Raw genomic sequence first — 112,577 nt, forward strand, 5'->3', positions numbered from 1 at the left:
GGCGGTTAATCTGGAAATACAGGCTTGGTAAGTGCCTTCATCTATCTCCGCACCTACGACAACTATTTGTTCCCCATGAAGCACAAAATTCCCCAAGATGTTTACACCTTCAGCTACCCACCACCCGTTTATTCCGAAGCTCGGATCGATTATTCCGGGCGAAGTAAAGCGACCCACTAATTGTTGCCGGGAATCGGAGGTCGCGCCTATGAGGATTTCATCGTTTTTCGTAACCCCGACACACTCGACCATCGTGCTTGAGCCATTGAACTGAACATCGATCCACCCCCTCTCTGCACCAAATTCAAGGTCGTTCGCGCCATTGGAATGCAGTCGATAAATCCGTCCAGATCTGACACTGTCCTTATCTGCATAGGAAACACCCAGGAGAATCTTCCCGTCTTTCTGCAGGCATCCATATGGCAAATTTGAAACACTGACAGCTTGTTCTGGTGGGAGAAAAATCTTATTACCGAAGATCAGATCAGGACTTCCATTTTGATTGAAACGAGTGACCGCGAGCTGCAATTTAAAAATGTCATCTAACGCTTGAGTGGCCCCAATCAGCACGATTTTTCCATCCTCCTGCAGCAGCAACTCAACCGGCATCGAACTCACTCCTAGCGCAAATGACCATCTTGTTCTGCCGCCTTCGCCGAACTCAAGATCTGGAGTGCCGTCAGCAAAGCTTCTATACAGCCAGATATCTTTATCAGCCCAGACACAATAAATCATCGCCCCATCAGCATCTTCAACGATGCCACTTATTCTCCCGGGCCCTGGAACATAGACAATTCCCTCCAACCCGAAAGTGGGATCGAGAAATCCCGGAGCATTGACGAGGATAGAATCGTTGTGATTAGTCATTTTTTAGTCCTTCAAAATTTTTCCCCGGATTACCAAAGCGCTAATTAACGACAGGAAATCCAGAGAAAAAAACCAAGCGCGAGCCACTGTCCCACAGCGAATATCCCCGTGGCACCTGTAAGAAATTACAGTTCGGATGGCTTTGAAAGCCAGATTGGTATCTTCAATGGACTGATTGCAGAGAAAAAACCATTCTCAGCCTTAGGTGGCCCCCCAGGTACCCGCACCTTCGTGTTTGAACTCGCCACGTCTTTGCACATCTTGATCACAGTCCCACTTCTATAGCGATATATGCCTATGCGGGCCTCGACTTATCTCTTCCAACGCGCGACTCGCACACGACGCCAGACGTTGCGACCGCCGGTCATGCAGATGTCGACTTTAATCCTACAGTTGATAACGGCTCGCACCGAGCCATCGCTTCTGAGAGCCCGCAAGCATTGCGGGTCATCCATCACTTTGATCTGGAGTAGCGAACATGGGATTTGTCACCACCCAAGACGGCGTCGAAATCTTCTATAAAGACTGGGGCCCGAAAGATGCGCCGGTGATCCACTTTCACCACGGCTGGCCGCTCAGCTCCGATGACTGGGATGCGCAGATGCTGTTTTTCCTCAGCGAAGGCTTTCGGGTGATTGCCCATGATCGGCGTGGGCACGGACGTTCGAGCCAGGTCTGGGATGGCCACGATATGGATCACTACGCCGACGATGTACTGGCGGTGGTCAAGCATCTGGGCGTGAAAAACGTTGTGCACGTCGGCCATTCGACCGGGGGTGGCGAAGTGATTCACTACATCGCGCGGCACGGCCAGGACAATGTCGCCAAGGGCGTGCTGATCAGCGCGGTTCCGCCACTGATGGTGCAGACCGAGAGTAATCCGGGTGGCTTGCCGAAATCGGTGTTCGACGACTTTCAGGCGCAGTTGGCGGCGAATCGCGCGCAATTTTATCGGGACATTCCCACCGGACCTTTTTACGGCTACAACCGCCCGGGCGCCTCGCCGTCGGAGGGGATTATTGCGAACTGGTGGCGTCAGGGGATGATGGGCGGGGCCAAGGCGCATTACGACGGGATAGTCGCGTTTTCGCAGACGGACTTTACTGAAGACCTGAAGAAAGTCACCGTGCCGGTGCTGGTGATGCACGGCGAAGATGACCAGATTGTGCCGTACGCGAACTCGGGACCGATGTCGGCGAAGTTGTTGCCCAATGGCACATTGAAGTCCTATCCCGGATTCCCCCATGGAATGCCAACGACCGAGGCCGCGACGATAAACGCGGATTTACTGGCGTTTATTCTGGGGTGATGTCATCCCTGACAAAGGGCTGAATGGACCGCCGCCATCGCCAGCAGGGCTGGCTCCCACAGGGTCTGAGCGCATCTGGATTTCTCCGGACACGCTCAATCCAATGTGGGAGCGAGCCTGCTCGCGAAAGCAATCTGTCATCCGATACCCGAGCTGACTGAGCCACCGCGATCGCCAGCAGGGCTGGCTCCCACAGGGTGTGTGGGGACTGTGGATCAATTGTGGGAGCCAGCCCTGCTGGCGATTGATCTTTACTCTTCACTGCGGCCGGTGTTTGTGCGGTCGTGTTCGTAGTGATGAGCCAGCGGTAGCGCGGGGAGCCATGATTCGCGGCGCACGGTCCAGAGTTCGTAGGTGGGTTTGAAGCGGTTCGGCTCATCCAGCGATCCGAGGTTGATTTCAACCTCGTCGCCCGAGCGAGTGAACACCGGTGAGCCACAGCGAGGGCAGAAAAACCGGCCCTGATAGTCGCGGATTTCGCCCGAAACAGTCAGCGCCTCCTCCGGAAAAATCGCCGAGGCGTGAAACAGCGCGCCATGGCGTTTGCGGCAATCAAGACAATGGCAGATTCCGACGCGATACGGGGCACCGGATACTTTGAAGCGAACATTGCCACACAGGCAGCCGCCGCTAACGGTACGCATCGCACTCCTCCTTCACGCTCGGGTTACAACGTACAGGCGCCGATTTCAGCCGAAGAAGAGGCAGTAGCCAACTCCACTTCCGCAGCAAGTCTGGCCAGGTACTCGCCAAACCCGCCGCGACACTTGTAATCCGCACGCGCGCTGGTGGTCACAGAATTGGTCGCAGTCCAGACAATCCGCGCGCCGATCTTTTTCAGATCAGCGACCAAGTGCACATCTTCATGCGCTGGAAGCGGCTGAAAACCGCCAGCACTTACATAAGCCTGGGCACTAAGGCCGAGATTCGCACCGTGGATATGCTGATGATCCTCAATGAATTGATAACGCTCCAGATACTTCGACCGAACCCGTTCGCCGTGCTCACTCCAACTGTCAACTTCGACCGTGCCGCAAACAGCGTCGGCGTCGAGTTCGATTTGTCGCGCCAGCCAATTATGCGGAACCACAGTGTCGGCATCCGTGAAGGCAAGCCATTGCGCGCCGGCGGCCAATAACTCATCCGCGCCCAGCGCGCGCGCTTTGCCCACGTTCTGAAACGACACGGCGAGCGTGCCCACGCCGTAATCCGCGGCCCTTTGCCCAGTGCGGTCGGCACAGTCGTCCAGAACGACGACAATTCGCACCGCCCGGCCTTGCAAGGCAGGATGCGCGGCAGCCAACAGCACCGAGGATAGACAGGCAGCGATATGTTTTTCTTCGTTATGCGCAGGTATTACCACACCGATCATAAACGTCCCCTTGAAGTCGCAGCGTGACAAGCTCCAGCAGTCGACTCTCAACGCAACCAGAAGGTTTAAAAAAACAAGCGAACCGCGATAATCCGGTCATTCCCAGGGGCATTACGTACGGCGTTTATTGCAGACCGCTAGTCACATGCCCCGCTATTTCTCTGAACTAACGCCAGTCACCCCGCCTCTCCCCTTTACCCCTTAACTGAAGTAAAGGCAGGACGTCATGAGAGCACTTACCTATCACGGCGCACACAATGTCAAAGTCGACACCGTCGCCGATCCGACTATCGAAGACAGCGAAGACATCATTCTTCGTGTCACCGCCACAGCAATCTGTGGCTCCGATCTGCACTTGTATCGAGGCAAGATTCCCACCGTCGAGCATGGCGATATTTTCGGTCATGAGTTTATGGGCATCGTCGAGGAAACCGGTTCGGCGGTGACCGCCGTGCAACCGGGTGACCGCGTGGTGATTCCTTTTGTCATCGCCTGTGGCAGCTGTTTTTTCTGCCAGATGGATTTGTTTGCAGCCTGCGAAACCACCAATACCGGGCGCGGCGCGATCATCAACAAAAAGGCGATCCCGCCCGGCGCTGCGCTGTTTGGCTACAGCCACATGTACGGCGGCGTGCCCGGCGGCCAGGCCGAATATGTGCGCGTACCGAAAGGCAACACCGGGCCGTTCAAGGTGCCGGGCACGTTGTCGGATGAGAAAGTTCTGTTCCTCTCGGACATCCTGCCGACTGCCTGGCAAGCAGTGCTCAACGCCGGCATCAGCAACGGCTCGAGCGTCGCGATTTATGGCGCAGGGCCCGTCGGTTTGTTGAGCGCAGCGTGCGCGCGGATGCTCGGCGCCGAACAGATTTTCATGGTCGATCATCATCCGTATCGACTGGCATACGCGCAGCAAACCTACGGCGTGATCCCGATCAATTTCGATGAAGACGATGATCCGGCAGACACGATCATTCGCCAGACCAAGGGCATGCGCGGTGTCGATGGCGTGATCGATGCGGTCGGATTTGAAGCGAAAGGCAGCACCACCGAAACGGTGCTCACCACGTTGAAGATCGAAGGCAGCAGCGGCAAAGCCTTGCGTCAGTGCATCGCGGCCGTGAGACGCGGCGGCGTGGTCAGTGTGCCGGGGGTCTACTCAGGCTTCATTCACGGCTTCCTGTTCGGCGATGCGTTCGACAAGGGTCTGACCTTCAAAATGGGTCAGACCCATGTGCATCGCTTCCTGCCGGAGCTGCTGGAGCACATCGAGACGGGGCGCTTGTCGCCGGAGGTCATCATCAGCCATCGCATGTCGCTGGAACAGGCCGCCGAGGGCTACAGGATCTTTGATAAACGCGAGGAAGATTGCCGCAAGGTCATTTTGACCCCTGGCAGCGGCCATATCGCCACGCCGGAACTCGATGACGGTACGCCTGTGTTGGCCACCTGAGCCTGGCACCGCACCAGTCACAGCCACAAACTCCCTGTAGGAGCTGCCGAAGGCTGCGATCTTTTGATCCTGATTATCTTCAAAGATCAAGATCAAAAGATCGCAGCCTTCGGCAGCTCCTACACAGGTTGCGGTGTCAGGGTCGAGGTCGCCAGAGGTTGCGGTGTCATGGTCGACGCCGTGCAGGCTTTCGATGTCTGCGCGGTTTCAAAGACGCTTTGAGGCACAAGATCTTCGATAAGCGCGAGGAAGATCGCACCTGTGGCAGCCACGAACTCCCTGTAGGAGCTGCCGAAGGCTGCGATCTTTTGATCTTCTTTATTTTCAAAGATCAAGATCAAAAGATCGCAGCCTTCGGCAGCTCCTACACAGGTTGCGGTGTCAGGGTCGCGGTCGCCAGAGGTTGCGGTGTCTGGGCAGACGCCGTGCAGGTTTTCGATGTCTGCGTGGTTTCGAAAATGCTTTGAGCTTGTTGCGCTGCTCCACCGCTGGGTGGGCTCGATAACAGGCTCAGCGCCCGTTCAATCTCATCAGCGGCGCCATCCTTATGCTGCGGATCTACCCACTTCCAATACCCTTCCGCCATCAAGCCGCCGACCGCTTCGGCGCACAACGCATCACAACTGACACCCATTCGGGTGGCTGATGCGATGACGGCTAACAGGGCTTGTTCCAGTTGCTGCGTTCTATCGGCAAACACATTACCGACTCCATGAAAGACCTGGGCGCATTATGCCTGATGTCAGTATGGCATCAATGAAAATAACCACCGCTCAAGTGCGCAAAATAGCCATCGGCGTGCGGTTTTGACCGCGAAGTAGAGGCTCGGCGGAAAGCTCGAAAAACGTTTGAATTTTTTGCTTCTCGCACCACTCATTTGGCTATGAGCGTAAGGAGGAACTCATGAGCCACCCAGATATTTTCGTCATCGAATACAAGCTGCACGGGCAGCCAAAGTCATTCGTCATCCGAACGAAGTCCATGCGCAATGCCGATGCCTGGCATTGGGCAAGCTGCGACGCCGGTCTGGCGCCAATCCCCAAACCGGGCAAGCCGCCGTTGAAGGTTGTGTCAAAACCTCAGGCCGAGCGGTACGGAGTGACGGATGTGAAATGGCGGGAAACGGCGACCATTACCTGGACGGAGGCTTAGCCGCAGCGGGCGCTGGAATGCGCCCGCAAAAAAAACGGTGACGATGTTTCCATCGTCACCGCCAAGAGGTTCACACCCCTGTCTCAGCTTTTCTTTTCCATGGTCGCGGCCTGATTGCCGCCCTGCTCGGCAATCTTGGTGAGCTTCTCGTCGGCGCCCTTCTCTTCGGCCAGCGTGGCGGCCAATAGCGCCGCGGCGTCATCCATATTCAGATGCTTGGCCATGGCGATCAGCGTTCCGTAGGCGGCGATCTCGTAGTGTTCGACCTTTTGCGCCGCGCCGATCAACGCGGCATCGAGTACCGCGCCTTTATCGATCTCCTCCAGCAGCTCTTTCGATTCCTCGACCAGCCCCTCCATGGCCACGCACTTCATGCGCTTGAGCTTCAGGCCGGTCAGCTCCACCAGTTGATCGATGCGCTCGATCTGACCATGGGTCTCTTCCAAGTGGGAGGTGAAGGCATCGGCCAGCAAAGGATTGGTCGCCGCTTTCGCCAGGCGCGGCAGAGCTTTGGTGATTTGTTTTTCCGCACTGTAGACATCGGAGAGTTCATGGATAAACAAGTCTTCGACAGTTTTTCTAGCCATTTGCAAACTTCCTTCCGGTCAGTAGGGCGTCGCGCGATGGGCGGACGCATGGGATCAACCTGCAAGCAAAACTTGCCGTGCATGAGCAATGACCCGACTCAGCCCAAAGGTGTTCCGAAAATAACCGAAGCGGCGGATGAAAGGTTGATGGCTTAGCCCAGCGCCGTGTCGAGAAACATCATGACGCCGAAGCCGAGCATCAATCCCAGGGTCGCCGGTGTTTCGTGGCCGTTGCGATGAGTCTCCGGAATGACTTCATGGGACACCACGAAAATCATCGCGCCAGCTGCCAGGCCGAGTGCGATCGGATAGCCCAGAGCAAAACTGCTGGAGACGCCGAGGCCAATGATCGCACCGATGGGTTCCATCAACCCCGATCCCACCGCAATCAGCACGGCTCGACGCGCCGAAATCCCGGTTACGCGTAACGCCAAGGCAACCGCCAGACCTTCCGGAATATCTTGAATAGCGATGGCGGTCGTCAGCGGAAGGCCGACGTTCAAATCACCGTTGGCGAAGCTCACGCCGATGGCCATGCCTTCCGGCAGGTTATGCAGGGTGATCGCCAGGACGAACAGCCAGACACGGTTGATGCGTTTGGCAGCCGGCCCCCTCCGCCCGCTCTTCTCGTGTTCGTGCGGGACGAATCGATCCAGGCCGACCATCAATGCCACGCCCAGCGCCAATCCTGAGACCACTACGCAGGCCGCCAGCAATTGATTGCCGCACAACGCCTGGGCCGCCTCGATGCCGGGCAGAATCAGCGAGAAGGAACTGGCGGCCAACATCATCCCGGCAGCGAAGCCAAGCATGATGTCCTGGGTGCGGGCGGCGATGTCGCGCAACGCGATGGCGGCAATTGCCCCCGTCGCGGTCGCGGCGAAGCCTGACATTCCTCCGAGGAAAGCAAAATACAGATTCTCTTTGCTGGCATCGACAAACGCGCCGTAGCCGCTGATCAGCAGCAGAACCGCGACGCACAGCAACAGCAGCCAAAAGAACACACCGCCCCATCCCGTTCGGGAGATCTGCATGAAGAAGGCGCGCACTGGCGCTGCAAAAGATGACGATGGCTCTGACATGTTTCCCCCCATGGGTTTGCCCGCAAGGCGCGTGAAACGCGCTGAAAAATTGAATCAGTTTTCCTTGGCAATCACCGAGATCTTGCCGTTGCGCTCAATGATCGCGAACTTGATCTCCTCGAGCCTTTCGATGCCCTGACTGGAGCGGGCCGCCTCCATGATGTCTGCTTCAATCAATCGAGCATGACGCAGACGCTCATGCAACAGTCTGCCGTTCTCGACGATGATTGTCGGCTCACCATCGATCAAGCGAGACACCCATTGCGAGCGTTGTTTTAGCAACGACAGGCCGACGTCGATGGCGATCAGCGTGACGATGACAATGATCGAATTGGTCACTGAAAAATCATCACCCAACAGCGCCTGCTGGGTCGCTTCGCCAATCATCATCAACAGCACGAAATCGAACGTGGTCAACTCCGCCAGCGAGCGGCGACCGGCGATCTTGAACAGCATCATCAGTGCCAGATACATCGCCGCGGCGCGCAGTACCGAATCCATAAGTCACCTAAGGAAAAATGAACTGTGTAAGTTCTACGCCGCGGGTGCCGGGCACCGCGATCCGACTGCGGTAAACGCCCAAGCCGTCGCCGCGCAACGTCAGGTACAGCGTCGCTCGCCCGTCCGCATCGGTGTGCAGCGAGAGCTTGATGCCATGGCCCGAACTGCTCGCTCGCAACGGTTCAGGCTGCAAGGTTTCGATGCTGAAGCCTTCGAGCAATTCGCCGGCCAGTTCCAGCTCCAGCGGCCCGTCCGCACCGCCGGTCACGTTGATCTTCATCGAATTGCTCGAGCCGTTGCGATGGAACATGTCGTACTCCACCCTGACCCGGCCGTCATCGCTGCGCACATCTCTGGAACTGACGATACCCCTCGAGAACACGCCGACCAGCCCCAGCAGCACGACCAGCACCAGCAGGTACCAGCCGACGCGCTCAAAGCGCCAGACTTTGAGCTGGAACGCCATGTCCTCGTGAACAGGATAGTCACGGGACTGCAAATCCGGACGGCGCTCGTTCTCGCTCATGGGGCTTGATCCGGTTCGCCGCGCTGCGCACGGCGATGATAATGCGGCAACCGCTGCAGGGCGTATTCGGTCGCCTGCTCCTGCACCTCGCAACGTCCACCGGAAAAACGGTGTTCGTGGCTGTAGACATAACAGGCGCCATCGAGCTGGAAGGCCCAGGCGAAACAAATCGTGCCGGCGGGAATTCCGTCGATATCGTCAGGGCCGAGAATGCCGGTCGTCGCCACTGCGACATTGGCCGTGCTGTCACGCAAGGCGCCACGAGCCATTTCCCGCGCGACTTCGACGCTGGTCAGATTGAACGTTTCGATGGTCTGCGGGCTGACATGCAGCAAGCGCTGCTTGGCCTGCGGCGAATAAACGACGTAGCCGCACTCGATGAATTGGCCGCTGCCTTCGACTTCCGACAGCAGCATGACGATCTTGCCCGCCGTGCACGACTCTGCCGTCGTCACCAGCAGGGCGTTATCGCGCAGGTATTGAACGGTTTCATTGGCGATGGACATGGATTCGGCTCACACAGTTATTGCATGGTTGAGCGATGAAAAACGCGATAGGTTCAAAAACTCTGGTCAACCAGGTAAACGCTCCCCTGTAGGAGCTGCCGCAGGCTGCGATCTTTTGATCTTTCAAAGCAAAAAATCAAAAGATCGCAGCCTGCCGCAGCTCCTACAGTGGCTATTTAGCTATTCGGTGCAGGTTCGGAGGCCCGTTGCGGGCCTCCTGTCGGGCTCCGCGTCAGGAGGTGCCGAGGCCCTTGGACAGATCGGCAGACCCAGCCGACCCAGCCGACGTCGATGGCGTCGATGGCGTCGATGGAGCAGACGTCGCGGATCCAGACGAAGTCGCCGCCGGCCCCGCTGATCCAGCTTGCTCAGTGGTTTTCGTCACGGTGTCGCGTACCGCTTCGTAGCCCTCCTGTGCCTGTTTTTTCACTTTGTCGACCAGACCGGCGCTGGAACGGCCCATGTAGCGTTGCTCTGTTCGCGTGCTCGGCAACGCCGCGCCGAGCAACGCGCCCAAGGCAATCCCGGCGGCCGCGACTACCAGCGGTTGTTCCTTGAGCATCTGATTGAACTGCTGCCCCAGCACTTGCGTGTTGCGAGACAACCGATCACCAGCGTCGTGCATCGCATGGCTGAGGTTCTCGCTGGCGGCGCTGACGTTATCGCCCAAGTGAGAAGCCTTGCCCTTGAGCGATTCATAGCCGCCCTTCAGCGATTCATAACCGCCCTTCACCGAATCCGCAGTGTGATGCAGATGGCCGCGCGCGCTATCGATGCCGTCCGTCAGCCCGTCGGCCCAAGCCCCCGCTGTGTCCTGATCGGGACCTGTGCGGTAGGTCGGCTGGGGCGGCCGATTCTGGCTCATCATCAGCCACAGCAAGCCCACAGACGTCAGCACCGCAGGCACAGGATTGTTGCGCACGCTGGTGCCCAGATTGGTGACGAACGTCGAACCGTTGTTCTGCATCAAGCTCCACGCCTGGTCAAACATCTGACCCGGGGTGAACTTGCTTTCCAGTTTGTCGACGATATTGCCGATGCTGGCGCGCTGAGCATCGATTTCCCGCTCGATCTGTTCCGGGCTTTTTTGCGATTCGATTTCCAGTTCAGTGGTCATGAGACTTTCCTCCGCAGCGCTTCCTGATCTTTGTTCAGAGCATCCAGCGTCCGGTCAGGTTTGAAGTGGGACGGCTCGAACTGTTTTTTCCCCGATTGCAACATGACGAAGCCGATGATCATCACCACCACGCCGACGATCAGCGCCGCCAGCCATGGCGCCATGAACATACTCAGTCCGTAAACCGCCGACATCAGCAAGATGATGAACCCGGCGAGGAACACAATCGCGCCGCCGGCAACTGCCCCGATGCCAGCCTTAAGTGTGTTGAGGCTGGACTGAAGTTCGGCCTTGGCCAGCGCCAGTTCCTTGGTGAACAACGCGGGCACTTCGCGGGACAATTGCCGCAACAGGCCAACCACCGAAGCGTCATCCGGCTGGCCGAGCGGTCGTGCTCCGGGCAAATCGTGATCGTCTCTGTTCATCACAGTTCTCCTTTGACGTTAGGCGAGGCCGGAATCGCTGAGCCGGCAAAATCCGAAGGGTGATCGTGCTCGTTGGGTGACGCCGGCGTGATACCGGTCGCCAGGCCGGAAGAGGCATCCCTCGGATAAGGGTCGGAAGACGATGCGGGAGAGGGTTCATGCGGTCGTTGCGCACCAAAACCGCCGGCCGGTGGCATCGAGCTTGCCGTTGCGGCGTCATGATTCGGGCTGACAGTCGCAGCCGCCTCAGTACCGGCCTTGAGGAACCGCGACAAACCGAAGCCAATGGCCACACTGCCGGCGATGAACAGCGCGGGATTGTTACGAGCCAGGTCGGCGGCGTCATGCAACAACTGCTCGGCACTTTTGCCGCGCAAGCTGCCAGCCAGCCCGGTCATCGACTCCGCCATGTCTGTCAGGTAATCGGACATGCCGAAGGCATCCTTGTCTTCGAGCTCATTGACAAAGCTCTTCGCCCCTTGCGCCAATGCCTCGATCTGTTCCGCCGCTGTGTCGCGATACTGGCCGAACTGCGCATCGGCTTGCTGCCGAGCGCCACCCAGCGCCTCGCTGACGTCGTCCTTCAAGTGCTCGAAATCCGGCCCCGGCTTGCCGCCTGCGGATTCGCCTGCCTGAGTTCCTGCTCTAGTGTCTGAAGTATTCATGTGGTCCCTCGCCTTCCGGTTGGAAACGTTTGGTGGGACTGCGCAGCACACATTGCCCTGAGCCCCCTCATATAAGAGGACGGAAGAGATGCGCGTAGAGTTCAAAGCGGTTGATGAGCGTGCACGCTTGCTCACTTTTGACGGGACACGTGGACAGCTTCGAGGTGATATTCAGGCGGTTGGCAGATTCACGTCGACTCAGGCCAGGATTCGTCCTTTTGACTCCGCAACAAGTCATTTTGACTCTTTCAGCGCAACGGTTTCGGTTGCTCAAGAAGAAGAAATACGACATCGCTGAACTTGAGCGGGCGTTTGCCGGCGGCAGCTAATACACTGGCGCACAGGTCTGCCGGGAATCAAAACAATGAAACATGCCGCCGCCAAGAACCCTGACAAAGCCCCGCGTTTCTGGCGCGATGACGCCCTGCCCTTCATCGAGGCGCGGGCCATCGCCGATGGCCGTGACGTCTGCTACGCAGCGCATTCCCATGCGCACTTTTCCATAGGCGCGATTACCGCCGGGCGCAGCACTTACGTGCATGAGCAGGCGCAGTTCGAAGTGTCGGCGGGCACCGTGGTGCTGATGAATCCGGGGGACGTCCACGCCTGCAATCCGATCGACGATCTGCCATGGTCGTATGTGATGCTCTACGTCGAAACGCCTTGGCTGACGGATCTGCAGCATCAATTGGGATTCGGAGCGGACTCGACGTTTCGCCGGTTTTCAACTTCTCACCTTGATGACGCAACGTTGTTTGCCGATCTGCAACGGCTCTACGCGACTTTGGTAGACGACGAGCAGGATATCCTGGGCAAAACCGGCGCCGCCGTGGAGTTTTTCAGCGACCTGCAAGTGCGGTTGAACCCCGCGCAGACTCCTCAGCGCGAGCCCAACTTCAAGCTGGAACGCGCCGCCGACTACATCCGTGAACATTGCACTCACGTGCTGCGCCTCGAGGACATCTGCGCAGAGGCGCAGTTGTCGCCGTCCTATCTTGTTCGCGCCTTCAAACAACGTTACGCAATGACGCCCCACGCTTTTCTCATCAACCAACGCATTCAATTTGCCCGCGGCCGTCTGCGCGACGGCCATCTGATCGCTGACGTTGCACTTGAGGCGGGATTCGCTGATCAGGCGCATTTTCAACGGGTATTCAAACAGCATCTGGCGGCGACGCCCGGGCAGTATCGCGCTACGACAATCTGATTGACGCCTTGCCGCTTGGCAGGAGATTTATCGCTGGAGTCGACCCATCCTTGAAAGCGTGACGGAATCGACCATTCAGGCCATGATCAGATATGCCGCGCTCACCACCAACAGTCCCGCCATCACGCGGTTGAACAGGCGCATGCCCTGCGCGTTGGTCAAATACCCCCGCAAGAATGTCCCGGCGTAAGCCCAACACCCCACCGACAAATAGCAGATCACCAGATACACCGCGGCGAACTGCCAGACCAACCGCGCCTCGCCGTCGGCAACGAACGCGCCCATGCCGGCAATGCACGCCAGCCAGGCTTTGGGGTTGAGCCATTGCATCAGCGCGCCGTGAAGCATTGACGGGGCTCGCGCTGAGTCGCTCGTATTCAACTGGCCGTTATCGATGGCCAATTTCCACGCCATGAACAGCAGGAACACCACCCCCGCCAGTTGCACGACCCGCGTCATGAACGGCCATAATTTCAGAACTTCGTGCAAGCCCAGGCCCATCAACACCAGCAACAACACAAAGCCCAGGGTTGCGCCGGCAACATGGCGCTGGCTGGCGCGAAAACCAAACTGCGCGCCAGCACTCAACGCCACGATATTCACTGGCCCGGGCGTAATCGACGCTGCCAAGGCAAACGCCGCCATCGAAACAATCAGACTCATCGCACACCTGCTTCAAATCAAGGAACAAGGCGCCCACGGTATCCGGCGCCTGCTCCATGGTATTGAAGAAAATGCCCCTGGCTCACACAGTGGGCTGCGGCAAGCCGCGATGTCGGGAACAGCGGAAAAACCTGTGGGAGCCAGCCCTGCTGGCGATGGCGGTGGACCAAGCGCTGGAGATGCCGCCTGAATGGCGCGCTCATCAGCAAGTCGGTTTCCACAGGTTGTACGGAATCAGTCCAGGCGCGGCACGGTGAAGCGGAATTCGCTGCCGCGTCCCGGTTCGCTCTCGGCGACGATGCGCCCGCCATGGGCTTCGACGATGCCCTGGGTGATGTATAAACCCAGTCCGGAACCGGTCGGATTGCCCTCCTTAACCGTCCAGTAACGGTCGAACACATGCGGCAGGTTTTCCTTCGGTATACCCTCGCCGCTATCGCGCACGGTGAAGACGATCTCGTCACCCACGGAGGTGGCGTGAACCCCCACCGAGCCCAGACGCGGGGTGAATTTGATCGCATTTCCGACCAGATTCGACAGCACTTGAAACAGCCGCTCGGGATCGGCGTCAATGCGCAGGTCCGGATCGGCCTCAAAGGAAATGCTGATGTCCTTGTCCTGCGCCAGCGGGGTCAGCAGCGATTGCGCCTCTTCGAATATCTGGCCGACATCGAGCTTCTGCCGGGTGATGACGTAGCGTCCGGCATCGATTTTCGAGGTATCGAGCAAATCATCCAGCAGCGTGCTCATCCGCCCGGCGGCCTGTTGCATGGTGTCGATCGCCGTGGAAATCCTCCGCGAGGTATGCGCACCGTCGGAGCTGAACGCCTTCTGCAGCATGCCGCAGAGCATCGAAATCACCGTCATCGGGTTGCGCAGGTCGTGTGAAACCACCGCCACCAGATCGTCACGCGCGCGCACCGCTTCCTGCTCGCGACGCACCTGACGCGCCAGATCATTTTCCAGCGCCGAACGCCGCAGATCGTTGGCTGCGAACAGATCGCCGTGGTTCCACTTGGTGGAAATTCCGGCCATCTCGACCTTCCAGATTTCAAACGACGTGCGCGGCCGCAGGCGCAGGCCGGCGTCGGAATTTTCCAGATCCAGCGGTTTGTGCGGGTCGCCGCTCCAGTTGATGCTCTCCCTCACCTCCGGGCGAAACCACAGCACACCGTTCTCGACCGGTTTGGGCAGGCTCATGGCGAGCACGCCACTGGCCACCGTCTGATAGGCGGCGGCCGGCGGATAAACGCTGGCCAGATGATGACTGGCAAACACCGGCTCGCCGCGCTCTTGCAGCCATTTGTGCAGGGCGCGAATCTGTTCCGGCTCCGGGCAGTTGCCGAAGCGGTGAAGTTGCTTGTCTTCGATGATCGCGATGCCACCCGCACGGGTCAGCGCCATCAGCACTTGCGGCTGGCCGGCGAGACCGTCGAAGACATTTTGTGGCGAATCGATCATCGCCTGATTGAGCAACGCCAGCGCGTCGACTTTTTCCTCGCGCTGACGGGTGAGTTCCAGCGCTTCCATCGCGCTGATCTGCAAGGACAGCACCTGACCGATGGTCTGGCACGCCGAGCGCAATTCATGCGGGACGTGCAGCGGCTGGCGGTTGCCACAACTGATCAAGCCCCACAGTTTGTCGCCCTTGAGCAACGAAATGCTCATCGACGAGAGCACGCCCATGTTTTTCATGTACTGACAGTGAATCGGCGACACGCTGCGCAGGGTCGCGAAACTCAGATCCAGCGGTGTCTGCGTGTCAGGGCGCAAGGTCGGCACCAGCGGCACTGGCTGGTAATCGGCGTTGGGGATGATCCGCAACCAGTTGGTGCGGTACAGCTCGCGCGCTTGCTCGGGAATGTCCGAAGCCGGGAAGAACAGCCCGTTGAACACTTCCATCGACGGGTCGGAGGCTTCGGCGATCACCTGACCGTGGCCCTCCTCTTCGAAGCGGTAGATCAGCACCCGGTCGTAACCGGTCATCGCCTGGATTTCCTGGACGCTGATGTCGTACAGCGCCTGCAGCGTGGTAGCCGCTTGCAGGCGTTGAAGCATGCGCCCCAGATGAGTGTTGATGCCGGCGACGTTGCGCGGCTGGAAATTGTCGACGTGGATTTCCAGCTCGAGAATCAACACGCCTTGATGACGGTGAAGCAAGCCTTCAAATGTCGTGCCGTTGAGCTTGAAACGCAGCGGTGGCGTATCGGACAGCGCCGGTTGCTGCAAGGCTTCGCGTAGGGCTTCGGTGTGGGCGTCGCCGATCAGGCTTTGCAGCGGCTGACCGATCAGAGCCTGCGGCGCGCGGTCGAGCAGGTTTTCGACGTTCGCGCTGACCTGAATGATTTCCAGCGCCGGCTCGCTCAGGGTCAACAGCAAGCCGTGAGGCTGGATCGCACCGGGGAATCGAATCGGCTCGTCAGCACAGTTGGCCAGCAATTCTTCAAAGGCTTGTTTGTCATGCGGTGTCATGCCAGTACCTCCTGGCTTTCGAGCCAGCGCTCGAAACAGCTGAATGTGGTGTGTGCGGCGCTGACTACGGCCGCGCGTTCAGCGGCGTCCAGGGAGCGGTTGCTCAAGTATTCGATGAAGTCGCGCCAGCGACGGCCGGTGGCGGCGCCGTAGACATCGAGAAACGCGGCGCCGTTGTCGACATCCAGCGCCAGCCGAGCGGCGATTTCCCGGCGCAGAATCTGTCCGCCCAGGGTCGCGCCCTCCAAAACGTACAACACACCGAGGCACGCAGCAGCGCTGTCTATCAGCGGCAACTGCGTGCAGATCGGCAGGCGTTGCAGGCTATCGGCCGGGATGCCCAGGGCTTGCAGGTCGCGTCGCAGCGTGGCTGTTTTCAGACGGGGCGCCAGATCGAAGTCGGCAGGAACGGCAGCGCTTTGCTGCAACGCTTGCTCCAGCGGCTGATAAAAGCCGTAATAGGCTTGCATCAGCTGTTTGAAAAAGGCGTTATCAAGGGTATCGGAAAAAAAAGGAAGGCGTTTTTCCAGTGCGATGTGCAGTTCGGCAGTGCCGGCTCGCAGATCTTGCAGCACCGGTGGCACATAAACCTCACGGGCCTTTGCTTGCATGTAGATCGCTCTTGGTGGGGCCGACTGGGGCCATTCGGGGTTGGAAACGCTGGAACGAATTTATCACGGCAACACACCGAAACTGACCCGACAGAAGCTTTTTCTGTCGATCACGAGACGCTCTGACGGGTTCAGAGTTTCAAAATATCCGAAAAGTTCGACCAGACGTTAGCTCGCCACGACGTCAGGTCTGGATTTCGCACGGACCTTTGAGCTCGACCTGATTGCCGTCCGGGTCCATGCAGTACAACGACAGGCCGTAACCCTCAGCGCCGAAACGCCTGGCGGCTTTATCGACGTGCAGGCCGAAGCGTTGCAGGTGCTCGACCAGCGCCGCTTCATCGAACGGTTCGATGCGCAGGCAGAAGTGATCGACATTCCGCCCTTCGGCGCCGGCGCCGCTTCCGCCCTGGCGCCCGAGTTGGCCTTGCAGGTCGACCAGATCGATCATCGAGGTCCCGGCGCGCAGGTGCACCAGGCCCAGCGGTTCGTTGCGCCTGACCACCTCGGCGCCGAACACCTGATTGTAGAATTCGATGCTGCGCTGCAGATCCTTGACCCGCAGGACGATGTGATCAATGTGTTGAACGGTGAACGGTTGCATGGCTTCGAGCCCTCTCGGTCAGCGACCCGCTCATTGTGGTGCAATACGAAAAAATTCACTGTCGATTTTTCGGTGGAGCTATCGAGGATCCGGTTTTAACCTCAGCCCATGAACATACGAACCGTTGCCCTGCCCCCACACGCCGAGATGGTTCGCGCCATGCTTGAGCGCGACACCGCCTACGAAGGCGTATTCTTCACGGCGGTGAAAACCACCGGGATCTTCTGCCGCCCCAGTTGCACGGCGCGCAAGCCTAAACCGGAGAACGTTGAGTTCTTCGCCCATGCCGACGATTGTCTGTCCGCCGGCTATCGCGCCTGTTTGCGTTGCAAGCCGCTGGACGCCGCTGCCATCGCCCCGGATTGGGTGCAACGCTTACTCGACGCGGTCGAGGCCGAGCCTGAGGTGCGCTGGAGCGATGCACAATTGCTCACCCAAGGCATTGAGCCGCTGAAACTGCGGCGCTGGTTCAAACAGCATTTCGGCATGACCTTCCACGCCTGGCTGCGCACGCGGCGTCTGGGCGTGGCGCTGGGCGGCATCAAACTGGGCACGTCGATCGATCACGCCGCATTCGATTCAGGTTATGAATCCCTGAGTGGTTTTCGAGATGCGTTTCAGAAGTCGTTCCATACCACGCCGGGCCGCGCTGCGCAGAGCGAGCCGCTGCTGTTCACCCGCCTGACCACGCCGCTGGGCCCGATGATCGCCATGGCCGAACGCCGAGGTCTGGTGTTGCTGGAGTTTCTCGACCGGCCGGCGTTGACGCGCGAGCTCGAAGAACTGCAAAAACGCTACGGCTACGTAGTGGCCCCGGGGCACAACAGCCATTTGCAGCAGATTGACCAGCAACTGGCGGCTTACTTCGCCGGCACGCTCAACGAGTTCAGCGTGCCGCTGCACCTGCCCGGCAGCGAATTCGCCCGCCAGGTCTGGTCGGCGCTGCTGCAAATTCCGTATGGCCACACCAGCACTTACAGCGCCCTCGCGGCAGGCCTCGGTAAGCCTGGCGCCAGTCGCGCCGTGGGCTTGGCCAATGGCCGCAATCGTCTGTCAATCGTGGTGCCGTGCCATCGCGTCATCGGCGCAGACGGCTCGCTGACCGGTTATGGTGGCGGGCAACCGCGCAAGGCGTTCCTGCTGCGCCTGGAAAACGCCGCGGTGCAGTTAACGCAATCGCTGGCGTTCTAAGCGTCCAAATCATCAACCAGAAGGGATTTCGATGACCATCCTCGATACAGATTTTCAGGGTGCCACCCAGGTTTCCGGCGGTGACGAAGTCAACGGCTTGTTGAAATAGCATGGGCGAACGCTATCGAGCGGCCCGCGAATTTTTAGCTGCTCTCGATCCCGACTGGCAGCAGCACATCGCGGCTGTCGGTCCTTGCCTGCATCAGCCCCACCCCGCACGCGAACCCTATGAGGCGTTGGTGCGGGCAATTGCTTATCAGCAACTGCATGCCAAGGCTGGCGACGCGATTGTCGGCCGCTTGGTGGCGATGTTCCCCGGGCAGTCATTCCCCAGTCCCGAACAGATCCTCGCCACTGACTTCGAACAGATGCGCCGTTGCGGCTTTTCCGCCAGTAAAGTCACGACCATCCAGGGCATCGCTCAGGCCAGGCTCGACGGTGTCGTCCCGGATTACACCACCGCGCTAAGCATGGATGACGAAGCGTTGATCGAACGTTTGGTCAGCCTGCGCGGCATCGGCCGCTGGACCGTGGAGATGCTGTTGATCTACAGCCTTGAGCGCATGGACATTCTGCCTGCCGATGACTTCGGTGTACGCGAAGGTTATCGCCGCCTGAAAAACCTGGAAAAACAACCCACCCGCAAACAAATGATTGCCATTGGGAATGCCTGGAAGCCGTATCGCACAGTGGCCGCGTGGTATCTGTGGCGGGTGCCTGCACGCTGAACGCAGCATGGCGAGCCATCAACGCCCGAAGACCCAGGACATCTCCTCATCCGTGTAGTCGTAATCCATGCGCAATTCCGCTCCTGCCGGAATGTCTTCGGTGGCGAACACCGCCGTCAACACGTATGGCTTGGTCACCGGTGAATCGCCGATCAACAGTTCCGCGTGAATATTGAATGCGACGGGCTCGACGTTGAAACCTGTGCGCGATTGGCGAACGGGTTTGCCTGCCTCGTTGTATTCGAAATTGGAGTTGATACGGGAGATTGCATTGTCCCCCACGACGACCAGCCGCTCAGGGATCAGGTGCCCTGGGCCATATTGGAAGGTTTGCCCGACGTACATGGTGAAGGTCTGCTCCGAGCGCGGTACGTATTTCAGCGGCATGACCGTACCGCCATACACGCCAATAGCCTCACCTTTGGCGATCCTTCGATTGGCCGCGACCATCATCTGCCCGATCAGCGTGTGCTCTTGCGGCACTTTGGCATCGGCGGAGGTGAATCGTCGGACCTCGAGTTTTTCCTCATAGAGCCTGCCGACTTCGTCAAATCCCTCGAAGCGGATATAAGGCTTGATGTCGGCGGCAAGGTAGCTGATTTCCGAAACAGAGGTCACTCTGGAATCGATCTTGCGGATGCGAATGGGCCGACCTCGGGTGTCCCTGAGTGGGTAACGACCGTTATTGGCGCGGTTGTACGAGCCCGGTCGATTGTCACGGAAGTTGAAACTCGGTGGCTGACGCATGTGAGCCAGTTCCATCGACGTATAGGGCGCGATCGGCATCGATTCGGACGCCATATGAAAGACGTCTTCCGAATCGCCCGACTCCATATCCCGCGCCTCGGGCTGCCGGGCTTCGCTGCCCTCTTCGGTGGCAGAGCGATAGATCGTGGCGTCGGATTCTTCCAGTGCGCGCCAGAAACGGCTGTCCGGATTGCTTACCAGGACCGGGCCGGAGGGGGTCGATTCGCTGGCCAGTCTGGCGCGCAGCAAGCCGGTATGCGGATCAATGCCGACCTGCACGAATCCGCCCATTACCTCAGCAAACTGACGCCCTTGATAGACTCTGAATCCCTGCGCATCGACGTCGGGCAGGTGAATGCCGGACGGAATTCGGTAAAACTTCAGGGTTCGTGTTCGCGGTACGGAGGTCGCGACAGCGGGCGTCACCGCGTCGCCAATCGAGACCGCAGCGGTCCAGGTCTGCGCAACTTCCGTCTGCGGTGCCCGGCTGACCGGCGGTATGTCCGGCATCGGCATGGCAGGCAAGGCAGGCGGATCGATAGACGGCGTACCGATCGGTCGTAGGTTAGGCGCACCGTCGGGGCGTGAGGAGTGTGCATGAACGTCGACAGAGACAGTGCCTTTGACAGGCGTTTTGTTTCCCATGATTCATTCATCCTTGAATGGCTATTGTTGGAGCATCGTGAGATGTCCGGCGACGTGAAAAGTACCACTCGCCTGAACCGGCTGCTCCCCCGCAACCAATACAAAATACGTCGCCGGGAGGGCTCGAAATGCGCATCTGAATCAGCAGAATGCCCGGATCAATTGCACCCCGCGCCGATACCGTCAGCACAAACACCTCACGTGTTCTAGGCTGAACCAGACCCATCCAGCCAAACCGGAGGCTCACCATGCACCTCGAAGGTTCCTGCCATTGCGGCGCCGTGACATTCACCCTCGCCAGCGCCCATCCCTATCCGTATCAACGCTGCTACTGCTCGATCTGCCGCAAGACCCAGGGCGGTGGCGGCTTTGCGATCAACCTCGGTGGCGACGCAACCACGCTCAAAGTCCAGGGCCGCAAACACATCACGGTCTACCACGCGAAGATGAAAAGTGAAGGTGACCAACGTGCCCATCGCAGCAGCAGCGAACGGCACTTCTGTTCCCTTTGCGGCAGCGGCTTATGGCTGTTCAGCCCTGAATGGCCGGAGCTGATCCATCCGTTTGCCTCCGTCATCGACACCCCACTGCCCGTACCGCCGGAGCACACGCATTTGATGCTTGGCTCGAAAGCGCCGTGGGTTGAAGTCGACGCCAAGCCGCAAGACAAACAGTTCGATGTCTATCCCGAAGAATCGATTGCTCAGTGGCATGAGCGGTTGGGATTAGTGAAGTAAGCCGGTTTCATGCTGCATCGGATGGCCCCAGGGCCAACACGGCCAGCGGCCACAGGGTCAGTGACAGCGAGTCCTGCCAGCGACGGGTCGGCAGGTTTACCGAGATTGTCAGGGCTCCAACCCGATCCCGCGCAGGATCACGCTGGTCACCGACTGCACTGCACGCTCGAACTGCATGTCTGACAATGGCTGGTGATCGTTGAGAATATTCACCTGATGATCGAAGTCGGCATAGTGCTGCGTCGACGCCCAGATCATGTAGAGCAGGCTCGACGGTTCCACCGGCAGAATCCGTTTGTCCTCGACCCATTGGCGGATCTTCGCCTCTTTCATTTTCGCCCAGTCATACAGGCTGACATCCAGCGCCTCGCCCAAGGTCGGTGCGCCGTGGATGATTTCATTCGCCCAGACTTTCGAGCCGTACGGTCGGCTGCGCGAGTGATTCATTTTGGCGCGAATATAGCTGCTCAACACCACGCGCGGATCATCGAACATCTCAAAGCACAACGCGTCCTGCTTCCACACTTCCAGCAGATCAAACAGCACCGCGCTATACAGTTCGCTCTTGGTGCTGAAGTAATAATGCAAATTGGAACGCGGCAGCTGCACTTCGGCAGCGATGTCGGCCATGGCGGTGCCGGCGAAACCTTTTTCGGCGAAGACTTTTTCCGCCGCCAGAAGGATTTTTTCGACGTTACTGCGACGAATCTCGATCTTGTGATTGCCCATGTGGGCTCCCTGACTACAAGGTCGTTCAAGACTAGCATCCGCTCAGGCACGCGGGCGACCGATGAAAACGAAACTTCGTACAGACGCGCCCGGATGCGGTTGAGTAAACTGGCCGCCTCTTCGATTCTGCCTCAGAGGTCTTTGCGATGCTGTTCAAGAACACCCTGACCACCGCTGCCCTGCTCGCCTCGCTGCTCACCGCCTCTTCGGCGTTTGCGCACGCCCACCTGAAAAGCCAGACCCCTGCCGCCGACAGTACCGTCGCCGCTGCGAGTGAATTGCGCCTGACCTTTTCCGAAGGCGTCGAAGCCGGGTTCACCAAGGTCATCCTGACCAGGAACGGCGCTCCGGTCGCCATAAAAGAGCCCACCACCGATGCCGACAAGAAAACCCTGATTGTTCATCCTGCCGAACCGTTGACCGCCGGCGAATACAAGGTGGAGTGGCACGCGGTATCAGTCGACACGCACAAGAGCGAAGGCGCCTATCAGTTCAAGGTTGGCCAGTAATTCATGAGTGAAGCGCTGGTGCTGTGCCGCTTTGTGCATTTCGCCGCAGTGCTGATGCTGTTCGGCGCCTGGCTCTTCAGGCCGCTGCTGCTCAAGGAACCGGCGCTGCACGCGGACCGGGGACTGGCGCGGCTGACCCGCTGGCTGACCGCCATTGCACTGGTCAGCGGCATCCTCTGGACGCTGTTGATCACGGCAAGCATGGCCGGTTCGGTGCCGGCCGCTTTCGACCCGACCATCGTCGCGCAGGTGCTGAGCGAAACGTCGTTCGGTCAGGTATGGCGTTGGCATTTACTGATCAACGCGGCGTTGTTGGCGTTGCTGTTCACGCCGTACCGTTCGCGCCTGCCGCTGCGATTGGGCTTGAGCGGTATGCTGTTGGCAACGCTGGCCCCGGTCGGGCATGGCGCGATGCTCGATGGGTTGAGTGGGCAATTGCTCGTGCTCAACCAGATCGTCCACCTGACCTGCGTAGCCGCATGGCTGGGCGGTTTGTTGTTGCTGGTGATGATCCTGCGTGAGCCGAGCGAGCCCCTGCGTCAAATCCTGCAGCGCTTCAGTGGAGTCGGTTACGTACTGGTCGCCGGCCTGCTGATCAGCGGTTTGATCAACGTCCGGATGTTGACCGGCCAATGGTGGCCGACACCGATGTTCAGCGGCTTTGCCCTGATTTTGCTGATCAAGGCGATGATGGTGTTGGGAATGCTGGGTTTGGCGTTGTTCAATCGCTTGCGCACGGACGATTGCGAACTGCGCCTGGGATCTCTGCGGCGTAGCGTGATGCTCGAGTGGCTGCTGGGGGTTGGCGCCGTTGCCGCCGTTTCACTGCTTGGCACACTGCCCCCAATGATCGCCGTCTGAAAATCAAAACATTGCAGCCTGCATGAGTGATCTGTAGGAGCTGCCGCAGGCTGCGATCTTTTGACCTTAATGATGCTGGGTATCGCCCGCCGCAGTATCAATACTGACCACCACCGACATCCCCGGGCGCAGCCGCTCTTCCTCTTGCTGATCGGGGTCGATGGTGATCCGCACCGGCACCCGCTGGGAAATCTTGACGAAATTGCCAGTCGCGTTATCCGCTTGCAACAGGGCAAATTCGGAACCGGTCCCCGGTGAAATATGCTGCACATGGCCGGTGAATTTGCGGTGATTCAGGGCATCGACGGTGAAACGCACCGGCTGCCCGACCCGCACGTTGTCCATCTGGGTTTCTTTCATGTTGGCGATCACCCATTTCTGATCCGGCACCAACGCCATCAACTGCGCTCCGGAATTGACGTACGCGCCAAGGCGCACGCCGATCTGCCCGAGCTGGCCGTCGCGCGGCGCGACGATGCGCGTGTTCGACAGATCGATCCGCGCCAATTGCACCGCCGCTTCAGCGCTGGCGACTGCCGCTTCCAGCGAACCGCGATTGACGATCACCGTTTGCAGATCCTGACGAGCGATTTCCAGATTGGCCTTGGCCTGCGCCACCGCCGCTGTGCTCTGCGCATTGGCGGCGAGGGTTATATCGAACTCGCGTTTGGACACCGAACCGTCGCGCACCAGGTCTTGGTTGCGGCGCAGATCTGCCTCGCTTTTGCGTAATTGCGCTTCGCTGTCGGCCAATACTGCCTGACGCAACTTGATCGTCGCCTCGGCACTGTTGCGCTGTTGTACCACGTTGGCCAGCCCGGCTTTTTGCACCGCCAGTTGCGCCAGCGACTGGTCGAGGCGTTGCTGATAAATACGATCATCCAGGCGCACCAGCAGATCGCCGGCCTTTACGTACTGGAAATCCTGCACCGGCACTTCAAACACATATCCGCTGAGCTGCGGGCCGATGATCGTGACCTGCCCGCGTATCAAAGCGTTTTCAGTGGTTTCGACCGCGCTGCTGAACGGTGGCAACTGCCACGCATACAGGACGATCAACACGCCGACCAAGGCGATCGCTGCGAAGCCCAGCGAAGAAATGATCCGCACCCGCAGTGAACGCGGCTCGGTATTGGGCGACGACGGCGGCGCCTCGCCCTCGGGCGTGGCGGCAATGGCGTTGGTGGTTGTGGTGGTCGGTTCGGTCATCAAGAAGTGGCGCCGCTGGAAGGAACGGTAGGTGTCGGTTCGACGGTTTTGGTGGTGCTCATCAGCCACAGCGCCCGGATCGAAATCCAGATCATCGTCAGCACTGCAATCACCGCGATTAGCATGAAGACATCGTTATAGGCCAACACGTTCGCTTCGCGCGTGGCGGCATTGGCCAGGCTGCGAATGCCGGCCAGATTGCGCAGGCTCGGGTCGGCGAGCAGCGACCCGAACGCTGACCCGCCGCTTTGCACGCGCGCGGCAACAAGCGGATCGGACATCACCAGGTGGTCGACGATATGGCTGGAATGAAACTTCTCGCGCACGATCTGGAACGTACCCAGCAGTGCCGCGCCGAGCAGTCCGCCGAGGTTGTTGCAGATCCCGAAGAGCACCGAAAAACTCACCAGATTGCGCGGATTGGTCAGCACGTTGCGCGTGCCCAGCACCATGGTCGGGCCGAGAAAAAACGTGCTGCCGAACGCCAGCAGAAACTGACTGAAATACAGGTTCTGAGGGCGGGTCAGGTTGTTGGAAAAACTGTCCATCACCGAACCGGTAGCCATCAACGCCAACGAGATGATCAGCGGCATCAACAGATGTTTCGGGTTGATCGTCAGCGCGCTGGTCGCCAGCCCGGCGACGCTGCCTAATAGCATGACCACGTACAAACTGTGCAATTGCTGACTGCTCATGTTGAGGTTCTGCATGAAGCCGACGGCACCGGTGGACTGCTCGGAGGTGACCATGCGAATCAGCACCACCGCCAACGCCAGCCGCACCATCGCCCCGCTGCCCAGCCAGCGGGTCATCAACATCGGGTTGCTACGGTTATGCTCGATGGCCAGACCCATGATGATCAGCGCGATCGAACAGGCCAGGGCCACGCCAATCCAGTCCGCCTCCAGCCACCAATCGATGCGCCCCAGCGAGAGCACCGCGCAGAGCAGCGCGACCCCCGTCGCGAGAATCGCGAAGGTGAGGAAATCGAGTTTCTCAAAGGTCTTGAAGCGATCACCCGGCGGTAACTTCAGCAGCAGAACACAGCCGAGCGACAGCAGCGCCATGCCCAATTCGAACAGATACAAGCCACGCCATTCGGCGATTTGCAGCAGGTCTTCGGAGAACAGCCGCGCCAGCGGAAGCGCCAGTTGTGAGGTGCCGAGGCCGAGCACCAGCGCCTTTAACCGCCACTTTGCCGGGAACGCTTGAACCATGTAATACAGGCCCAGCGAACTGAGCGCCGCGCCGACCATGCCGTGGGCCGCACGCACCGCCACCGCTGAATTCAAGTCGTTGACGAACAAGTGGCCGAACGTCACCAGCGCATACAACACCAGAAACACTTCGGTGAATGCGCGCAAGCCGAACTGCTGGCGAAACTTCACCAGCAGCAGGTTCATCGATACGTTGGTCATCACATACGCGGCAGGCAGCCAGGCCATCTCTGCCGTAGTCGCACCGAGCGAGCCTTGCAGATAAGGCAGGTTGGCAACCACCAGCGAATTCCCCAGCCCACCCGTCACTGCCACCAGTACGCCGACCGCCGCGTAAGCGAGGCGCTTGGGCGTGGAGTGCAACGGTGTCGAGGGCGAGCCGGGCAGGCTGGGCTTTTCGTGCGGTTGCCAGTGGCGCGGGGCGTATTTATCCATGGATCGGCCTGGTGCTGGGGGTGAAGGAAGTCTGCCGCATATTTCCTGGCAGCACACTTTTCGATGGACAACAAAAAACCCCGTAGGAGCTGTCGAGTGAAACGAGGCTGCGATCTTTTGATCCGTTTTTTTCAAAAGCAACATCAAAAAATCGCAGCGTCCCGCAGCTCCTACAGGGCGATCTGGGCGCGTCGCGCAGAAGGTCATCGTATAACTTCCAGTTGACAATCCCTGAAAATCTGGGAAATATCCGCATCGATGTTGTACGACGACGTATGACAAACAATAAAAACAAAAATTGATTCAGGGAGCGTCATAGTGAGCACACTCGGCTGCAATTCCGTCCGCCCTTCCCGTTTTTGCGCTATTCATCCGCGTTCTGCCCTGAGCCTGATCGGCTGCAGCAGTCTGGCCCTCGCCCTGCCGATGAGCGCCAGCGCCGAAGGCTTTCTCGATGACAGCAAAGCCACGCTGAACCTGCGCAACGCCTACTTCAATCGCAACTTCGTCAACCCGGCCAACCCACAGGGCAAGGCCGAAGAGTGGACGCAGAGCTTCATCCTCGATGCCAAATCCGGCTTCACCCAAGGCACCGTCGGCTTCGGCCTCGACATCCTCGGGCTGTATTCTCAAAAGCTCGATGGCGGCAAAGGCACCGGCGGCACGCAACTGCTGCCGATCCACGATGACGGGCGTCCGGCCGACAATTTCGGCCGTATGGGTGTGGCGCTGAAGGCGAAGGTATCCAAGACCGAATTGAAGGTCGGCGAATGGATGCCGGTGTTGCCGATCCTGCGCTCCGACGACGGCCGCTCCCTGCCCCAGACTTTTCGCGGCGGCCAGATTACTTCCACCGAGATCAACGGTCTGACCGTCTACGGCGGCCAGTTCCGCGGCAACAGTCCGCGCAACGACGCCAGCATGGAAGACATGTCAATGAACGGCCGCGGCGCGTTCACTTCGGATCGTTTCAACTTCGGCGGCGGCGAATACACCTTCAATGACAAGCGCACGCTGGTGGGCGTGTGGTACGCCGAACTCAGCGACATTTATCAGCAGCAGTATTTCAACCTCAGCCACAGCCAGCCGCTCGGCGACTGGACATTGGGTGCCAACCTCGGTTTCTTCACCGGCAAGGAAGACGGCAGCGCCCAGGCCGGCGACCTCGACAACAAGACCGCGTTCGCCATGCTCTCGGCCAAGTACGGCGGCAACACGTTCTATGTCGGCCTGCAGAAACTCACGGGCGATGACGCCTGGATGCGGGTCAACGGCACCAGCGGCGGCACCTTGGCCAACGACAGTTACAACGCCAGTTATGACAACGCCAAAGAGCGCTCCTGGCAGTTGCGCCACGACTACAACTTCGTCGCCCTCGGCGTTCCCGGCCTGACTTTGATGAACCGCTATATCAGCGGCGATAACGTTCACACCGCCAGCACCAGCGACGGCAAGGAATGGGGCCGCGAGTCGGAACTGGCCTATACCGTGCAAAGCGGTCCGCTGAAAAACCTCAACGTGAAATGGCGCAATGCGACAATCCGTCGAGACTTCAGCACCAATGAATTTGACGAGAACCGGATCTTTATCAGCTATCCGATTTCGTTGTTGTAACGGTTGGCGGCTTTACACTGTGGGAGCGAGCCTGCTCGCGAAAGCGCCAGACCAGTCGACTTGTTGTGACTGGCACACCGCCTTCGCGAGCAGGCTCGCTCCCACAAGGGAACTGCATTGCCAGACAGGTATCGGGTGTAGAGAAAATGCATCGCCCCTTCCGTCATCTACACCAAAAGTCGCGTTGACAAGATCCGGAAACCCTACCGATACTTCAGCGCAGTCATACGACAACCTACAACAAACCTAATAACAATGTGTTCAGGGATTGCCATGACGTCTACTTCTACCCCCCGCGCTCCTTTCAATCGCCTATTGCTGACCGGCGCGGCCGGCGGCCTGGGCAAAGTACTGCGCGAACGCCTGCGTCCTTACGCGAACGTGTTGCGCCTGTCCGATATCGCCGCCCTCGCCCCGGCAGCCGATGAGCATGAAGAAGTCGTACTCTGCGACCTCGCCGACAAGCAAGCCGTGCATCAACTGGTCGAAGGTGTGGATGCGATCCTGCACTTCGGCGGCGTCTCGGTTGAGCGTCCTTTCGAAGAAATTCTCGGTGCCAACATCAGCGGCGTCTTTCACATCTACGAGGCCGCACGCAAGCACGGTGTGAAGCGAGTAATCTTCGCCAGTTCCAACCACGTCATCGGTTTCTATAAGCAGGACGAAAAACTCGACGCCACTTCGCCGCGCCGCCCTGACGGTTACTATGGTTTGTCCAAGTCCTACGGCGAAGACATGGCCAGTTTCTACTTCGATCGCTACGGCATCGAAACTGTCAGCATCCGCATCGGCTCCTCGTTCCCGGAACCGCAGAACCGCCGGATGATGCATACCTGGCTAAGCTTCGACGACCTCACGCAACTGCTCGAACGCTCGCTGTACACGCCGAACGTCGGTCACACCGTGGTCTACGGCATGTCCGCCAACAAAGACGTCTGGTGGGACAACCGCTACGCCGACCACCTCGGCTTCGAAGCCAAGGACAGCTCGGAAGTATTCCGCGACAAGGTCGAAGCGCAACCAATGCCGGCCGACGATGATCCCGCGCGGATCTATCAGGGTGGCGCCTTTGTTGCTGCAGGCCCGTTTGGCGACTGATCGTTCGACTTGATCCCCTTCAATAAACACCACGGGAATGAGTATGCAAGCCGAATTGATCGTCGACGCCCGCAATGCGGTCGGTGAAAGCCCGGTGTGGGTGCCGCAGGATAACGCGCTGTACTGGGTCGATATCCCCAACGGTGGGTTACAACGCTGGAGCGCTGACACTGGTCATGTAACGTCCTGGAAAGCGCCGGAAATGCTCGGCTGCATCACTCGCCACCGCAACGGCGGCTGGGTGGCCGGCATGGAAAGCGGCTTCTTTCGCCTGCATGCGCACAGCGACGGCAGCCTCGACAGCGAATTGCTCGCCAACGTTGCGCACAGCCGCCCCGACATGCGGTTGAATGATGGTCGCTGCGACCGTCAAGGGCGTTTCTGGGCCGGCAGCATGGTATTGAACATGGGCCTCAACGCACCTGAAGGTCGACTCTATCGCTACAACGCAGGGCAGTCCGGAGTGGTCGAGGCGCAGCTTGACGGTTTCACCGTGCCCAATGGCCTCGGCTTCAGCCCCGACGGCAAGATCATGTATTTGTCCGACTCGCATCCCAATGTGCAACTGATCTGGGCTTTCGACTACGACACCGAGACCGGCACGCCGTCGAATCGCCGGGTGTTTGTCGACATGAACCAGTTCGCTGGCCGTCCTGACGGTGCCGCCGTGGATGCCGATGGCTGTTACTGGATCTGCGCCAATGATGCCGGACTGATTCACCGCTTCACGCCGGACGGTCGCCTCGACTATTCGCTGGAAGTCCCGGTGAAGAAACCGACGATGTGTGCGTTCGGTGGCAGCAACCTGGACACCTTGTTCGTCGCCTCGATTCGCCCCGGCGATGACCACGATCCGCAATCCCTGGCCGGCGGCGTGTTCGCTCTGAAGCCCGGCGTCAAAGGCCTTGCGGAACCCGAGTTCAACGATTTGCTTTAGACCCTCTGCTGCACCGCTGCGCCTTGAACACAAAAATAACAAGACTGGAGACTCACCCCCCATGAACTTCAAACGCACCTTGCTCGCCGCTGCACTCCCGCTGATCTTCACCTTCGCCGGTGCCGCTCAGGCAGACATGAAACTCAAATTCGCTGACATCCATCCCGCCGGTTATCCAACCGTGGTGGCCGAAGAAAGCATGGGCAAGGCCCTGACCAAGGAAACCAACGGCGAGCTGACCTTCCAGTACTTCCCGGGCGGCGTGCTCGGGTCGGAAAAAGAAGTCATCGAACAGATGCAGGTCGGTGCGGTGCAAATGTCGCGCGTCAGCCTCGGTATCGTTGGCCCCGTGGTGCCGGACGTGAACGTGTTCAACATGCCGTTCATTTTCCGCGATCAACAGCACATGCGTAACGTGATCGATGGCCCGGTGGGCGACGAGATCCTCGACAAGATCACCAACTCCGAATTTGGTCTGGTAGCCCTCGCGTGGATGGACGGCGGCACTCGCAACATCTACACCAAGAAACCGGTACGCAAACTCGAAGACCTCAAAGGCATGAAAATCCGCGTGCAGGGCAACCCTATGTTCATCGACATGATGAACGCGATGGGTGGTAACGGCATCGCGATGGACACCGGCGAGATCTTCAGCGCCTTGCAGACCGGCGTGATCGACGGCGCGGAAAACAACCCGCCAACCCTGCTCGAACACAACCACTTCCAGAACGCCAAGTTCTACAGCCTGACCGGTCACCTGATCCTGCCAGAGCCGATCGTGATGTCGAAAATCACCTGGGAAAAACTCACTCCCGATCAACAGCAACTGGTCAAGAAAGCCGCCAAGGCTGCCCAGGCCGAAGAGCGTGTGCTGTGGGACAAGAAGTCCGCAGCCAGCGAAGAAAAACTCAAGGCTGCCGGCGTCGAGTTCATCGAAGTCGATAAAAAACCTTTCTACGACGCCACCGCTCCAGTACGGGAAAAGTACGGCGCGAAGTACGCCGACCTGATCAAGAAAATCGAAGCCGTTCAGTAACGCCTCCCGCTCTGTACTCATGAAAAAGGCCCGGCGCGCCTGATGTTCGAGGCGCGCCCGGTTACGGTGGAACCCGATGAAGAATCTGCTGCTGCGTATCAACGACAAGATCTACATGACGTGCATCTGGGTCGCCGGCCTTTCCGTCCTGGCGATTTCTTTGATGATCCCTTGGGGCGTGTTCGCCCGCTATGTGTTGGGCACTGGCTCGAGCTGGCCGGAGCCCACCGCGATCCTGCTGATGATGGTGTTCACCTTCATTGGCGCCGCCGCCAGTTACCGCGCCGGTGCGCACATGGCCGTGGCCATGCTCACCGACCGCATGCCGCCAGCGCTGAAATCTGCGGCGGCGATTGTTTCGCAGCTGCTGATGGCGGCGATCTGCATCTTCATGACCATCTGGGGCGCGAAGCTGTGCATGTCGACCTGGAACCAGTTCATGGCCGCCCTGCCCGACCTGCGGGTTGGCGTGACGTACTTGCCGATCCCGTTGGGCGGCTTGCTGACGCTGATTTTTGTCGTGGAAAAACTCCTGCTCGGTGACCAGAGCAAACGTCGGGTCGTGCAGTTCGACCTGGTTGAAGAAAGTGAAGGTGCCGTTTAATGGACGCTCTGATTCTGCTGGGCAGTTTTATCGTGTTGATCCTGATCGGCATGCCGGTCGCTTACGCGTTGGGCGCCGCTGCGCTGATCGGCGCGTGGTGGATCGATATTCCATTCCAGGCGGTGATGATCCAGGTCGCCTCGGGAGTGAACAAATTCTCGCTGCTGGCCATCCCGTTCTTTGTGCTGGCCGGAGCAATCATGGCCGAGGGCGGCATGTCGCGCCGCTTGGTCGCGTGTGCCGGAGTGCTGGTGGGTTTCGTGCGCGGAGGCCTGTCGCTGGTCAACATCGTCGCCTCGACGTTCTTCGGTGCGATCTCCGGTTCCTCGGTGGCCGACACTGCGTCGGTAGGTTCGGTGCTGATTCCGGAAATGGAACGCAAGGGCTATCCACGGGAGTTCTCCACTGCGGTGACCGTCAGTGGTTCGGTGCAAGCCCTGCTGACCCCGCCAAGCCATAACTCGGTGCTCTACTCGCTGGCCGCCGGCGGCACCGTTTCGATCGCTTCGCTGTTCATGGCGGGCATCGTCCCGGGCCTGATGATGAGCGCCTGCCTGATGGTGCTGTGCCTGATCTTCGCGAAAAAGCGCAACTATCCCAAGGGCGAAGTGATCCCGATGCGCCAGGCGCTGAAGATCGTCGGCGAAGCCCTGTGGGGCATGATGGCGATGGTGATCATCCTCGGCGGCATCCTCTCCGGCATCTTCACCGCCACTGAATCGGCGGCGATCGCGGTGCTGTGGTCATTCTTCGTGACCATGTTCATTTATCGCGATTACAAATGGAGCGAGCTGCCCAAGCTGATGCATCGCACGGTGCGCACCATTTCCATCGTAATGATCCTGATCGGTTTCGCCGCCAGCTTCGGCTACATCATGACCCTGATGCAGATCCCGGCGAAGATCACCACGATGTTCCTGACGCTGTCGGACAACCGTTACGTGATTCTGATGTGCATCAATGTGATGCTGCTGATGTTGGGCACGGTGATGGACATGGCGCCGCTGATCCTGATCCTCACGCCGATCCTGATGCCAGTGATTCTCGGCATCGGTGTCGATCCGGTGCAGTTCGGCATGATCATGCTGGTCAACCTGGGGATCGGATTGATCACACCGCCAGTGGGCGCCGTGCTCTTCGTCGGCTCGGCGGTGGGCAAGGTCAGTATCGAAAGCACTGTGAAAGCCCTGCTGCCATTCTACGGCGTGCTGTTCCTGGTGCTGCTGCTGGTGACTTACGTACCGGCAATTTCGCTGTGGCTGCCGCATCTGGTGTTGTAACCGTCTGAAAAGATCGCAGCCTTCGGCAGCTCCTACAGGACCGCAGTCTCTCGTAGGAGCTGTCGAGTGCAACGAGGCTGCGATCTGTTGCTCTTCACGCCCGCAACAACATGTACCCCGCCACCACCAGACAGACACTGGCAAATCCCACCTGCAACGCCCGCGCCGGCAACTGCGCGCAAAGCGTACGGCCGATAATCATGCCGACCACACTGGCAATGATGAACGCCGCGCCCTGACGGTCGATCCGCACGCCCGCGTGAAACGAGCCGATCACGCCAATCACGGAAATCAGACTGATCACCATCAATGACGTGGCAACGATGCCGCGCATCTGCACATCGGTCAGTTGCTTGAACGCCGGCACGATCAAAAAGCCGCCACCGACGCCGAGCAAACCGGACACCAGCCCGGTGATCGCGCCCAAAGCCGCGAGCGTCGCGGTGCATTTGGCGGTCCAGTCGAAGCGTCCGGTTTCAACGTCGAGCATGCAGTTCTTCTGGCCCCAACTGGCATGCCCATGATCGCTTGGGCCCGCTTGCCGACGCTCTTTTCCGAGCATTCGCCAGGCGACCATAACCATCAGCAGACTGAACAGGATCATCAGGATCTTCTCCGGCAACTGGTGCGCGAAATAGATCCCCAGCGGCGAAAACACCGCCCCCAGCGCCGCGATCAACAGGGCCGCGCGATAACGCACCAGGCCATGCCGCAAACCATCGATCGCACCGACCGCCGCCGCACTGCCGACCGCGAACAAGGCGACGGGCGCCGCTTGGGTCATTGTCCAGCCGAGCCCGAGCACCAGCGCCGGCACCGCGAGAATGCCACCACCGGCCCCGGTCAGACCGAGGACCAGCCCCATCACCACGCCAAACAGACTTGCCAGCAACATAGGGTTTTCTCAGTCAACCTTGGAGAGACGTGTCAGCCACTCGCGGCCCTTGAGCATGCCGTTCCAGTAGAACCACGGCAGCAGCGAAGCCTTGAGCCACCAGGCCGAACGGCGGGCAACGGTCGGGTCCAGCGGGAAAGTCGGCAGCAGCTTGCCGCCATAGCCGAATTCGGCAAGGATCACCTTGCCCTTCTCCACCGTCAGCGGGCAGGAGCCGTAGCCGTCGTACTTCAGCGGCAGGGGTTGCTGCTGACGCTGAGCAAACAGGTTTTCGGCCACCACGACAATTTGCTTGCGCACCGCCGCTGCGGTTTTGGCGTTGCTGGTACCGCAGACATCGCCGAGGGCGAACACCTCGGGATAGCGCGGATGCTGCAGGCTGTGCGGATTGACTTCGCACCATCCGGCGGCATCGGCCAGGGCACTCTGCGCAATGAAGTCCGGCGAGACCTGGGGCGGGACGACGTGGAGCAGATCAAAGATTTTCGCTTCGCGGGTCACGTTGCCGTCGGCGTCCTTGACCTCGAACCAGGCGGTTTTCGCCGGGCCGTCAACTTTGACCAGATTCGAATTGAACGCCAGTTGCGCGCGGTATTTTTCGATGTATTTCATCAACGGTGGTACGAATGTCGCCACGCCGAACAGTGCGGCGCCAGCCAGATTGAATTCGACGTTGATGTTGTGCAGTGCGCCGGATTTGCGCCAGTGATCGCAGGAAAGATACAGCGCCTTTTGTGGCGCACCGGCACATTTGATCGGCATCGCCGGCTGGGTAAACAGCGCCCGGCCATCACGCAGTTTCTGCACTTGATCCCAGGTGTATTGCGCATGCTGGTAACTGTAATTGGACGTCACGCCGTGCTGGCCGAGGCTTTCCTGCAAGCCCTCGATTTTCTCCCAGGCCAGGCGCAGGCCCGGGCACACGACGAGGTTTTGGTAGCTGACGGTGCGTTGGTCGTTGAGGGTGAGTTGGCGCTGGTGCGGATCAATGGCGGTGACGCTGGCCTGAATCCACGTCGCTTGCCGCGGCATGACCTTGCTCATCGGCCTTGCGGTGTCCTTGGCGTCATAAGCCCCGCCGCCGACCAGCGTCCACGCCGGCTGGTAGTAGTGCTGCGAACTCGGTTCGATCACGGTGATGTTCAGATGCGGATCACGCTTGAGCAAACTGGCGACAAAACCGATGCCCGCCGTGCCGCCGCCGATGACCACGATATCGGCACTGATGGATGGGCCCCAGTGTTGATCGTTCATTGCTTGTTCCTTTTGCTGCACGCAAGGGTGTGTTCGGGTCAAACCGATGAACCTGTGGGAGCTGGCTTGCCAGCGATAGCGGTGCGTCACTCACATAAATGTTGGCTGATAAGCCCTCATCGCTGGCAAGCCAGCTCCCACAGGGTAATTACTGTTCCGGCTGGCATTTATGGCTGTTCCCAGCTCTTGAGCACCGCTCCGCAATAAAGCCCTGACAAGGTCTTCATCACTTGAATGACTTCGTGACTGGCCAGGCCGTAGAAAATGTATTTGCCTTCACGGCGCGTCGCGACCAGGCCTTCATCACGCAAAATGCCCAATTGCTGCGACAGCGTCGGCTGACGCACACCGGTCATTGTTTCCAGCTCGCCGACATTGCGCTCACCCTGGGTCAGTTGACAGAGGATCAACAAGCGATCTTCATTGGCCAACGCCTTGAGCAGCGCGCAGGCCTTGGATGCGGAGGCACGCAGTTGGGCAACTTCACTTTCGGTCAGACTGGATTGCATTTGCACGAGGCCTTGGACGTCACTTAAGCTGCGAACATTATGTTTTTACATAAAGTGTTGCAACCCTGAATTCCCAGCACAGGTTTTCCCCATGCCCGCCCTGATTGAAGCTTTCCTCGACCCCGCCTCCTCGACCTACAGCTATGTGGTCTACGAAGCCGACGGCGGACTGTGCGCAATCGTCGATCCGGTGCTCGATTACGACGGCGCCGCGGGTCGCACCTGCACCACTCAGGCAGACAAGATCATTGCCTTCGTCCGCAAGCATCAGCTGCAAGTGCAATGGTTGCTGGAAACCCATGCCCACGCCGATCACCTCTCCGCCGCGCCTTACCTGCGCCGTGAACTGGGCGGCAAGATCGCCATCGGCGAATCGATCAGCAAAGTGCAGAACGTGTTCAAGACGTTATTCAATCTGGAGCCGGAATTCAGCGTCGACGGCTCGCAGTTCGATCATCTGTTTGCGCCCGACGAGTCGTTCATGATCGGCAATCTCAAAGCCACCGCCCTGCACGTCCCCGGCCACACGCCTGCGGATATGGCGTACCTGATCGATGGCGAGCAGATTCTGGTCGGCGATACGCTGTTCATGCCGGATGTCGGCACGGCGCGCTGCGACTTTCCTGGCGGCAACGCGCAGCAGTTGTTCAGGTCGATCCAAAAGCTCCTGGCCTTCCCGGCCAGCGTGAAGCTTTACGTCTGCCACGATTACCCGCCCGAGAGCCGCGCCTCGCACTGCCAGTCAACGGTCGGCGAACAGCGCAAAAGCAATATTCATGTGCATGACGGAATCGATGAAGCGGCGTTCGTCGAGATGCGCACAACGCGTGATGCCGGGCTGGGCATGCCGACGCTGTTACTGCCGGCGATCCAGGTGAACGTGCGGGCGGGAAATTTCCCCGCGGCCGAAGACAATGGCGTGGTTTACCTGAAGGTTCCGCTCAACAAGCTTTAAGGTCAAAAGATCGCAGCCTTCGGCAGCTCCTACATTTGGAATACGGTGCAACTGTAGGAGCTGCCGAAGGCTGCGATCCTTTGATTTTCAGCTCCCCAACGTCAACCCATTGACCGGCAACGGCAACGCCGTCTTGTAGCGCACTTGCTTGAGAGCAAAGCTTGAGCGGATGTTCGCCACGCCCGGAACCTTGGTCAGAAAATCCATCATGAAACGCTCCAGCGACTGAATGCTCGGCACCAGCACCCGGATCAGATAGTCCGGGTCGCCGGCCATCAGATAGCACTCCATCACCTCGGGCCGGTCGGAGATCGCTTCCTCGAAATGCTGCAGCGCTTCTTCGACCTGTTTCTCCAGGCTGACGTGAATGAAAACGTTGACGTGCAACCCCAGCAAATCCGCGTCCAGCAGCGTCACCTGTTCGCGAATCAGGCCCAATTCTTCCATTGCCTTGACCCGATTGAAGCACGGCGTTGGCGACAGATTGACCGAGCGCGCGAGGTCAGCGTTGGTGATGCGCGCGTTCTCCTGAAGACTGTTGAGAATGCCGATATCGGTACGGTCCAGTTTGCGCATGGGACAAAACCACCTGTTTTTTATGTTTATGCAGATTTTTTATCTGCAAATGATCGCAAGCGCAACGAAACAGAGATAAATATTCTTCTTGCCCCGGCCTATGATTGTTGTAGGACAAGAATTCTTCTACCGAGGAATGACTGCCAGCTCACTACAAGAAATTCACAAGATCGAGCGTAGAAGCCATGACCCAAGCGTATGAACCGCTGCGCCTGCACGTCCCTGAACCTTCGGGCCGTCCCGGCTGTAAAACCGACTTTTCCTATCTGCATCTCACCGATGCCGGTACGGTGCGCAAACCTCCCATCGATGTAGAACCGGCCGACACCGCCGACCTGGCCCGTGGCCTGATTCGCGTGCTCGACGATCAGGGCAACGCCCTCGGCCCATGGGCTGAAGACGTCCCGGTAGAGATTCTGCGCAAAGGCATGCGCGCCATGCTCAAGACGCGCATCTATGACAACCGCATGGTCGTCGCGCAGCGTCAGAAAAAGATGTCGTTCTACATGCAGAGCCTCGGTGAAGAGGCGATTGGCAGCGCTCAGGCGCTGGCGCTGAACATTGATGACATGTGCTTCCCGACCTACCGCCAGCAAAGCATTCTGATGGCCCGCGACGTTCCGCTGGTCGACCTGATCTGCCAACTGCTGTCCAACGAGCGCGACCCGCTCAAGGGTCGCCAGTTGCCGATCATGTACTCGGTCAAAGACGCTGGTTTCTTCACCATTTCCGGCAACCTCGCCACTCAGTTCATTCAGGGCGTCGGTTGGGGCATGGCCTCGGCGATCAAGGGCGACACCAAAATCGCTTCGGCGTGGATCGGTGACGGTGCTACCGCCGAATCGGACTTCCACACTGCCCTCACCTTCGCTCACGTTTATCGCGCGCCGCTGATCCTCAACGTCGTTAACAATCAATGGGCAATTTCGACCTTCCAGGCCATCGCGGGCGGTGAAGCCACCACTTTCGCCGGACGCGGCGTTGGTTGCGGCATCGCCTCGCTGCGGGTCGATGGCAACGACTTCTACGCGGTTTACGCCGCCTCGGCCTGGGCTGCCGAACGCGCCCGCCGCAATCTTGGCCCGACCATGATCGAATGGGTCACCTACCGCGCCGGCCCGCACTCGACCTCCGACGACCCATCGAAATACCGCCCCGCCGATGACTGGAGCCACTTCCCTCTCGGCGATCCCATCGCACGTCTGAAACAGCATCTGGTCAAGGCCGGCCATTGGTCGGAAGAAGAGCACGCCGCCGTCAGCGCCGAACTCGAAGCCGAAGTGATTGCCGCGCAGAAACAGGCCGAGCAGTACGGCACCTTGGCTGGCGGGCAGATCCCGAGCGCCGCGACCATGTTCGAAGACGTTTACAAAGAGATGCCGGAGCATTTGAAGCGCCAGCGTCAGCAGTTGGGGATCTGACATGAACGACCACAACAACAATATTCAGTTGGAAACCGCCATGACCACAACCACCATGACCATGATCCAGGCCCTGCGCTCGGCCATGGATGTGATGCTTGAGCGTGATGACAATGTCGTCGTGTTCGGTCAGGACGTCGGCTACTTCGGCGGCGTGTTCCGCTGCACCGAAGGCCTGCAGACCAAGTACGGCACCTCGCGGGTGTTCGACGCGCCGATTTCCGAAAGCGGCATCGTCGGCGTAGCCGTCGGCATGGGCGCATACGGTTTGCGGCCGGTCGCCGAAATCCAGTTCGCCGACTACGTCTACCCGGCTTCCGACCAGATCATTTCCGAAGCGGCGCGCCTGCGTTATCGCTCGGCGGGTGAATTCACCGCACCGATGACCCTGCGCATGCCGTGCGGCGGCGGCATCTACGGCGGCCAGACCCATAGCCAGAGCATTGAGGCGATGTTCACCCAAGTCTGCGGCCTGCGCACTGTCATGCCGTCCAATCCTTACGACGCCAAAGGCCTGCTGATCGCTTCCATCGAAAATGATGATCCGGTGATCTTCCTCGAGCCGAAGCGCCTGTACAACGGCCCGTTCGACGGCCATCACGATCGCCCGGTAACGCCGTGGTCGAAACACCCTGCCGCGCAAGTGCCGGACGGCTACTACACCGTGCCGCTGGATGTCGCCGCGATCACTCGTCCGGGCAAGGACGTGACCGTGCTGACTTACGGCACCACCGTTTACGTTTCGCAAGTTGCTGCTGAAGAATCAGGCGTAGATGCCGAAGTCATCGACCTGCGCAGCCTGTGGCCGCTGGACCTGGAAACCATCGTCAAATCGGTGAAGAAAACCGGCCGTTGCGTCGTAGTCCACGAAGCGACCCGCACCTGCGGTTTCGGCGCCGAGCTGGTGTCGCTGGTGCAAGAGCATTGCTTCCATCACTTGGAAGCGCCAATCGAACGCGTCACAGGTTGGGACACCCCCTACCCGCACGCGCAGGAATGGGCGTATTTCCCAGGGCCGTCCCGAGTGGGCGCGGCGTTGAAACGGGTCATGGAGGTCTGAATGGGCACGCACGTTATCAAGATGCCGGACATTGGCGAAGGCATCGCAGAAGTGGAACTGTCGCAATGGCACGTCAAGGTCGGCGATCTGGTGGTTGAAGACCAGGTGCTGGCGGACGTGATGACCGACAAGGCGATGGTCGATATTCCGTCGCCGGTCCACGGCAAGGTGATCGCGCTTGGCGGTCAGCCGGGTGAAGTGATGGCGGTTGGCAGTGTGCTGATCAGCATTGAAGTCGAGGGTGCCGGCAACCTCAAAGAATCAGCCGCTCCGGTTGTTACCAAAGAGCCTGTTGCGCCGAAAGTGGAAGCTGCTGTTGAAAGCAAACCTGCGCCAGCTGCCGCGCGCCCTGCTCCTGTTTGCCAGGGCCCGATGGTTGCTCGCGAAGCAGACGAACGTCCGCTCGCCTCGCCAGCCGTGCGCAAGCATGCGCTGGATCTGGGTATTCAGTTGCGTCTGGTACGCGGCACCGGCCCGGCTGGTCGCGTGTTGCATGAAGATCTCGAGGCGTATCTGGCACAAGGTCAGTCCAACGCCTCGGCGCCGGTCGCCGCTGCATACGCCCAGCGCAACGACGAAGAACAGATCCAAGTCATCGGCATGCGCCGCAAGATCGCGCAGCGCATGCAGGAGGCCACGCAGCGGGCAGCGCATTTCAGTTACGTCGAAGAAATCGACGTGACGGCGATCGAAGAACTGCGCGCGCATCTGAATGAAAAGCATGGCGCCAGCCGCGGCAAGTTGACCTTGTTGCCGTTCCTCGTCCGCGCGCTGGTCGTTGCCCTGCGCGACTTCCCGCAGATGAACGCACGTTATGACGACGAAGCCCAGGTCATCACCCGCCTCGGTGCCGTGCACGTCGGGGTCGCCACGCAAAGCGATGTTGGTTTGATGGTGCCGGTGGTACGTCACGCCGAGGCGCGCAGCCTGTGGGACAGCGCTGCGGAAATCTCGCGTTTGGCCACTGCCGCACGCAATGGCAAGGCCAGCCGCGACGAATTGTCCGGTTCGACCATCACCCTCACCAGCCTTGGCGCGCTGGGCGGCATTGTCAGCACACCGGTATTGAACCTGCCGGAAGTGGCCATCGTCGGCGTGAACAAAATCGTCGAACGGCCGATGGTCGTCAAAGGCCAGGTGGTGATCCGCAAGATGATGAATCTTTCCAGCTCGTTCGATCACCGCGTGGTCGACGGCATGGACGCGGCACTCTTCATCCAGGCCATTCGTGGTTTGCTCGAACAACCTGCAACGCTGTTCGTGGAGTAATCGAATGCAAACTCTTAACACCACGCTGCTGATTATTGGCGGTGGCCCTGGCGGTTATGTCACAGCGATTCGCGCCGGACAACTGGGCATTCCAACGATTCTGGTTGAAGGTCAATCGCTCGGCGGTACGTGCCTGAACATCGGCTGCATCCCGTCGAAAGCGCTGATCCATGTGGCTGAGCAGTTTCACCAGACCCAGCATCACAGCCAGCATTCGGCCTTGGGTATCAGTGTTTCCGCGCCCACCCTCGACATCACGAAAAGCGTCGAGTGGAAGGACGGCATCGTCGATCGCCTGACCACCGGCGTCGCTGCGCTGCTGAAGAAAAACAAGGTTCAGGTCATCAATGGCTGGGCCAAGGTCATTGATGGCAAGACCGTGGAAGTCGGCGACACGCGCATTCAGTGCGAGCATCTGGTGCTGGCCACGGGTTCGACCAGCGTCAACTTGCCGATCCTGCCGATTGGCGGGCCGATCATCTCCTCCACCGAAGCGCTGGCCCCGACGTCGGTGCCAAAACGCTTGACCGTGGTCGGCGGCGGTTATATCGGTCTGGAGCTGGGCATTGCCTATCGCAAGCTTGGCGCTGAAGTCAGCGTTGTCGAAGCGCAGGATCGCATCCTGCCAGCCTACGACGCTGAGCTGACGCAACCGGTGCATGACGCGCTGAAGCAATTGGGCGTGAAGCTGTATTTGAAACACAGCGTGCTGGGTTTCAACGGCACGTTGCAGGTGCGCGACCCTGAAGGAGAAACGCTGAATCTGGAAACCGATCAGGTGCTGGTAGCCGTCGGTCGTAAACCCAACACCCAGTGTTTCAATCTCGAAGCATTGAACCTTGAGATGAACGGCTCGGCGATCAAGATCGACAACCGTTGCCAGACCAGCATGCGCAACGTCTACGCCATCGGCGATTTGAGCGGTGAGCCGATGCTCGCTCATCGCGCCATGGCGCAAGGGGAAATGGTGGCCGAACTGATTAGCGGCAAAAGCCGCGAATTCAGCCCGACCGCCATCGCCGCCGTGTGCTTCACCGACCCGGAACTGGTGGTGGTCGGCAAGACGCCGGACGAGGCCAAGGCTGCGGGCCTGGACTGCATCGTTTCGAATTTTCCATTCGCCGCCAATGGCCGAGCAATGACGCTGGAGTCGAAAAGCGGCTTCGTGCGCGTGGTTGCGCGGCGGGATAACCATGTAATTGTCGGTTGGCAAGCGGTGGGTGTCGGGGTTTCCGAGTTGTCGACAGCATTTGCGCAGAGCCTGGAAATGGGCGCGCGGCTGGAAGACATCGGCGGCACCATTCACGCGCATCCGACCTTGGGCGAAGCAGTGCAGGAAGCGGCATTGCGTGCTCTGGGGCATGCATTGCACCTTTGAAGAGCAGAAGATCGCAGCCTTCGGCAGCTCCTACAGGAGTTCGCCGATTCTGTACGAGCTGCCGCAGGCTGCGATCTTTTGATCGTTCCCACCCAGAGCGTAAGAACGATCAAACATGGGAACGATCGGTGGCGTGAATTCCGGCTGCGAAACCGCCCAAGAATGAAGTATTGTTGTGCCCATCCAAAAAACGTCAGAAGCCTTGAACCGTTTCGGCGGTTGTTCAGTGATAGAGGGTGTCATGGGTAACGAAAGCATCAATTGGGACAAGCTGGGTTTTGACTACATCAAGACCGACAAGCGCTATCTGTCGTACTTTCGCGATGGCGAGTGGGACAAGGGCACCCTGACCGAAGATAACGTCCTGCACATCAGCGAAGGCTCGACGGCCCTTCATTATGGTCAGCAGTGCTTCGAAGGTATGAAAGCCTATCGTTGCAAGGATGGCTCGATCAACCTGTTCCGCCCGGACCAGAACGCCCTGCGCATGCAACGCAGCTGCGCGCGTCTGCTGATGCCGACGGTCGACACCGAGCAGTTCATCGAAGCCTGCAAAGAAGTGGTTCGCGCCAACGAGCGCTTCATCCCGCCGTACGGCACTGGCGGCGCGCTGTACCTGCGCCCGTTCGTGATCGGCGTGGGTGACAACATCGGCGTGCGCACCGCACCCGAGTTCATCTTCTCGATCTTCTGCATTCCGGTCGGCGCCTACTTCAAGGGCGGTCTGACCCCGCACAATTTCCAGATCTCCAGCTACGACCGCGCCGCGCCACAGGGCACCGGTGCTGCCAAGGTCGGTGGCAACTACGCCGCAAGCCTGATGCCTGGCTCGAAAGCGAAGAAAGCCAACTTCGCCGACGCCATTTATCTGGACCCGATGACCCACACCAAAATCGAGGAAGTCGGTTCGGCCAACTTCTTCGGGATCACCCACGACAACAAGTTCGTGACGCCGAACTCGCCATCGGTGCTGCCAGGTATCACTCGCCTGTCGCTGATCGAACTGGCGAAATCGCGTCTGGGCCTGGAAGTGGTAGAAGGCGATGTGCTGATCGACAAGCTCGCGGACTTCAAAGAAGCCGGTGCTTGCGGTACCGCTGCGGTGATCACGCCAATCGGCGGCATCAGCTACAACGACCACCTGCACGTGTTCCATAGCGAAACCGAAGTCGGCCCGGTCACTCAGAAGCTCTACAAAGAGCTGACGGGCGTACAGACCGGCGACATCGAAGCGCCAGCGGGTTGGATCGTCAAGGTTTGATTTGACGATTGCTGATACGCAAAAGCCCCCCACCAAGTGATTGGTGGGGGGCTTTTTTATGGGTTACAGCAAGATCAAAAGATCGCAGCCTGCGGCAGCTCCTGCAGGGGATTTGTGGAGGAGCTGCCGCAGGCTGCGATCTTTGATCACTATTTCAATGCAATCCGTTTGCCGCCTCGCCCGGCAATCCCGCTCGCTTGCCCATTCTGCTGCTTGCCCATCCTGGCCTGAGTGATCAGCCCCGGAATCAACTCGCCCTCTGGAAGGTTCTTCCAGAACCGCGCTGGCAAGTGCCCCTGCATGACCTTCTCGTTCAACCGCGCCGGGTTGAAGATGTGGCTGTAATAGGTCAACCACAGATCGCCATGGGGATCGTCGACGTTTTGCGCCAGTTGCTGCCACTCCAAGGGGCATTCGCGATGGTGGATCAGTTGTTCGCCATCGTAATAAACGCCGTCACGCGGCGTGGCGATTAACCAGCGGTGCTGGCCCATGCGTCCGATGAAGTGTTCGCTGGCGCTGTGCAGGATGTCGTGGGCCGGCTCGTGCCACGCGACGTATTGCGGGCCCTGGTCGCTTTTCGGTCGCTCGATGAAGCGCACAAATGCATGCAGATGGTGGGCTTCACGGCGCACTTGTTTGATCCGACGCTGCAACTCACTGCCCAGTTTGTCCCCGGCGAGCATTGCCGTGCGGTCACCGTGACTGACACGCCACAGTACTTCGTAAAGCAGACTCCAGCGCTGATCGCCGCGGTATTGCGAAGCCTGTTCCAGCGTATCGAGCAAAACCCGCGGGATTCTCGCCAGGAACGGCCCCTGCCCTTCGGGCACCGGGTCATCAGTGGCGAATAAATCGCCCACTCCTTCCGACGCCCAACTCACCAGACTCGGGTCGATTTCATGGCTTAGCAGCCAACGGGCCTGCTGACGCCAGGTATCGAACAGATCGTCGCAATCGAGATTGATCATCCCCACAATCCCATCTGTTGCGGCATCGGCCGGTCACGCAACTGCTGGTAGAGCATATGACTGGTGACTTCGGCCTGTTGTGGGTGATAGTCGCTGGTAATTATGAACGGCTTGGCCTTGGCCAATACGCAGCGCATGCGGGCGAGATCCTCGTAGCGGATCCGCCGCTGACGGCGTAACTCCACCAGACGCTCGGTCGTGCGCAGACCGATGCCGGGAATGCGCGCGATCAAGGACGCTTCGGCCCGATTGAGATCAAGCGGAAAGACTTCGCGATTGTGCAACGCCCAAGCCAGTTTCGGATCGATGTCCAAGGCCAGATTGCCTGGGCCCTTGAGTAATTCGTCAGCCTTGTAGCCATAGCTGCGCAAGAGGAAGTCGGCCTGATACAAGCGGTGCTCGCGCATTAGCGGCGGCGCGGCCAGGGGCACGCTTTTCGGGCTGTCGGGGATCGGGCTGAACGCCGAATAATAAACCCGGCGCAGGCGAAAATTGCCGTACAAGGCCTGAGCGCCATGCAGGATCGTGCTGTCGTCGGTGTCATCGGCGCCGACGATCATCTGCGTGCTTTGCCCTGCCGGGGCGAATTTGCGTGAGCGAGGTTCGTTCAGAACGGTCTGCTCGCCCGTGTAGATAGTCTGCATTGCCTGCTTGATCGAGCCGATGTGCTTTTCCGGCGCCAGCGTTTGCAGGCTGGCGTCGGTAGGCAATTCGATGTTGACGCTCAAGCGATCGGCGTAGCGCCCGGCTTCTTCAATCAGTGCGGGATCCGCTTCGGGAATCGTCTTGAGATGGATGTAGCCGCGAAACTCGTGCTCTTCGCGCAGCAGCCTGGCGACTCGCACCAATTGCTCCATGGTGTAGTCCGCCGAGCGAATGATGCCGGAGCTGAGGAACAAACCGCTGACGCAATTGCGCCGGTAAAAGTCCATGGTCAGGGCCACGACTTCTTCCGGCGTGAAGCGCGCACGGGGTACATCGCTGGAGCGGCGATTGACGCAATACTGGCAATCGTAAAGACAGAAGTTGGTCAGCAGGATCTTCAGCAACGACACGCAACGCCCGTCGGGCGTATAGCTGTGGCAAATCCCCATGCCATCGGTCGAACCCAGCCCGCTCTTGCCCTCGGAGCTGCGCTTGGGCGCGCCGCTGCTCGCACATGACGCGTCGTACTTGGCGGCGTCGGCGAGAATGCTCAGCTTGTCGATGATTTGCATGGCAAGGGCCCTGTACTGTGTGCATATACAGTATAGAGTCGCGAACACAGAAACAAGCCGACGCATGACCCCTCGTCGGCTCGAGGCCAAGATCAAAAGATCGCAGCGTTCCGCAGCTCCTACAAAACGCTTTAGGCGCTGCGGAGTGCAGAAACAAGCCGACGCATGATCCCTCGTCGGCTTGAAGCCAAGATCAAAAGATCGCAGCGTTCCGCAGCTCCTACAAAAGCGCGAAAGGCGTTGCGGAATGCGGAAACAAGCCGAGGCGTGAACCCTCGTCGGCTTGAAGCCAAGATCAAAGGATCGCAGCGTTCCGCAGCTCCTACAAAGCCCTGTAGGAGCTGCGGAACGCTGCGATCTTTTGATTCGGCCGTTTCAGTCCGCGTCAGCCAGAGCCACTTGCGCCCCCTACCTCAATCCCCCGCGTCAAAACCTCCAGCAACTCGATTTCGAATACGAGGTTCGAATTCGGCGGGATTTTGCCCATCGTCCGTTCGCCGTAACCCAGGTGCGCCGGTACCCACAATTTACGTTTGCCGCCCACCTGCATGCCAATCAAGCCTTGATCCCAACCCTTGATTACGCGGCCGGTGCCAATGACGCACTGAAATGGTTTGCCACGGCTGTAGGAAGAATCGAACTCGGTGCCATCTTCCAGCCAGCCCGTGTATTGGGTGGTAATCAAGGCACCTTTGACCGCGGCTTTGCCGTCGCCCGGTTGCAGGTCGATGATTTGCAGTTCGTCTGTCATGTCATTGGCTCTGTTGAGATTGTCGCGGACGGCGTTTTTCGCAGAATCCATCGCCAATGGCAATCCATGGAACCGAAAACCCGCGCGGCGGCTCACATGTTTATCGACATCGTATGACGACAAGGATGCTTTGATGACCGACTCTCGAATGCTGCACAGCTTCATTCCGCCCTACATCCTCAACCGTATCATCGCCCACGGTTCGGGCCCGCAGCGCAATGCCGCGATGCAGACCCTCAATCATGTGCGCAGCCTGTTGCCCAACCCCGGCAAACCTTCTCAGCCGCCAGCACGAGCGATTCTGCCGGAGGCGAGCAAACCCGGCCTGGCACGGCGCAGTGTGCACGACGCGCAAAACAAAATGCTCTTGCCGGGCATGCCGGTTCGCCTCGAAGGCCAGCCACCGTCGGGCGATCCGGCGGTCGATGAGGCTTACGACGCTTTGGGCGCCAGCTATGATTTCTTCTGGAAAGTGCTCGGTCGCGATTCAATCGACAATCAGGGATTTGCCCTCATCGGCAGCGTGCATTACGGCCAGGGTTACGAAAATGCTTTCTGGAATGGCGCGCAGATGGTTTTCGGCGATGGCGACGGTGAAATCTTCCAGCGCTTCACTCGCTCGCTGGACGTCATCGGCCATGAACTCGCCCACGGCGTTACCGAGAGTGAGGCCGGGTTGATTTATGCCAATCAGTCCGGCGCGTTGAACGAGTCGCTGTCGGACGTATTTGGCGTGCTCACCAAGCAATACGCACTCGGGCACACCGTCGAGCAGGCGGACTGGCTGATCGGCGCCGATCTGCTGATGCCGAAGATTCAGGGCAAGGCCCTGCGCTCGATGTCACACCCCGGCACGGCGTACGACGACCCGCTGCTGGGTAAAGACCCGCAACCGGATCACATGCGCAAATTCGTCATCACCAGCGAGGACAATGGCGGCGTGCATATCAATTCGGGCATTCCCAACCGGGCGTTTTATCTGGCGGCGCGGGCAATGGGTGGATTCGCCTGGGAAAAGGCCGGGCGCATCTGGTACGACACGCTGTGCGATCAACGCCTGACCCAGGATGCGACATTCGACGCCTTCGCCAGGCTCACCATCGACCACGCCGGCCAGCGCTTCAGCGCCAAAGAAGTCGACGCAGTGCAGCAGGCCTGGGCTCAGGTCGGCATCGAATAATCCGAGGAGGCTGTATGAAAACGCTACCCGAGCTGGATGACGATTCCGTTTTACGCGTATCTCGCCAGGGTGGCGTTGCGGCGATTCACAGCCTGACCCGCCCGCGCGAAATCGAGTTCGCGCAATGCGATATCACCCAGCGGTCGCGGATTTGCTCGGTATTGGAAGGGTGTCTGCCGCTCGACAGCAGCGAGTCGGGACGCGGCGATCAACGCTTCTATCAGATAGAAGTGCGTTATCAGGCGGGGGAAATGGTGCTGAAGGTGCCGGAGGACCGGGCGCCGGGAGATTTGGTGCACCTGTGGGACAAAGGGGAGCTTTTGTAAAAGCCCCCCGCTATCAGCTTCTAATCAATAGTGACAAAGCTTAACGCTCGACCGGTTGCATCTCGACAATCGTGCCGTTGGTGATCATCACCATGACGTAATGGTCATTGATCTGCACCCACTGGGCTTGTTCGATCGGGGCTTTCAGGCCTTTGGCTTTCCAGTTTTTCAGGGCTTTGTCCTCGCGCTGATACATTTCCGGCGCGCGGTCGTTGACCTTCAGTTGACGGTCGCTGGTCGGTGATTGCACCGAGGGATCGCTGGAGGTTTGCGCCGCTTGAACAATGGGCGTGATCCCGGCAATACCGGCGACGAGGGCCAGGCTGGCGATTAGGGTTTTGCTGTTCATCGGTGAACCTCTGTCAGATAGGTAGTACCTGATCTCCGACTGCGCGGCGCGCGAAACATTCCTTGTTTTTTTGCGCGAATCGGGTGCTGCAAGGGCTATGTCGGTCAGGGCGGCATTGCTTGAATTCAATTGAGTACAGCGGTTGGGTACATTCGATGGAAATGGTCTGCCGTCGGGCCGTCATCGCTTGCAGGCAAGCTCCCACATGGATTTTCTACATTCCATGAAACGCAGCGCTTCAAATTGATTGATCCGCTCTGCGCATCAATCCATGCCAACAATGCAATTAACAGATTGTTACATCTGCGCCACCATCCACCTCAATAAGATCCGTGCGCTGACTCTCCGTAGCGCACGTCATAAAAGCGGTGGAGTACTTTTCCTATGACAGCTTCAATCCAGAAAGGCGGCTCGCGGGCCGGCGCCATTTTCCGAGTGACCTCGGGCAACTTTCTCGAACAATTCGACTTCTTTCTGTTCGGTTTCTATGCGACGCAGCTTGCCGCGGTGTTCTTCCCGGCGAGCAGTGAGTTCGCCTCCCTGATGATGACGTTCGCGGTATTCGGCGCAGGCTTCCTGATGCGTCCGCTGGGCGCCATCGTGCTGGGTGCGTACATCGATGACGTCGGTCGCCGCAAAGGTTTGATCGTCACGTTGTCGATCATGGCCAGCGGCACGATCCTGATTGTGCTGGTGCCCGGCTATGAAAGCATCGGTCTGTTCGCCCCGGCGATCGTGCTGATCGGTCGGTTGCTCCAAGGCTTCTCGGCCGGTGCGGAACTGGGCGGTGTGTCGGTCTATCTGGCCGAGATTGCCACTCCGGGCCGCAAGGGTTTCTTCACCGCTTGGCAGTCGGCCAGTCAGCAAGTCGCAATCATCATCGCTGCCGCGCTCGGCTACGGCCTGAACCAATGGATGGCGCCGGATGTGATTGCCGATTGGGGCTGGCGCATTCCGTTCTTCGTTGGCTGCATGATCGTGCCGTTCATCTTCTTCCTGCGCCGGAATCTGGCGGAAACCGAAGAGTTCACCGCGCGCAAACATCGTCCGAGCATGAGTGAAGTGTTCCGCACGCTTGGCCAGAACTGGGCCGTAGTGATTGGCGGCATGCTGATGGTCGCGCTGACCACCACCGCGTTTTATCTGATTACCGTATACGCGCCGACTTTCGGCAAAACCGTGTTGCACTTGAGCACGTCCGATGCGCTGTTGGTGACCCTGCTGGTCGGCGTATCGAATTTCTTCTGGCTGCCGATCGGCGGCATGTTGTCCGACCGCATCGGCCGTCGCCCGGTGTTGATCGCGATGGCGCTGCTGGCGCTGGCCACGACCTACCCGGCGCTGTCGTATCTGGTGCAGTCGCCAAGTTTCAGCCACATGTTGCTGTCGCTGCTGTGGCTATCGTTTATCTACGGTTTGTACAACGGCGCAATGATTCCGGCGCTCACCGAGATCATGCCAGTGGAAGTGCGCGTCGCCGGATTCTCCCTCGCCTACAGCCTGGCTACCGCGATTTTCGGTGGATTCACCGCGGCCATGTCGACCTTCCTGATCCAGTACACCGGCGATAAAGCTGCGCCGGGTTACTGGATGAGCATCGGTGCGCTGTGTGCGCTGTGCGCCACCCTTTATCTGTACCGCCGTGCCGGTGGTCGTCTGCAACCTGTTGCGGCCTGAGGAAAACTCGCCATGAAAAAACTCGTTACTGTCACCGCCCTGCTCGCCGGGCTCGCGTTCAACGTCGCCGCCCAGGCTGAACAACTGAGCGTGATGACTTCGGGCGGTTTTACTGCCGCCTACAAAATCCTCGGGCCGAAATTCGCTGCTGCCACCGGCAATACCCTCGCCACCAGCCTCGGCCCTTCGATGGGCAAGGCGCCCGAGGCGATCCCCAATCGCCTGGCGCGCGGTGAGCACGCGGACGTAGTGATCATGGTCGGCTATGCCCTCGACGAGTTGATCAAACAAGGCAAGGTCGACCCCGCATCGCGGGTAGAACTGGCGGATTCGCGGATCGGTCTGGTGGTGCGTGAAGGCGCGCCGAAACCGGACATCAGCAGGGTCGACGGCTTGAAGAAAACCCTGCTCGACGCGCAATCGGTGGCCTATTCCGACAGTGCCAGCGGCGTGTACATCGAGCAGCAATTGTTCAAGAAACTCGGCATCGAAGATCAGCTGAAACCGAAGGCGAAGATGATTGCGAAGATTCCGGTGGGCTCGGTGGTCGCCACTGGCGACTATCAACTGGGCTTCCAGCAGGTCAGCGAATTGCTGCCGGTGCCGGGCGTGAGCTTCGTCGCGAAAATTCCGGAATCGGTGCAATCGGTCACGCGTTTCGCCGCCGGGATTCCAGTCAAGGCCGAGCATCCGGAAGAAGCCAAAGCCCTGCTCGCCTACCTTGCCGCGCCCGCTGCGCAGGTTGACGTGCAAGCCACCGGCCTGGATTCGGTCAAGCGCTGATCAATGGCGGCTGGACTTTCATTTCCACCACCAGCCGCTCCAGTTCCAACGCCGCCGGGGTCAGTGTGCGACCCCGGCGTTTGATGATGCCGACACTGCGCATTACTTGCGGATCAGTCAGTGGCACTCGCGTCAGGATCGGATGATCCGGCCCGGGCATCGCCATCAACGGCACGGCCGCCACGCCTAACCCCGCCTCCACCAGACCGATCATCGTCGTCACGTGCCGCGTTTCGCAGATGCTCGCGCGCTGCGGCACCACACTGCTTAACGCCTGATCGAGCAGAAAACGGTTGCCCGACGTCTTGTCCAGCGAGATGTAATCCTGCTGATAGAACTCCTCCCACGTCACGCTGCTGCGCCCGGCCAACGGGTGATCGCGGCGACAGGCAACCACGTAGCACTCCTGCACAAGCGGTTCGAACTCGACTTTGGCATCCTGCGTGCCCAAAAAACTCAAACCGAAATCCGCCTCGCCATTGACCACCGCACTCAGCACATCGTGGGCACTGGAATCAAGGACTTTGACTTTGATGCGCGGAAATTGCTGGTGATAACGGGCGACAACGCGGGGCATGAAGTAATACGCCGCCGAGGGCACGCACGCGACGGTGACGTGGCCGAGTCGCGTCGAGGCCACTTCACTGATGCCCAGCAACGCGACATCAAGATCATCCAGCAACCGCTCGACACTCGGCATGAAACCACGCCCGGCCTGGGTCAAGCTGACCTTGCGCGTGGTGCGCTCGAAGAGTTTCACGCCGAGGGCGTCTTCAAGTTTCTCGATGCGCCGGCTCAGCGCCGGTTGCGACAGACGCACGGTGTCGGCAGCCTTGCGGAAACTGCCCTGCTCGACCACCGCGCGGAAGGCTTGCAAGTCGTTAAGATCGAAGTTGATGGCCATGGCGTTTCCGGAAATTGATGCGCAGGGATTATAAATGTAACCAGTTGATGCAAATTATGACAGCAACCCGCATCCCCCTGCAGGAGCTGCCGCAGGCTGCGATCTTTTGATCTTGATCTTAAAAACCCGAATCAAAAAATCGCAGCCTCCGGCAGCTCCTACAGGGATCTTCGGTGGAATGAACGAGTGCGTAACCCTTATCCTTGTCGCCCCGCGCCGTACCCGTAGTCAGGAGTAAACCCATGCCCCATGAAGGCAATCTGTTGCAAGCCGCCGTCGTTTTTCTGTTCGCGGCGGTGCTCACCGTGCCTTTGGCCAAACGCCTGCAATTGGGCGCAGTGCTCGGTTATCTGTTTGCCGGGGTGATCATCGGCCCATCGGTGTTGGGCCTGATCGGCAATCCGCAGAGCGTTGCGCATATCTCCGAGTTGGGCGTCGTGCTTCTGCTGTTCATCATCGGCCTGGAACTGTCGCCACGACGCTTGTGGGTGATGCGCAAATCGGTGTTCGGCGTGGGTCTGGCGCAGGTCTTGCTGACCGCTTCGGTGATTGGCGTGCTGGCCTTGTCGGTCTTCGGCCAACCGTTTAACAGCGCGATCGTACTCGGTCTCGGCCTCGCGCTTTCCTCTACGGCGTTTGGCCTGCAAAGCCTCGCCGAACGCAAGGAACTGACCAGCCCCCACGGCCGTCTGGCGTTCGCCATTTTGCTGTTCCAGGACATCGCGGCGATCCCGTTGATCGCGCTGGTGCCGATGCTCGCCGGCGTCGATCACCACACCAGCACCGCCGACGATATTCGCCACAGCCTGCAGGTACTCGGCGGCATTGCGGTGGTGGTTATCGGCGGGCGTTACTGTTGCGTCCGGTGTTTCGCGTGGTGGCAAAAACCGGTCTGCCCGAGGTATCCACCGCCACCGCATTGCTGGTGGTAATCGGCACGGCGTGGCTGATGGACTTGGTCGGGGTGTCGATGGCGCTCGGTGCGTTTCTGGCCGGTTTGCTGTTGGCGGACTCGGAATATCGCCATGAGCTCGAAGCGCAGATCGAACCGTTCAAGGGCCTGTTGCTCGGGCTGTTTTTCATCAGCGTCGGCATGGGCGCCAACCTCGGTTTGCTGCTCAGCGCGCCGTTTACCGTATTGGGTCTGACCCTGCTGTTGATTGGCTTGAAACTGCCGTTGTTGTTCGTCGTCGGCCGCTTGGCCGGTGGTTTGAACAAGATCAGTGCGATCCGCCTCGGCATTGTCCTCGCCGCCGGTGGTGAGTTTGCCTTTGTGGTGTTCAAGATCGGCCGCGATCAAGGCCTGTTCGAACCGCGCCTGTATGACCTGCTGGTGCTGACCATCACTCTGTCGATGGCGGTGACACCGCTGCTGCTGTTGATCTGCGCACGCCTGGTCAGCCCGAAAGTGCAACCGGTGGAAGTGCCGGAGAGCTTCCGTCAGATCGACACCGAAACGCCACGCGTGGTGATCGCCGGCATGGGTCGGATGGGGCAAATCGTCGCGCGAATCCTCCGCGCGCAGAACATCAACTTTGTCGCGCTGGACACCTCTGTGGAGACCATCGAACTGTCACGCAGCTTTGGCGGCGTACCGGTGTTCTATGGCGACCCGATGCGTGCGGAAATCCTCAATGCGGCCAAAGCCGGGGAGGCGGAATATTTCGTCATTGCCACAGATGATCCTGAGACCAACATCAAGACCGCCGAGGTGGTGCGCAAGCTTTACCCACACATGAAAATCATCGCCCGGGCGCGTAACCGTCAGCACGTTCACCGATTGGTCGACGTCGGCGCGGAAGCGATTCGTGAGACTTACTATTCCAGTCTGGAAATGAGCCGACGAACGCTGGTGGGCCTGGGGCTGACGCAAGCCCAGGCTGACGCGCGGATCAAGCGCTTCAAGCACCACGACGAACAGGTGCTGGAGGCGCAACACGCGGTTTATGACGACGCAACCAAAGTCCTGCAAACCGCCCAGGAAGCCCGGGCGGAACTGGCCAAACTGTTCGAATCGGACCAACTGGAAGAAGAAGCACGCAAGGCCTGACCAATCCCCGTTCCCTGTAGGCGCTGCGGCACGCTGCGATCTTTTGATCTTCATGCCACAGATTCAAAAGATCGCAGCCTCGTTGCACTCGACAGCTCCTACAGAATGTCGTGCGCGGCCAGCAACACCGCGCAAACACGGACTCCCACACCCATGTAGGAGCTGCGGAACGTTGCGATCTTTTGATCTTCACTCCAAAGATCGAAAAGATCGCAGCCTCGTTGCACTCGACAGCTCCTACAGAATCTCGTGCGCTGGCAGCAACACCGCGCAAACACGGGCGCCCACACCCGTGTAGGAGCTGCGGAACGCTGCGATCTTTTGATCTTCATGCCACAGATTCAAAAGATCGCAGCCTCGTTGCACTCGACAGCTCCTACAGATGTCGTGCGCCTCCGCGCAAACACTGCCCCCCACAACCATGTAGGAGCTGCGGAACGCTGCGATCTTTTGATCTTCATTCAAAGAATCAAAAGATCGCAGCCTCGTTGCACTCGACAGCTCCTACAAAATGCCGTGCGCTGGCAGCAACACCGCGCCAACACTGACGCCCACACCGTGTAGGAGCTGCGGAACGCTGCGATCTTTTGATCTTCATTTCCAAGAATCAAAAGATCGCAGCCTCGTTGCACTCGACAGCTCCTACAGATGTCGTGCGCTGGCAGCAACACCGCGCCAACACTGACGCCCACACCGTGTAGGAGCTGCGGAACGCTGCGATCTTTTGATCTTCATGCCACAGATTCAAAAGATCGCAGCCTCGTTGCACTCGACAGCTCCTACAGAATGTCGTGCGCTGGCAGCAAAACCGCGCAACTACTGACGCCCACACCCGTGTAGGAGCTGCGGAACGCTGCGATCTTTTGATCTTCATTCAAAGAATCAAAAGATCGCAGCCTCGTTGCACTCGACAGCTCCTACAGGATTGCGGCGTTTCCAGAATGTAAAAAGCCGCTTTCACCCGAAGGTGAAAGCGGCCGAGGCACGTGCCTCAATCGAGCAATCAGTGCACGAACAGGGCGATCAGGATGATGATCGGGATTGGTACGCCGAGGAAAAACAGCAGTAATGAGCGCATGGTAATGCTCCTTGTTTAACGGACTGGAGTGGTCGGGGTGTAGGTGTCGACTTCAACGTATTCAACGGCATCGCGACGACGGCCGCCGAAGGTTGCAGCGAGGCTGGCGAAGAACGCACCGGCCAGCAGCGCGACGAACATCCACAGCGAGGTGTAGGCAGCGACTTTCGCGGCGGTGTCAGCAGCTTGCTGAGCTTTCAGCTTGGCGTCGGCAATGGCTTTCTGCGTGCTGGCGTAGATCTCGTCAACACGACGCTCGGCATCGGCCTGGGTCAGGTTGGTACGTTGCGACACCAGTTGCGCGAGATACGTGCGGTCTTCGGCGCTGAGCTGACCGTTGGCCAGGCTCTGAGCGAAGATGCGGGTCACAGTGCCACGGGCGGCGTCATCGCTGACGGCTGCGGGACGGTCATCGCGGAACAGGCTGTCGACGAAGTAGCCGTACTGATCGCTGTCAGTATTGGCCGCAGCGGAACCGGCGGCCTGACTCATTGCACCGGCAGCGCCGCCAGCGACACTGGCACCGGCCTGCACACCGCCACTGATGACGCTGCTGACCGAACCGACCACCAGAACAGCGGTAACCAACGTCGCCACACACCAGGCGAGGAAGCCGTGCGCGGTGTCGCGGAAATACACTTCGTCACCGTGCATGTTGGCCCATTTGACGCGCAGACGACCGGCGATGTAACCGCCCATCCCGGAAGCGATGATTTGCGTCACCGCCAGCCAGACGATCGTTGAAATGCCCAGGCCCTTGGCGCTGACGCCCTCTCCGGCCCATGGTGAAACAGCGGAGAAACCCAAACCGAAGCCAAGTAGCACCAGAATCATCGACAGGGCAGCGGCAGCCGCGGCACCTGCGAATATTGCGCCCCAGGACACACCCGAAACGCTGCTCGACTCTTCAACGGCAGTGTAAAAACCATCAGAGGTTCTATTCATTATTGTGCTGCTCCAAGCATGAAAAATGGTGTTACAACTCGTCGAGTGAAGAATTGCAGTGACCGTGCCAGTCGCGACTTTTAAATAAATACTTTATTTTCAATGACTTAGAAAATATGAACTTCCTAAGACCATGCAAATTGCAACGAAACGCTGTTATCGACGGGTTTTATGCATTGATCGCCGGACTGTTACTTGCGCTTGTAGCTCTTGTTACCTGAAGGCGTCAGGCAATACACCCCGCCGCGTGGTCCCGTGCAAAACGAACCGGTACCGCAGGCGCATCCTTCATCACTCTGCAAAAGGTTTTGCGGACGGCTTTGTTCGCGCTCGCCAAACATTGCTGCGCAACTTTTCTTCGAGCCACTGATAGAGCCGTCGTTGCACAGGAACAAATCGCCATCGCAGCGATCAATCCCGCCCTTCTTACCGGAACACGGCGTATTGGCCGCCCACGTCGAAGCGCTGCAAAGCGCAAGTAACAGGCCGATAATCGGCATCCAGCCACGGCGAATCGAAGCAGTCACGGCAACACTCCTTATTGAAATTGTGGCCAGATGATATCAATGTTGCGGCGAATAAATCTCTGGGTCCTGCGAATGGCAGCTACAACATGAAAGTTAATTTAAAGCGCCAGCGCAATTTCTTGGCAAAATGCTGCCATTCCGTTTGAACCGATCAGCAGGCCTGCCCATGACTCGTATATTGACCATCGAAGACGACGCCGTGACCGCGCGGGAAATCGTTGCCGAATTGAGCAGCCACGGGCTCGATGTCGACTGGGTCGACAATGGCCGCGAGGGCCTCGATCGCGCCGTTAGCGGCAACTACGACTTGATCACCCTCGACCGCATGCTGCCCGAGCTGGACGGCCTGGCCATCGTCACCACCCTGCGCACCATGGGCGTGGCCACGCCGATTCTGATGATCAGCGCTCTCTCTGACGTCGATGAGCGCGTGCGCGGCTTGCGCGCCGGTGGCGACGATTACCTGACCAAACCTTTTGCCACCGATGAGATGGCCGCCCGCGTCGAAGTCCTGCTGCGTCGGCAGAACAGCGGCGCCACCCAGGCGACCACACTGCGGGTCGCCGACCTCGAACTGGATTTGATCAGTCACGAAGCGCGCCGCGCGGATCAGGTGCTGACGCTGCTGCCGACCGAATACAAACTGCTGGAATTCCTCATGCGCAACAGCGGCCAGATCCTTTCGCGGATGATGATTTTCGAGGAAGTCTGGGGCTATCACTTCGATCCGGGCACCAACCTGATCGACGTGCATATCGGCCGACTGCGCAAGAAGATCGACGCAGCGGGCCACGTTCCGCTGATCCGCACGGTACGGGGTTCAGGCTATGTCATTGCCGAACCCGTCTGACGGCTGGCGTTCCTCCAGCAGCCGCTTGCTGGCGCTGTACAGCGCGCTATTCGTGGCCTGGAGCGCGATCCTCATGGGGGTCATGTATTACGAGGTGTCGGGCTACCTCGACAACCTTGCCAAACATTCGCTGATGCAACGTCAACATCTGTTTTCGCACTTTCGCGGCGCGCAACTGGAAGAAGCCCTCGCTGCCAGCATGACCTTCGACATTCGCGGCATCGACGCCTATGGCCTGTTCGATGCCGAGGGCAACTACCTCGGCGGAGCGCTGCAGCAGATTCCCGAAGGCCTGCCGCTGGATGGCAAGATCCACATGCTCGCCGATTGCGCCAATTCCGATGATCCGACGCTGCCCAACGACAGCTGCGACGCGGTCGCCACGCAGACCCGCGACGGTCGGTGGCTGGTGTTGCTGCGGGACAATGGCTCGCTGTTCGCAGTGACGCGGATCATTTTGCATGCGTTGTTCTGGGGTGTGTCACTGACGATTCTGCCGGGGATTGCCGGTTGGCATTTGTTGCGACGTCGACCGCTGCGACGGATTCGCGCAATTCAGGCCAGCGCGCAGTCGATTGTCGCCGGCGACCTGACCCACCGCTTGCCGCTGTCCAATCGTCGCGATGAACTGGACATGCTGGCCGCCATCGTCAACGCCATGCTTGAGCGCATCGAGCGCCTGATGAACGAAGTCAAAGGCGTCTGCGACAACATTGCGCATGACTTGCGCACGCCGCTGACGCGCCTGCGCGCGCAGCTGTATCGCATGCAACAACAGGCTGGCGAAGGTTCGCAAGAGGCCGCGCAACTGGATCTGGTGCTGGCCGAGGCGGATACGCTGATGGCGCGCTTTCGCGGTTTGCTGCGCATTTCCGAACTGGAAGATCGCCAACGGCGCTCGGGATTTGTCGAACTCGACCCGGTGCAATTGCTGGAAGAGCTGCACGCGTTTTACCTGCCGCTGGCCGAGGAAGGCGAACTGCGTTTCGATCTGAACATGCCGGAAACCCTGCCGGCCCTCAATGGCGACCGGGCGCTGCTGTTCGAGGCGCTGGCGAATCTATTGAGCAACTCGATCAAGTTCACCCCACCGGGCGGCACCGTGATGCTGCGTGGAGTCAACGCAGGTGGGCAGACGCGGATTGAAGTTCACGACTCCGGGCCGGGGATTCCCGAGGCTGAGCGTGAGGCGGTGTTCCAGCGCTTCTATCGTGCCGAAGGTGGCCAGCCGCAGGGTGGTTTTGGCTTGGGATTGTCGATCGTCGCGGCGATTGTCAGCCTGCATGATTTCAGCCTTGCAGTAGGCAGCAGCGATCTGGGTGGGGCGAAACTGGTGCTCGATTGCCGGCAGAGTTTGATCGAGAATTCCTGATCGCTCCATCCTGACTTCATGCAGTACCCCTGTGGGAGCTAGCCCTGCTAGCGATGGCGGTGTGTCAGTCAACAACTTCATTGAATGAGAAACCGCCATCGCTAGCAGGGCTAGCTCCCACAGGGTTGTAGCGTACCCGTCAGGTTGGGTAATTGCCGCGCAGTGCTTCGAGGCCGCCCTGGTAGATGCCGTTAAACAGCGCCACCACTTCCTCATCGCTTACGCCGACTGCGTTGAAACGCCCGGACCAGGTCACCCGCGCGCCCTGCCCCTGGGCTTCAACCTTGAGCGTCGCCAGGTAATCATTGGCCGGAAACGGAGCTTGCTCAATCGAATAGCTGTAGGTCTTCGCCGCGTTATCGAACGTCTGCAGGCGCTCGATCACCACACCGCCGTCAGCGGTTTGCAGAGTGCGCACGCGCCCGCCTTCGCTCAATTCACTCTGAGTAATCAAGGGCAGCCAGTCCGGCAGCGTGTTGAAGCCGCCGATCAATTTCCAGACCTGATCGGCCGGGGCCGGGATGTCGATGGTTGCAGATGCTGTGGGCATAACACTTCTCTCAGGAAAAATTCAGATAGTCAGGCTGTCGACCACGCCGCCATCGACGCGCAGAGCGGCGCCGGTGGTAGCCGAGGACAGGGGCGACGCAATGTAGGTGACCAGATGCGCAACTTCTTCGACGTCGGCGACACGCTGGATGATCGAAGTCGGACGCGCCTTGCGCACAAAGGCATCGGCTTCATCGCGCAGGTTGCGTCCGGACTCGGCAGCGGCGTCTTTCAGCATGTCCTGCAGGCCATCGGTGAAAGTCGGCCCCGGCAGGATCGCATTGACCGTGACCCCAGTGCCAGCCAGACGCTTGGCCAAACCATGGGATACCGCGAGGTTGGCGCTTTTGGTCACGCCATAATTGAGCATGTCGGCCGGGGTGGCCACGCCGGATTCCGAAGACAGAAAAATCACCCGGCCCCAGCCCTGCTCGACCATAGCCGGCACGTAATGACGAGCCAGACGCACGCCGGAAATCACATTGACCTCATAGAAGCGCGTCCATTCGCTGTCGGGTGTTTCGAAGAAATCGACGTCGTTGAAGATGCCCAGGTTGTTCACCAGAATGTCAGCGCGCGGTTCGGCGGCGAACAATGTCTGTGCGCCTTCCGCCGTTCCGAGATCGGCAGTCAGGCCGCGCAATTGCGCGGCCGGCACTTTCTCGCGAATGCTCGCCAGCGCATGCTCAACCTTCGCCGAATCGCGGCCGATTACCACCACGGTAGCGCCGGCTTCGGCCAGTGACTGGCTGATGCCCAGGCCAATGCCGGCGGTGCTGCCGCTGACGATGGCCAGTTTCCCACTCAGATCAATCTTCATGCGTTTTCCTCATCGGTTGGCAAGGGTGCAGGCGGACGGCGCCGGTACATTCCCGGCGCTATTGCGGGGCATGGCTCAGCGTAGTCGCGATATTGCTCGAGTGAGAGAGCTGCCGACCGGTGACGGCGGCTGATGTTTGATCGGAGATTTTTGGCCGTTCAGTTTCTCGTCAGGCGAAGTAAACCATCGCTGTCGACGCTGACGCTGATCGCGTCATAACTGGCCAACGTCGCGTGCGCGGTTTCGAGCGGGTGCTGGTGGGTGGTGGTGATGATCATCAGCTCAGCCCCCGCCGCTTCTGCAGCCTGGATGCCGACCGCAGCGTCTTCGAAAATCAGGCAATCGCCCGGCGCGACCCCAAGCCTCTGCGCGGCCAAAAGATAGCCCGCAGGATCCGGTTTGCCGGCCTTCACATCTTCAGCCGTGATCATCACCGCGGGTTCCGGAATGCCCGCCGCCGCCATGCGCCGCAACGCCAGATCGCGAGGTGCCGAAGTCACCATCGCCCAACGATTCGGCGGCAGATTACTCAGAAACGCCATAGCCGCAGGAATTTCGACAATGCCATCAACGTCATCGATTTCCGCCGCGGTGATGAACGCTGCTTGTTGCTCCGCATCCACACCCGGCAGGTTCAATCGGGTAATCGTGTCGATCGCCCGCGCGCCGTGAATGGTCGGTAAAAACGCTTCGACGTCGACGCCGTGGCGCACCGCCCAGGCTGACCAGATGCGCTCGGCAGCGGCGATCGAGTTGAGGACGGTGCCGTCCATATCGAACAGGAACGCGCCGAACGGGCGCTCGAAAACAGATGCTTTGGCAGACAAAAGATCACATCCTCTGACAGGTGGCCGGGCAGATTGGCCCGGCAATGTAGCACTTGTCAGTGCAGCTGCGGTGCCTTGGATCTGAATGCGCTTTCGACGCAGTCGAGCAACTGACCAATCGCCCATGGCTTCTTGATGAACGCCACCGAATGCTTGACCCCGGAAGTCTCCGGCGTTTCATAACCGGACATGACCATTACCGGTTTGTCCGGCCAGCGGTCGCCCACCAGATTCGCCAGATCGGCGCCGTTGAGCGTGCCGGGCATGGTGATGTCCGTCAGCAAAAGCGCGACGTCCGCTGCATGCTTCTCCAGATACAGCGACGCAGCGTCGGCACTGGTTTGCGATTCGACCTTGAACCCTTCCTCCTGAAGAATTTCGCAAAGAAACTCCAGAATCAACGGATCGTCCTCGACTACCAGAATCAACCCGCCAGGAAGGTGCGCGCTCGACGTAGCTGTAGGGCACATGAACAGCACTCCCCCGAATTACATTTTTGGATAGCGGTTTGAATCCGCTGCTTATCTGGTATGAGCAGCGCGCCCTGCATAAATTCATTTTTGATACATCTCATTTCTACAAGACGTTGTTTTTCTGGGCGCAGTGCCGCTTCGGCAGGCTCGTTTGCGGTTAAAATGCCAGCCCATTTGCCTGCCGACCTTGACCGATGAACCCCGAAGCCCTTGCCACCCTCCACGCCCATCTGCTGCCTGCGCTCGCCGCCGCGCCCAACGAAACGCGTCGGCTGTTCCACGGCCGCGGGCGTTGCTGGCCGGGGCTGGAACAACTGACCGTGGACTGGTTGCAAGGGGTGGTGCTGGTGTCGTTGTTCAAGGAACCGCAGCCTGAGCAACTGGACGCGCTGAAGCAATTGCTGTCGGACATCACCCGGTCCAACGAATGGCAGCAGTGCGGCGCGCGTACGTTGCTGATCCAGCATCGTTATCTGCCACAAAGCACCGCCGAATGGCTGCTCGGTGATGAAATTGATGAAATGACCATTGTCGAAGATGCCTTGCAGTACCGCGTCGATCTGGGCCGCAAGCAGAACGCGGGGTTGTTTCTCGATATGCGCTACGGGCGCAAGTGGGTGCGCGAACAGGCAGCAGGCAAACGCGTGTTGAACCTGTTCGCCTATACCTGCGGTTTTTCTGTAGCGGCAATCGAAGGCGGCGCCAGTCATGTGGTCAATCTGGACATGTCTCGCGCTGCGTTGAGCCGTGGTCGCGACAATCATCGGCTGAACGGCCATGATCTGAGCAAAGTCAGTTTCCTCGGCCACGACCTCTTCAAATCCTGGGGCAAAGTGATCAACAGCGGGCCGTACGATCTGGTGATCATCGACCCGCCCTCATTTCAGAAAGGCAGTTTTCTGCTGACCAAGGACTACCGGCGCGTGCTCCGGCGTTTGCCAGAATTGCTCACGACGCAAGGAACCGTGCTCGCCTGCATGAACGACCCGGCGTTCGGTTCTGACTTTCTGATTGAAGGCGTGACGCAGGAAGCACCGAGTCTGCGCTTCGAGCAACGACTGGAGAATCCGCCGGAATTTCCTGACATCGATCCGCAAAGCGGGCTGAAAGCCCTGGTTTTCCAGCGCATCGATTGACCCATCCCAAATCCGCTTGTGGGAGCGAGCCTGTTCGCGATAGCGGAGTGTCAGTCACCGGATTTTATTTCTGACAAACCCTTATCGCGAGCAGGCTCACTCCTACAGAGAGAGTGTGACTCAGCCCTCACCGCGGATCGAGCGCCAGGCCGCTTGCGCGAGAACGTCCCGATAGGCCATCGGGCTGCCCTTCACGCGCCCCGCCAGCCACGCCCGACAATAACTCTCCGCCTGGCCGATGATCAGCGATGGCAGCAGTTCAGCGGGCCAACCCTCAAGCTCGGCAGCGCGCCCCGACTCTGCCAGCCATTGGCGCAAACGCAGATTGCGCGTCTTGTTGCGCTCGGCCAATTCATCCTTGAACGGCCCTTTGGTCACAGCGAACCGCGCGTGGTACTGGAAGCGCGCCCACTGCGGTTGTTGCTCGACCCAATCGACATAACTGAACACCAGCGCCTGCACCCCCTCTTCGGTAGTGCTGGCCGCGTCCAGATACCCATCACGCAAGCGCGCCTGATCCTCCAGTGCGGTGAAAAAAAGCGCGGCGACCAACCCTTCCTTGTTGCCGAAATGGTGATAGATCGCGCCGACGCTGGTGTCGCACTCGGCGCGAATCATCTCGATCGTGGTTGCCTCGATGCCTTGTTCGTTGAACAGGTTCAAAGCCTTGCGAAAAATATCGCGCTTGAGTTCGGCGCGGCGGCCGGGGTAGCTGCGTTCCAGTAGATCGGCGGTGTCCATGCTGCTTGAGGTCCGAAAGCGAGGGGTGAAAAAGGCGCGGTGTGCCATGAAGGAATCGCCCATAGGTTGACAGATTTGCCGTGAACAGAATACCGTTCCGTTACAGAACATTATTCTGTAACGGAACATAATTCTGCCAATCAATCATTCGAGGCTTTCCCGATGAGTCAATCTCTCAGCATGTTCAACAGCGTTGGTGCAGACGCTTTCAGCAAGATGGCCTGCCAGTTCGCTCCCTATTTCAGCAGCATCAACCCGCTGATCACCGAATTGCGCCCGAACGCGGCCACCGTGCAAGTGCCGTTTCGCAAGGAAATCACCAACCACCTCGGCACCGTGCATGCGATCGCCATGTGCAACGCCGCAGAACTGGCTGGCGGGATGATGACCGACGTGTCGATCCCGGAGGGCGCACGCTGGATCCCCAAGGGCATGACCGTGGAATATCTGGCCAAGGCCAAAACCGACGTCACCGCCGTAGCCAGCGCTGAAGGTGTGGATTGGCAAAGCGACGGCGACAAGGTGGTCAACGTGGACATTCACGATACCGAGGGCAAGAAAGTCTTCACCGCACGCATCACCATGAACGTCAAACTCGGTTGAGATGGCAGCCACAAAAAAGCCCTTGCTGTGGCGAACCCAGCAAGGGCTTTTTGACGTGGATTGATCAGTGCACGGTCAGACGTTGACGAACGAATTCCTCGACGTGGCGGCTGGTCTGATCAAGATGCCGGTCGCGCTTTTTTTCCGCGTCGAGCATGGCGCGCTTGCCGTTCTTCTGCAGCAAATAAGTGTGAATTTGCTGCACTTCCAGCGAGCGGTAGATCGGCGTGGTGTCGATAAACCCGCGCAAGCCGTTGCTGCGGTAATGCCGCGTACTCATCAATACCTGGGTCTCGCGCTGCCCGATGACCTCAAAGCCCAATGCCTCGAAATACGGTACCTTGCCGACGGTGCAGGCCAGTTCCGCGTGAGGGTAGCGGCCGACCATTTGCGCCAGCATCGCCCGTGCCACGCCTTGGCGCCGATGGCCCGTCCGCACCGCCATGTACGCCACGCTGCACGCCTCCCAGTCACCCTGCACCGGCAGGTAAAGGAGAAACCCGATGACTTGCTCCGGATCGTCCTCGTCGCTGGCCACCAGCAGTTCCACCTCAGTGCCCTTCTGGCCATTCAACGCATCCAGATACAGATGCACTTCATACCCGACCGCGTACTGATAGACGTTGTACAGCAGATTGCTCGGCCCGAGACCGACCGCGCTGATATCGGTCAGGTAATCGACCACCATTTGCAGGATCTGACTATTGACGCTTTCGGGGCATGGGGTGGTGTAGTGGGTGATGCGTGGCATGGCGGGTGAGCTCCGGCAGAAAACCGCGACATCATACCTTGTCATGGCCAGCAAAAATCTCATCCGGACGTGGGCAACGTCACTGTTGTGGCGCCACCATTTTGAATTTGATCGCGATGTCCCTGGACACCACGCTGTCTGCCCACTCCCCCGCGCCGAGGCCGAACTCCTCGCGTCTGAGGATCAACTCGCCGTCGAAAATGCCGATAGCGTCGTCCGCTTTCAACTCCACCGGCACCTGCACTTCACGGGTAATGCCTTTGAGCGTCAATTGGCCGTCGAGCCGGTATCGATACTCGGCGATCTGGATGAAACGGCTCGACTCGAACACCGCCACCGGAAACCTGGCGGTATCGAACCATGCCGGTTTCACCAGCTCGGTATTGGCATCCTCGCTGCCGGCGTCGATGCTGGTGAGGTCGATGTGCAACGTGGCGTGGGCACGCTCGAGTTGCTCAGTGTCGAAATCCAGCGTCGCTTCAAACTTGCCGAACGTGCCGTACATCCTCGAGCCCATCTGGCTGTAGGTGAAACTGATCTGACTGGCGCTGGTGTTGACCCGGTTGTATTCGACCGCTTGCGCCGTAGGGAAGGCACATAAAGCAAACGCGACGGCCGGCAGTAATCGCAGTGACATGGGATTCTCCGGACAACGCGTAGCGGCAGGGACCTCGAATGACTAAAGCAAACATCCGCCGGTTTCGCCAGCGGCTACACCAACCGCTGAATTTTCTGATGCCGCCAGACCAGTTTGTAATACAGCGTCTGCAACACCAGCATGCCCAGATACGCCACCGGAAACGCCATCCAGACGCCCGGCAAACCAAAGCGCGCATCCAGCCAGTACGCTGCCGGAAGTTGCACGCCGACCACGCAGATGATCGCGATGGCGACCGGCACCAGCACCGTGCCGCTGGCGCGCATGATCCCGCCGATGATTGCCTGAAACCCGAAGATCAGCAGGCTCCACAACATGATGTGCAGCAGATGTTCGGCCATTTCCCGGGTCGAATCCTCGGTGAGGAACAGCCCGAGCAACCAGGGCGAGAGCAGATAACCCAAGACGATCAGGCCACCGGTCAGGCACACGTTGATCAACAGCCCGGTGCGCAAAATCGGCCCCATGAGCTCAAGCCTGCCGGCGCCGATCGCCTGGGCGCCAAGGATCGATGCGGTGATTGCGATCGACAGCGCAGGAAACTGCACGTAATTGACGATCTGCGTCACCGCACCATACGCCGCCGTCGCCTGCGAGCCGTGCTGATTGACCAGCGCCAGAATGACCAGCTCCGACAGCGACAGCACCACCATCTGCACGCCGGTGGGCAAACCGATGCGCAGCACTTTGCCGAGAATCACACCGTCGAGGCGCAACGCGGCGAAGAACTCACGGTCCGGCGCCAACGGGTGACCTTTGCGAATCAGCCGCCACGCCAGCCATGCCATCGCTGACAGGTTTCCGGCCAGCCCGGCATATGCCGCGCTCTGAATGCCCAGTTGCGGCAAGCCGAACCAGCCGCGAATCAACGCCGGCGTCAGCGCCAGGCCTACGGTTGTCGAAACGATCAGCGCCAGCAGCGGCGACAACGTATCGCTGACGCCGCGCAGCAATTGCGTGAACAGCACAAACACCAGCAACGATGGCAGGATCCACAACATCACATGGGCGTATGCCACGGCATCGTCGAGCACATCGGCCGGCGTCCCCAGCCCCATCAGCGCCTGCCGCGCAAATACACTGCCGACGACCGCCGCGACCAGACCGATCAATACCCCGAGCAGCAATGTCGCCCCGGCAATCGCCTTGACCAGATGCGGCTCGCGCGCCCCCCACGCCTGGCCGATCAACACACCGGCACCGGCACCGAGACCGATCACCAGGGCGATGAAAAAGAACACGATGGGAAACATCCCCGACACGGCTGCCAAGGCCTGCGTACCGAGCATCTGGCCGATGTAGATGCTGTTGACCGTGCCCGACATCGATTGCAGAAAATTCGACAACACCATCGGCGCGAGAAACAGCAGGTAGGTTTGCCAGAGGGGTTTGACGGCGGGGGCGACTTGCATGGAATAGAGGTCCATCTCGACGGCGGGAGGCTGAGGAAGGATAGCTTCGGTGAGTTGTGAGCGGGGTGCAATTAACATTTCCCGATCAACGTTTAACCTCGGCTCAAGGCTGTGATACATATTTGTGCACTTGCGTTCATTTAATGAGGTTTTACCTATGCCCCGCTTTGCCCCTGTGCTGACCGGCACGCTGCTGGTTCTCGTCGCCGCGACCGCACACGCAGTCGATCAACCACAGGCGTTGAAACCTTTACTCGACACCATGAACGAACGCCTGAACATCGGTGACCTCGTTGCGCTGACCAAATGGGACAGCGGCAAACCGGTGCAGGACAGCCCCCGCGAAGCGCAGGTGATTGCCAACGCGCGCACGCTTGCCAGCGAACGCAAGCTCGACCCGGAAGACGTTGCGCAACTGATTGCCGCGCAAATGGAGGCGAACAAACTGGTGCAGTATGGCTTGCTTGCTCAGTGGCGAACGGACGGCGCCGCACCGGACACGCCGCGCCCGGACCTGGGCCAGCAGATCCGCCCGCGCCTGGATGAACTGCAGAGCCGACTGTTGCAGCAGTACGCCGAGTTCACGCCCTATCGCCGCGATCCCAACTGCCCGGCGTGGCTGGCCAAAGCCCGCAGCGACCTGACCCACGACGCGCTGCATGCGCTGGCTCTGACGCGCGCCAGCGGCGAGTTGTGCGTTCGAGCGCCGGCGCCTTGATAGGGCTTTGGCCTCGTAGTGATCTACCGTAGTGAAAGATTGGGAGACGGTTTGCTGGCAATAGCGATATTTCAGTGAACACTTCCAAAGGTATGGATTCAAAGGAAGCCGCGAAGAAGAAACCGGCGAAGACTGCGATTGAGAAGCGGGCGGAGAAGAAAGCGAAGAAGGTGAATGTTTTTGGGCATTGAACAAAACAGCCATCACGAGTGATCGTGATGGCTGTTTAGATGCAACCGGAAGCGGAGCGCTATTTTCAGATTTTTCTTAAACGAAGGTTGTCCATTTTCACAACGGATGTAGGACCACCCAAGTAAAACACCAAAATCATTGGCGATGCTGTCGGCGTTGTCCCTGCGTAGAAGCTCACAGTTTTGGCCTGCCAGGTGTCACTTTCTGGGATCCATCCGTTATATACATCGTTCCCGTTCTGCAAGATGGAAAGAGGGACGGCAACTGGAGATTGATAGTCGAAACTGAACGCATACTGCTTACCGATATCAACCGTAAATGCTTTTTGCATCCAGACAGTTTGATAGCCGTTGGAGTGTCTCACTGATTCAACAAAGTACTCTCCAGCCAACCGCGTTATCTGTGATTTATATTCATAGGGCAATGTCCACCCATTCCAGTCAAAATCTGTGAAGGTTGTCAGGTCATCCAATCCGGCTTTCACCGAATAAACTCTGACCTGACACTCCACCGCATCCCCCACCGTAGCCTCCCCAAACAACCCCACCTTCAACACAATCGCCACTTTCGAATCTGCCTTGCATTCGCGCAGCCACGCCACTTCAGCCGTATAACTCAGCCCAGCCCCCTGATCATGCGTCGCTGCCACAAACTGATCCTTAGTCCTTGAACTCCCATCAGCACGGGTTTCGACATAGCTCAACCAGATCGGCGACTTCGGAGGCTGAAACGGCCATTGATCGCAGCGCACTTTGCTGTCGTCCTTGATCGAGCCGATCTGCAGTTCCGCACCGTCAAACCCTTCGATCCCTGGCCTTGGCATGTTTTGTTGCAGCAAATCGCCGATGTTCAATAGCTGCGTCATCACAGGCGATTGCTGCCCACCCCGGATTGTTTTGTAATTCAGACGCACGTTGTTGCGCAGGTTGGCGCCGGTGATGGCGGCGACAATCGGGAAGTCCAACTGCGTTTGCCCATTGACCCTCTTGCGTTCCGGCATGGTCGAGCCGTCACCTGCGCGACCCAGCACCGTCAGTTCGATCTCATCCTCAGGCTGCAGTTTCGAAGTATCGAACTTCACGGTGAAACCCTGCTGATACTGATTGGGATCGAGGACGTAATCCGGGGCTTCGACAACGGTTGGCGGTGGCACTTCGGCGTGCGCCTTGCCGACGTTCAGCGCCAGTTCGGCGGATGTTCCCAGCAATTGGCCCTCGCGCTTGATCGTGTAAGTCACCACGACCTTGCCGTTGAGGTTGGCGGTCACATAATTTTTCGCTACCGTGAATTTCACCGGTTGGCCTGCCGAGTGAGACGTCAGGTCGACGAAGTCACTGGTGCTGCCGCCACTGGCTGAACCGCGCCAGTGATAGGTCACGCGGTCTTTGGCCAGCGTATCCCGATGCGGCACGGTCAACGTTGCTCCCGCAGGCGGCACGCGTTCCGGATCGAGGGTGCCGTCCTGAGCTTCGTCCACTTGCGGCGCAACAAACTGTGGCAACGTGATGCCGACTTGCACATACAAAGGCAATGAATCGCGCACGTTTTGCAACATCAGGTCGTCGTTGGCCACCGAGTAATACACGGTAACCCGCAAACCGTTGAAGCGTTGGATGACGGCATTGCTCACGCTGCGCGAGATCGGTGTGTTTTCCGGGTGACTGCCAATGGAGCGCGAATCCGAGTAATACTCCGTGCTGCCACCGGGGCGAACGGCCTCCCAGACCACGGTCACCTGATCGCTACGCTTGAAGCCGGCAGACCAGGGGATTCGGCACGTTGCCCACGGCTCGTCCGGGTTTAAAGTCCCGCCAGATGCCTCGTCTATCGTCGGCGCTGCAAGTCGGCTGATATCTCCGCGGACACTGACGCTGGCTTTCAGCGACGGACGATCTGCTGCTTCGTCTCTCACGCGGACGTAGCTCACCGAAGCTGAGCCCTTGGCGAGGGCCTTGACTGATGCGTTGGGGATCATGAATTCATAGTGAAAATGCACAGACTCGACGCACTGCTCTGGAGGCTCCACGACAATAGGTTGACCTTGAGATGGCATGCCGGTCCAGGTCAGCCTGATCCGATCCCCTTCGTTGAAGTCCGCTGGTTGCGTGTAGACAAGCACGGTGACATCGCTTTCGCCCAGTTGTTCTAGGTCGATCGCGGTGACCGGGCGGCCGTTGACCACTATCACCGGGGCACGTAACCGGTTGCCCGCAACATCCACCAGCACTCTCTGGATTTTCGCCCACGGCGCGCGCTCATCCGGATAGTTGCCCACGCGATCGATCACTTGAAAGGTCACTGCCACATCCGGGCCGTCGCCATGCTGTGCGATGACTTCCTTGGTGAATTCAATCAGGATCGGGTGATTGACCGGGTCGTCGATCTGCTGTTGGGTCACCGGGTAGTAAGTCACCTCCTGACTGCCCCAACGGGCAATGATGGAATCATGGGTGGCGATGTTTTCGTACGGGGCGATTTGCATCTGAACGCCGCGATCGGCAATTTCTGGCGTGACCCCGTTAGACAGGTCAGGTAGCAGGGTGAACGTCAGGCCGGAATGACCTTCTTCGGTGTTGTCATCGAAGCCGCCGGGGCGTTGCAGCTTGACCAACATGATCAGTATGGGTTTGGAAGTTTCGGTGGCCTGTGATGTCCTTGTCACGCGATAATAAATCTCTGCAGCTCCCTCGACGAAATGACCTCGTGCGATTCGGAAAATCAGCGGTTGATTGACCTGCTCCTGCCCGATCTCCTCGCCCCACACGGCATGGTCCGGATTGTTCACATACATATCGAATCTGTCGCCGATATCCATATTCACCCAAGGGTCAACACGGACTTGCACATCCCCTTCGACGGCGCGTATTGGAATTCCGCCATGGTAGTGTTCTGGTGTTCGTAATACGGTGCTGCCGGTGATGATGGGCGGTCGTAAAGCGAATATCTCGTTGTTATCCAGCGGAGTGTTCATGGCGAAGCTCCTTTTTTGGTGATGGCTGCAGTCAAGAAGTGCTGGAGCTATCAGAAAGGAATTCGCAGGTTGGCGGTACTGGCATATCTGACAGGTAGATGCGGTTTTCCGATAAGTGGTACACCTTGAAGCAGGCACCACACGCGGATGGCTACCTGTTTCAGATTGCCTGCGCGGCAGATGATCGGCGGGTCGCTGAACCTGCCGAAGCAACCGCGCCCCCTGTAGGAGCTGCCGAAGGCTGCGATCTTTTGCTTTGGTTTTCAAGATCAAAAGATCGCAGCCTTCGGCAGCTCCTACATTCGTGGATCTCCGGTGCTCACACTATTTGTGCAGGAAACTCGACCCGGCAGATGATCGGCGGGTCGCTGAATCTGCCGAAGCAACCGCGCCCCCCTGTAGGAGCTGCCGAAGGCTGCGATGTTTTCCTTTGGTTTTTCAAGATCAAAAGATCGCAGCCTTCGGCAGCTCCTACATTATGGATCCAGTGCTCACACTCTTTGTGATCTCGATCAGATGATCTGCCGGACGACCTCTCCGAGTGCCGGCGCAGTGCGTTCGCTTTCGGTCTGAGACAGCGTTTCAAACCATTGTTCAGGCGTGAGCAGCTGATTTTCGCCCGCGATTTTCATCCCGATCTGCAGCGCTGGCGCCGCCCCCTCTTCCGCCGAAACGCCGCGAACAATAACGCTGTGCGCGTTATCAGGATCGGTGAGCACCCAGTGTCCATCGACGCTCGACATCAACAGACGCTCACTGGACGCCATGTCCAGCAGCACTGTGCACGGCTGCGACGTCTGGTCGCGCGCAACAGGCTGTCGATCGATGACGATGCAATCCAATCGCTGCCAGACGTCTTCCGATAGGCGATAGGTTGTCGTCTGCCGGTTGTAACTCAGGATCAGCTTGCTGACCCCGTCGGGCAGAAAGGCCAGCAAATCTTCAACATCACCATTCGCCTGCAACGACAAGACGTCGTCACTGCGGCTGGCGAAACTGTCTGTGAGGTCGAGCCGGCCTGTTGATTGATAGCGACTGACCTGTTCCTGCGCCGGATCGAACAGCAGCGGCTCGCCGCCATCGAACAGGCCGAGGAAAACCGCCCATTGACCATCACGCTTGGCCTCGACTTCGAGCAGGCGGCCCTGGTCAGGCGTGTAGTATTGATACCGGCCCGATGTCTGCTCGATGACCAACACCGGAGCGTGCGCCACCGTGCGCAGCAGCATGCGCAAATCTTCCTGCCGTTCTTCGGCGGTGCGACCGTTTCGCTTGAACCATTGATTATTTACGCTCACGGCAACCGCCGGCAGGCCGTCACGCAATTGCAGGCTGACGCCATCGAAGGTCTGCGCGAGCAATCCTTCTCCGTCAAACGAAACCTCGAAAAATGCCCAGCGTGACCAGACTTTTTCCGCCGGCGGCAGTGACCGAGGATCGATCAATTGCGTGCCGCCGGCGAATGCCGTACGCATGGCGTCTGCGTCGATCAACGCTTGCCGATAAACCTGCCCGCTCCGTTTATCGTGCAGCCACGCCGCTTTGCCGTCCGGGGTTCTGCCCAGCAGCAACCACTCCTTGCCGCCGTCCATTTCCGCCAAAAGGAAATCCCGGCCAATGGCCCATGCGCCGAGGTAGTCGGTGTTAGAGGCGCGACTCAGGCCTATCAAGGCACAAGCCGTCGACTGAGGTTCAGTTGCTGTCTCGGCGAGCGCGCTGATCCAGTCCGTGTATTGTGCGAACCAGTCCGGCCCGAGGCCAACGTAGTGAAGCGACCCGTCGCGCGTTACCTCGAACAATTTGCCATCGGAACGGGTCGCCATGAGCTGCCCGCCGGCCATGTTGATCTTGATGATGTCGCGCTCAAGCACTTCGCCAGGCGTGACCGGACCGGTGTTGCCGCCGCCGACACCGCGACGCAATGTCTGCGTCTGCTGGCTGAAAAACAGCGGCGTTTCGAAGGCCCAGCCATCGGCTCTGGGAAGCATGACGGTGTCCATGCCCATGCCGACATCCTTGGTCAAGCGGTGATAGCGAGCGTCACCGGCGCTGAGCCAGATCAGGTCACGCAAGTCATCACCAATACAGCAGCGTACTTCGATGAATGGCTCAGGGCCCCACGACGCAATGCCAGGCGCCATGTTCGGCGTTGCGTCGGCATAATCGTCAGAATCACGCAAACGCGCGAGCAGCGAGCGCCAGTAATCCGTACCTCGGTCGGGGGTGTAATCGTCCCAGGCAGACGATAGCGTGATCCTCGCAAGCGTCACCGACCAATCAGTGACGTGAAACTCCAACGTCGTGGTGACGCCGTCTCTGATCTCCAGAAGTCGCTGCAAGACCCGAATTCCGTCGGCGCGCATTTCGCAGGCAATGATTTCCGAGCCACCCTCTGGACCCGCGAGGCGATAACGGTGATTGACCGTTCCAGTAATAGCGCCAACCCGCCAGATCGTCCTCCGGTCCGGGTGATAGAACCATGCATGGCGAGAATTGGCCGCGCCCAACACAATGCCTTGGCGAACAAAGTGAGGAGCGTTGCGAGCATAGAGTTGACGGTTGCGCACAACATCGTGGTAGGCCGTTATGAGTGGCGCATTTTGTTCCGTGGCGAAAGGCAGTTTGAACTGGTAAAGCGGCACGTAAGCGCCTGGTACCTGACCCCGGCTGTGCCGTTCACGCAGTCGGCGCAACGCACTTTCCAGCGAGATGCCGTCGCTCAGGCTTACCGACACGAGGTGCAACTTTTCAGTCCGCCAGTCAATCCGGAAAAATTCGCCATTGGCCAGCTCGATACAATCGGGGGTGCCGCGAATCTGAATGCCGTCTATACGCAGCCCTTCATCCTTCAGCCGACATTGCAGTTCATTGGCCCAGGGCGCATGGATAATCCATTCATTGTCACCGCGCGTGTGCAGGTCAATCGCGACCAGGCCGGGCGTCAACCACAACTGCCGCCGACCTGACGATTGTGCGTCGAAAGCATACGAAAGGAGATTTTTCCACTCTTCGGGAAACTCGGGGATCACCAACTGCCGGGTCTTTTCGCCAAGCGTCACGGCGATATGGGTCGGCTGATGGACGGGTAGCAATTTGTACAGGATATGCGGGAACGGGGTGTTGACCGTAAAGTAGAAACGCTGCTGGCCGCTGGCATCGTATTCCAGCCTGCTGACCGTGCGGTTGTCCAGACCCGGAAACCCTGACAGCCCCACCTGATATTCGTAACCGTAAAAAGCCATGGGCGTACACGGCAACACAACCGTGTGCGCGGCCTGCGACGCCGCATCAGTCAACGCAAGGCTGCGCGCCAGTCCCATGCCCTGGCGAATGTCGAGCGCTCTGTGCAACTCATCCGGGCTCGCAATGTATTGCGGCAGCTCAAGCCCACCGCGCACCATCGGGTAGAATTTCTGGCTGGAGAAATCGATCCGATGATTGTGCAGGTCCAGGTGTTTGATGACCGCCTCAGGTTCGAACCGCAGCACATCGCCTCGACAGCTATGGCCTCGAGGTCCGTATGCCTGCTGAGCCTTGCGCAGATGCTCGCCCACGGCTTCGGCCTTGTCCCTGATCTGCCCCAGGTTGCTGGCAATCGCAGTCACGCCGATACCGATCCCGAGCAACGGCACTGCCAGAAAGCCGGCCGCCGCCCCCACAGTCCCGCCAGCCAGCATGGCGGTGACATCCAGCCCCAGCGCAGCCAGATCAAACGCCAATTGAGTGGAGAAGCGCGAGCGCTGTTCATGGTTGCTCGCATGGGCCAGATTGTACGAACTGAAACCGATATTCAGCAGTGAAAAACCGACGCCGAGCCCTGTGTTGGCGCGCGCGACAACCCCCCCGGCCATCGAACCCTGACGCACCCGCAGGGCTTGCTCGGACATCACGACCTGGCGAACCAGGTTGGCCATCTGCAACGAATCATTCGCCACGCCATAGCCTAGCTGCGCGTAGCTCGCATAGACCTGGATCTGCAGCGCTATCGTCAACGCCGGTGCAGCTTTATCGCCGGTCTGGTACTCGCGACTACGCATTTCGCTGATCAACGTCTGGATCGCGAAGGCAAAGCTCAAGCGGCTGCCACCGTCGGAATCGGCCTGCCCGGTTTGCCTGCCGGCCGCGCCCTTCACCAAACGCTGCAGATGTTTGCTGAGCGCCATGAGACGTGAGTCTTCGCTGTTGATCCTGACGATGGTGTCTGGAGCGTTCACGTCCACCATCTGCAGCGTGTAGCCCTTGTCCGGATGAGCTTTTACCGATTCGAGCAATGGCAGGTATTCGCGTCCCAACTGATGCTCACGGCGCAGAAGACCAACAGCGTCGTCAAACTCAGCGGCCCAGAACCGGCTTTCCAGTTGCCTGAGGCCGGCGCCCAACCGAGCATTTTCCGACAAAGACCGGGTGCGCCCCTGCGCCTGTTTCTTCCACAGACTGACCGTTTGGGCGTCGGTGATCGGCGCGTCGCGCAGAAAATGTCCGACCTGCAGATTGGAGGGCAGCACCCGATCGTTGATCGCGCGAATATCCAGCTCGACCACGTTGAACTGTGGCTCGCTAGCGGAGATTCCATACAAACCGGCGAGTTCACCGCTGTTGTGATTGAGATAACGCCGCAGGCCAATCTCGAGCGGCTGTAAACGGTCGAAGCCGTACAAGGCAAAGTTGGGCTCGAAGAACCGAAACACAGGTCCGTCAGCCGTCATAACTTTCGCGACCAGCAGCGCGTGATTGCCACTGTCGAGCAGCAACACGCGGGTCGGCGATTGCGCTTCGAGCAAGCGACCGATATCAGCAAAATCCAGCGTGCCGTGCGGCGTGCCGATCTCGGACATGGCAACGTCCTGCAACTCGTTCAACGCGATCATCAGTAGCTGTGATTCAGCATCACCGGGCAGCAGAACCGCGTTGGACAACCTGCCCACCATCGATCGCTCGCCCGCATCCCCCTCGCCCATCGCGGCGGCCATCATTAGCGCCAACGGGTAGCAATAACGGCTCGGATCACCGCCCACCTGGCCCAGCAAGTCCTGCGGCATTTGCTTGGCGGACACGGCTCCTGCCTGGAAAAACTGCTCGCGCACCGTCGCTGCGCGCTTGAGAATCCGCCCGTGATAATCGCGTTGCGTAACCCGATCGATTTGCGCAACCCGCAGTCCCCATTGTTTCAGCGTGAGTGGCTCGGCCAAAGTCAGCGCCTTGAGTTCTCGCGCAGTCAGATCAATCGATCCTGCTTTTTCCGAACGGCCTTTCTCGAACGCTGCAAAACCGTGATCGCGCAAGGCTTTTTCGATCGCTGTATACCGCGCGAACACCCCCGTGTCGGCGGTATTGACGGCCATCTCCAAGGCATCTCGCCATGCATCAGCGAAACCGTCGGCGTCGAGTGTCTGCGCGCCGAAAACACCACCCAGAACCACCCGCATCATTGGACTGATGTGGTCGATTGTCAGCGCGCCGTGGGCCATGCGCGAAAACCATTCATTGACGTTATCGAACGGTTGCGCACCGACAGAGACGGGCAAGTCAAATACGCTCTGGTCGCGAATCAGCTGACGCATTTCCAGGCTCAGAACAATGCGTTTATTGAAGACGATCTCACCACTGATTTTTTCGTTCATGGCGTGGATGAACGGCTCGCCCAAGTCATCCATCAATTGTTGCAAGACCGAAGTGAGAAGCACCGGTTTTCCATCGATGACCGGCCAACCTTGTTTGAAAGTGAGCACTTGTTCTTTGAGCAGGTCATTCAGATTTCCGACGTAGCGGGATTTGAACTTGCCATCAACCCACTTGTTTTTTTCATTTGCCAGCCAGGTTTCAGGATCGTCATTGACTGTCCAGCCGGAAATCATTTCTTCTTCGGTGAAAACGTTATAGCCCTCCAACAACTTTAACTTCTGACGCACCGCATCAATCTGATCGGCGAGCAAATGCGTTTCCACATACTTGCTTACCCCTTGGAATGCCGCTCGCGGACCGGTAAGGGTGATGGTGCCGCGCGCGCCGATGCGGATACCGTCCTGGAAGTACTGATGGATCGCTTCTATGAGATGAAAGGATGAAAAGTGCGTCTGTGAACCCGGGAATCGCCCGCTCGCCTGCATTTCATTGACCACGTTCTGAATAATCGCCAGTGCTCGACTATCAGCCACCGATGCAATACCCGCGGCGGCAAGACGCTGTTCAACTTGCATCAGACAGTCATAGTTGCTTCGAATCATTTGCATGTAAGCCAGGGTCATGGCGCTGCCGGGGTGCGTCAGAAAATGCGCATTCATTTCCCCCCTTGCCTGATCGCCATAACCCGTCCCCAGCCGAATGGCATCCAGCGGAACAGGGCTGTTCACGGGAGTTGCGAAAATATCCTGAACAAGCGGTTTGCTCTGGGCAAATGCAAGCAGTGCCTGCTGATGCTGCGCAGGTATCTTGCCGATTCTGTCTTTGTATCGTTTGCTGTCACGACCGGGCATCAAGTCCGTATTGTGATTGAGCAAAAGTTGCAAAACGCCTAATCGCGCATCGCCGTCAAAGCCGCGGATATCCACCCCGCCGAGTGTGTCCTTGAGTGGCGGCAAATAATCCATGTCACTGTAGCGCCCCCCTTCCAGATGCCCGGCCTGCAACCGCACGACATCACTCGCCGCAGCAAAATTGCCGCGCATCGCAACTTCACGCTGGTAAACATCGGCTAACAAGTGAGTCTTGAATTCGGACTGCACATCGCGCAACCGCAGATCCTTGCCAGCCATTGCCAAGTGCGTATCCAGGCACTGTTGGCGAAAGGCCTGCAGCGTCGCGCGGTCCTTGCCGTAGGCGCGCACCATCAGATCGATGCGTGCTTCATCGGCCCGTCCGACCCACTTTGGCTGATTGAGGCATTCGAACATTTGCAGTTTCAATACCCGGGCGCGATCTTCGATCAGTTGCGACAGCTGGCTGGCGCCAGTCAGAAGATTGCCGCCCGACTCCATCGCGTGAACGCGTGCGCTATCGAGGATGACCCGGTTCATTTCAAACGCCAGCAAGGCATCGCTGTCGTACCAAAGATTAAATACGCAGCCCTGCGGTGCGAGCACCTCGCGCCAGATATTCATGTAATCGCGTTGATTGAGGCCGACTTCACTGCCCCCGACCCAGACGAAATGCATGACGTTTGGCACGGTAGTGGACGTCGGCGACAACATCGCGACCGTATTGGCGAGCCTGGCGGCATAGTTATCCAGTCGACGCAGACATTGCGCAACGTCAGCGGGCACCGCCGCCGACTTTTTGTTGATCAATGAAACCAGTGTTTCCTGAAACAGTTTTACTGGCACCAGTCTGTCCAGCGTTACATCGATAGCCCTGACAGCATCATAGTGCTTCGCCAGGCTTTCAAATTCGGGGGTATCGGAGAATTCAGCGAGCAAGGTTGTAACTGCGGAAAATTCAGCGGCCGACATAAATCCATTCGAGTCGACTAGCGTCTCTTGAGCATTACTCATCATTCAACTTCCTGTTCTGGTCGTTCATTCACCCGACATAACGAGAGCGTGCTGAAATTGAAAACTTTGTTTCGCAACTTTCAGCGCTTCGAGGGGCGACAGCATTGGCCCATGACAACAGGAACCCGAACAAACTTTCAAATTACAAAAACATCAACTCAAGACAGTTAACACACATAGCAATATCATTGGCTCAACGGCGAACTATCTGCGTACAACTTTGTGCGCCGACCAACGTGACTTGTCTTTCAAATCACGCGCACGTCAAGGGCTGGCGCTCGATTCGTTCTTTTGTTTGGTGCTCAGGATTTGTTAACAGAATCACACAGGATACTGATGCACTTACAATCCGAGTTTGTCCCACCGCAGTGAACGCTCGCTCGCGAGACAACCCGGATGGCAAACATCGCTGGCGTCGATAGTCACCATCACGCCAATGAAGTTCTCATAAAAAATCCGCAGCGTAATATCGGCTCCAGACAAACCAACAACATCTCGGAGCACACGATCATGAAACGCCAAATCCTTCTCAGCATCGCTTTCTCGGTTTTCGCAGTTAACGCTTTCGCCGCTACCCCGCCTCGCACCATGATCGCCGAAGGCGGCTCGGACAAATTGATCGAAAGCCGTTTGGCTGAAGGTGGCTCCGATCGTCTGATCGAACGCCGTGTTGCCGAAGGTGGCTCTGATCGTCTGATCGAACGCCGCGTTGCCGAAGGTGGCTCTGATCGTCTGATCGAACGCCGCGTCGCATGATTAGCTAGCGGTACCGCACGCCCATAAAAAGCCCGGCCTGATCAGCCGGGCTTTTTCTTGGGTGTTGTTCACGGCGTCGCCGCGCGGCTTTGGTATCACTGCGCGCAAGTTTCAGCAGCCGCTTCGCTGGCAGCCCATCGGTCAAGTCGCATACCATGGCGCCACTCAAAACAAAGACAATCATCGCCCATGCTCAAAGCCAGTCTGCGCAGCCATCTCACCCTTTGGTTTACCGGTTTGTCCCTGTTGACGCTGTTGAGTGTGGGCTTCTATGTCGGCCATATCGCCACTGAACAAATGAAGCAGGCCAGCGGCAATGCCTTGCTCAATACTGCCCGCTCGGCTGCTTCGTTATTGGGCGAACAATTGCGCGAACGGCAACTGGAGGTATATCTGCTCAGCCGCGCGCCGCATCTGGAGCGCGGCGACCTGGATAACCCGGCGATCTTGAAGTCGATGCAATTGCGCACCGAAGCCCGCGCCGAATATGCGTGGATGGGCGTCACCGATGCCAATGGACAAGTGCATCAAGCCATCAACCATTTGCTGGTCGGCCAGTCGGTACAACAACGGCCGTGGTTCCAGGCGGGCATGCGCGGCGAATACACCGGCGATCCGCATGAGGCCGTGTTGCTGGCGAAATTGCTGCCCGGCGTGGCAAATGGCGAACCGCTGCGTTTCATCGACTTCGCCGCGCCGATCCACAATGCCGATGGTCAGGTGATCGGTGTTCTCGGCGCCCACGCGCATTGGAGTTGGGTGACGCGGATCGTCGAGTCGGCAGCGCTTTCCCACAAGAACTCGGCGCCGGATATCGAAGCGTTGATCATCGACCACGACGGCAAAGTGCTCTACCCCGAAGCGTTGATGGGCCAGCAATTGGCGGCTGATGAGGCGGGGTCGACAGGGTGGTCGGTTGGCAATGGCTACCTGACCAGCATGGTTAGCGTGCCGACGCCTTCGAGCACAGCGCTGTCATGGTCGATCGCCGTACGCCAGCCGCTCGAAACGGCGCTGCAACCGGCGCGTCTGCTGCTGTACAAATTGCTCGTGCTGGGTGTGTTTGCCGCCATGGTGTTCGGTCTGGTGGCCTACTATCTGGCGCTGTATCTGAGCCGCCCTATCGAACAGCTGGTGCAAACGGCCAAGCAGGTGCAGAACCAGCAACCCGGCGCGCATTTCCAGTTACAGCACCCGGTGCTGGAGATTGCCCAACTCGGCCAGTCGATCGATGCCATGACGCGATCGTTGCTCGCCAAGGAGCGCGAACTGCAGCAAGCCAATGCTTCGCTGGAGGCCACCGTCGCCCAGCGCACTGCCGCCCTCACCCAGGCCAACGCTGAACTGCTGAGCCTGGCCACTCACGATGCTTTGACCGGCGTTTACAACCGACGTCGCTTCGACGAAAAGCTCACCGAGTACACCCTGCTGTCACGCCGCACCGGGCGGCCGTTTGCGCTGCTGTTGATCGACGCCGACCACTTCAAACGGATCAATGATACCCACGGCCATGCGGTCGGCGATGAGGTGCTCAAGCAACTGGCGCAACTGATTCAAACGAGCCTGCGCACCACCGATTTCGTCGCCCGCTACGGCGGTGAAGAGTTTGCCGTGCTGCTCCCGGAAATTGCCCAACCGGACACCCCCGAAACGGTTGCCGAGAAGATTCGCGTGGCCATCGCCGCGGCGCAGTTCCCGATGGTCGAACAAGTAACGGTGAGCATCGGCGTGGCCCTCGCCGACCCGGCGGACAACAGCCACAGCGCCCTGATCAAGCGTGCCGACCAACAGTTGTATCAGGCCAAAGCGGCAGGCCGTAATCGGGTGGCGTGATCGGCACCGTTCGATGCGCGAAGTTGCTGTGCAGACTAACGCTGCAAGTGCTCGACCAGTTTTGACCAGAGCACAGGCACTGCCCCCTTATTGCAGCGGGCTCAGGGCATCGGTTGAAACGTCTGCAGGTACGCCAGCAGATTGTTCAGCTTTTCCTCATCGCTCAGCCCCCAGAAAATCATCCGCGTGCCGGGCACTACGCCTTTCGGGTCTTTCAGATACGCCGTCAGCGAGTCGCGGCCCCAGGTGATGCCGGAGTTTTTCATCGCTTCGGAATACACGTAGTTGGACGACGTCCCGGCCGCTCGGCCAAAGATGCCGTTGAGCTGTGGGCCGAAACCGGGACGCGCCGATTCGCCGACCTGATGGCAGCCGCCGCACAGACGCGGAAAGATTTTCGCCCCGGCTTCAGGGTCGCCGTCAGCCTGAGCGTTGACGCTGAAGATCAAGGCGAGAATCAGTGTTGTGGTGGTTTTCATTGAGCAGTCCAAAACTGGCTTTGTGGCGTCGGCGCAGTTTACAGATAAGCGCCGACGATCGTTCTGACGGTGATCAACGCCTGACGCAAAATCGCCATGTCCACCGAACCTAGCGCCAGACGAAGCGCGTGGGGTGCATTGGCTGACAGCGAAAACGGCTCGGCGGTGGTGACCGAGATCTGCTGCCGCATCAGTTCGACAACCATCTGATCGGCGCGCACATCTTCAGGCAGCGGCAGCCACAGAAAATACGAGGCCGGGTGGGCGATATATCGCAGCCCTTGCAGCACCTCGGCCGCCAAGGCCTGACGGGCCATGGCATCGTGACGTTTCTGCTGTTCAAGCACGGTAACGGTGCCGTCGTCGAGCCAGCCACACGCAATGGCGGTCATCACGCCGGGCGTGTTCCAGGTTGTCGCACGAATGATCCGTTCCAGCGCCGCCACCTGCGGCAGCGGCGCCGCGACGAAGCCGACCCGCAATCCGGTCGCGATGTTTTTCGACAGGCCAGACACGTAGAACGTGCGCTCCGGTGCCAGATCGATCAGGGTTGGCGGCGGGTTTTCCACCAAAAATGCGTAGGCCGCGTCTTCGATGATGGTCAAATCATGCCGGCGCGCAATCGCGACCAGTTGCTCGCGCTGTTCCAGAGGCATGACCCAGCCCAACGGATTGTGCAGCGTAGGCATGCTGTACACCGCGCGCACCGATCGGCTGCGGCAAAGCTTGTCCAGCGCTGGCAGATCCGGGCCGTGCTCCGTCAGCGGGATCGCCAGCACTTCCAGATGCAGCGCCTCGGCCAGCACCTTGAAGCCGGAATACGTCAGCGCATCGGCGGCGATCACATCACCCGGTTTGAGCAGCGCCATCAGCGTCACGGCCAAACCTTGCTGCGCACCGTTGACGATCAGCATTTGCTCGGCTTCGACCGTCACGCCGCGCGCCGCCAAATGCCGCGCCACCGCAGCGCGCTCATGCGTGCGACCGGCGTGAGGCTGATAGCGCAACAGCGCTTCCAGATCTCCGGACAACGCCAATTGACGCAACGCTGTGCGCAACAGCTCGGCCTGACCGGGCAACGCCGGATAATTGAAATTGAGGTCGATCATGCCCACCGCCACGTCTTTCTGATCGATACCCTGCCCCGCCGCCAACACGGTTTCTCGAACAAACGTGCCGCGCCCGGTTTCGCCGCTGACCAGCCCCATCGCCTCCAGCTCTGCGTAGACCCGTGACGCCGTGACCAACGCCAGCCCCTCTTGTGCCGCCAGTTGCCGGTGCGTCGGCAAGCGCGTACCCGGCGCCAGCCGCCCACATCGGATGTCTGCGGCATAGCGATCAACGAGGTTTTTGTAGCGGGAACGCGGCATGCGAGATGTATCCATGACAATTTTTTGATTGTGCTGATTCTCGATCCTAGGATGAGCGCAACGCAAGCCCACTTCCGAGCGCGACCTGACATGCAACGAACCTCGAACCTGACCAGCCCGGCTCTGGAAAAAACCAGCGGCTGGATCAACGGTTTCATCGGCGTAGTGATCTTCAGCGGCTCGCTGCCGGCCACGCGCCTGGCCGTGCTGGAATTCGATCCGGTGTTTCTGACGGTGGTGCGTGCGGCGATTGCCGGCGTTTTGGCGCTGGCCCTGCTGTGGTGGTTTCGCGAGCGGCGCCCGGCGCGCAATCAATGGCTGTCGCTGTTTATCGTCGCGCTGGGCGTGGTGCTTGGCTTTCCATTGCTGACGGCGTTGGCGCTGCAACACGTGACGTCGGCACATTCGATTGTGTTTGTCGGATTGCTGCCGTTAGCCACGGCGATTTTTGCCGTGCTGCGTGGCGGCGAGCGGCCCCGGCCGGTGTTCTGGATCTTCTCGTTGCTGGGCAGCGCATTGGTGGTGGGCTTCGCGTTAGCCCAAGGGCTGAGCGCCTCGCCCGCCGGCGACTTGCTGATGCTCGCGGCGATAATCGCCTGCGGCCTCGGCTATGCCGAGGGCGCGAAGCTGTCGCGCACCTTGGGTGGCTGGCAGGTGATTTGCTGGGCGCTGGTGCTGTCGCTGCCATTGATGGCATTGCTGAGCGCGTGGCTGGCACCGGCCTCGGTCAGTCAGATCAGCCTCTCGGCATGGCTGTGCCTGGCTTACGTCTCGGTGTTCAGCATGCTCATCGGTTTTGTGTTCTGGTATCGCGGCCTGGCGCAGGGCGGAATTGCCGCGGTGGGTCAGTTGCAATTGCTGCAGCCGTTCTTCGGGCTGGCGCTGGCCGCAACGTTGCTGCATGAACAGGTCAGCCTCGGCATGCTCGCGGTGACGCTGGGGGTGATTCTGTGCGTCGCCGGGGCGAAGAAATTCGCCAAGTGACGCTCAGGCACCGGCCTTCCACTCGCGAGGGCTGAGCCCGGTCTTGCGCCGAAACGCCCGGGCCAGCGCTGACGGGCTTTCATACCCGACCTCTTCGGCAATCAGGGCAATCGGTTTGCCTTCGCGCAAGCGTTTCTGCGCCAGGCTGACCCGCCAGCTGAGCAGATAATCGGCCGGTGTCTGCCCGACAACACGCCGGAATTGCTCGGCGAAACTGGCGCGCGACATGTTCGCCGCCGTCGCCAGCGCGGCCACGCTCCACGGCGTTTGCGGTTGCTCATGCATCAGGTTCAAGGCACGGGACAAACGCGCGTCCGCCAAGCCGGCGATCATCCCCGGTTGCTGCTCACGGCTGCCGATCAGATGGCGCAACAGCAGAATCACCAGCAACTCGAACAGCCGATCCATCACCGCCATCCGCCCGCAATGACCTTCGAAGGCTTCTTGAAACAGCCATTCAACAGTGCCGCCGAGTTGCGCAATGTCCGTCAGTTTCAGCACCAGATAATCGGGCAACGCCGACGCCAGTGCGTTGCCGGAACCACCGTCAAACGTCAGCGTCGCGCAGACCACCTGCGTGTGCATGCTTTCGTCGGCAGACATCCGATGGGCAAACGGCCGGGGAAAGAAAATCAGCGACGGTTCAAGCAAAAGAATCTCGCGTTCGTTGCCAGGTTTAAGCAGCAACTCCCCGGCCCGCAACAGATGCACATGGCCGACCGGCTCGCCCACATGCTCGGAGACTCCGCAAAACGCGCCACTGTGAAAAGTACCGGCATTCACGCCGAAATGGCTGAGCAATGTGGACAAGCGATCCATGGGCGACTCCCGCAGGCATAACTGGACGATCTGCTGCATATCCTCGACGATTTGCCGCCAAAGCGCCATGGCCCGTCATTAATATTGCTCCATCGCCGGCGCGCTTCGCACCGGACATCCGGAGAATCACCATGAGCCGCATCACCCCCATCAGCCTCGACACTGCTACCGACGCCACCCGCCCTGTACTGGAAGGCGTGAAAAAGAAAATCGGCTTCCTGCCGAATGTGTTCACCACACTGGCCAAGGCGCCAGTGGCCCTTGAGACTTACGTGCAAGCCTCCGCGATTCTGGGCAAGACGTCCTTGAGCGCCCAGGAAAAAGAAGCGGTGTACCTCGCCACATCGCAAGTCAACGGGTGCGATTATTGCCTGGCAGCGCACACGCTGTTCGCCGGCAAGGCAGGGCTTTCGACGCAGGACATCGTCGCGGCGCGTCACGGCGAACTGAATGCCTACGCCGCCCTCGCCCGGCAGCTCACCGATAGCCGTGGTCACCTGAGCGACGCGCAAATTGCCGCCGCCCGCGCTGCCGGTATCGATGATGTGAAAATCATTGAGGTGATCGCCTTGGTGGCGGTGCAGACCCTGACCAACTATTTGAACAACGCCGCGCTGACGGATGTTGACTTCCCTTCTATCGAAGCGTGACACACCGCGCAAAAAACCCGTGGCGAAGGCGTTTGCGTCTTCGCCACAAATCGTTTTGTCTGACCCATCGTGCCATGATGCGCGACGACCCAAACCTTCTGCGGTGTAAACAAGCGTGTGGTGTGCTGAAACCAAATACCACGCGCAGGGTCTTTCTTCACATGCTGACGCCAGGAAAGACTCGCCCCCTATGACTCATTGGTTGCAAGACAGCGGCGAAATGGCCGAACGAATTCGAGGCCACGACTGGGCGAACACGCCCCTCGGCCCGTTGGATCATTGGCCCGATGTGCTCAAGACCACCGTCTCGCTGAGTCTCGCATCGCACTTCCCCCAGGCAATCGTCTGGGGCCCGGAACTGATCACGATCTACAACGACGCGTTCGTGCCGATCCTCGGTGACAAGCCGTTCGCGCTGGGCCGCCCGTTCAGCGCAATCTGGCAAGAAGCCTGGCACGAGATCAGCCCGATCGCCGATGCGGCGTTCAGCGGCCAAGCTACCTACATCGAAAATTTTCCGCTGATCGTCGAGCGTGGGATCGGCCCGGAACAGGCCTATTTCACCTTTTGCTACAGCCCGATTCGCGACTCCTTCGGCCACGTCGTCGGCATGATCGATACCGTCACCGAAACCACTCAGACCGTGTTTCTCAATCAGCGCCTTGCGGTGCTGGAAGCGATCGGCAACTCGGTGGCAAACTCGGACGACCCACAAGCCATACTCGCCGCCAGTACGCGTCTGCTGGTCGAACATTTGCACCTGTCCAATTGCGCCTATGCCGACATGGACGCCGACGAGGATGGCTTCACCATTCGTGGCGATTTCGCGGCGCCAGGCTCGCCGAGCATCGTTGGGCACTACAGCCTGCGCGACTTCGGCGAAAAAGCCGTCACCCTGCTGCACGCCGGCCGGCCGCTGGTCATCCAGGACAATCGCAGCGAACTGCCGCCCGAAGAATCGGCGACATTCCAGGCCATCGGCATCACCGCGACCATTTGTGTGCCACTGATCAAACAAGGCCGACTGACCGCGCTGATGGCCATCCATGACAGGCTGCCACGCGCCTGGTCTTCGTTCGAAGAAGCGCTCTTGATTGAGGTCACCGAGCGTTGCTGGGCGCACATCGAACGTGTCCGGACCAACGCGGAAGTGCGTCAGGGCCTGCTGGCACTGGAAGAACTCAATGCCACGCTTGAGCAGCGAGTCGAAGAGCGCACCGTGCGTCTGGCCCAGGCCGAGTCGGCGTTGCGCCAATCGCAAAAGCTCGAAGCGATCGGCCAGCTTACCGGCGGCGTAGCTCACGATTTCAACAATCTGCTGACGATCATTCGCTCTTCGGTGGATTTTCTCCGCCAGCCCAATCTGGCGGAAGACCGCCGGCAACGTTACATGCGCGCGGTGTCCGATACCGTCGAACGCGCCTCGAAGCTGACCAGTCAGTTGCTCGCCTTCGCCCGGCGTCAGCCACTGAATCCGCAAGTGGTCGATGCCGGCGAACGCCTGGCCAACATCGGTGAAATGCTTGAGTCGGTCACCGGCGCGCAGATTCACGTTTGCGTTGAGAGACCGGACCACCCCTGCTACATCCACGTCGATTTGAGTCAGTTCGAGACCGCGCTGATCAACATCGCGCTCAATGCCCGCGACGCCATGAATGGCCAGGGCCAACTGAAACTGCGCCTTGAGTGTCACAAGCCTCTGCCACCGATTCGCGGCCATGCCGGTACCAACAACTCGTTCGTGTCCATTGCGTTGGCGGATACCGGCGGCGGCATCGACGCGCAAACCCTCGATCACATCTTCGAACCGTTCTTCACCACCAAGGATTTCGGCAAAGGCACGGGGCTGGGATTGTCACAGGTGTTCGGTTTTGCCAAGCAATCGGGAGGCAACGTCGATGTGTCGAGCGTGGTCGGCCAAGGCACGGTGTTTACGTTGTACCTGCCGCAGGTCGACGCCAGCATGGCGGCGGAGTCCGAAGAAATTGATGCGGAGGAACTGCCGCCGGCGGACGTCAAACGTCGCGTACTGGTGGTGGAAGACAACCTGGATGTCGGCCGTTTCGCCAACCAGATTCTGCAGGACCTGGGTTATGAAACCACATGGGCGACCAACGCCGAAGATGCCTTGCAACTGGCGGGGGCTGATGCAGCCACTTTCGATGCGGTGTTTTCCGACGTGGTCATGCCAGGCATCAGCGGCGTCGCACTCGCCAGGGAGCTGCGCCGCCGCCGGCCGGATCTGCCGGTGGTCCTGACGTCCGGCTACAGCGAAGAACTGGCGCGCAGCGGTTACGACGGTTACGAATTTCTGCCCAAACCCTACTCCGCCGAGCAGGTCTCGCGGATTCTCGGCAAGGCCTGGCTCAAGGGCTGATCGCCGCGCACTCAGTCGTGCTCGACACCGGCACGCTTGAGCAACTTCTTGCAGCGTTCCGACAAGTGAAACACCTGCACGTGCTTGCCAGCCTTGGCGTAGCGCTCACGCAGGGTTTTCAGCGCGGCGATGGCCGAGTAGTCGACAAAACTCAGATGCCGACAATCCAGCGTCACCTTCGCGGGGTCGCCCGCCGGGTCGAATTGATTGAGGAACGGCGTGGTCGAAGCGAAGAACAAGGTGCCATGCAGCCGGTAGAGTTTGCTGCCGTCAGCTTCCAGATGTTCATCGGCGTACAACTCGCGCGCCTGCTGCCAGGCAAAATTCAGCGCGGCAATAATGATCCCGCACAGCACTGCCGTGGCCAGATCTGTGAACACGGTGATGATGGTCACAGCGATGATAACCAGCACATCGTTGAGCGGCACTTTGTTGATCACTCGCAACGACGCCCAGGCGAAGGTCTGCTGCGACACGACGAACATCACCCCCACCAGTGCCGCCAGCGGAATACGCTCGATCAGCGGTGACAGAAACAGAATGAACAACAGGATCAGCACGCCCGCGACCACGCCGGACACACGCCCGCGACCACCTGAACTGAGGTTGATCACGGTCTGGCCGATCATCGCGCAGCCGCCCATGCCGCCGAACGCGCCGGACACCATGTTCGCCGCACCGAGCGCCACGCATTCGCGGTCCGGGTAGCCACGGGTTTCGGTGATTTCGTCGGTGAGGTTGAGGGTGAGCAAGGTTTCCAGCAAGCCGACCAGCGCCATCAGGATCGCGTACGGGGCGATGATGCGCAGGGTGTCGAAATCCCACGGAATATCTGGCAGGGCGAAGGTCGGCAGACCGCCGGCGATGTGCGCCATGTCGCCCAGCGTGCGGGTCGGCAGCCCGAACAGATAGACCAGCAAACCGACGCCGAGAATTGCCACCAGCGCTGGCGGCACGGCTTTGGTCAGGCGCGGCAGAATATAGACGATGGCCATGGTCAACAGCACCAGCCCGGTCATCAGGTACAACGGCGTGCCACTGAGCCAGTCTTCGCCGCTTTTGAAATGCTCCAGTTGCGCCAGCGCAATGATGATCGCCAGACCGTTGACGAACCCGAGCATCACCGGGTGCGGCACCATGCGCACCAGTTTGCCCAGGCGCAGCAACCCGAACGCCATCATGATCAACCCGCCCAGCAATACCGTCACCAGCAGATAGTGCACGCCGTGTTGCACCACCAGCGCGACAATGACTACCGCCATGGAACCGGCCGCGCCGGACACCATGCCCGGGCGTCCGCCGAACAGCGCCGTCAGCGTACAAATGATGAAGGCGCCGTACAGGCCCATCAGCGGGTTGAGGTGGGCGACCAGTGCGAACGCAATGCATTCGGGCAACAGGGCAAATGAGGTGGTGAGTCCGGCCAGGACATCGGCGCGCAGACGTTTCGGTTTCATGGCTTACCTGACTGAGCGGCCGCTGAGCACGGCCGCGGATATTCGCGAAATTTGAGGGTTGCGAATGTTACGGAATTGTCCGGCCGCGGGCCAGTGATCGCTGACACGCGTGCGCCGGCGCTTTATGCTGACGCGCCCGCACCTAGATCGAGTCCAGCCATGCCCGCTTTCCTCACCGCCTGCGATGTTTGCCAGCGATTGCGCGACGCGGCGCTGGGTGTCCTCGCGTTTGAAGTCTGCGAGCCGACCGACCGCAACGGGCTGGTCGCGGTCGATATCGAAGGCTGGCATTTGCTTTTGGATGTCGAGGGCGGTCGCCTGCATCACTGTGAATTTGCCCGAAGTGCCGAGGGCCAGGAAGGCGCCCTCGACACTTGGCAACGCTACGGCACGGATCCGGTGAGTCTGCTCAGTACCTGGGAGTTGGCGCAGATAGAAAAATTGCTCGGTGCGAGGCCTTCACCCTTGGCGTAGATCTTGTCGGTAGCTGTTTCCAGCACCAACCTCGCCCTAGTCCCGCCCGTTTCTATGCGAATGATCGAATCAGCACAGCGCCGCGCGCAAAAACCTGTGGAAGCGAGCTTGCTCGCGAAAGCGGTGGGTCAGCCGGGATCAATGGTGACTGACACACCGCCTTCGCGAGCAGGCTCGCTCCCACAGGTTTTGTTTCAGAAGAGGATTGTCGCCGCCGGTTTGACATCGGCTCGCGCGATGGAGCTGGTGAGGGCGGCGAAGTCCTTGTTGTGTTCGGCGATGATGTCTTCGGCGCTTACATTGCCGTTATCGACTGTCGAATGCGCATCTTGCGCAATGACGACGTCGTAGCCCAGCTTATGGGCGCTGCGCACGGTGGCGTTGACGCAGTAATCGGTCTGCAGGCCGCAGATCACCAGACGTTCGAAGTCTTCACTGGGCAGGAGCTTGCCCAGGTCGGTCTGATAAAAAGAGTCGCCGGTCGTTTTGCGCACGCGCAGGTCTTTGGGAGAAACCTCCAGTGTTTTCGCCAGTTGCCAACCCTGGGCACCGTGAACGAAAGCACCGTCCTTTTCCTCCTGCTGGATCAACACTACCGGAACCCCGGCCGCTCGGGCACGCTGGCTCAATTGATTGATCGTGGCGATCACGCGATCGATTTCAAAGCACTGATATTCACCCGCGCACAGGGCTTGCTGGACGTCGATGATCAGTAATGCGGTGGTCATGTCGAGCCTTCCTTGATCAGTCCTTGAGAATGGGGCGGACCTGAGCCCGCCCCTTTTTACTCCGCTCAATAGCCCAGTGACAAGCCGGTATTGCGCCGTGGATCGTTGGCGCCGTAGAAGCGATTCTTGCCGACCGGTTTGCCGCCAAGCGACGGTGCGCCGACCAGAATCGCAGCGATGTGGTTGGGGTCCTGAGGTCCGGCAAACTTGTGGCCCCAGCTCTCGAGCAGCTTCCTCGTGTCGGGGCTGGCGGCGAAGTCTTCGAGGTTGGTCTCCTCGGGCATCCACTGCTGGTGGAAACGCGGCGCGTCAACCGCTTCCTGCAGGTTCATGCCGTAGTCGATGACGTTGAGCATGGTCAGCAAGGTCGCGGTGATGATCCGGCTACCGCCCGGCGTGCCGACCACCATTACCACTTTGCCGTCCTTGGTGACGATAGTCGGGCTCATCGACGACAGCGGCGACTTGCCCGGAGCGATCGCGTTGGCTTCGCCCTGAACCAGACCGTACATGTTCGGCACGCCGACCTTGGCGGTGAAGTCATCCATTTCATCGTTGAGGATCACCCCGGTCTTGCTCGCCATCACCCCTGCGCCGAACCAGTCGTTGAGGGTGTACGTCACCGAAACCGCATTGCCCCATTTGTCGACAATCGAATAGTGCGTGGTGTTGCTGCCTTCATGCGGTGCGGTGCCGGGTTTCAACTCAGCCGAGATGCCGGCCTTCTGCGGTTGGATGGCGTCACGCAGTTTGGTGGCGTAGTTCTTGTCGAGCAGGTGCTCGAGCGGATTTTTGACGAAATCCGGATCGCCGAGGTAGCTGTTGCGATCGACGTAAGCGTGACGCATCGCTTCGATCTGGTAATGCATGCCCTGGGCCGAATGGAAGCCCAGATCTTTCATCGGATAGCCTTCCAGAATGTTCATGATCTGGCAGATCACTACCCCGCCGGAGCTTGGGGGTGGCGCCGAAACCACGTGATAGCCACGATAATCACATTCGACCGGGGCCAGTTCGCGGGTCTTGTACTTATCCAGATCCGTCTGGGTGATGATGCCTTTGTTCGCCTGACTGGAGGTGACGATGGCGTCGGCAACCCAGCCTTTATAGAAGCCGTCGGCGCCTTTTTCGGAGATGGTGCGCAGGGTTTTGCCGAGATCTTTCTGCACCAGTTTTTGCCCGACCTGCATCGGCTCACCGTTGTGCAGGAAGATCGAGCCGGAATCGCGCATGTCCTTCTTGAACACGTCGGTGGCGTACTCCAGCAGCTCGACATCGCCCTGCTGCAGGTCGAAGCCGTCTTCGGCCAGTTTGATCGCCGGCGCAATCATTTCCTTGCGCGGCTTGGTTCCGTACTTGCTCAGCGCCAGCTCCATGCCGGACACCGTGCCCGGTACGCCGACGGCCAGGTGTCCGCGCGTGCTCAGGTCGGGAATGACATTGCCTTCTTTGTCGAGGTACATGTTCGCGGTTGCGGCAAGCGGCGCTTTTTCGCGGAAATCGAGAAACGTCTTGCGCCCGTCCGCCAATTGAATGGTCATGAAACCGCCGCCACCAAGATTACCTGCGGCGGGGTAAACCACCGCCAGCGCATAACCCACCGCAACCGCCGCATCGACGGCGTTGCCGCCACTTTTAAGCACGTCGACACCAACGTGCGTCGCCAGATGTTGCGCCGTCACCACCATGCCGTTTTCTGCCGCCACCGGTGCCACCGATGCGGCGTGAGCCATGAGACAGCTGAGCGCCAGGGAGGTCGCGATAAGCGATCTGGCCAAAGGTTCGTACTTCATGAGTCGGTCTCTTTTTTGTTTTCGAGGACTGAGCGAAACCCAGGGCAACGCTTCAGGAGCACTCAGCAGTATGGTCGGCTTTGCGTATTGCGCCTCCCCGCTCAGGCAGTATGCTGGGCCGCGTCACCGCCATGCACCGGAGCCGCCGTCATGTCTTACACGTTCATCACCCTGCCCTCACCGGTCGGCGAGCTGAAGCTGGTCGCGAACGGCGCGCGACTGGCGGCAATCCTCTGGGAAAACGACAAACCGAACCGCGTACGTCTCGGCGCCATGAGCGAGGACGCGGACAATCCGATCCTTGTGCGCACGGCTCGGCAGCTTGAAGAATATTTTGCGGGCACGCGGTGCAGTTTCGATCTGGACCTGGATTTCGCCGGTACCGCGTTTCAGCGGGCGGTGTGGGCGGCGCTGCTGACCATTCCGTTTGGCCAGACGCGCACCTACAGCCAGATCGCCGCGCAGATTGGCCATCCGGCGGCGGTTCGGGCGGTCGGTGCGGCGAACGGGCGCAACCCGATTTCCATTGTTGCGCCGTGTCATCGAGTGATCGGGGCTTCAGGGAAACTGACGGGGTTTGCCGGGGGGTTGGAGGCGAAAGAGCGGTTGTTGACGCTGGAGGGTGGGCGCACGGGGATCGGTAAGACGGGTGAGCTGTTTTAAGATCAAAAGCTCGCAGCCTGCGGCAGCTCCTACATTGAAATGCGTTCCATGTAGGAGCTGCCGCAGGCTGCGAGCTTTTGCTTTACTGGGCGAACAAATTATTCATCGCCGCGTACTGCAACAGCATGATGGTCTTGGCATCGCAGATCTCGCCGCGCTGAAACGCCGCCAGCGCTTCATCGAAACGCCATTCGAGCACTTCCAGCTCTTCGGTTTCTTCCTCCAGTCCGCCGCCGTCGCTGACTTTGGAAGCCGCATCGTATTCGGCGATGAAAAAGTGCAGCTTCTCGGTCACCGAACCGGGGCTCATGTACGCCTCGAATACCTTTTTCACCTCATGCACGCGATAGCCGGTTTCTTCCTCGGCTTCGTCACGAATGCGTTGCTCCGGCGCGGCACCTTCGAGCAAGCCCGCCGCCACTTCGATCAGCAAACCGTCGTGGCCATTGACGAACACCGGCAGACGAAACTGGCGGGTCAGCACCACCGTGCGTTTCTCGCGGTTGAACAGCAGAATCGCCGCGCCATTGCCCCGGTCGTACACTTCGCGGGTCTGGCGCTGCCATTCGCCATTGTTGCGGTGGTAATCGAAAGTGATTTTCTTCAGCAGATACCAGTCGTGGGATAACACCTGTGTGTCGACGATGTTGACCCGTTCGGCTGTGTTGGACATCGCGTCTGATCCTGTCTTCGTTGGGTAAGCCGCCATGGTCAGACAAATGCGCCGACAAAAAAAGCCCGGCAACGCTGCCGGGCTGATTCAGTTGCCGCAATGAATGACATCGCAGTCATCGGCCGTCGCCATTGATGACTCACGGCAACTGCGCTTCGTACTCTTTTTCGTACTGCCCGGCGAGTTGTACTTTCTGCTTCTCGTTGAGCAATTTGCCGGCCATCTGGAAGAATTTGTGCTCTTCTTCCTCAAGGTGATGATGGACCTTTTCCGAGAGTTTTTTCGCCGTTGCCAGCCACGCCGGACTGGACATCTCGGTCTCGTCGAGTTCTTCCATCATTTCATCCATTTCATGGTGCTCGGAAATGGCGTGACGGCTCAGATCCACTCCCTCGTCGATTTCCATCAACGGGATGTAGAAATGCCGCTCTTCAGCGGTCTCGTGCGCTTGCAGTTCTGCCTTCAATTGTTTGTAGGCCTCGACGCGCTCAGGGCTGTCGCCGCTGGTCGCGATCAGAGCCTTGGCATACGTGCGCTGGCGCTCGTGGCTTTCGCGCAGGGCTTCGAAAATATTCACGGGATTTCCTCATCGATTGCGCTCAGGGAAAGACGCACTAAAGCCTAGACCGCAGCGCTCGATCGCCGGTTCCGCTTGTTTATCGAAGTGCTTGGTAGCGCTTGCCCGGACACGATAGGCTGGGCGTTCCAATACACAAGGAAGTCCCGCATGAATTTGCACATCGAATTGACGCAAGCGCCGACCGAGGAACAGCGCCAGGCGATTCTCCAGCCGCTGATTGCATACAACGACGCGAAAACCGGCGGCTCGAAATCCGAGCCGTTCGCGTTGATGGTCAAAGATGACCACGGCGCGATCCTGGGCGGTCTGTACGGGCGAATGCTTTTTCGCTGGATGTTCATCGAATTGCTGTCAGTGCCGGAACAGGGACGCGGACAGGGGATTGGCTCGCGATTGATGGCCCAGGCCGAAGCATTGGCTAAAGAGAAGAACTGCTACGGCATCTGGCTCGACACCTTCGATTTCCAGGCGCCGGAGTTTTACAAAAAACTGGGATTCAGCCAGTTCGGCGAGATCGTTGACTATCCACCGGGGCACAAGCGCCATTACTTGCAGAAGCGCCTGATTGGTTGACTGTCATATTGCCTTTGCGAGCAGGCTCGCGCCCACGCAGCGCTCACAAATTTCTGTGGGAGCGAGCCTGCTCGCGAAGACGCCAGCCGCTTCAAACCGGAATCAAAGACAGGTCGCCATCGCCGCCATCCGCCGCATGGCGACAAAATCAGCCTGCTGCACGTAATAGTTCAACGTCGTACCGGATGCTTCGGTGATGACGTCCACGAACGACTCCGCCGAGCGTGTGTAAACGGTCGTGCCACCCGATTCGCGCGGTTCGAGATAGGCCGCTGCGTCGACGCCGAACACCGCTTCGTCCTGCCAGGCAAATTGCACGCACTGGGCAACGGCTTTTTCGGGCTTGTCCGAGGTCAATACCTTGTAAGGGCTCTTGGTGCGAGCATCGTTCATCACCGAGCCCGCGCAACCGGCCAACACGGCCGCCGCCAGCGCTACCATCAGCATTCGCATTGCATTCGCTCATTCAGAAAAAAGCGGACTGTAGCACTGCAACGCGGCAAATCGTTCTGCTTTACTGATTTTATGCGCGACACGCCGGCACAGGTACGGCAACCTGAGATCATCAGCCTCACAAGGAAACCCCATGGCGCCTACCGACCAGCGACATGAACATGCTTTGAAAGTGTTTCTCGATGCGCGACCCGAACTGCGCGAAACCCTCGACCATCTCAATCCGCTGCTGGCCCAGGCCAAGGGCGAAACCCAGGCGCAGTACCGCGAAGAGCGGCTCCACGAAGCGTTTGAAGCCGAGGCGGAAAGCCAGGGACTGTTCGCTTGGGAGCTGACGTTGCAATTGACTGCGGACTCACCCGAGGAATATCAGGCGCAGCGTCTCGAAGTGCATCGCGAAGTGGCAGAGATGGCGGGCATGGACTGGCTTGAATACTGCGACCTCTACGGCATCACCCCAATGTAGGAGCTGCCGCAGGCTCGGGCCGCGATCGGACGATCTTTTGATTTTGTTCTTTAAGATCACAAGATCGTCCGATCGCGGCCCGAGCCTGCGGCAGCTCCTACAGGGGGTTATGTGTGCAAGCGGATTTCGCGACGGGACCTATAAAGCTTTATCATGGCCGCAGTCTTGCCGATCGAGTCCGTCATGAAGTTTGCCATTGCGCTGTTTTCCGCCGCCCATGCGCCCTCCTCGCGCCGCGCCCTGCTGTTTGCGCAGGCTGCGCTGGCCGGTGGGCACGAAATCGTGCGGCTGTTTTTCTATCAGGACGGCGTCTATAACGCCTCGGACGCGGTGGTGACACCGCAGGACGAACTGGACTTGCCCAAACAATGGCGCCACTTCATCAGCGAGCAAAAGCTGGACGGCGTGGTGTGCATTGCCGCAGCCCTGCGTCGCGGAGTGCTGAACGCTGAAGAAGCCAAACGCTATCAGCGTGAGGCCGTTTCCGTCAGCGCGCCGTGGGAATTGTCCGGTCTTGGCCAGTTGCACGATGCAGTGCAAGACGCTGACCGCCTTATCTGCTTCGGAGGTGCGTAATGGCCAAATCCTTGTTGATCGTCAGTCGCCAATCGCCGTGGTCCGGCCCCGCTGCCCGCGAAGCACTGGACATCGTGTTGGCCGGTGGCGCCTTCGATTTGCCAATCGGCCTGTTGTTTCTCGATGATGGCGTGCTGCAGCTTGCCGCCGGGCAGAACGCCAAGGCGTTGCAGCAGAAAGATCTCAGCGCCAACCTGCAGGCGCTGCCGATGTTTGGCGTGGAAGAGCTGTTTTATTGCGCCGACAGCGCCCAGGCGCGCGGGCTCGAACAGCTGTCACTCGACGAAGCACGGCCGCTTGACGCTGAACGCATCACCGCCCTTATTGACCGTTACGACCAGGTGATCACCCTCTGATGTCGACTTTGCACGTGTTGTCTCACTCCCCTTTTGGCGATGATCGCCTGAGCAGTTGCCTGCGCTTGATCGGCAGCGCAGACGCTTTGTTGTTGTCCGGCGATGCCGTCTACGCGTTGCAACCGGGCACCGCGCCGTTTACCGCATTGCAGGCTCGCCAGATCAAACTGTTCGTTCTGGCTGAAGACGCGCAAGCCCGCGCCATGGAAGTACCGAGCTGGGCCGAGGCTGTGGATTATCCGGGCTTTGTCGAGCTGTCGATCAATCACCACAAGGTCAACAGTTGGCTATGAATTCGATGACCGTCGGCGGCCGCGCCATCGAACTGGACAAAGATGGTTTTCTCGTCGATTTGAGCGACTGGTCCGCCGACGTCGCCAGTGCTCTCGCCGCCGCCGAAGACATCGAGTTGACCTCCGAACACTGGGAAGTCCTCGACTTGCTGCGCAGCTTCTACGCAGAATTTCAGCTGTCCCCGGCGACGCGCCCACTGATCAAGTACACCGCGCTGAAACTCGGCGCGGAGAAAGGCAACAGCCTGCACCTGAACCGACTGTTCAAAGGCACCCCTGCCAAACTCGCCGCGAAACTGGCGGGCCTGCCCAAACCGACGAATTGCCTATGACTGACTATCCAGCGCTGACCCTCGAAACGCCTGCCGAACACCCCTTCGCGCAGTTCGTGCGCATCCTCGGCAAAGGCAAGCGCGGCGCGCGCGATCTGACCCGCAGCGAGGCCCGCGAAGCGATGGGCATGGTGCTCGACGACAAGGTTGAAGATACCCAGCTTGGCGCATTCCTGATGCTGTTGCGGCACAAAGAAGAAAGCGCCGAGGAAATGGCCGGTTTCACCGAAGCCTTGCGCGAGCGCTTGCAGGCGCCCGCGCTCAAGGTTGATCTCGACTGGCCAACCTACGCCGGCAAAAAGCGCCATCTGCCGTGGTACCTGCTGGCGGCCAAATGCCTGGCGCAGAATGGCGTGCGGATTTTCATGCACGGCGGCGGTGCGCATACCGCGGGGCGGCTGTATAGCGAACAACTGCTGAGCGAACTGAAGATTCCCCTGTGTCGAAACTGGCAGCAAGTCGGCACGGCACTGGACAACGGCGGACTGGCCTTTATGCCGCTGGTGGACTGGGCACCCCAGCTGCAGAAGATGATCGATCTGCGCAACACTCTCGGACTGCGCTCACCGATTCACTCGCTGGCGCGGATTCTCAATCCGCTCGGCGCGCGCTGTGGCCTGCAGAGTATTTTCCACCCCGGCTACCAGGCGGTGCACCGCGACGCGCGCGGTTTGCTGGGCGACACGGCCATCGTGGTCAAGGGTGATGGCGGCGAAATCGAGATCAATCCGGATGCCGCCAGTCACCTCTACGGCACCACGGGCGGCGCGAGCTGGGACGAAGAATGGCCGCAGCTCTCGGCGCAACGCCATGTCAAACCGGCGTCGCTGGATATCGATCATTTGCAAGCCGTGTGGCGTGGCGACATCGTCGACAGTTACCCGCAAATGGCCCTGATCGCGACCATGGCCCTTGCCTTGCGTGGTCTGGGGCAATCCCGCGAGCAAGCCTTCGCCACCGCCGAGCAGTATTGGGTAGCGCGCGACACATCGATCTAACCGATCATTAACGCCCGATCTTTGCGCTTTTTGTTCGAACTCATCGGAATAGACTCGACTCCAACGAATATCGATTCCTGGAGTCTTGATCATGGGTTTATTAGTCGACGGCCACTGGCAGGACAAGTGGTACGAAAGCAGCAAGGACGGCGCGTTCCAGCGCGAACAGGCGCAGCGCCGCAACTGGGTTACTGCCGATGGCCAGCCTGGGCCGAGCGGTGAAGGCGGCTTCGCTGCCGAAGCCGGGCGCTATCACCTCTACGTTTCGCTTGCCTGTCCATGGGCGCACCGCACGCTGATCCTGCGCAAACTCAAAGGCCTGGAAAGCCTGATCGATGTTTCGGTGGTCAGTTGGCTGATGCTGGAAAACGGCTGGACCTTCGACAAGACGCTGGGGTCGACCGGCGACAAGCTCGACAACTTTGAATTCATGCGCCAGCGCTACACCGCTGACACGCCGGATTACACCGGTCGCGTTACCGTACCGGTGCTGTGGGACAAGAAACTCAAGCGCATCGTCAGCAACGAATCAGCGGAAATCATCCGCATGTTCAACAGCGCGTTCGATGAGCTGACCGGCAATGAGCTGGATTTCTATCCGGCGCCGCTGCGCAGCGAGATCGATGCGCTGAACGAGCGGATCTATCCAGCCGTGAACAACGGTGTGTACCGCGCCGGGTTTGCCACTTCGCAGCAGGCTTATGAACAGGCGTTTGATGAGGTGTTCGCTGAACTGGATCATCTGGAACAACTGCTCGGCGCCAATCGCTATCTGGCCGGTGAATACCTGACGGAAGCGGACGTGCGCCTGTTCACCACGGTGATTCGCTTTGATGCGGTGTACCACGGGCACTTCAAGTGCAATCTGCGGCGCATTGCCGATTATCCAAACCTGTCGAACTGGCTGCGCGAGATGTATCAGATGCCGGGGATTGGCGAGACGGTGGATTTCCAGCACATCAAAAATCACTACTACGGCAGTCACAAGACCATTAACCCGACTGGCGTTGTGCCGAAAGGGCCGGAGCAGGATTTCAGCGTGGCGCATGACCGGACGCGGTTGGCCGGGAAAGGGGTTTGGGTGAAGGGCTAACAGCAAAAAAGCAAAAGATCGCAGCCTTCGGCAGCTCCTACAGAGAATGCATTCTCATGTAGGAGCTGCCGAAGGCTGCGTTCTTTTGATCTGACTCAGACCTGCGCCTGAGCCCCTTCAAACCACGCCAGTTTCTCGCGCAACTGCACCACTTCGCCGACGATCACCAGCGTCGGCGCATGTACTTCGTGCTCCGCCACCATGCGCGGCAAATCGGCCAGCGTGCCAGTGAACACCCGCTGGTTGACCGTGGTGCCCTGCTGAATCAACGCCGCAGGGGTATCCGCCGAGCGACCATGCTGGATCAATTGCTCGCAAATCACCGGCAACCCGACCAGCCCCATGTAAAACACCAGTGTCTGCGCCGGCGAAACAAGATCAGCCCATGGCAGGTCCGTGGAACCATCCTTCAAATGCCCGGTGACGAAACGCACTGACTGCGCGTAATCACGATGGGTCAGCGGAATTCCGGCGTAGGCCGCGCAACCGCTGGCTGCGGTGATCCCTGGCACCACCTGGAATGGAATGCCGTGAGCAGCCAGTTCCTCGATCTCTTCGCCGCCGCGGCCGAAGATGAACGGGTCACCGCCCTTCAGACGCACCACGCGCTTGCCGGACTTGGCCAGATCGACCAGTTGCTGGTTTATCTGATCCTGTGGCACCGCGTGTTCTGAACGACGCTTGCCAACATACACGCGCTCGGCATCGCGACGGCACAGTTCCAGAATCGCGGGTGCCACCAGACGGTCATACAGCACGACATCGGCTTGCTGCATCAGACGCAGGGCGCGGAAGGTCAACAAATCCGGATCGCCCGGCCCTGCTCCCACCAGATATACCTCGCCGGTGGTGACCATCGGCTCGCCATCCACCTTGGCCTGCAACAAGCGTTCGGCTTCAGCGCCCTGCCCGGCCAATTGGCGGTCGGCGATCGGCCCTTGAAACACGTCTTCCCAGAAGCCGCGACGCTGCTGCACATCGGGAAACAGGTTTTTCACCTGATGGCGGAAACGCGCCGCCAGTCCGGCCAATTGACCGTAAGTCGAGGGGATCCAGGTTTCGATCTTGGCCCGAATCAATCGTGCCAGCACTGGCGCGTCGCCCCCGCTGGAGACGGCGATGATCAGCGGCGAGCGATCGACGATCGCCGGGAAGATCACGCTGCACAGGGCAGGCGCATCGACCACATTGACCGGCACGCAACGCCGATGAGCATCGGTGGAAACTTGCGCATTGAGCGCTTCATCGTCGGTGGCGGCGATGATCAGCCCGCAACCGTCCAGATCCGCCTCAAGGTAACCGCGCAGCACGCATTCGCCACCGCAAGCAGCGACCAGCTCACGCAATTGCGTTTCGATTTCAGGTGCGACCACCCGCAGCAGCGCACCGGCATCGGCCAGCAGGCGGGATTTGCGCAAGGCAATCTCCCCCCCACCGACAACCAACACACGACTGCCGCGAAGGTTGTGAAACAGCGGCAGATATTTCATTTAGCCGATGACCTCAAGGCCACCCATGTACGGCTTCAGCACGTCCGGCACGCGGATCGAACCGTCGGCCTGCTGGTAGTTTTCCAGCACAGCGACCAGCGTACGACCGACTGCCAGACCAGAACCGTTCAAGGTATGCACCAGTTCAGGCTTGCCGGTTTCCGGGTTGCGGAAACGCGCTTGCATGCGGCGCGCCTGGAAGTCGCCGCAGTTCGAGCACGAGGAAATCTCGCGGTATTTGTCCTGGCTCGGGATCCACACTTCCAGATCGTAAGTCTTCACCGCGCTGAAGCCCATGTCCCCGGTGCACAGGGCCAGGGTACGGTACGGCAGACCGAGCAGTTGCAGGACTTTCTCGGCGTTGGCGGTCAGGCCTTCCAGCGCTTCCATCGAGGTCGAAGGCTCAACGATCTGGACCATCTCGACTTTGTCGAACTGGTGCTGACGGATCATGCCACGGGTGTCGCGACCCGATGCACCGGCTTCACTGCGGAAGCACGGAGTGTGAGCAACGAACTTGATTGGCAGCAGTTTCGAATCGACGATTTCACCGGCAACGATGTTGGTCAGCGAGACTTCGGCGGTAGGGATCAGGTACAGATCGGCTTCGCCTTCGCGAGCGATCTTGAACAGGTCTTCTTCGAACTTCGGCAACTGACCCGTGCCTTGCAGTGCCGGGGCCTGCACCAGATAAGGCGTGTAAGCCTCTTCGTAGCCATGCTCGTTGACGTGCAGGTTGATCATGAACTGCGCCAGTGCGCGGTGCAGGCGCGCGATTGGGCCGCGCAGCAAGGCGAAACGTGCGCCGGACAGCTTGGCGGCGGTTTCGAAGTCCAGCCAGCCGAACTTCTCGCCGAGGGCGACGTGGTCTTTCACTTCGAAGTCAAACTGCGTCGGGGTGCCCCAGCGGCGCACTTCGACGTTGTCGTCTTCGTCTTTGCCGACCGGAACCGATTCGTGCGGCAGGTTTGGAATACCGAGCAGGATCGAATCCAGTTCGGTCTGGATTGCGTCCAGCTCGACCTTACCGGCACTCAATTCGCCCGCCATGCGCTCGACGTCCGCCATCAGCGGTGCAATGTCTTCGCCGCGCTGCTTGGCCTGCCCGATGGATTTGGAACGCGCGTTACGCTCAGCCTGCAGTGCTTCGGTGCGGGTCTGGACGGTCTTGCGCTGTTCTTCCAGCGCTTCGATGCGCGCGGTATCCAGGGCAAAGCCACGGGAAGCCAGGCGGTCCGCTACGTCCTGAAGGTTGCTACGTAACAGTTTGGAATCGAGCATGTCGGTTTCTCGTTATCAAAGTTTGGTCAAGGACAGGCCGGCCCACGTCGCGAGCAGCCCGCCGAATACGCTGAGCGCCGCGTAGCCCAGGGCCAGCAACACTTGCCCGCTTTCCAGCAGGCGCACCGTATCCAGTGAAAAGGATGAAAAAGTCGTCAGCCCCCCGAGGAAGCCGACCATCAACCCGGCGCGCACCTCGATCGGCACCTCCGGGCGTATCAAAAACAGGCCGTACAACACGCCGATCAGCAGACAGCCGACGATATTAACGGCCAGCGTCGCGGTATAGAAGTGCCGCGGCCAATTGGCGCTGACCCAATTGCCAGTGGCAAAGCGCAACAGCGTACCGGCGGCACCGCCAACCGACACTGCAAGGATCAATGGGAGCACTATTTTCTCCGCTGCCGAGGGCTTAGCCGGTCGAGTTGGGCGAGGTGGTTGAGCTTCTCGCCGATTTTCAACTCCAGGCCACGCGGCACCGGTTGGTAGAACGGGATAGGCTCGAGCTCTTCAGGGAAATAGTCTTCGCCAGCGGCATAGGCATCCGGCTCATCGTGAGCGTAACGGTATTCGTCGCCATAACCCAATTGCTTCATCAGCTTGGTAGGCGCATTGCGCAGGTGCAGCGGCACTTCCAGTGAACCGTTTTCCGCTGCGGCACGCAGGGCGGTTTTGAAACCCATGTACACCGCGTTGCTCTTCGGCGCGCAGGCCAGATAGGTGATCGCCTGCGCCACGGCCAATTCACCTTCAGGGCTGCCGAGACGTTCCTGCACTTCCCACGCCGCCAGGCACAGACTCAGCGCCCGCGGATCGGCGTTGCCGATGTCTTCACTGGCCATGCGCACCACGCGCCGGGCGAGATACAGCGGGTCGCAACCGCCGTCGATCATCCGCGCGAACCAATACAACGCGCCATCGGGATTGGAGCCGCGCACCGATTTGTGCAGCGCCGAGATCTGGTCGTAGAACGCTTCACCGCCCTTGTCGAACCGCCGACGCGTATCGCCGAGCAGGCTCTGCAGCAGATCGGTGCCGATCTCGCTGTTGTCTTCGGCCAGATCAGAGGCGTTTTCCAGCAGATTGAGCAGACGCCGGCCATCGCCGTCGGCGGCCGACAGCAGCATCTGAAAACCTTCGTCGCTGAGCGTCAGGTTGCGCTTGCCCAATCCACGCTCTTCGGTCAGCGCGCGGTGTACCAGTTTGCGCAGCGCCGCTTCGTCGAGGCTTTTCAGCACGTAGACGCGGGCACGCGACAGCAACGCGTTGTTCAGTTCAAACGAAGGGTTTTCGGTGGTCGCGCCGATGAAAATCAGCGTGCCGTCTTCAACGTAGGGCAGAAACGCGTCCTGCTGGGATTTGTTGAAACGGTGCACTTCGTCGACGAACAAAATCGTGCGTTTGCCGTACTGGCCGGCCTGCTGCTTGGCGATTTCAACGGCCTGACGGATTTCCTTGACCCCGGCGAGCACCGCCGAGACCGTTTCGAAGTGTGCATCCGAGACTTCCGCGAGCAACCGCGCCAGGGTGGTCTTGCCCACGCCCGGCGGGCCCCAGAAGATCATCGAATGCAGCGCACCCTGCTCCAGCGCCTCGCGCAGAGGCTTGCCGCGAGCGAGCAGGTGTTCCTGACCGACGTATTCATCCAGATTGGCCGCACGCAAACGCGCGGCCAAGGGCTGGGCAATCGGTGCACTGCGAAACAGATCCATCACGTAGCGTTGAAACCTCTATTTGATCTGAAGCAGATCATTGTCCTTTGGGAGCGAGCCTGCTCGCGAATGCGGTGTATCACTCACTATCAATGTTGAATGGACCATTGCATTCGGGAGCAGGCTCGCTCCTACAGTGGGTTATTCCTGGATGACGTCAGCACCCTTGGGAATGTCGAACTTGAACTTCGACGCCGGCACCGCTTCGTTGGCCTTGACGCCGGTGAACAGGATATTGGTGCGCTGGCCGACGCTGTCAATCAGTTGCATGTCATTGAGCAGACCGTTGCGGAACGATAGGCGCAGGTTGTCGAACAGGGTGTCCTTGGTTTTCGGCTTCAGGGTGAAGTCGATCACGCCCCCCGCCTCTTTCGCGCTGATATCGAAACTCTGGCTGATTTTCGACACATCACCGGACAGCAGCAACGCTGGCGTCTGGGTCAGGCGCTCGTCGAGTGTCTTGATGGTCGCTTGTTCCAGATCCGGATCCCACAGGGTGACCTTCCTGCCGTCGGACACCATTGTCTGCTCGGCCGGAGCATTGGTGTGCCAGTAGAACAGGCCCGGACGCTGCAAGGTCATGTTGCCGGTGGTTTCCTGTAACTGGGTGCCGCTGCCGTCGAGAGTCAACTGCGAAAAGTTGGCGCTCAGGGTCTTGGATGTTTCCAGCAATTGGGTCAGACGCGCCACGTCCTTGTCATCGGCGTGGGCCGTGAGGGTGGTCAACGCCAGAACCGGCAACAGCATGCGGATAAGACGCATGGGAGTCCTCTTGATACGTGTGGGAGAGCGGCGGAACGTCATTGTCCCGCCCCTTGCTTTTGCAATCAGTCGCGTGCCGGGCTCGGGGCCAGGACCTCACGCGAACCGTTGGTGTTCATTGAGGTGACGACCCCGGCCATTTCCATGGCTTCGATCATCCGCGCGGCGCGGTTGTAACCGATCTTCAATTTGCGCTGCACCGCGGAAATCGAGGCGCGACGGCTTTCCAGCACAAATTGCACGGCTTCGTCATACAGCGCATCGGCTTCCGGATCATCACCGTCGCCGCCACCGCTGCTGCCTTCAAAGCCGCTGCCGGCCTCTTCGACACCATTGAGAATGTCATCGTTGTATTCCGGGGCGCCACGCAGTTTCCAGGCTTCAACCACGCGGTGAACTTCATCGTCGGAAACGAACGCACCGTGAACCCGGATCGGCAGGCTCGTGCCCGGAGGCATGTAGAGCATGTCACCGTGGCCAAGCAGTTGTTCGGCGCCACCCTGATCGATGATCGTCCGCGAGTCGATCTTGCTCGACACCTGGAACGCCATACGCGTTGGAATGTTGGCCTTGATCAAACCGGTGATCACATCCACCGACGGCCGCTGGGTCGCGAGAATCAAGTGGATACCGGCCGCCCGCGCCTTCTGTGCGATACGGGCGATCAACTCTTCAACTTTCTTGCCAACGATCATCATCATGTCGGCAAATTCGTCGACCACCACGACGATGGTCGGCAGTTTCTGCAACAGCGGTGCTTCATCGTGGATGCTTTCGCGCTTGTACAGCGGATCGCTCAGCGGCTCGCCAGCGTCCTGCGCTTCCTTGACCTTGGCATTGAAGCCGGACAGGTTGCGTACGCCCATCTTCGCCATCAGCTTGTAGCGTCGCTCCATCTCGGCAACGCTCCAGCGCAGGGCGTTGGCGGCGTCCTTCATGTCGGTAACGACCGGGCACAGCAAGTGCGGGATGCCTTCGTAGATCGACAATTCCAACATTTTCGGGTCGATCATGATCAGCTTGGCGTCTTCCGGGCCAGACTTGAACAGGATCGACAGGATCATTGCGTTCACACCCACTGACTTACCGGAACCGGTGGTACCGGCCACCAGCAGGTGCGGCATCTTCGCCAGGTCGGTGATCACCGGCTTGCCGCCGATGTCATGACCCAGTGCCAGGGTGACGGGCGATTTGAAGTTGTCGTACTCAGGGGTCGACAGCACTTCGGAGAAACGCACGATCTGCCGGTCTTCGTTGGGAATTTCGATACCGACGGTGGTCTTGCCTGGAATCACTTCTACCACCCGCACGCTGGTCACGGCCAGCGACCGCGCGAGGTCTTTCGCCAGGTTGGCGATGCGGCTGACCTTGACGCCGGCGGCAGGCTGGATTTCGTAACGGGTAATCACCGGGCCAGGATGAATCGAATCGACGGTGACTTCGACGCCGAATTCCTTGAGCTTGATTTCCAGCAAATGGCCAACCGCTGCCAGCGATTCCGGCGAATAGTTGAGTTGTTTCTTTTCCGCCGGATCGAGGATCGAGATCGGCGGCAACGTGCCTTCGACGGCGCTGTCGACGAACAGCGGCGCCTGTTTCTCTTTCTGCACGCGCTTGCTTGGCTCCGGGGCCTTGGCCGGTGCAGGAGCGATGACCGGCGGCACCTGCTTCTCGCGGTCGGACATGTGCTTGCTCAGCGCCTGCTCACGTTCGATCAGGCGCTCTTTGACCTTGGCCTGCTCGCGTTTATCGGTGACGGTTGGCGCGACGACATCGTGCACCCGGTCATCGACTTCACGCAGTTGCGCGACCAGTTGCTTGCGTTCGGTGCGCGCCGACCACCAGCGATTGAGCGCGCCCTGAAACAATTCGAACAAGTCGAGGGTGATCTTGCCGGTGACGTCCATCACCTTGAACCACGACAGGTCGGTGAAAACGGTCAGGCCAAACAGGAAAAGGGCGATGAACAACAAGGTGCTGCCCTGAATGTTCAGCGCGTTCTTAGCCAGATCGCCGAGGCTTTCGCCCAATGCGCCACCGGCGCCTGCTGGCAGGCCGGAGGCGGCGTGGAAATGCAGATGCGCCAGCGCAGCGCCGGACAACACGAGAAACACCAGACCGATCAGGCGCCAGGAGAACAGCCAGCCGCTCCACTGCCACGGTTCGTGACGCTGGCGGAAGATCTGGTAAGCCTTGACCGCCAGCAGCAATGGGAAAATGTAGGCGAAGTAGCCGAGCACCATGAACAGGATATCGGCGCTATAAGAGCCCGCCGGGCCGCCGAAATTCTGTACATCGTCAATCTTGCTGTTATGGCTCCAGCCCGGATCGTCCTTGCCGTAGGTCAGCAAGGCCATCATCAGGAACAGGCACAAGGCCCCGATGGCGATCAATGCACCTTCCTTGAGCCGGTAGTGCAACTGTTGACGCCAGAGCGGAACGACAGTTTTTGGTGCTTCGGTGGATTTCTTCAAAACGCTTCTTTTCCTGCGCCCGAGGCGCGTCCATCTATTGAATGACAATAAAAACTGCCCAATCCAGGCAGGTAAAAAAATTGACGGGCACAACCGCGACTACTTTTAACACTGCGCCAGTGCTTTTTTAAATACAGGCACTGCGAAGATTCTGTAACAGCCCGGCATTGTACGGGTTTGTGCGTCCGATGCCATGCTTCAAAGCCATGCATCAGCATAGCCAAGCACACGAAACCTGCGACTCAATTTGAGCATGCATTACCTTTTGTGACAAAGGCTTATGAGGTGTATTTGATGAACGCAGCGAACCTTTCGAGCTTGATTGTTTCGATTCCCGCCCAAGTCCGCCGACGCGTCCGCGCAAACACGCCGAATGCTGTGTCACAGAGATCGCTTACGACCGCACTCACGCGGCCAAGTTGCAACAACGCCTGTTCCAGCCCGTTGACGACAGCCGATAATGCTCACGGGGCGATAGCCGGTGATTGCGACCGGCCGTATGACTGTCGCGTGGACCGAGCAGTATCCGCACGACATTCCTGTCATTTAACGGCACACTTTAAATAAGGTCGAACGACCCGAACCGCCCTCCCCTTCTGTAAGCCTGAATCCCATGCTCACTTGGTTACAACGTAATTCACTGACCTTCCCGCCGCTGGAAAAGGCCATGCGCGACCCCAACGGACTGCTCGCCGCGGGAGGTGATTTGTCCGCTGATCGTTTGATCCAGGCGTATCGTCATGGCTGTTTTCCATGGTTCTCCGAGGGCCAGCCGATCCTTTGGTGGTCACCCGACCCGCGCACCGTGCTGTTTCCCGACGAACTGCACGTCTCGCGCAGCCTCGGCAAACTACTGCGCAAAGAGCGTTATCAGGTCACGTTCGACCAGAACTTCGCCGATGTGATTCGCGCCTGCGCTGCGCCGCGCGATTACGCCGACGGCACCTGGATCACCCAAGCCATGCAAGACGCTTACGTTGAGCTTCATCGTCGCGGCTTCGCGCATTCGGTGGAAGTCTGGGATCAAGGCCAACTGGTCGGTGGCCTGTACGGCTTGGCGATGGGCCGGTTGTTCTTCGGCGAATCGATGTTCAGCCGCGCCGACAACGCGTCCAAATACGGCTTCGCCAGGCTTGTGCAGCACCTGAAGGACTCAGGGTTTGTCCTGATCGATTGTCAGATGCCGACCGAGCATCTTCACAGCCTGGGTGCCAGAGCGATTGCCAGAGAAGAATTCGCCGGCTACCTGGCCAGGCATCTGGATCAACCCAGCCGTGCCACTTGGGTTTGCTGAGCGACTTTGGCGCGCGTGGCTTACACTTAATTAACCAGCTTATCCCGAGGGTTGATCATGACCGAGTTGGCGCGTTTGAAGTTCTATGCCACTCAGCCTCATTCTTGCAGTTATCTGCCAGAGGAGCAGGCCACCACCCTGTTTCTCGATCCGAGCCAGCCCATGGATGTGCATGTCTACGCAGATCTGTCGGAAATGGGCTTTCGTCGAAGTGGCGATCATTTGTATCGGCCTCATTGCCAGAATTGCAATGCGTGCGTGCCTGCGCGTATTCCTGTTGCGCAGTTCACGCCCAATCGTCAGCAGAAGCGCATTTTCAAGCGCAACGCCGATTTGCAGGTACGCCCGGTCAAGCCGCAATTCAGCGAAGAATATTTCGACCTGTATCAGCGCTACATCGAACAGCGCCACGCCGATGGCGACATGTACCCGCCAAGCCGCGATCAATTTTCGACGTTCCTGGTACGCGATCTGCCCTTCTCGCGTTTCTATGAGTTCCGCCTCGACGGGCGGTTGCTGGCGGTAGCCGTGACTGATTTGCTGCCGAACGGTTTATCGGCGGTCTACACCTTCTACGAGCCCGAAGAAGAACGCCGCAGTCTTGGACGTTTCGCCATTCTCTGGCAGATCGGCGAAAGCCAGCGTATGGACCTTGAAGCGGTTTATCTGGGTTACTGGATCAAGAACTGCAAAAAGATGAACTACAAGACCCAATATCGCCCTATCGAATTGCTCATTAATCAGCGCTGGGTCGTCCTTAACTAAACCCGAGCCCTAAACCCCTTGGCGTAAACGCCATTTTTCGGGCACAATGCACGCCGCTTTTGCCTGGCGCAGTTGCACCGGGCCATTCATTGGATACCGAGGGCTTTACTGCATGTCGAAAGAAGACAGCTTCGAAATGGAAGGCACTGTCGTCGACACCCTGCCCAACACCATGTTTCGTGTGGAGTTGGAAAATGGGCACGTCGTAACCGCGCATATTTCCGGCAAGATGCGCAAGAACTACATTCGTATTCTTACCGGCGACAAAGTGCGCGTCGAGCTGACGCCCTATGATTTGAGCAAAGGGCGGATCACTTACCGCGCTCGTTAATCAAGTCAATACAGAACGCCCGGGTTATGCCGGGCGTTTTTGTATGTGCGTCTTGGGGATTTTGGATTGGGGGCATATCCGTTTTATCGGGTGCGGCCGCTGGCGGTTTCGCTCTTACAGCGAGTCCCTTTTTCAAACGCCAAAAAGGAACCAAAAGGCTTTGCCCCTGGCGTACGGCACTTCGCTGAGGCTCAGTGTTCCCTCGCTACGGTGCCCATCAGGGGGCATCGCCTACGGTTTGCTTCGCTGCACCTCCTCTCGATGTATGCGGCTTCGCCGCACGGTCGCTGCGCTCCCACCCCTGACGAACACCTACGCTCGGCCTGCCGATGGGACAGAAGATCAAAAGCCACAGCCAGATCAAAGGCCAGATCAAAGGCCAGATCAAAAGATCGCAGCCTGCGGCAGCTCCTACAGTTGGATTGGGTACAACCTCAAGAAACAGGTCGGCTGTCAGGCCGCCTTCGTAGGATCGCCCCTCGGAGCAGGTTCGTTCCACACTAAAGCAAAGCAGCGCAGCTGCCCGCGGCGAAGCCGCCCCACTCAACAATGAGCGCAAGCTCGAGTAAAGCTCTTGATCTTGATCCACAGGCGACGTCGGAAGGCTGAGTGGAGGGATTGATCCGGGGGTGGGAGCGCAGCGACCGTTTGGCGCAGCCAAACACAGCGAGAGGAGGTGCAGCGAAGCAAACCGGAGGCGCTGCGCCCGGATCGATCCCGCAGCGAAGGAACCCGAGCCTGCGAGGGCCGAACGCAGGAGCAAGCGTTTTTTGCTTACTTTTTTTGGCGTTTGAAAAAAAGTGAGTCGCCGTAAGGGCGAAACCGTAATCAGCCACCCCCGCAGCAACGGATATTCACCCAAACCCCAAACCCCAACCCCAAACCCCAAACCCCATACGACAGACAACAAAAAGGCGCCCGAAGGCGCCCTTTTATCCAACAACAACCATCAAGCCATTTCAGCAGTGGTCTCGAAATCAAAGGTCAACTCACCATCCTTGATATCGATATGAACCACGCCACCATGCTCAGCCAACTCACCAAACAAGATCTCCTCGGCCAACGGACGCTTGATCTTGTCCTGGATCAAGCGCGCCATCGGACGCGCACCCATCGCCGAGTCGTAACCACCGGCCGCGAGCCAACTGCGCGCCGCGTCGGTAACCTCCAGCAACACACGCTTGTCTTCCAGCTGCGCCTGAAGCTCGGTAAGGAACTTGTCCACCACACTTTTGATGACCTCATGACTGAGGCGACCAAACTGGATAATGGTGTCCAGACGGTTACGGAATTCAGGCGTGAAGCTCTTCTTGATCACTTCCATCGCATCGGACGAGTGGTCCTGATGGGTGAAACCGATCGAAGCGCGCGCGGCCGTTTCGGCACCGGCGTTGGTGGTCATGATCACGATCACATTGCGGAAGTCCGCCTTGCGCCCGTTGTTATCGGTAAGCGTCCCGTGATCCATCACCTGCAACAGCAGGTTGAAGACTTCCGGATGCGCTTTTTCGATTTCATCGAGCAGCAATACGCAATGTGGCTGCTTGGTGATCGCTTCGGTCAACAGACCGCCCTGATCGAAACCGACATAACCAGGAGGCGCACCAATCAGACGCGATACGGTGTGACGCTCCATGTACTCGGACATATCGAACCGCACCAGCTCGATCCCCAACGCCTTGGCCAATTGCCGCGCGGCCTCGGTTTTACCGACACCGGTCGGACCTGCGAACAGGAACGAACCGACTGGTTTGTCAGGCGATTTGAGCCCGGCGCGCGACAGCTTGATCGCAGTCGAGAGCGAGTCGATCGCCGCGTCCTGACCAAACACCGTCAGCTTCAGGTCACGCTCAAGATTACGCAGCAGTTCCTTGTCGGAGCTGGTGACATGCTTGGGCGGAATACGCGCGATTTTCGCCACGATGTCTTCGACCTGCGGCACTTCAATACGCTTGACGCGCATCTCGACCGGTTGCAGACGCTGGTAGGCGCCCGCCTCGTCAATCACATCGATGGCCTTGTCCGGCATGTGCCGGTCATTGATGTAGCGCGAAGCCAGTTCGGCAGCCGCACGCAACGACTCATCACTGTATTCGATGTTGTGATGTTGCTCGAAACGTCCTTTCAAGCCGCGCAGGATGCCGATGGTGTCTTCCACCGACGGCTCGACGACATCGACCTTCTGGAAGCGCCGCGCCAAAGCGCGATCCTTCTCGAAGATGCCGCGAAATTCCTGGAACGTGGTCGAGCCGATGCAGCGAATGTCGCCAGACGACAGCAGCGGCTTGAGCAGATTCGACGCGTCCATCACCCCGCCCGACGCTGCACCCGCACCGATGATGGTGTGGATCTCGTCGATGAACAGGATCGCCTGCGGACGTTTTTTCAATTCGTTGAGCAGCGCCTTGAAGCGCTTCTCGAAGTCACCGCGATACTTGGTGCCTGCGAGCAGAGCGCCGAGGTCGAGCGAATAAACAACCGCATTGGCCAGCAGATCCGGCACTTGGTTGTCGACGATGCGCTTGGCCAGGCCTTCGGCAATCGCAGTCTTGCCCACGCCCGCTTCGCCGACCAACAGCGGATTGTTCTTACGCCGACGCGCAAGGATCTGCGCAACGCGCTCGACTTCCGATTCGCGGCCGACCAACGGATCGATGCGACCCTGGCGGGCGAGTTCGTTGAGGTTGCTGGCATAAGCATCCAGAGGGTTGCCTGAAGAAGAAGACTCACCGCCCTCGTCGTCCTGCATATCTTGTTCACCTTCAGAGTGATCGCCATGCCCCGGCACTTTCGAAATGCCGTGAGCGATGTAATTGACGACATCGATGCGCGCCACGCTCTGCTGTTTCAGCAGAAACACGGCCTGACTCTCTTGCTCACTGAAGATTGCAACCAGCACATTGGCGCCGGTTACTTCGCGCTTGCCCGAGCTCTGTACGTGGAAAACAGCACGTTGCAGGACACGCTGGAAGCCCAGGGTTGGCTGGGTTTCGCGATCCTCGTCGTGCACGGGGATCAATGGCGTGGTGGAGTCGATGAACTCCTGCAGGTCGTGCTTGAGTTTGTCGAGGTTTGCGCCGCAGGCACGCAAAACGGTGGCGGCAGCCTCATTATCCAATAGGGCCAGCAGAAGGTGTTCGACGGTCATGAACTCATGACGCTTCGAACGAGCCTCCTTGAAGGCAAGATTGAGGGTGACTTCGAGCTCGCGGTTTAACATAGCTTCACCTCATACCCAAGTGGTCGGCGATTAACCGTCCTTCTCGATTTCACAGAGTAGCGGATGCTGGCTTTCCCTGGCGTACTGGTTGACCTGCATGGCCTTTGTCTCGGCGATGTCGCGGGTAAACACTCCACATACTGCCCGTCCTTCTGTGTGGACGGCCAACATGACCTTGGTCGCCAGCTCGCGATTCAGGTTAAAAAACACCTCGAGCACTTCGACGACGAAATCCATCGGTGTGTAGTCATCATTGAACAAAACCACCTTGTACATCGGCGGCGCCTGTAACGCAGGCTTTGCTTCCTGAACAGCAACGCCTGCCGAATCGTCGTCGTGCTCCTGTGGAAGATCCTTTTGGAGAAGCGGGCGATCCTGATTGAATGTTAGTCGAATCTGGCTGATTGCATGCATGGAAAGAAAGGTTCGTCAGTTGTGCAAATACAGTGGTGGGGGCGGCTGCTCACGTTTTCAACTCCGACTGCCCGGTCACCTTGACTATCGGGAAAACGGTGTTACAACCAATAGAGCCCACAGTGGGTAAAAAAGATCCGCGGAGTCAATTCTTTTATCGAATTCGATTGCGGATGTACTGGATGATACTCCAGCGATGGAGACTGTTGCAGAGGGATTTGAGCATGGCTGTCGGCAAGGTGAAATGGTTCAACAACGCCAAGGGATTCGGTTTCATCAACACCGAAGCCCGTGAAGGCCGCGACGAGGATGGCAAAGACATCGATTTCTTCGCGCATTATTCGGCCATTGAAATGGACGGGTATAAAACCCTGAAAGCGGGTCAGGAAGTGAAATTCGACATCGTGCAAGGCCCCAAAGGCCTGCACGCGGTGAAGATTAAATCGGTGGAGACGGCGAAGGACGCTGA

The 112,577-nt window shown here is 59.2% G+C and carries 107 protein-coding genes and 2 pseudogenes (2 of these 109 running past the window's edge); 50 read left to right on the forward strand and 59 right to left on the reverse strand.

Annotated elements, in window-relative coordinates; translation table 11 throughout:
• Window positions 1–867 carry the 5' portion of a hypothetical protein gene (locus tag EL257_RS16160; RefSeq protein ID WP_126364280.1) on the reverse strand. 339 nt of this gene lie to the left of the window's left edge, so the window shows 867 of its 1,206 coding nt (coding positions 1–867); the start codon lies at window positions 865–867; its stop codon lies off the left edge, out of view.
• Window positions 868–1,345: 478 nt separating this feature from the next.
• On the opposite strand from EL257_RS16160, the gene EL257_RS16165 reads away from it, so the two are divergent.
• Entirely contained in the window at window positions 1,346–2,176 is an 831-nt protein-coding gene (locus tag EL257_RS16165; protein ID WP_126364282.1) for an alpha/beta fold hydrolase, read from the forward strand.
• Window positions 2,177–2,427: 251 nt separating this feature from the next.
• Here EL257_RS16165 and EL257_RS16170 read toward each other — a convergent pair whose 3' ends face one another.
• Both EL257_RS16170 and EL257_RS16175 read right to left on the reverse strand, forming a co-directional pair.
• Window positions 2,428–2,820 (reverse strand): GFA family protein, encoded by a 393-nt coding sequence (locus tag EL257_RS16170; protein ID WP_126364284.1) that lies wholly within the window; start codon window positions 2,818–2,820, stop codon window positions 2,428–2,430.
• A 23-nt stretch (window positions 2,821–2,843) separates the two neighbouring features.
• Window positions 2,844–3,548: a glycosyltransferase gene (locus EL257_RS16175; RefSeq protein WP_126364286.1), complete on the reverse strand. Its 705-nt coding sequence runs from the start codon at window positions 3,546–3,548 to the stop codon at window positions 2,844–2,846.
• 226 nt (window positions 3,549–3,774) lie between these two features.
• Between EL257_RS16175 and EL257_RS16180 the strand changes: the two genes are divergently transcribed.
• Complete coding sequence (locus EL257_RS16180; protein WP_126364288.1) at window positions 3,775–4,998, forward strand: zinc-dependent alcohol dehydrogenase; 1,224 nt, start codon at window positions 3,775–3,777, stop codon at window positions 4,996–4,998.
• Window positions 4,999–5,117: 119 nt separating this feature from the next.
• Here EL257_RS16180 and EL257_RS16185 read toward each other — a convergent pair whose 3' ends face one another.
• On the reverse strand, window positions 5,118–5,339 hold the full coding sequence (locus tag EL257_RS16185; RefSeq protein WP_126364290.1) for a hypothetical protein: 222 nt from the start codon (window positions 5,337–5,339) through the stop codon (window positions 5,118–5,120).
• Between the two features lie 23 nt (window positions 5,340–5,362).
• The gene (locus EL257_RS16190) at window positions 5,363–5,698 is read right to left on the reverse strand and encodes a hypothetical protein (RefSeq protein WP_126364292.1); all 336 of its coding nucleotides are present in this window, start codon (window positions 5,696–5,698) and stop codon (window positions 5,363–5,365) included.
• Window positions 5,699–5,901: 203 nt separating this feature from the next.
• On the opposite strand from EL257_RS16190, the gene EL257_RS16195 reads away from it, so the two are divergent.
• Window positions 5,902–6,150 (forward strand): DUF6555 family protein, encoded by a 249-nt coding sequence (locus tag EL257_RS16195; protein WP_126364294.1) that lies wholly within the window; start codon window positions 5,902–5,904, stop codon window positions 6,148–6,150.
• An 83-nt stretch (window positions 6,151–6,233) separates the two neighbouring features.
• Here EL257_RS16195 and EL257_RS16200 read toward each other — a convergent pair whose 3' ends face one another.
• From EL257_RS16200 to EL257_RS16235, 8 genes are all read right to left on the reverse strand, one after another.
• On the reverse strand, window positions 6,234–6,737 hold the full coding sequence (locus EL257_RS16200) for a ferritin-like domain-containing protein (protein ID WP_126364296.1): 504 nt from the start codon (window positions 6,735–6,737) through the stop codon (window positions 6,234–6,236).
• A gap of 152 nt (window positions 6,738–6,889) precedes the next feature.
• Complete coding sequence (locus EL257_RS16205) at window positions 6,890–7,819, reverse strand: ZIP family metal transporter (protein ID WP_126364298.1); 930 nt, start codon at window positions 7,817–7,819, stop codon at window positions 6,890–6,892.
• 54 nt (window positions 7,820–7,873) lie between these two features.
• The gene (locus tag EL257_RS16210; RefSeq protein ID WP_126364300.1) at window positions 7,874–8,320 is read right to left on the reverse strand and encodes a DUF421 domain-containing protein; all 447 of its coding nucleotides are present in this window, start codon (window positions 8,318–8,320) and stop codon (window positions 7,874–7,876) included.
• A gap of 7 nt (window positions 8,321–8,327) precedes the next feature.
• The gene (locus EL257_RS16215; RefSeq protein ID WP_126364302.1) at window positions 8,328–8,846 is read right to left on the reverse strand and encodes a hypothetical protein; all 519 of its coding nucleotides are present in this window, start codon (window positions 8,844–8,846) and stop codon (window positions 8,328–8,330) included.
• The gene (locus EL257_RS16220; RefSeq protein ID WP_126364304.1) at window positions 8,843–9,352 is read right to left on the reverse strand and encodes a CinA family protein; all 510 of its coding nucleotides are present in this window, start codon (window positions 9,350–9,352) and stop codon (window positions 8,843–8,845) included. The genes EL257_RS16215 and EL257_RS16220 overlap by 4 nt, the downstream gene beginning before the upstream one ends.
• Before the next feature lie 232 nt (window positions 9,353–9,584).
• On the reverse strand, window positions 9,585–10,469 hold the full coding sequence (locus EL257_RS16225) for a DUF3618 domain-containing protein (RefSeq protein ID WP_126364306.1): 885 nt from the start codon (window positions 10,467–10,469) through the stop codon (window positions 9,585–9,587).
• Entirely contained in the window at window positions 10,466–10,894 is a 429-nt protein-coding gene (locus EL257_RS16230; RefSeq protein ID WP_126364308.1) for a phage holin family protein, read from the reverse strand. Before EL257_RS16230 ends, EL257_RS16225 begins: the two co-directional genes overlap by 4 nt.
• A complete protein-coding gene (locus EL257_RS16235) occupies window positions 10,894–11,559 on the reverse strand; it encodes a hypothetical protein (protein WP_126364310.1) in 666 nt (221 codons plus the stop codon). The genes EL257_RS16230 and EL257_RS16235 overlap by 1 nt, the downstream gene beginning before the upstream one ends.
• 364 nt (window positions 11,560–11,923) lie before the next feature.
• Between EL257_RS16235 and EL257_RS16240 the strand changes: the two genes are divergently transcribed.
• Window positions 11,924–12,766: a helix-turn-helix transcriptional regulator gene (locus EL257_RS16240; RefSeq protein ID WP_126364312.1), complete on the forward strand. Its 843-nt coding sequence runs from the start codon at window positions 11,924–11,926 to the stop codon at window positions 12,764–12,766.
• A gap of 75 nt (window positions 12,767–12,841) precedes the next feature.
• Here EL257_RS16240 and EL257_RS16245 read toward each other — a convergent pair whose 3' ends face one another.
• The 4 genes from EL257_RS16245 to EL257_RS16260 form a co-directional block, all read right to left on the reverse strand.
• The gene (locus EL257_RS16245; protein ID WP_126364314.1) at window positions 12,842–13,429 is read right to left on the reverse strand and encodes a LysE family translocator; all 588 of its coding nucleotides are present in this window, start codon (window positions 13,427–13,429) and stop codon (window positions 12,842–12,844) included.
• 234 nt (window positions 13,430–13,663) lie between these two features.
• Window positions 13,664–15,901 carry an ATP-binding protein gene (locus EL257_RS16250; protein ID WP_126364316.1) on the reverse strand — a complete coding sequence of 746 codons (2,238 nt, stop codon included), beginning with the start codon at window positions 15,899–15,901 and terminating at the stop codon, window positions 13,664–13,666.
• A complete protein-coding gene (locus tag EL257_RS16255; protein WP_126364318.1) occupies window positions 15,898–16,512 on the reverse strand; it encodes a biliverdin-producing heme oxygenase in 615 nt (204 codons plus the stop codon). Before EL257_RS16255 ends, EL257_RS16250 begins: the two co-directional genes overlap by 4 nt.
• Window positions 16,513–16,696: 184 nt before the next feature.
• Window positions 16,697–17,116, reverse strand: a complete 420-nt coding sequence (locus EL257_RS16260) for a VOC family protein (RefSeq protein WP_126364320.1) — start codon at window positions 17,114–17,116, stop codon at window positions 16,697–16,699.
• A 108-nt stretch (window positions 17,117–17,224) separates the two neighbouring features.
• Between EL257_RS16260 and EL257_RS16265 the strand changes: the two genes are divergently transcribed.
• Entirely contained in the window at window positions 17,225–18,307 is a 1,083-nt protein-coding gene (locus EL257_RS16265; protein ID WP_126364322.1) for a bifunctional transcriptional activator/DNA repair enzyme AdaA, read from the forward strand.
• A gap of 110 nt (window positions 18,308–18,417) precedes the next feature.
• The gene (locus tag EL257_RS16270; protein WP_126364324.1) at window positions 18,418–19,035 is read left to right on the forward strand and encodes a DNA-3-methyladenine glycosylase family protein; all 618 of its coding nucleotides are present in this window, start codon (window positions 18,418–18,420) and stop codon (window positions 19,033–19,035) included.
• Between the two features lie 18 nt (window positions 19,036–19,053).
• Here the strand turns inward: EL257_RS16270 and EL257_RS16275 are convergent, their stop codons facing one another.
• Complete coding sequence (locus tag EL257_RS16275) at window positions 19,054–20,427, reverse strand: hypothetical protein (RefSeq protein ID WP_232013025.1); 1,374 nt, start codon at window positions 20,425–20,427, stop codon at window positions 19,054–19,056.
• Between the two features lie 248 nt (window positions 20,428–20,675).
• On the opposite strand from EL257_RS16275, the gene EL257_RS16280 reads away from it, so the two are divergent.
• Window positions 20,676–21,164, forward strand: coding sequence for a GFA family protein (locus EL257_RS16280; protein WP_126364326.1), 489 nt, complete (start codon window positions 20,676–20,678; stop codon window positions 21,162–21,164).
• A gap of 108 nt (window positions 21,165–21,272) precedes the next feature.
• Here EL257_RS16280 and EL257_RS16285 read toward each other — a convergent pair whose 3' ends face one another.
• Window positions 21,273–21,893, reverse strand: coding sequence for a TetR/AcrR family transcriptional regulator (locus tag EL257_RS16285; protein WP_126364328.1), 621 nt, complete (start codon window positions 21,891–21,893; stop codon window positions 21,273–21,275).
• A gap of 146 nt (window positions 21,894–22,039) precedes the next feature.
• Here EL257_RS16285 and copC point away from each other — a divergent pair, with 146 nt between their 5' ends.
• Both copC and copD read left to right on the forward strand, forming a co-directional pair.
• Window positions 22,040–22,402 (forward strand): copper homeostasis periplasmic binding protein CopC, encoded by a 363-nt coding sequence (gene copC / locus EL257_RS16290; RefSeq protein WP_126364330.1) that lies wholly within the window; start codon window positions 22,040–22,042, stop codon window positions 22,400–22,402.
• 3 nt (window positions 22,403–22,405) lie between these two features.
• Complete coding sequence (gene copD / locus EL257_RS16295) at window positions 22,406–23,263, forward strand: copper homeostasis membrane protein CopD (RefSeq protein WP_126364332.1); 858 nt, start codon at window positions 22,406–22,408, stop codon at window positions 23,261–23,263.
• Between the two features lie 66 nt (window positions 23,264–23,329).
• Here the strand turns inward: copD and EL257_RS16300 are convergent, their stop codons facing one another.
• Both EL257_RS16300 and EL257_RS16305 read right to left on the reverse strand, forming a co-directional pair.
• The gene (locus EL257_RS16300; RefSeq protein ID WP_126364334.1) at window positions 23,330–24,472 is read right to left on the reverse strand and encodes an HlyD family secretion protein; all 1,143 of its coding nucleotides are present in this window, start codon (window positions 24,470–24,472) and stop codon (window positions 23,330–23,332) included.
• Window positions 24,472–26,124 (reverse strand): MFS transporter, encoded by a 1,653-nt coding sequence (locus EL257_RS16305; protein ID WP_126364336.1) that lies wholly within the window; start codon window positions 26,122–26,124, stop codon window positions 24,472–24,474. Before EL257_RS16305 ends, EL257_RS16300 begins: the two co-directional genes overlap by 1 nt.
• A 318-nt stretch (window positions 26,125–26,442) precedes the next feature.
• On the opposite strand from EL257_RS16305, the gene EL257_RS16310 reads away from it, so the two are divergent.
• The 6 genes from EL257_RS16310 (at window position 26,443) to EL257_RS16335 (ending at window position 32,693) form a co-directional block, all read left to right on the forward strand.
• Complete coding sequence (locus tag EL257_RS16310; protein WP_126364338.1) at window positions 26,443–27,738, forward strand: OprD family porin; 1,296 nt, start codon at window positions 26,443–26,445, stop codon at window positions 27,736–27,738.
• Between the two features lie 273 nt (window positions 27,739–28,011).
• A complete protein-coding gene (locus tag EL257_RS16315) occupies window positions 28,012–28,836 on the forward strand; it encodes an NAD-dependent epimerase/dehydratase family protein (RefSeq protein WP_126364340.1) in 825 nt (274 codons plus the stop codon).
• Between the two features lie 43 nt (window positions 28,837–28,879).
• A complete protein-coding gene (locus EL257_RS16320) occupies window positions 28,880–29,773 on the forward strand; it encodes an SMP-30/gluconolactonase/LRE family protein (RefSeq protein ID WP_126364342.1) in 894 nt (297 codons plus the stop codon).
• Window positions 29,774–29,834: 61 nt separating this feature from the next.
• Complete coding sequence (locus tag EL257_RS16325) at window positions 29,835–30,809, forward strand: TRAP transporter substrate-binding protein (RefSeq protein ID WP_126364344.1); 975 nt, start codon at window positions 29,835–29,837, stop codon at window positions 30,807–30,809.
• A 76-nt stretch (window positions 30,810–30,885) separates the two neighbouring features.
• On the forward strand, window positions 30,886–31,413 hold the full coding sequence (locus EL257_RS16330) for a TRAP transporter small permease (protein ID WP_126364346.1): 528 nt from the start codon (window positions 30,886–30,888) through the stop codon (window positions 31,411–31,413).
• Window positions 31,413–32,693: a TRAP transporter large permease gene (locus tag EL257_RS16335; protein WP_126364348.1), complete on the forward strand. Its 1,281-nt coding sequence runs from the start codon at window positions 31,413–31,415 to the stop codon at window positions 32,691–32,693. The genes EL257_RS16330 and EL257_RS16335 overlap by 1 nt, the downstream gene beginning before the upstream one ends.
• A 94-nt stretch (window positions 32,694–32,787) precedes the next feature.
• Here the strand turns inward: EL257_RS16335 and EL257_RS16340 are convergent, their stop codons facing one another.
• From EL257_RS16340 to EL257_RS16350, 3 genes are all read right to left on the reverse strand, one after another.
• Complete coding sequence (locus tag EL257_RS16340) at window positions 32,788–33,588, reverse strand: sulfite exporter TauE/SafE family protein (protein WP_126364350.1); 801 nt, start codon at window positions 33,586–33,588, stop codon at window positions 32,788–32,790.
• Window positions 33,589–33,597: 9 nt separating this feature from the next.
• Window positions 33,598–34,842 carry an NAD(P)/FAD-dependent oxidoreductase gene (locus EL257_RS16345; RefSeq protein ID WP_126364352.1) on the reverse strand — a complete coding sequence of 415 codons (1,245 nt, stop codon included), beginning with the start codon at window positions 34,840–34,842 and terminating at the stop codon, window positions 33,598–33,600.
• A gap of 167 nt (window positions 34,843–35,009) precedes the next feature.
• Entirely contained in the window at window positions 35,010–35,351 is a 342-nt protein-coding gene (locus tag EL257_RS16350; protein WP_126364354.1) for an ArsR/SmtB family transcription factor, read from the reverse strand.
• Window positions 35,352–35,442: 91 nt separating this feature from the next.
• Between EL257_RS16350 and EL257_RS16355 the strand changes: the two genes are divergently transcribed.
• Window positions 35,443–36,306, forward strand: coding sequence for an MBL fold metallo-hydrolase (locus EL257_RS16355; protein WP_126364356.1), 864 nt, complete (start codon window positions 35,443–35,445; stop codon window positions 36,304–36,306).
• Window positions 36,307–36,393: 87 nt separating this feature from the next.
• Here EL257_RS16355 and bkdR read toward each other — a convergent pair whose 3' ends face one another.
• A complete protein-coding gene (gene bkdR, locus EL257_RS16360; protein WP_126364358.1) occupies window positions 36,394–36,882 on the reverse strand; it encodes a Bkd operon transcriptional regulator BkdR in 489 nt (162 codons plus the stop codon).
• Between the two features lie 185 nt (window positions 36,883–37,067).
• Between bkdR and EL257_RS16365 the strand changes: the two genes are divergently transcribed.
• The 5 genes from EL257_RS16365 (at window position 37,068) to EL257_RS16385 (ending at window position 43,271) form a co-directional block, all read left to right on the forward strand.
• Window positions 37,068–38,303 (forward strand): 3-methyl-2-oxobutanoate dehydrogenase (2-methylpropanoyl-transferring) subunit alpha, encoded by a 1,236-nt coding sequence (locus EL257_RS16365; protein WP_126364360.1) that lies wholly within the window; start codon window positions 37,068–37,070, stop codon window positions 38,301–38,303.
• A gap of 1 nt (window position 38,304) precedes the next feature.
• On the forward strand, window positions 38,305–39,363 hold the full coding sequence (locus EL257_RS16370; protein ID WP_007952909.1) for an alpha-ketoacid dehydrogenase subunit beta: 1,059 nt from the start codon (window positions 38,305–38,307) through the stop codon (window positions 39,361–39,363).
• Window positions 39,364–40,632, forward strand: coding sequence for a dihydrolipoamide acetyltransferase family protein (locus EL257_RS16375; RefSeq protein ID WP_126364362.1), 1,269 nt, complete (start codon window positions 39,364–39,366; stop codon window positions 40,630–40,632).
• A gap of 4 nt (window positions 40,633–40,636) precedes the next feature.
• Entirely contained in the window at window positions 40,637–42,010 is a 1,374-nt protein-coding gene (gene lpdA / locus EL257_RS16380) for a dihydrolipoyl dehydrogenase (RefSeq protein WP_126364364.1), read from the forward strand.
• 241 nt (window positions 42,011–42,251) lie between these two features.
• On the forward strand, window positions 42,252–43,271 hold the full coding sequence (locus EL257_RS16385) for a branched-chain amino acid aminotransferase (protein ID WP_126364366.1): 1,020 nt from the start codon (window positions 42,252–42,254) through the stop codon (window positions 43,269–43,271).
• A 149-nt stretch (window positions 43,272–43,420) separates the two neighbouring features.
• Here EL257_RS16385 and EL257_RS16390 read toward each other — a convergent pair whose 3' ends face one another.
• The 3 genes from EL257_RS16390 to EL257_RS16400 all read right to left on the reverse strand — a co-directional run bounded on the left by EL257_RS16390 (window position 43,421) and on the right by EL257_RS16400 (window position 46,210).
• Complete coding sequence (locus EL257_RS16390) at window positions 43,421–44,242, reverse strand: TIGR03915 family putative DNA repair protein (protein WP_126364368.1); 822 nt, start codon at window positions 44,240–44,242, stop codon at window positions 43,421–43,423.
• Entirely contained in the window at window positions 44,239–45,459 is a 1,221-nt protein-coding gene (locus EL257_RS16395; protein ID WP_126364370.1) for a putative DNA modification/repair radical SAM protein, read from the reverse strand. The genes EL257_RS16390 and EL257_RS16395 overlap by 4 nt, the downstream gene beginning before the upstream one ends.
• A gap of 385 nt (window positions 45,460–45,844) precedes the next feature.
• Window positions 45,845–46,210: an FKBP-type peptidyl-prolyl cis-trans isomerase gene (locus EL257_RS16400; protein WP_126368164.1), complete on the reverse strand. Its 366-nt coding sequence runs from the start codon at window positions 46,208–46,210 to the stop codon at window positions 45,845–45,847.
• 133 nt (window positions 46,211–46,343) lie between these two features.
• Between EL257_RS16400 and EL257_RS16405 the strand changes: the two genes are divergently transcribed.
• On the forward strand, window positions 46,344–47,390 hold the full coding sequence (locus EL257_RS16405) for a M4 family metallopeptidase (protein WP_126364372.1): 1,047 nt from the start codon (window positions 46,344–46,346) through the stop codon (window positions 47,388–47,390).
• Window positions 47,391–47,404: 14 nt separating this feature from the next.
• Window positions 47,405–47,716 (forward strand): protealysin inhibitor emfourin, encoded by a 312-nt coding sequence (locus EL257_RS16410; RefSeq protein WP_126364374.1) that lies wholly within the window; start codon window positions 47,405–47,407, stop codon window positions 47,714–47,716.
• 40 nt (window positions 47,717–47,756) lie between these two features.
• Here EL257_RS16410 and EL257_RS16415 read toward each other — a convergent pair whose 3' ends face one another.
• Window positions 47,757–48,065, reverse strand: a complete 309-nt coding sequence (locus tag EL257_RS16415; protein ID WP_126364376.1) for an RcnB family protein — start codon at window positions 48,063–48,065, stop codon at window positions 47,757–47,759.
• A gap of 384 nt (window positions 48,066–48,449) precedes the next feature.
• Between EL257_RS16415 and EL257_RS16420 the strand changes: the two genes are divergently transcribed.
• Window positions 48,450–49,742: an MFS transporter gene (locus tag EL257_RS16420; RefSeq protein WP_126364378.1), complete on the forward strand. Its 1,293-nt coding sequence runs from the start codon at window positions 48,450–48,452 to the stop codon at window positions 49,740–49,742.
• A 12-nt stretch (window positions 49,743–49,754) separates the two neighbouring features.
• A complete protein-coding gene (locus EL257_RS16425) occupies window positions 49,755–50,525 on the forward strand; it encodes a substrate-binding domain-containing protein (RefSeq protein ID WP_126364380.1) in 771 nt (256 codons plus the stop codon).
• Here EL257_RS16425 and EL257_RS16430 read toward each other — a convergent pair.
• Entirely contained in the window at window positions 50,515–51,429 is a 915-nt protein-coding gene (locus tag EL257_RS16430; RefSeq protein WP_126364382.1) for a LysR family transcriptional regulator, read from the reverse strand. The genes EL257_RS16425 and EL257_RS16430 overlap by 11 nt on opposite strands.
• 242 nt (window positions 51,430–51,671) lie before the next feature.
• On the opposite strand from EL257_RS16430, the pseudogene EL257_RS28280 reads away from it, so the two are divergent.
• Window positions 51,672–53,479, forward strand: a pseudogene (locus EL257_RS28280) (monovalent cation:proton antiporter-2 (CPA2) family protein).
• A gap of 1,093 nt (window positions 53,480–54,572) precedes the next feature.
• On the opposite strand, the gene EL257_RS16445 reads toward EL257_RS28280, so the two are convergent.
• Both EL257_RS16445 and EL257_RS16450 read right to left on the reverse strand, forming a co-directional pair.
• Entirely contained in the window at window positions 54,573–55,502 is a 930-nt protein-coding gene (locus EL257_RS16445) for a hypothetical protein (RefSeq protein WP_126364384.1), read from the reverse strand.
• Window positions 55,503–55,693: 191 nt separating this feature from the next.
• On the reverse strand, window positions 55,694–56,002 hold the full coding sequence (locus EL257_RS16450) for a hypothetical protein (protein WP_172604556.1): 309 nt from the start codon (window positions 56,000–56,002) through the stop codon (window positions 55,694–55,696).
• A gap of 193 nt (window positions 56,003–56,195) precedes the next feature.
• Here EL257_RS16450 and EL257_RS16455 point away from each other — a divergent pair, with 193 nt between their 5' ends.
• Together EL257_RS16455 and EL257_RS16460 are read left to right on the forward strand one after the other, a co-directional pair.
• Window positions 56,196–56,879, forward strand: a complete 684-nt coding sequence (locus EL257_RS16455) for a response regulator transcription factor (RefSeq protein ID WP_126364388.1) — start codon at window positions 56,196–56,198, stop codon at window positions 56,877–56,879.
• Entirely contained in the window at window positions 56,857–58,251 is a 1,395-nt protein-coding gene (locus tag EL257_RS16460; protein ID WP_126364390.1) for a sensor histidine kinase, read from the forward strand. Before EL257_RS16455 ends, EL257_RS16460 begins: the two co-directional genes overlap by 23 nt.
• Window positions 58,252–58,390: 139 nt before the next feature.
• Here EL257_RS16460 and EL257_RS16465 read toward each other — a convergent pair whose 3' ends face one another.
• From EL257_RS16465 to EL257_RS16480, 4 genes are all read right to left on the reverse strand, one after another.
• Entirely contained in the window at window positions 58,391–58,801 is a 411-nt protein-coding gene (locus EL257_RS16465; protein ID WP_126364392.1) for an SRPBCC family protein, read from the reverse strand.
• Between the two features lie 21 nt (window positions 58,802–58,822).
• Window positions 58,823–59,620, reverse strand: a complete 798-nt coding sequence (locus tag EL257_RS16470) for an SDR family NAD(P)-dependent oxidoreductase (RefSeq protein WP_126364394.1) — start codon at window positions 59,618–59,620, stop codon at window positions 58,823–58,825.
• 158 nt (window positions 59,621–59,778) lie between these two features.
• Complete coding sequence (locus EL257_RS16475; RefSeq protein WP_126364395.1) at window positions 59,779–60,447, reverse strand: HAD family hydrolase; 669 nt, start codon at window positions 60,445–60,447, stop codon at window positions 59,779–59,781.
• A 56-nt stretch (window positions 60,448–60,503) separates the two neighbouring features.
• Window positions 60,504–60,917 (reverse strand): response regulator, encoded by a 414-nt coding sequence (locus tag EL257_RS16480; RefSeq protein WP_126364397.1) that lies wholly within the window; start codon window positions 60,915–60,917, stop codon window positions 60,504–60,506.
• Window positions 60,918–61,114: 197 nt separating this feature from the next.
• Between EL257_RS16480 and EL257_RS16485 the strand changes: the two genes are divergently transcribed.
• Entirely contained in the window at window positions 61,115–62,056 is a 942-nt protein-coding gene (locus EL257_RS16485; RefSeq protein ID WP_126364399.1) for a class I SAM-dependent methyltransferase, read from the forward strand.
• 120 nt (window positions 62,057–62,176) lie between these two features.
• Here the strand turns inward: EL257_RS16485 and EL257_RS16490 are convergent, their stop codons facing one another.
• Window positions 62,177–62,797 (reverse strand): TetR/AcrR family transcriptional regulator, encoded by a 621-nt coding sequence (locus EL257_RS16490; RefSeq protein WP_126364401.1) that lies wholly within the window; start codon window positions 62,795–62,797, stop codon window positions 62,177–62,179.
• 162 nt (window positions 62,798–62,959) lie between these two features.
• Here EL257_RS16490 and EL257_RS16495 point away from each other — a divergent pair, with 162 nt between their 5' ends.
• On the forward strand, window positions 62,960–63,400 hold the full coding sequence (locus EL257_RS16495; RefSeq protein WP_126364403.1) for a hotdog fold domain-containing protein: 441 nt from the start codon (window positions 62,960–62,962) through the stop codon (window positions 63,398–63,400).
• A 64-nt stretch (window positions 63,401–63,464) separates the two neighbouring features.
• Here the strand turns inward: EL257_RS16495 and EL257_RS16500 are convergent, their stop codons facing one another.
• The 3 genes from EL257_RS16500 to EL257_RS16510 form a co-directional block, all read right to left on the reverse strand.
• Complete coding sequence (locus tag EL257_RS16500) at window positions 63,465–64,151, reverse strand: GNAT family N-acetyltransferase (RefSeq protein ID WP_126364405.1); 687 nt, start codon at window positions 64,149–64,151, stop codon at window positions 63,465–63,467.
• 79 nt (window positions 64,152–64,230) lie between these two features.
• Window positions 64,231–64,788 carry a YceI family protein gene (locus EL257_RS16505; RefSeq protein WP_126364407.1) on the reverse strand — a complete coding sequence of 186 codons (558 nt, stop codon included), beginning with the start codon at window positions 64,786–64,788 and terminating at the stop codon, window positions 64,231–64,233.
• A 74-nt stretch (window positions 64,789–64,862) separates the two neighbouring features.
• Window positions 64,863–66,221: an MATE family efflux transporter gene (locus tag EL257_RS16510; protein WP_126364409.1), complete on the reverse strand. Its 1,359-nt coding sequence runs from the start codon at window positions 66,219–66,221 to the stop codon at window positions 64,863–64,865.
• Window positions 66,222–66,378: 157 nt separating this feature from the next.
• Here EL257_RS16510 and EL257_RS16515 point away from each other — a divergent pair, with 157 nt between their 5' ends.
• Window positions 66,379–66,939 (forward strand): chorismate mutase, encoded by a 561-nt coding sequence (locus tag EL257_RS16515; protein WP_126364411.1) that lies wholly within the window; start codon window positions 66,379–66,381, stop codon window positions 66,937–66,939.
• Window positions 66,940–67,195: 256 nt separating this feature from the next.
• On the opposite strand, the gene EL257_RS16520 is transcribed toward EL257_RS16515, so the two are convergent.
• Both EL257_RS16520 and EL257_RS16525 read right to left on the reverse strand, forming a co-directional pair.
• A complete protein-coding gene (locus EL257_RS16520) occupies window positions 67,196–70,102 on the reverse strand; it encodes a hypothetical protein (protein ID WP_126364413.1) in 2,907 nt (968 codons plus the stop codon).
• A gap of 512 nt (window positions 70,103–70,614) precedes the next feature.
• Entirely contained in the window at window positions 70,615–77,421 is a 6,807-nt protein-coding gene (locus EL257_RS16525) for a TcdA/TcdB pore-forming domain-containing protein (RefSeq protein WP_172604491.1), read from the reverse strand.
• A gap of 678 nt (window positions 77,422–78,099) precedes the next feature.
• Here EL257_RS16525 and EL257_RS16530 point away from each other — a divergent pair.
• Both EL257_RS16530 and EL257_RS16535 read left to right on the forward strand, forming a co-directional pair.
• Window positions 78,100–78,342, forward strand: a pseudogene (locus EL257_RS16530) (hypothetical protein); the annotation flags it as partial.
• 192 nt (window positions 78,343–78,534) lie between these two features.
• Window positions 78,535–80,178: a sensor domain-containing diguanylate cyclase gene (locus tag EL257_RS16535; RefSeq protein ID WP_126364419.1), complete on the forward strand. Its 1,644-nt coding sequence runs from the start codon at window positions 78,535–78,537 to the stop codon at window positions 80,176–80,178.
• Window positions 80,179–80,279: 101 nt separating this feature from the next.
• On the opposite strand, the gene EL257_RS16540 is transcribed toward EL257_RS16535, so the two are convergent.
• Together EL257_RS16540 and EL257_RS16545 are read right to left on the reverse strand one after the other, a co-directional pair.
• Window positions 80,280–80,657 (reverse strand): c-type cytochrome, encoded by a 378-nt coding sequence (locus EL257_RS16540; RefSeq protein WP_126364421.1) that lies wholly within the window; start codon window positions 80,655–80,657, stop codon window positions 80,280–80,282.
• A 38-nt stretch (window positions 80,658–80,695) separates the two neighbouring features.
• Window positions 80,696–82,027, reverse strand: a complete 1,332-nt coding sequence (locus EL257_RS16545) for a PLP-dependent aminotransferase family protein (RefSeq protein ID WP_126364423.1) — start codon at window positions 82,025–82,027, stop codon at window positions 80,696–80,698.
• Between the two features lie 90 nt (window positions 82,028–82,117).
• Here EL257_RS16545 and EL257_RS16550 point away from each other — a divergent pair, with 90 nt between their 5' ends.
• Window positions 82,118–83,011: a DMT family transporter gene (locus EL257_RS16550; RefSeq protein ID WP_126364425.1), complete on the forward strand. Its 894-nt coding sequence runs from the start codon at window positions 82,118–82,120 to the stop codon at window positions 83,009–83,011.
• 3 nt (window positions 83,012–83,014) lie between these two features.
• Here the strand turns inward: EL257_RS16550 and EL257_RS16555 are convergent, their stop codons facing one another.
• The gene (locus EL257_RS16555; RefSeq protein ID WP_126364427.1) at window positions 83,015–83,830 is read right to left on the reverse strand and encodes an AraC family transcriptional regulator; all 816 of its coding nucleotides are present in this window, start codon (window positions 83,828–83,830) and stop codon (window positions 83,015–83,017) included.
• Window positions 83,831–83,961: 131 nt separating this feature from the next.
• Between EL257_RS16555 and EL257_RS16560 the strand changes: the two genes are divergently transcribed.
• Window positions 83,962–84,480 carry a carboxymuconolactone decarboxylase family protein gene (locus EL257_RS16560; protein WP_126364428.1) on the forward strand — a complete coding sequence of 173 codons (519 nt, stop codon included), beginning with the start codon at window positions 83,962–83,964 and terminating at the stop codon, window positions 84,478–84,480.
• Between the two features lie 190 nt (window positions 84,481–84,670).
• On the forward strand, window positions 84,671–86,857 hold the full coding sequence (locus tag EL257_RS16565; protein WP_126364430.1) for a GAF domain-containing protein: 2,187 nt from the start codon (window positions 84,671–84,673) through the stop codon (window positions 86,855–86,857).
• Window positions 86,858–86,868: 11 nt separating this feature from the next.
• On the opposite strand, the gene EL257_RS16570 is transcribed toward EL257_RS16565, so the two are convergent.
• Window positions 86,869–88,314, reverse strand: coding sequence for a SulP family inorganic anion transporter (locus EL257_RS16570; RefSeq protein WP_126364432.1), 1,446 nt, complete (start codon window positions 88,312–88,314; stop codon window positions 86,869–86,871).
• A gap of 159 nt (window positions 88,315–88,473) precedes the next feature.
• On the opposite strand from EL257_RS16570, the gene EL257_RS16575 reads away from it, so the two are divergent.
• Window positions 88,474–88,788, forward strand: coding sequence for a DUF7693 family protein (locus tag EL257_RS16575; protein ID WP_126364434.1), 315 nt, complete (start codon window positions 88,474–88,476; stop codon window positions 88,786–88,788).
• Between the two features lie 194 nt (window positions 88,789–88,982).
• On the opposite strand, the gene EL257_RS16585 is transcribed toward EL257_RS16575, so the two are convergent.
• Complete coding sequence (locus EL257_RS16585; protein WP_126364436.1) at window positions 88,983–89,516, reverse strand: cysteine hydrolase family protein; 534 nt, start codon at window positions 89,514–89,516, stop codon at window positions 88,983–88,985.
• Between the two features lie 65 nt (window positions 89,517–89,581).
• The gene (gene ggt, locus EL257_RS16590; RefSeq protein WP_126364437.1) at window positions 89,582–91,309 is read right to left on the reverse strand and encodes a gamma-glutamyltransferase; all 1,728 of its coding nucleotides are present in this window, start codon (window positions 91,307–91,309) and stop codon (window positions 89,582–89,584) included.
• Window positions 91,310–91,459: 150 nt separating this feature from the next.
• On the opposite strand from ggt, the gene EL257_RS16595 reads away from it, so the two are divergent.
• Window positions 91,460–91,972 carry a methylated-DNA--[protein]-cysteine S-methyltransferase gene (locus EL257_RS16595; RefSeq protein WP_126364439.1) on the forward strand — a complete coding sequence of 171 codons (513 nt, stop codon included), beginning with the start codon at window positions 91,460–91,462 and terminating at the stop codon, window positions 91,970–91,972.
• Between the two features lie 82 nt (window positions 91,973–92,054).
• Here EL257_RS16595 and EL257_RS16600 read toward each other — a convergent pair whose 3' ends face one another.
• Both EL257_RS16600 and EL257_RS16605 read right to left on the reverse strand, forming a co-directional pair.
• Window positions 92,055–92,645, reverse strand: coding sequence for an NUDIX domain-containing protein (locus EL257_RS16600; protein ID WP_126364441.1), 591 nt, complete (start codon window positions 92,643–92,645; stop codon window positions 92,055–92,057).
• 139 nt (window positions 92,646–92,784) lie between these two features.
• On the reverse strand, window positions 92,785–93,222 hold the full coding sequence (locus tag EL257_RS16605) for a hemerythrin domain-containing protein (protein ID WP_126364443.1): 438 nt from the start codon (window positions 93,220–93,222) through the stop codon (window positions 92,785–92,787).
• A 150-nt stretch (window positions 93,223–93,372) separates the two neighbouring features.
• On the opposite strand from EL257_RS16605, the gene EL257_RS16610 reads away from it, so the two are divergent.
• On the forward strand, window positions 93,373–93,798 hold the full coding sequence (locus EL257_RS16610) for a GNAT family N-acetyltransferase (RefSeq protein ID WP_126364445.1): 426 nt from the start codon (window positions 93,373–93,375) through the stop codon (window positions 93,796–93,798).
• 102 nt (window positions 93,799–93,900) lie between these two features.
• Here EL257_RS16610 and EL257_RS16615 read toward each other — a convergent pair whose 3' ends face one another.
• Window positions 93,901–94,251, reverse strand: a complete 351-nt coding sequence (locus EL257_RS16615) for a hypothetical protein (protein WP_126364447.1) — start codon at window positions 94,249–94,251, stop codon at window positions 93,901–93,903.
• Window positions 94,252–94,384: 133 nt separating this feature from the next.
• On the opposite strand from EL257_RS16615, the gene EL257_RS16620 reads away from it, so the two are divergent.
• From EL257_RS16620 to EL257_RS16650, 7 genes are all read left to right on the forward strand, one after another.
• Window positions 94,385–94,717 (forward strand): DUF6388 family protein, encoded by a 333-nt coding sequence (locus tag EL257_RS16620; RefSeq protein WP_126364449.1) that lies wholly within the window; start codon window positions 94,385–94,387, stop codon window positions 94,715–94,717.
• Between the two features lie 183 nt (window positions 94,718–94,900).
• Complete coding sequence (gene tusD, locus EL257_RS16625; RefSeq protein ID WP_126364451.1) at window positions 94,901–95,293, forward strand: sulfurtransferase complex subunit TusD; 393 nt, start codon at window positions 94,901–94,903, stop codon at window positions 95,291–95,293.
• On the forward strand, window positions 95,293–95,649 hold the full coding sequence (tusC, locus tag EL257_RS16630; RefSeq protein ID WP_126364453.1) for a sulfurtransferase complex subunit TusC: 357 nt from the start codon (window positions 95,293–95,295) through the stop codon (window positions 95,647–95,649). The genes tusD and tusC overlap by 1 nt, the downstream gene beginning before the upstream one ends.
• Window positions 95,649–95,942 carry a sulfurtransferase complex subunit TusB gene (gene tusB / locus EL257_RS16635; RefSeq protein WP_126364455.1) on the forward strand — a complete coding sequence of 98 codons (294 nt, stop codon included), beginning with the start codon at window positions 95,649–95,651 and terminating at the stop codon, window positions 95,940–95,942. The genes tusC and tusB overlap by 1 nt, the downstream gene beginning before the upstream one ends.
• Complete coding sequence (locus EL257_RS16640; protein WP_126364457.1) at window positions 95,939–96,274, forward strand: TusE/DsrC/DsvC family sulfur relay protein; 336 nt, start codon at window positions 95,939–95,941, stop codon at window positions 96,272–96,274. The genes tusB and EL257_RS16640 overlap by 4 nt, the downstream gene beginning before the upstream one ends.
• Window positions 96,271–97,272 carry a glycosyl transferase family protein gene (locus EL257_RS16645; protein ID WP_126364459.1) on the forward strand — a complete coding sequence of 334 codons (1,002 nt, stop codon included), beginning with the start codon at window positions 96,271–96,273 and terminating at the stop codon, window positions 97,270–97,272. Before EL257_RS16640 ends, EL257_RS16645 begins: the two co-directional genes overlap by 4 nt.
• A 91-nt stretch (window positions 97,273–97,363) precedes the next feature.
• On the forward strand, window positions 97,364–98,365 hold the full coding sequence (locus tag EL257_RS16650; RefSeq protein WP_126364461.1) for a glutathione S-transferase family protein: 1,002 nt from the start codon (window positions 97,364–97,366) through the stop codon (window positions 98,363–98,365).
• Window positions 98,366–98,460: 95 nt separating this feature from the next.
• Here EL257_RS16650 and cysG read toward each other — a convergent pair whose 3' ends face one another.
• From cysG to EL257_RS16680, 6 genes are all read right to left on the reverse strand, one after another.
• Window positions 98,461–99,855, reverse strand: coding sequence for a siroheme synthase CysG (gene cysG / locus EL257_RS16655; protein ID WP_126364463.1), 1,395 nt, complete (start codon window positions 99,853–99,855; stop codon window positions 98,461–98,463).
• Window positions 99,856–101,136: a serine--tRNA ligase gene (gene serS / locus EL257_RS16660; RefSeq protein WP_003223852.1), complete on the reverse strand. Its 1,281-nt coding sequence runs from the start codon at window positions 101,134–101,136 to the stop codon at window positions 99,856–99,858. It lies immediately after the preceding gene.
• A gap of 15 nt (window positions 101,137–101,151) precedes the next feature.
• A complete protein-coding gene (gene crcB / locus EL257_RS16665) occupies window positions 101,152–101,526 on the reverse strand; it encodes a fluoride efflux transporter CrcB (RefSeq protein ID WP_126364464.1) in 375 nt (124 codons plus the stop codon).
• A complete protein-coding gene (locus EL257_RS16670; protein ID WP_126364466.1) occupies window positions 101,526–102,848 on the reverse strand; it encodes a replication-associated recombination protein A in 1,323 nt (440 codons plus the stop codon). Before EL257_RS16670 ends, crcB begins: the two co-directional genes overlap by 1 nt.
• A 141-nt stretch (window positions 102,849–102,989) precedes the next feature.
• Window positions 102,990–103,610 (reverse strand): outer membrane lipoprotein chaperone LolA, encoded by a 621-nt coding sequence (gene lolA / locus EL257_RS16675; protein WP_126364468.1) that lies wholly within the window; start codon window positions 103,608–103,610, stop codon window positions 102,990–102,992.
• Between the two features lie 65 nt (window positions 103,611–103,675).
• On the reverse strand, window positions 103,676–106,084 hold the full coding sequence (locus EL257_RS16680) for a DNA translocase FtsK (RefSeq protein ID WP_126364470.1): 2,409 nt from the start codon (window positions 106,082–106,084) through the stop codon (window positions 103,676–103,678).
• Between the two features lie 613 nt (window positions 106,085–106,697).
• Here EL257_RS16680 and aat point away from each other — a divergent pair.
• The 3 genes from aat to infA all read left to right on the forward strand — a co-directional run bounded on the left by aat (window position 106,698) and on the right by infA (window position 108,474).
• Window positions 106,698–107,378 (forward strand): leucyl/phenylalanyl-tRNA--protein transferase, encoded by a 681-nt coding sequence (gene aat, locus EL257_RS16685; RefSeq protein WP_126364472.1) that lies wholly within the window; start codon window positions 106,698–106,700, stop codon window positions 107,376–107,378.
• Between the two features lie 57 nt (window positions 107,379–107,435).
• Window positions 107,436–108,143, forward strand: a complete 708-nt coding sequence (locus EL257_RS16690; protein ID WP_126364474.1) for an arginyltransferase — start codon at window positions 107,436–107,438, stop codon at window positions 108,141–108,143.
• A 112-nt stretch (window positions 108,144–108,255) separates the two neighbouring features.
• A complete protein-coding gene (infA, locus tag EL257_RS16695) occupies window positions 108,256–108,474 on the forward strand; it encodes a translation initiation factor IF-1 (protein ID WP_002553999.1) in 219 nt (72 codons plus the stop codon).
• 949 nt (window positions 108,475–109,423) lie between these two features.
• Here the strand turns inward: infA and clpA are convergent.
• Both clpA and clpS read right to left on the reverse strand, forming a co-directional pair.
• Window positions 109,424–111,694: an ATP-dependent Clp protease ATP-binding subunit ClpA gene (gene clpA / locus EL257_RS16700; RefSeq protein WP_016775266.1), complete on the reverse strand. Its 2,271-nt coding sequence runs from the start codon at window positions 111,692–111,694 to the stop codon at window positions 109,424–109,426.
• Between the two features lie 30 nt (window positions 111,695–111,724).
• On the reverse strand, window positions 111,725–112,108 hold the full coding sequence (gene clpS, locus EL257_RS16705; protein ID WP_011334948.1) for an ATP-dependent Clp protease adapter ClpS: 384 nt from the start codon (window positions 112,106–112,108) through the stop codon (window positions 111,725–111,727).
• A 224-nt stretch (window positions 112,109–112,332) separates the two neighbouring features.
• On the opposite strand from clpS, the gene EL257_RS28215 reads away from it, so the two are divergent.
• A protein-coding gene (locus EL257_RS28215; RefSeq protein WP_269471989.1) for a cold shock domain-containing protein crosses the window boundary here: on the forward strand, window positions 112,333–112,577 show its 5' portion. It continues 70 nt past the right edge of the window; only the first 245 of its 315 coding nucleotides appear in the window; it begins with the start codon at window positions 112,333–112,335; its stop codon lies off the right edge, out of view.

It is taken from the genome of Pseudomonas fluorescens (assembly GCF_900636825.1).
Classification (GTDB): Bacteria; Pseudomonadota; Gammaproteobacteria; order Pseudomonadales; family Pseudomonadaceae; genus Aquipseudomonas; species Aquipseudomonas fluorescens_BG.

Excerpts from the sequence above, each read along its gene's own strand:
- EL257_RS16405 (WP_126364372.1), top strand. The coding sequence starts at position 46,344 with ATGACCGACTCTCGAATGCTGCACAGCTTCATTCCGCCCTACATCCTC.
- EL257_RS16170 (WP_126364284.1), bottom strand. The coding sequence starts at position 2,820 with ATGCGTACCGTTAGCGGCGGCTGCCTGTGTGGCAATGTTCGCTTCAAA.
- clpA (WP_016775266.1), bottom strand. The coding sequence starts at position 111,694 with ATGTTAAACCGCGAGCTCGAAGTCACCCTCAATCTTGCCTTCAAGGAG.
- clpS (WP_011334948.1), bottom strand. The coding sequence starts at position 112,108 with ATGCATGCAATCAGCCAGATTCGACTAACATTCAATCAGGATCGCCCG.
- EL257_RS16320 (WP_126364342.1), top strand. The coding sequence starts at position 28,880 with ATGCAAGCCGAATTGATCGTCGACGCCCGCAATGCGGTCGGTGAAAGC.
- tusC (WP_126364453.1), top strand. The coding sequence starts at position 95,293 with ATGGCCAAATCCTTGTTGATCGTCAGTCGCCAATCGCCGTGGTCCGGC.
- copC (WP_126364330.1), top strand. The coding sequence starts at position 22,040 with ATGCTGTTCAAGAACACCCTGACCACCGCTGCCCTGCTCGCCTCGCTG.
- EL257_RS16555 (WP_126364427.1), bottom strand. The coding sequence starts at position 83,830 with ATGGATCGCTTGTCCACATTGCTCAGCCATTTCGGCGTGAATGCCGGT.
- EL257_RS16350 (WP_126364354.1), bottom strand. The coding sequence starts at position 35,351 with ATGCAATCCAGTCTGACCGAAAGTGAAGTTGCCCAACTGCGTGCCTCC.
- ggt (WP_126364437.1), bottom strand. The coding sequence starts at position 91,309 with ATGAAGTACGAACCTTTGGCCAGATCGCTTATCGCGACCTCCCTGGCG.
- cysG (WP_126364463.1), bottom strand. The coding sequence starts at position 99,855 with ATGAAATATCTGCCGCTGTTTCACAACCTTCGCGGCAGTCGTGTGTTG.
- EL257_RS16600 (WP_126364441.1), bottom strand. The coding sequence starts at position 92,645 with ATGTCCAACACAGCCGAACGGGTCAACATCGTCGACACACAGGTGTTA.
- infA (WP_002553999.1), top strand. The coding sequence starts at position 108,256 with ATGTCGAAAGAAGACAGCTTCGAAATGGAAGGCACTGTCGTCGACACC.
- EL257_RS16300 (WP_126364334.1), bottom strand. The coding sequence starts at position 24,472 with ATGACCGAACCGACCACCACAACCACCAACGCCATTGCCGCCACGCCC.
- EL257_RS16225 (WP_126364306.1), bottom strand. The coding sequence starts at position 10,469 with ATGACCACTGAACTGGAAATCGAATCGCAAAAAAGCCCGGAACAGATC.
- EL257_RS16270 (WP_126364324.1), top strand. The coding sequence starts at position 18,418 with ATGGGCGAACGCTATCGAGCGGCCCGCGAATTTTTAGCTGCTCTCGAT.
- EL257_RS16485 (WP_126364399.1), top strand. The coding sequence starts at position 61,115 with ATGAACCCCGAAGCCCTTGCCACCCTCCACGCCCATCTGCTGCCTGCG.
- copD (WP_126364332.1), top strand. The coding sequence starts at position 22,406 with ATGAGTGAAGCGCTGGTGCTGTGCCGCTTTGTGCATTTCGCCGCAGTG.
- EL257_RS16235 (WP_126364310.1), bottom strand. The coding sequence starts at position 11,559 with ATGAATACTTCAGACACTAGAGCAGGAACTCAGGCAGGCGAATCCGCA.
- EL257_RS16570 (WP_126364432.1), bottom strand. The coding sequence starts at position 88,314 with ATGAAACCGAAACGTCTGCGCGCCGATGTCCTGGCCGGACTCACCACC.
- EL257_RS16640 (WP_126364457.1), top strand. The coding sequence starts at position 95,939 with ATGAATTCGATGACCGTCGGCGGCCGCGCCATCGAACTGGACAAAGAT.
- EL257_RS16165 (WP_126364282.1), top strand. The coding sequence starts at position 1,346 with ATGGGATTTGTCACCACCCAAGACGGCGTCGAAATCTTCTATAAAGAC.
- EL257_RS16415 (WP_126364376.1), bottom strand. The coding sequence starts at position 48,065 with ATGAACAGCAAAACCCTAATCGCCAGCCTGGCCCTCGTCGCCGGTATT.
- EL257_RS16645 (WP_126364459.1), top strand. The coding sequence starts at position 96,271 with ATGACTGACTATCCAGCGCTGACCCTCGAAACGCCTGCCGAACACCCC.
- EL257_RS16325 (WP_126364344.1), top strand. The coding sequence starts at position 29,835 with ATGAACTTCAAACGCACCTTGCTCGCCGCTGCACTCCCGCTGATCTTC.
- EL257_RS16335 (WP_126364348.1), top strand. The coding sequence starts at position 31,413 with ATGGACGCTCTGATTCTGCTGGGCAGTTTTATCGTGTTGATCCTGATC.
- EL257_RS16255 (WP_126364318.1), bottom strand. The coding sequence starts at position 16,512 with ATGCAAGCAAAGGCCCGTGAGGTTTATGTGCCACCGGTGCTGCAAGAT.
- EL257_RS16520 (WP_126364413.1), bottom strand. The coding sequence starts at position 70,102 with ATGAACACTCCGCTGGATAACAACGAGATATTCGCTTTACGACCGCCC.
- serS (WP_003223852.1), bottom strand. The coding sequence starts at position 101,136 with ATGCTCGATTCCAAACTGTTACGTAGCAACCTTCAGGACGTAGCGGAC.
- EL257_RS16355 (WP_126364356.1), top strand. The coding sequence starts at position 35,443 with ATGCCCGCCCTGATTGAAGCTTTCCTCGACCCCGCCTCCTCGACCTAC.
- EL257_RS16375 (WP_126364362.1), top strand. The coding sequence starts at position 39,364 with ATGGGCACGCACGTTATCAAGATGCCGGACATTGGCGAAGGCATCGCA.
- EL257_RS16495 (WP_126364403.1), top strand. The coding sequence starts at position 62,960 with ATGAGTCAATCTCTCAGCATGTTCAACAGCGTTGGTGCAGACGCTTTC.
- EL257_RS16280 (WP_126364326.1), top strand. The coding sequence starts at position 20,676 with ATGCACCTCGAAGGTTCCTGCCATTGCGGCGCCGTGACATTCACCCTC.
- EL257_RS16465 (WP_126364392.1), bottom strand. The coding sequence starts at position 58,801 with ATGCCCACAGCATCTGCAACCATCGACATCCCGGCCCCGGCCGATCAG.
- EL257_RS16245 (WP_126364314.1), bottom strand. The coding sequence starts at position 13,429 with ATGAGTCTGATTGTTTCGATGGCGGCGTTTGCCTTGGCAGCGTCGATT.
- EL257_RS16585 (WP_126364436.1), bottom strand. The coding sequence starts at position 89,516 with ATGACCACCGCATTACTGATCATCGACGTCCAGCAAGCCCTGTGCGCG.
- EL257_RS16210 (WP_126364300.1), bottom strand. The coding sequence starts at position 8,320 with ATGGATTCGGTACTGCGCGCCGCGGCGATGTATCTGGCACTGATGATG.
- EL257_RS16195 (WP_126364294.1), top strand. The coding sequence starts at position 5,902 with ATGAGCCACCCAGATATTTTCGTCATCGAATACAAGCTGCACGGGCAG.
- EL257_RS16315 (WP_126364340.1), top strand. The coding sequence starts at position 28,012 with ATGACGTCTACTTCTACCCCCCGCGCTCCTTTCAATCGCCTATTGCTG.
- EL257_RS16565 (WP_126364430.1), top strand. The coding sequence starts at position 84,671 with ATGACTCATTGGTTGCAAGACAGCGGCGAAATGGCCGAACGAATTCGA.
- EL257_RS16540 (WP_126364421.1), bottom strand. The coding sequence starts at position 80,657 with ATGAAAACCACCACAACACTGATTCTCGCCTTGATCTTCAGCGTCAAC.
- EL257_RS16285 (WP_126364328.1), bottom strand. The coding sequence starts at position 21,893 with ATGGGCAATCACAAGATCGAGATTCGTCGCAGTAACGTCGAAAAAATC.
- EL257_RS16180 (WP_126364288.1), top strand. The coding sequence starts at position 3,775 with ATGAGAGCACTTACCTATCACGGCGCACACAATGTCAAAGTCGACACC.
- EL257_RS16305 (WP_126364336.1), bottom strand. The coding sequence starts at position 26,124 with ATGGATAAATACGCCCCGCGCCACTGGCAACCGCACGAAAAGCCCAGC.
- EL257_RS16480 (WP_126364397.1), bottom strand. The coding sequence starts at position 60,917 with ATGTGCCCTACAGCTACGTCGAGCGCGCACCTTCCTGGCGGGTTGATT.
- tusD (WP_126364451.1), top strand. The coding sequence starts at position 94,901 with ATGAAGTTTGCCATTGCGCTGTTTTCCGCCGCCCATGCGCCCTCCTCG.
- EL257_RS16490 (WP_126364401.1), bottom strand. The coding sequence starts at position 62,797 with ATGGACACCGCCGATCTACTGGAACGCAGCTACCCCGGCCGCCGCGCC.
- EL257_RS16410 (WP_126364374.1), top strand. The coding sequence starts at position 47,405 with ATGAAAACGCTACCCGAGCTGGATGACGATTCCGTTTTACGCGTATCT.
- EL257_RS16425 (WP_126364380.1), top strand. The coding sequence starts at position 49,755 with ATGAAAAAACTCGTTACTGTCACCGCCCTGCTCGCCGGGCTCGCGTTC.
- EL257_RS16690 (WP_126364474.1), top strand. The coding sequence starts at position 107,436 with ATGACCGAGTTGGCGCGTTTGAAGTTCTATGCCACTCAGCCTCATTCT.
- EL257_RS16455 (WP_126364388.1), top strand. The coding sequence starts at position 56,196 with ATGACTCGTATATTGACCATCGAAGACGACGCCGTGACCGCGCGGGAA.
- EL257_RS16670 (WP_126364466.1), bottom strand. The coding sequence starts at position 102,848 with ATGGATCTGTTTCGCAGTGCACCGATTGCCCAGCCCTTGGCCGCGCGT.
- EL257_RS16470 (WP_126364394.1), bottom strand. The coding sequence starts at position 59,620 with ATGAAGATTGATCTGAGTGGGAAACTGGCCATCGTCAGCGGCAGCACC.
- EL257_RS16515 (WP_126364411.1), top strand. The coding sequence starts at position 66,379 with ATGCCCCGCTTTGCCCCTGTGCTGACCGGCACGCTGCTGGTTCTCGTC.
- EL257_RS16460 (WP_126364390.1), top strand. The coding sequence starts at position 56,857 with ATGTCATTGCCGAACCCGTCTGACGGCTGGCGTTCCTCCAGCAGCCGC.
- EL257_RS16240 (WP_126364312.1), top strand. The coding sequence starts at position 11,924 with ATGAAACATGCCGCCGCCAAGAACCCTGACAAAGCCCCGCGTTTCTGG.
- EL257_RS16275 (WP_232013025.1), bottom strand. The coding sequence starts at position 20,427 with ATGGGAAACAAAACGCCTGTCAAAGGCACTGTCTCTGTCGACGTTCAT.
- EL257_RS16220 (WP_126364304.1), bottom strand. The coding sequence starts at position 9,352 with ATGTCCATCGCCAATGAAACCGTTCAATACCTGCGCGATAACGCCCTG.
- EL257_RS16650 (WP_126364461.1), top strand. The coding sequence starts at position 97,364 with ATGGGTTTATTAGTCGACGGCCACTGGCAGGACAAGTGGTACGAAAGC.
- EL257_RS16510 (WP_126364409.1), bottom strand. The coding sequence starts at position 66,221 with ATGCAAGTCGCCCCCGCCGTCAAACCCCTCTGGCAAACCTACCTGCTG.
- EL257_RS16505 (WP_126364407.1), bottom strand. The coding sequence starts at position 64,788 with ATGTCACTGCGATTACTGCCGGCCGTCGCGTTTGCTTTATGTGCCTTC.
- EL257_RS16205 (WP_126364298.1), bottom strand. The coding sequence starts at position 7,819 with ATGTCAGAGCCATCGTCATCTTTTGCAGCGCCAGTGCGCGCCTTCTTC.
- EL257_RS16420 (WP_126364378.1), top strand. The coding sequence starts at position 48,450 with ATGACAGCTTCAATCCAGAAAGGCGGCTCGCGGGCCGGCGCCATTTTC.
- EL257_RS16175 (WP_126364286.1), bottom strand. The coding sequence starts at position 3,548 with ATGATCGGTGTGGTAATACCTGCGCATAACGAAGAAAAACATATCGCT.
- EL257_RS16500 (WP_126364405.1), bottom strand. The coding sequence starts at position 64,151 with ATGCCACGCATCACCCACTACACCACCCCATGCCCCGAAAGCGTCAAT.
- EL257_RS16430 (WP_126364382.1), bottom strand. The coding sequence starts at position 51,429 with ATGGCCATCAACTTCGATCTTAACGACTTGCAAGCCTTCCGCGCGGTG.
- EL257_RS16330 (WP_126364346.1), top strand. The coding sequence starts at position 30,886 with ATGAAGAATCTGCTGCTGCGTATCAACGACAAGATCTACATGACGTGC.
- EL257_RS16545 (WP_126364423.1), bottom strand. The coding sequence starts at position 82,027 with ATGCCGCGTTCCCGCTACAAAAACCTCGTTGATCGCTATGCCGCAGAC.
- EL257_RS16200 (WP_126364296.1), bottom strand. The coding sequence starts at position 6,737 with ATGGCTAGAAAAACTGTCGAAGACTTGTTTATCCATGAACTCTCCGAT.
- EL257_RS16445 (WP_126364384.1), bottom strand. The coding sequence starts at position 55,502 with ATGAATAGAACCTCTGATGGTTTTTACACTGCCGTTGAAGAGTCGAGC.
- lpdA (WP_126364364.1), top strand. The coding sequence starts at position 40,637 with ATGCAAACTCTTAACACCACGCTGCTGATTATTGGCGGTGGCCCTGGC.
- EL257_RS16370 (WP_007952909.1), top strand. The coding sequence starts at position 38,305 with ATGAACGACCACAACAACAATATTCAGTTGGAAACCGCCATGACCACA.
- tusB (WP_126364455.1), top strand. The coding sequence starts at position 95,649 with ATGTCGACTTTGCACGTGTTGTCTCACTCCCCTTTTGGCGATGATCGC.
- EL257_RS16250 (WP_126364316.1), bottom strand. The coding sequence starts at position 15,901 with ATGACACCGCATGACAAACAAGCCTTTGAAGAATTGCTGGCCAACTGT.
- EL257_RS16550 (WP_126364425.1), top strand. The coding sequence starts at position 82,118 with ATGCAACGAACCTCGAACCTGACCAGCCCGGCTCTGGAAAAAACCAGC.
- EL257_RS16260 (WP_126364320.1), bottom strand. The coding sequence starts at position 17,116 with ATGCAACCGTTCACCGTTCAACACATTGATCACATCGTCCTGCGGGTC.
- EL257_RS16450 (WP_172604556.1), bottom strand. The coding sequence starts at position 56,002 with ATGCCGATTATCGGCCTGTTACTTGCGCTTTGCAGCGCTTCGACGTGG.
- EL257_RS16610 (WP_126364445.1), top strand. The coding sequence starts at position 93,373 with ATGAATTTGCACATCGAATTGACGCAAGCGCCGACCGAGGAACAGCGC.
- EL257_RS16265 (WP_126364322.1), top strand. The coding sequence starts at position 17,225 with ATGAACATACGAACCGTTGCCCTGCCCCCACACGCCGAGATGGTTCGC.
- EL257_RS16535 (WP_126364419.1), top strand. The coding sequence starts at position 78,535 with ATGCTCAAAGCCAGTCTGCGCAGCCATCTCACCCTTTGGTTTACCGGT.
- EL257_RS16395 (WP_126364370.1), bottom strand. The coding sequence starts at position 45,459 with ATGCAAATCATCGACAAGCTGAGCATTCTCGCCGACGCCGCCAAGTAC.
- EL257_RS16230 (WP_126364308.1), bottom strand. The coding sequence starts at position 10,894 with ATGAACAGAGACGATCACGATTTGCCCGGAGCACGACCGCTCGGCCAG.
- EL257_RS16385 (WP_126364366.1), top strand. The coding sequence starts at position 42,252 with ATGGGTAACGAAAGCATCAATTGGGACAAGCTGGGTTTTGACTACATC.
- EL257_RS16340 (WP_126364350.1), bottom strand. The coding sequence starts at position 33,588 with ATGTTGCTGGCAAGTCTGTTTGGCGTGGTGATGGGGCTGGTCCTCGGT.
- EL257_RS16595 (WP_126364439.1), top strand. The coding sequence starts at position 91,460 with ATGTCTTACACGTTCATCACCCTGCCCTCACCGGTCGGCGAGCTGAAG.
- aat (WP_126364472.1), top strand. The coding sequence starts at position 106,698 with ATGCTCACTTGGTTACAACGTAATTCACTGACCTTCCCGCCGCTGGAA.
- EL257_RS16215 (WP_126364302.1), bottom strand. The coding sequence starts at position 8,846 with ATGAGCGAGAACGAGCGCCGTCCGGATTTGCAGTCCCGTGACTATCCT.
- bkdR (WP_126364358.1), bottom strand. The coding sequence starts at position 36,882 with ATGCGCAAACTGGACCGTACCGATATCGGCATTCTCAACAGTCTTCAG.
- EL257_RS16345 (WP_126364352.1), bottom strand. The coding sequence starts at position 34,842 with ATGAACGATCAACACTGGGGCCCATCCATCAGTGCCGATATCGTGGTC.
- EL257_RS16620 (WP_126364449.1), top strand. The coding sequence starts at position 94,385 with ATGGCGCCTACCGACCAGCGACATGAACATGCTTTGAAAGTGTTTCTC.
- EL257_RS16365 (WP_126364360.1), top strand. The coding sequence starts at position 37,068 with ATGACCCAAGCGTATGAACCGCTGCGCCTGCACGTCCCTGAACCTTCG.
- EL257_RS16400 (WP_126368164.1), bottom strand. The coding sequence starts at position 46,210 with ATGACAGACGAACTGCAAATCATCGACCTGCAACCGGGCGACGGCAAA.
- EL257_RS16575 (WP_126364434.1), top strand. The coding sequence starts at position 88,474 with ATGCCCGCTTTCCTCACCGCCTGCGATGTTTGCCAGCGATTGCGCGAC.
- EL257_RS16615 (WP_126364447.1), bottom strand. The coding sequence starts at position 94,251 with ATGCGAATGCTGATGGTAGCGCTGGCGGCGGCCGTGTTGGCCGGTTGC.
- EL257_RS16560 (WP_126364428.1), top strand. The coding sequence starts at position 83,962 with ATGAGCCGCATCACCCCCATCAGCCTCGACACTGCTACCGACGCCACC.
- EL257_RS16390 (WP_126364368.1), bottom strand. The coding sequence starts at position 44,242 with ATGATCAATCTCGATTGCGACGATCTGTTCGATACCTGGCGTCAGCAG.
- lolA (WP_126364468.1), bottom strand. The coding sequence starts at position 103,610 with ATGCGTCTTATCCGCATGCTGTTGCCGGTTCTGGCGTTGACCACCCTC.